Source organism: Mitsuaria sp. PDC51, from assembly GCF_900113225.1.
Classification (GTDB): Bacteria; Pseudomonadota; Gammaproteobacteria; order Burkholderiales; family Burkholderiaceae_C; genus Roseateles.
Genome location: NZ_FOZE01000004.1, coordinates 1 through 112,727, shown reverse-complemented (window position 1 = coordinate 112,727; position 112,727 = coordinate 1). Strand labels below are relative to the sequence as shown.

Here is a 112,727-nt window from a genome sequence, read left to right as displayed (position 1 = left end):
CATGGCGCCCTGTTCACGCAACGGCCTGTGGCCGCGCCGCTGCCGGCCACGGCGCTGCAGCCGCAGCGCTCCTGGCCGCCGCGGCCGGGCGGGCAGGCCGACAGCCGCCCGGACGGCCGGCCGTTCATCGACCGCGACCGAGACGGCCGCCCCGATGGCCGCGAAGGTCGGCCTTACCTCGACCGCAATGGCGATGGCCGTCCGGACAACATCGGCGACGCACGCCCCGGCGACAGCCGGCCAGTGCGCGGCGTGATCCGACCGGAGCCCGACGCGGCCACCGTCCGACCCCAGCTGCCCACGGCCGTGCCGTCACCGGCGGCACAGACGGTGGTGCCGCAGCGTGGTCCGGACGTCCAGCGTCCATCCGAGCGGCGTGAAGGTGACCGGGATCCGTGGCGTCCGCGCGGCCAGGACGGCGCCGAGCGCAACGACCATGGCAACGATCGTGGTAACGATCGCGGCAATGGCCGGGGCGACTGGGGCCACCGTGGCCGCGACTGGCAAGGGCCCGAACGCCAGGATCCGGTGCGCGTGGCGCCGCCGGCGCGGATCGAGCAACCGCGCGTGGAGTCCCCGCGCTTCGAGCCGCCGCGCGCCGAGCAGCCTCGCTTCGAGCGTCCGCAGCCGCGGATGGAACAGCCTCGCGTGGAAGCGCCGCGTCCGATGCCGCAGCCGCAACCGCGCATGGAGGCCCCCCGCCCGGCATCGCCTGCGCCTGCGCCGGCACCGCGCGCCGAGCCATCCCGTCCGGCACCAACGCCGGCGCCGCGTGCGGAACCGCCGCGCGGTCGCGGCGAACCCGGCCCGCGCCAGATGGAACGCTGAGCGCCGGGCTCAGTCGATTCTGAACGACACGCCGGTGATGAACAGCGTGTCGTTCTTCTTGAGGCCTTCGCCGGGATTGCTGTCGTAGCGGTGCTGGACGGTGGCGGTCAAGCTCAGGCGCTTGGTCATCGCGACCGACAGGCCGCCGTCGAAGGTCGCGCGGTACTCGCCGCTGTTGCGCAGGTCGGGCAGATAGGCGAGTCGCTGCTTGAGCGTCGTGTTGTCGGAGACCTTGTGGTTGGACTCCTCGGCCAGCAGCACCTCGAGGTTGCCGTAGCGGCTGCGGGTGACGCCATCGACGATGGCGGGCGCGACGTAGCGCTCGTGCGTGTAGCCGAGACCGCCGGAGACATCCCAGGTCAGGTCGTCGCGCTTGATCAGGTGGTAACCGGCGCCGCCGCCCACCGACAGCCGCGAGGACAGGTTGGCCGGCTCATCCTTGAGCGCGTCGAACTGGCCGAAACCGAAGATGCGATCGGTGAGATCGCGCTGGTAATGCGCGCCGAAGGCGTAGCGCTGCTCGGAGTCCGAATCGTCGTCCTTGAGGTACATCGCACGGCCGTTGAGCGAGAGCTTGTCGGTGGTGCTCGCCTTGACGGCTTCGCCGCTCAGGTTGACGGTGGTCGAGTCGCTGTTGCCGGAGGAGACGCTCGCGCCGGCGGTGAACAGGGCGCGCCACTGGCCGTCGTTCTTGACGGTGACCTGGGCGAAGGAAAGCAGCGGCGCGGCGGCGAGGCAGGCGGTGGCAAGGAGTCGCGTCGGCGGCATGTCGGGTCCTTTCAGAGGAGAAAACATGCGCTGGACGCGGCAACCTCTGGTCCCGGCGCGCGCTGCGCGCGCGTTTGCTTGCATCTGGCCGCCCGCTGATCACAAGGGCTTACATCCGTGCCGCCAGGGAAACGAAATGGCGGCGGGCTCGCCGCTCATGGACCGCTGCCGTCCGCCTTCACGTAGGAGGCCACGCCGTTGCCGAAGGACCACTCGTCGCGCTGGTTGGAACTCAGCACGATCTGCACGTCCTCGCGCCGCAGGCCGGGGCTGATGGCCAGCCGGTCGGCGATGGCCTGGTAGAGCGCCTGCTTCTGCGCCGCGTCGCGCCAGTTGCCGGCCACCAGGTGGATGAACACCACGTCGCTGCTGCGATGGATGCCGAGGTAGCCGGCATCGAAGATGAAGTCTTCCGGGTCATGCTGATCGATCAGCTGGAAGCGGTCGTCGGGCGGGATCTTGTAGGCGTCGATCAGGCCCTGGTGGACGCTGTCGGCGATCGCGCGCACATGCTCGCGGGACTTGCCCTTGAGCAGGGAGATGCGGACGAGTGGCATGGGGGACTCCTTCTTCGGTTCAGGCAGATTCAGGCAGGTTCAGGCCTTGGTCATGATCTGGAGGTGGCGGTCGAACGAGGCCTCCACCGCGGCTTGCGCGCCGCCGATGATGTTGCGCCCCCAGCTGTAGCCATACACATCGTCATAGGCCAGGCCGGCGAGGCGCTCGCGCATCGCCATCACCTCGCGCGGCCCGAGCGGCACGAAGTTCGGCGAGCTGTACAGGAAGCTGACGCTGCGCCGGTTCGATGCGACCTGCGGCGAATCGCCGACGAACAGCGCGCCGCCGCCGCGCGGCCCGGTCGCCCAGTGCAGCGCCGTGCTGCCGGGGAAGTGGCCGCCGGTGCGCACCAGCGTGACGCCGGCGCCCAGGCTCAGCCGGTCGCCCTGCCAGTGCTCGATGCAGCGCGCGGGCCGCTGCACCCAGGCGCGGTCGTTGTGATGGAGCAGGATGGGCACGCCGCCCAGGGCCTCGCTCCACTGCACCATCGACGAATAGAAGTGGGGATGCGAGATCACGATCCGGTCGACGCCGCCGCGTTCGCGCAGCGCGGCGACGGCCTCGTCGGTGACCAGGCTCAGCGATTCCCACAGGACATTGCCGGCTTCGGTGGGCAGCAGCAGCACGCGCTGCGGGATGGCGAAGCTGCCCGCCACCGCGAAGGCCAGCAGGCCATCGTCCTCGCCGATGCGCAGCTTGAAGCGCGCGGCCAGCGCCTCATGGGTGGTCCAGTGCTGGCCGCTCCAGCCGACGTACTGACGGTCGTCCTGGCAGATCGGGCAAGCGCGTGGCGGCGCGTCGCTGAGCGCGAATTGCGTGCCGCAGGTGTCGCAGAGGTGGTGTTGCATGAGTCGGTACTCTACGGATACGCTGGCCCAATGAAAGCGCCAGTTTCGACCAATCTCATGGAACCAGTTCTACCCTTTGAACTGGACCTGGACGACGTCCGCAACGGCGGGCTGACCCGCTCGCTGCATCGCCAGCTGCGGGCGGCGATCCTGGAGCGGCAACTGCCGGCGGGCTTCGCGCTGCCGTCCACGCGGCGCCTGGCCGAGGTGCTGGGCGTCGGCCGCAACACGGTGGTCGCCGCCTACGACCTGCTGGTGGCGGAAGGCCACGCCCAGGCGCGCGCCGGCGCGCGGCCGCGGGTGATCGCGCCCGCCGAGCCGGCGCGGCGCGCGGCGGCACGGAGCGGGGTGTCGACGGTGAGCCGCGCGGAGGACGTCCGCATCGCTCCCGCCTGGCGACAGCCCGCGCCGCGCATCGCGCACGCGCGGCCGCTGCCGGCGCGCTCGTTCCGCACCGGCGTCCCCGAGGACCGCGGCTTCGAGCACGACACCTGGCGACGACTGACGGCGCGGGCACTGCGGACCCTGGCTCGATCGTCCTTCCTGTACGGGCCGGCGGAAGGGCTGCCGGCGTTGCGCGAGGCGATCGCCGGCCATGTGGCCTTCGTCCGCGCGGTGGTCTGCGAGCCCGGAGACCTGCTCATCACCTCCGGCGCGCAGCAGGCCTTCGACCTGCTGGCCCGCCTGCTCGTGACGCCGGGGCGCACGATGGTGGCGCTCGAGAACCCCGGCTACATGCCGGCACGCGCGGCCTTCGCCGCGGCCGGCGCACGGCTGGTCGGAGTGCCGGTCGATGCGGAGGGTCTGCGCGTGGACCGCCTGCCCGACGGCGTGAAGGTGATCTGCGTGACGCCGTCGCACCAGATGCCCACCGGCGCGGTGATGTCCGCGGCGCGGCGCCAGGCGCTGCTGGCTCGCGCGCGCGAGCTCGGCGCGGTGATCGTGGAGGACGACTACGACGGCGAGTTCCAGTTCGAGCCCCATGCGCAGGACGCGCTGCAGACGCTCGATCGCGAGGGGCGGGTCTTCTACGTCGGCACGTTCTCGAAGAGCCTGTTCCCGTCGCTGCGCAAGGGTTTCGTGGTGACGCCGCCCTGGGCGCGCGATGCCCTGGTGGACATCCGGCGCACGAGCGATTCACACGGCGACGCGGTGACCCAGGCGACGCTGGCCGCCTTCATCGCGGACGGGCATCTGGCGCGCCACATCCGCCGCATGCGGCCGATCTACCGGCAGCGCCGGGAAGCGCTGGTCAAGGGCCTGGACGCGGCGCTGGGCCGCTGGGTGGAGGTGCTGCCCGGCGCGGCCGGCCTGCACCTGAGCGTGCGGGCCCGCCGGCCGGCGGCGATGCCGGCGCTGCTGGACGTGGTCCAGCAGCACATGCCGGGCGTCCTGCCGCTGTCCGCGTACGCGCTGGGCAAGCCCTCGGTGCACGGGCTGTGCATGGGCTACGGCTGCGTCGAGGTCGAGCAGATCGTGCAGGCGGTGCGGGCGGCGGGGCAGGCGCTCGCGCGCGCCATGCCCTGAGACGCTGCGCGAGCGGTTCGGCGGCCCGGCGACCTGGCGACCCCTCAGGCCACCGCCGGCATCACCGTGCCCACGCACGGCCCGAAGCCGATCGCGCGCCGCCCCGGCGCCTCGCAGCGGCCGACCAGCGCCACGCTGTCGCCGTCCTGCAGGAAGGTGCGCTGCTCGCCGCCGGGCAGCGTGATCGCCTGCTTGCCGCCCTGGGTCAGTTCCAGCAACGAGCCGCCCTGGTCGGCCGCGGGACCGGACATCGTCCCCGAGCCGAAGAGATCCCCCGGCTGCAGGTTGCAGCCATTGCTCGCGTGGTGCGTCAGCATCTGCGCGACCGTCCAGTAGGCATCGGCGAAGTCCGAGGCCATCAGCTTCGCGGGTGCCTGGCCCGCGTCGCGCATCGCGCGCGTCTGCAGGTGGACCTCCAGACGGATGCCGATGGCGCCTCGCTCGCGGTTAGCGGCGCCGTCCAGGTAGGGCAGCGGCCGCGGATCGCCGTCGGGCCGCGTGAAGGCGCGCCGGAACGGCGCCAGCGCCTCCATCGTGATCACCCACGGCGAGATCGTCGTGGCGAAGCTCTTCGCCAGGAACGGACCCAGCGGCTGGTATTCCCAGGCCTGCAGGTCGCGGGCGGACCAGTCGTTCAGCAGCACCAGGCCGAACAGGTGCTGCTCCGCCTCGTCGATCGGGACCGGACGGCCCGGCTCGTTGCCGGTGGACACCAGCGCGCCGACCTCCAGCTCATAGTCCAGCCGCTTGACCGGCCCGAAGCCCGGCGCTTCGGCCTCGGGCGCCTTGGTCTGGCCCAGCGGGCGGCGGAAGGTCTGCCCGCTGACGCCGATCGACGACACGCGCCCGTGGTACCCGATCGGCACCCACTTGTAGTTGGGCAGCAGCGGGTTGTCGGGGCGGAAGAGCTTGCCCACGGCCGTCGCATGATGGATGCCGGCGTAGAAGTCGGTGTAGTCGCCGATGCGGCAGGGCAGCGTCATCTCGACCTCGCTCATCGGCTTGAGCGCCGGCGCCAGCTGGGCGGCCTGCTTCGGCCCGGCATCGTCCTGGAGCGCCGCGACGAGCTCATGCCGCAGCTGCCGGCGCAGGCCGGGGCCGATCGCCATCAGCGGATTCAGGCCGAGGCCCTCGCAGGTGCGCAGGACCGCGCCGAGCGCGTCCGACAGCGCGCCCAGCTCGGCCGCGGCGATCAGGTCCAGCACCTGGTCGCCGATCGCCGTCACCGGGCGGAAGGCGCCGGTCGAGCCGGTGGCGCGGGCCATGCCCAGGGGCAGGTTCTGGATCGGGAAGTCGGTGTCGGCCGCGTTCGCGGACGCGACCCAGCTGCGCAGCGCCGGGTCGTGGGTGTGGTCGAGGTCGGTCATCGGATCAGGTCTTTCGTTGTTCGTGTGCTCGAGAGCAGGATCGGTTGGGGGCGAGCGGCGACGCTCACGCCGGCTTGAACTTGTCCTTCAGCCCGCCCCAGCAGGCGGCATAGTCCGCGTCGAGCGCGCCACCACGCAGCGCCCATTCGGACGGGCGGAAGCGCCAGCGGCTCTCGAACATGAAGGCCAGCGTGTGATCGAGCTTCTGTGGCGTGAGCGTCCGCGTGCTCGCCGCCTCGAAGGCATCGGCATCCGGGCCGTGCGGCACCAGGCAGTTGTGCAGGCTGGCGCCGCCGGGGCGGAAGCCCTCGGGCTTGGCGTCGTACTGGCCGTGGATCAGGCCCATGAACTCGCTCATCACGTTGCGGTGGTACCAGGGCGGACGGAAGGTGTCCTCCTGCACCAGCCAGCGCGGCGGAAAAATCACGAAGTCGCAGTTGGCGGTGCCGGGCGTGTCGCTGGGCGAGGTCAGCACGGTGAAGATCGACGGATCGGGATGGTCGAAACTGATCGAGCCGATCGTCATGAAGTGCGCGGTGTCGTACTTCAGCGGCGTCAGGTTGCCGTGCCAGGCGACCACGTTGAACGGCGTCACCGCCTGCGCGTTGCGCCACAGCGCGCCGCCGGTCTTGCGGATGACCTCGTAAGGCGCACCCTCGGGCTCGTGCGCGGCCACGGGCGCGAGGAAGTCGCGCGGATTGGCCAGGCCGTTGGAGCCGATCGGGCCGAGCTCCGGCAGCCGGAACGCGGCGCCGTAGTTCTCGCAGACATACCCGCGGGCCGCGCCGTCGTGCGCCTCGACCCGGAAGGTCACGCCGCGCGGGATCAGCGCGATCTCGCCGGGCACGACGTCCAGCACGCCCATCTCCGTCGTGAGCCGCAGCCCGCCCTGCTGCGGGACGATCAGCATCTCGCCGTCGGCATTCATCAGCGCGCGGCGCATCATCGGACGGTTGAAGGCGTAGATCAGCGCGGCCATGCCGGTCTGCGCATCGGGGTCGCCGTTGCTGACGATGGTCTTGAGGCTGTCGATGAAGTCGACGCCGGTCGCGCCCGGCTGATCGTCCGGCATCGGGAACGGATGCCAGCGCAGCGGGTCGGGCGGCGCCGCGACACCGCCGGCGGCGCCGCTGGTCCAGAACGGCTGCTCATAGGCATGGAAGGCGCCGGTCACCACCGACGGCTGCCGGCGGTACAACCAGGTGCGGCGGTTCTCGACCCGGGGCGCGGTGAAGGCGCTGCCCGAGAGCAGCTCCGGGTAGAGATCCATCGGCGCGCGCTGCGGGCTGTTGCGGCCGCGCGGCAGGGCGCCGGGGATCGCCTCGGTCTCGAACTGGTTGCCGAAGCCGCTCTGGTAGCGGGGCGCGTTCGGCGCGGCGGCGCCGGGCTCGGCCGTGCGAAGGGGCTCAGGTGCGTTCATGCGGGTCCTCGTGGGAAGCGGCGCCCGCGGGCGGGGCATCGCTGGAAGTGGAACGGGCGGCCGCGGACAGCGCTTCAAGCAGCACGTCCTGACGGCCGATGTGGTTGGCAAGCAGCAGGATCAGCCGCGCGTTGAAGGCGTGGCTCTGCGCGGGTTCGAGACCTTGATGCGCGGCGAGCAAGGCTTCGTAGAAGTCGTCGCCGGCGTCGAAATTGGGCGAGGTGATCAGCGGCATGCGGGCGTCTCCTCGAGGGCGGCATCCTGCGCCAGCGCACGGCGCAGGGCCGATTGGAGTTCGGCCGCGGTCGGGTGGTGGAGACGGGCGCAGACGTGCTGGTCCGGACGCAGCAGAACCACAAGGCCCGGCTCGGCGTCGTAGCGAGCGCGGACCAGGCCGTGAGGGTCGGACGCGTCGTTGATGCGCAGGAGCACAGGCACGTCCTCGTGCGGGAGGTGGGGCAGGTCCGGCAGTGGGCGGACTGCCACGTCTACCTGCGGGAGGCCAGGCGCGGGCTCTCCACGGGGCATGGGGGATCCCTCCTGGACCCCCAAGCCCCATTCCGGCCCCAGTGAGACTCGCTGTCCGCCCTTCGTGGGGGGCGGGGTGTCGAAGACCAGGGCGGTGAAGCGGCCCGGACGCATCTGGCGCAGCAGCCAGTCGTCATGGCCATCGATGCGGATCGGTGCGTCTGGTGCGGGTTGGCCGTATTGCGTCGTTGGCACCGACAGGCGGCCGCTGTTGACCAGGCGGCGGGCGAAGTCGAAATCCTTGGCCAAGGTCAGCGTGGCGTCGCGGAAGACGCGGCTGATCTCGCTCTTGGGAGTGATGAAGTCGGTGGAGCGCGTGGAGTGCAGGAGGTTCTCGTCCGCCGCGAGTTCACGCTCGCGGGCGTAGCCGTCGAGCAGCGCGAGCGGGGCGCGGCCCTGCACGACGGCCGCCAGCTTCCACGCGAGGTTGTCCGCGTCCTGGATGCCGGAATTGGCGCCGCGCGCGCCGAAGGGCGAGACACCATGCGCGGCGTCGCCGGCGAAAAGGATGCGGCCATGGCGGAAGCTGTCCATGCGCATGCAGGCGAAGGTGTAGACGCTGGCCCAGACAAGCTCGATGTCCGGCACCGCGCTGTCGCCGCCCGCGGCGCGCGAGGCCTCCCTCATCAGCGTGCGCACCCGCGGCAGGATGCGCTCGGGTTGCTTCTCCAGCTCCGGATCGGCATCCCAGCCGAGCTGGAAGTCGATGCGCCAGACACCGTCGGGCTGGCGGTGCAGCAGCACGCTCTGGCCGGGGTGGAAGGGCGGGTCGAACCAGAACCAGCGCTCGGCGGGGAAGGGCGCGTTCATGCGCACGTCGGCGATGAGGAAACGATCCTGGAAGGTGCGGCCGTGGCTCTCCTGGCCGATCAGCCGACGGACCGTCGAGCGCGCACCGTCACAGGCGACGACATGATCGGCCAGCAGCGTGTAGGGGCCGTCCGGCGTCTCGACGGTCAACGCGACGTGGTCGTCGCGCGACTCGACGCCGGTGACGCCGTGGTGCCAGCGCAGGTCCAGCAGCGGCAGTTCGAGGGCGCGCTCGACGAGGAAGCCCTCGACGTAGTACTGCTGCAGGTTGACGAAGGCCGGGCGCTGGTGGCCGGACTCGGCTAGGAGGTCGAACTGGTAGACCTGCGCGTCGCGGAAGAACACCCGGCCCACGCCCCAGGAGACGCCCTTGTCGACGAGCCGCTGACCGCAGCCCAGACGGTCGAGGATCTCCAGCGTCCGTTTGGCGAAGCACAGCGCGCGCGAGCCGACCGACAGCCGGCCGTCGTTGTTCAGCAGCACGACCGGCACGCCCTGCAGCGCGAGGTCGATCGCCGCGCACAGCCCCACCGGCCCCGCGCCCACGACGACGACCGGATGCCGCGCCACGTCGCCGCGCGCATGTGCGTCCTGGTCCGCGCTGCGACGGTACGGATAGACGATGCGCTGGTAGTCGACGTCGGGCGACGCCACGGTCGGATTGGCATTCATCGAGGTGTTCCTGGCCCAGCGGCCAGCCGCCCGGTCTTCCATGGAGATCCCTTCAGCCGGTCGAATTTCCCTGGATCAGCAGTCAGCCGGTCGGACTCCCTCTCCCGCTTGCGGGAGAGGGTGGGGGTGAGGGCCATCAGCCTTCCAAGGTCCTCCACATTTCCTGATCCCGCTCCGCGGTCCAGACCCTCGGATCGCGGAACTGCGTCACCTCGTCATAGCAGCGCGTCACATCGAAGGGCATGCAGTGATCAAAGATGACCCAGTGCCCGTACTTCTGCTTCATGACCGCGAAGGTGTCCTTGTAGACGGCGTTCAGGTCCTTGCCTGCCGCCACGCCGGCCTTCACCGACGCATGCAGGTCGGCGATGAAGGCCCGGGTCCCCGCCAGCCCCTGCGCGACCGACTCCGGCGTCGTCAGCGCCGCGCCGCGCCCCGGAACGAGCGCCCGCGGCTCCAGCCGGGCGATGTTGTCCAGCGTCTGCGGCCAGTCCTCGAAATACGCATCACCGGCATAAGGCGTGGCGTCGAACTCGACCAGGTCGCCGGAGAAGAGGATCTTCTGCTCCGGCAGCCAGGCGACGGTGTCGCCCTTCGTGTGCCCGCGGCCGAGCTGCAGCAGTTGCACCTCCAGCCGGCCCAGCCAGATACTCATCGCGCCCTGGAAGGTGATCGTGGGCCAGGTCAGCCCGGCGGGCACCGATTCGACATTGCGGAACAGGCGCGGGAAGCGGCCGATCTCGCTGGCCTTGTCCTGCTCGCCGCGCTCGACGATGAGGTCGTAGGTGTCGCGGCTGGCGATCACCTGCTCCGGCGCATAGGCGGAGGCGCCCAGCACCCGCACCGCGTGGTAATGGCTGAGCACCACGTACTTGATCGGCTTGTCGGTGACCTCGCGGATGCGGCGGATGACGTCCTGCGCCATCACCGGCGTGGCCTGGGTGTCGATGACCATCACCGCGTCGTCGCCAATGATGATCCCGGTGTTGGGATCGCCCTCGGCCGTGTAGGCGTAGGCGTTGTCGCTGAGCTTGACGAAGGAGACCTGCTTCTCCTCGACGTCGGCGTGGCTGGCGAACTGCTTGGTCGGCTGGGTCATGAGGTCTCCTGGAGTCTGCCTGCGAAATTCAGCAAAGCAGAATTGATTTGTTGATCGTGAATATAGCCGGTTGGCTGAATGTGTTCAACAATGCTGAATCGCGGCGGGCGCGGCCGCGATGGATACTGCGCCCCGCCATTGACCGAGACAAGCATGAGCACCGAAGACACTGCCGACGACCGAGATGAGCGCGAGGACCGCGAGGACCGGCGCGGCATCCAGAGCATCGAGGTCGGCGGCCGGCTGCTGAAGGCCGCCGCGGCGCGCGGCCAGCCGCTGCCGCTGAAGGTCTTGTCGCAGGCCGCCGGCATGAGCCCGGCCAAGGCGCATCCCTACCTGGTGAGCTTCTGCAAGCTCGGGCTGATGCGGCAGGACCCGGCGACCGGCTACTACGGCCTGGGCCCGCTGGCGATGGAGATGGGGCTGATCGGTATCCAGCAGATCGATCCGGTCCGGCTGGCGACGGCGCGACTGGACGCGCTGGCCGAGGAGATCGGCCACACCGCGGCCATCGCGGTGTGGGGCTCGCAGGGCGCGACGATCGTGCGCACTGCCGCGTCGCCCGCGGCGGTGCATGTGACGATGCGGCACGGGACGGTGGTGTCGCTGTCGGACACCGCGTCGGGGCCGCTGTTCGCGGCCTACCGGCCGGAGGCCGAGATCAAGGCGATGCTGGCCGAGGCGCGCCGCAAGGGGCCCGCGGACCTGGCCCGCGTCGGCCGCCACGACCGGCCGCAGGAAGTGCCGCCCTGGGCCGCCTTCGCGCGGACGCTGGAGGAGATCCGCACGCGCGCGATGCACCGCTCCGTCGGCGGCATCGTCGAAGGGGTGAGCGCGCTGGCCGTGCCGGTCTTCGACAGCGACGCGCAGATGGCACTGGCGCTGACGGCGATCGGCCCGTCGGGCGCGTTCGACGCGGCCTGGGATGGCGCCGTCGCGCGCGGCCTCACCGCCACCGCGACCGAGCTGATGCGCGAGATCGGCGGACGCTTCCCCGTGGCGGCTGCCGGCTGACCCTGCCGATCGAGGCCGCCGCGACGACAATCGCCGGATGACCGACCCCGTCCCGACTCCCCCCGCCCAACCCCGCAATCCGCTGCACGGCGTGACGCTGGAAGCGCTGCTGACCGCGCTGGTCGAGGCCTATGGCTGGGACGGCCTGGACGCGCGCATCCCGCTGCGGTGCTTCGCCTTCGAGCCGAGCATCAAGTCCAGCCTGAAGTTCCTGCGCAAGACGCCCTGGGCGCGGGAGAAGGTGGAGGGGCTCTACCTGTTCATGCTGCGGGAGCAGCGGCGCAACGCGCGTCCGTGAGAGCGCGCCGCACCGGCTTCAGATCACCGCCTCGATCGCCTGCTTGAGCAGCGACAGGCCCAGGTCGATCTCCTCGTCGCTGACCGTCAGCGGCGGCGCGATGCGGAAGACGCCGCCCATCATCGGCAGCTGCACGATGTTCATGCTCAATCCCCGCGCCATGCAGGCCCGGGTGATGGCGGCGCCCAGCTCCGGCGCGGCCTCCTTGCCGGCCTGGCTGCGGACGATCTCCACCCCCAGCAGCAGCCCGCGTCCCCGCACGTCGCCGATGCAGTCGAACTCGCGCTGCAGCGCGCGCAGGCCCGCCTCCAGCCGCGCGCCGGCGACCCGGGCGCGCGCCACGAGCCCGTCCCGCGCCACGATCTCCAGCACCTTCAGGCCGACCGCGGCCGGCAGCGGGTCGGAGACATGGGTCGTGTAGAAGAGGAAGCCGCGCTCATGGCAGCGCTCCTCGATCTCGGCGGTGGTGAGCACCGCCGCCAGCGGAATGCCCGCGCCCAGCGTCTTGGACAGCGTCAGGATGTCCGGCGTCACGCCGTCGCGCTCGCACGCGAACATCATCCCAGTGCGCCCGATGCCGGTCTGCGCCTCGTCGACGATGAGCAGCATCTCCCGCTCGCGGCATTTCTGCTGCAGCGCGCGCAGGTAGCCGGGCGGCAGGTCGATCAGGCCGCCTGAGCTCAGGATCGGCTCGGCGATGAAGGCCGCCAGGCTGCCACTGGACTGCCGGTCGATCAGGTCGAAGGCGTAGTCCAGCTCGGCCTGCCAGGCCTCGGGCCCGAGGCCGCCGAAGCGCGGCCGGTAGGGATTCGGCGCGGGAATCGCGAAGGAACCGACCGCCGCCGGGCCGTAGCCCTTGCGGCCGGCGCAGTAGGTCGCCGAGGCCGCCGCGCCGGTCATGCCGTGCCAGGACTGCGCGAAGCCCACCACCTCGTAGCGGCCGGTGTAGAGCTTGGCCAGCTTGATCGCCGCCTCGTTCGATTCGGCGCCGGTGCTCAGCAGCATCGCGCGTTCGAGCCCCGCCGGCGCGACCTCCGCCAGGCGGGTCGCCAGGTCGACCACCGGGCGGCTCAGCATGCCGCTGAAGAGGTGATCCAGCCCGGCGGCATGCTCGGCGATCACCGTGGCGATCTCCGCATGCCCGTGGCCGAGCAGCGTGCTCATCTGGCCGGAGGTGAAGTCCAGGATCGCGCGGCCGTCGGCGTCGTAGACGAAGCTGCCGCGGGCGCGCTCGATGATCAGCGGCTCGAAGCTGCCGCCGTAACGGATCAGGTGCTGGCGTGAACGCGCCCAGAAGCTCGGGTCGGCATTGCGTGACATCGGGTCCTCCCATCAACGATGAACCCGGCGAGCGTACGGAGCGGGCCGTCGCCGCGGAAGCCAATTGTTTTGATGCGATCCATCAGCGGCGCAGGGGAGCGGCGACCCGGCTCGGCGACGAACGGCGCGTGGGTCAGGCGGTGGGCAGGAACTTCCGCACGTGCGCCGCGAACGCGGCGGTCAGCGGCGTCGGCCGCTCCCGGTCGAAGGCCAGCGTCAGCGCGACCGCGGGCAGCGGCGGCAGGCCGTGGGCCTCGTCGAGGATCTCCAGGTCGTCGGGCACGGCGGTGCGGGTCAGCACCGTCACCGCCTGTCCCGAGCGCGCCATGCCGACGAGCCCGGCCAGGCTGCTGCTCGCATGCGCGATCCGGAACGCCCGGCCCTGCGCCTCCAGCGCGCGCTTCGCCAGCACATGGTCCAGCGCGTCGGGCGCGCCCAGAGCCAGCGGCAGCGGCGTCAGGCCGGCCACCGCGGCGCCGCGCCGCGCCACCCAGACCAGCGGCTCGCGTCGGATGACCTCGCCACCGACGCCCTCGGCGCCGTCCTGGATCGACACCAGCGCCAGGTCGGCGGCATGTCGCGCCAGCAGCTCCAGCAGGCGCGGCGTGGGCGCGCACACGACCTCCATCTGCACCTGCGGATGCAGGCTCGCGAAACCCTGCAGCAGGTGCGGCAGCAGGGCGACCGCGTAGTCCTCCGGGCAGCAGAAGCGCAGCACGCCGGACATGCGCGCGCCGCGCAGCTCGGCCAGCGCCTCGTCGTGCCGGCGCAGCAGCTCGCCGGCGTGGACCACCAGGCGCTCGCCGGCGGCCGTCAGCGTCACGCCGCGCGCCTCCCGGTGCAGCAGCGGCTGGCCGGCGACCTCCTCCAGCCGCTGCATCTGCATGCTGATCGCGGACTGCGTCCGGCCCACCCGCGAGCCGGCCTTGCCCAGCGAGCCGGTCTCGGCCACGGCCAGCAGGCTGCGCAGCAGGTCGAAGTCCAGGAAGGTGGTCACGGCAGGGAAGGTCGCGATCGAAGCGGCGCCGTGGCGCGCCAGCGCCAGTGCCTCAAGGCTTGAGGAAGTCGTTCTCGACCCAGGCGGCGGCGCTCGCCTCGGTCAGGCGGAAGTTGGCCGCCACGCGCACCTGGGCGACCAGCTCGTCCTGCTCGTCGCGGGCGCTCAGCAGCGCATAGGGGTTGTCCTCGTCCGGGACGATGTCCAGCAGGATGAGCAGCCGTCCGGACCCGGTGTCCAGCTTGAGGCTCTTGTGCAGCTGGGCATGCAGCTGCTGCTCATGGCGGCGCAGGACCTCGGAGGCGGTCTTCACCAGCGTGTGGAAGGCCGCCGCGTCCAGCGGCTTGGGGTTCTTCTTGTCGCGGCCCATGGTCCAGGGGCCGACCAGCGCGGGTTCGGACTCGCCGGCCAGCGTCATCGCCACGGCCCAGCCTTCGTCGTCTTCGTTCTTGATCACCTGCGCGGTCCAGCGCTCGTCGCGCCACAGGCGGGGTTCCTGGATCGGGGTGGAGGTGTCGTCGGGGAGGTGCGTGCTCATCCGGACGAAGGTATCACGCCGCCGTCAGCGAAAACATGTGCGCGTCCCACGCCGAGCCGTCGGTGCCGCGGATGCGCTGGCGCAGCAGGCCCTCGTAGTGGGCGCCGCAGCGGCGTGCGACCGCCAGGCTGGCCGCGTTGCCGTCGGCCACGACGATCTCCACGCGGGCGAGCTTCAGGCGCTCGAAGGCATGGCGGCTGAGCGCCCGCACCGCGGCCGAGGCCGCGCCCTGGCCCTGGCAGGCGCTGCGCACCCAGTAGCCGAGGTTGCAGAACGGATGCACCGGATGCAGCGAGTTGAGCCCGCCGGCGCCGATGAAGGCGCCGGTGTCGCGGTCGAAGATGCCGAACTCGAAGGCGGTGCCGGACTGCCAGCCGCGCGCGCAATGGTCCAGCCATGCGGCGCCGTCGCTGGTGGAGAAGTCCGCATGGGCCCAGGCCATCCAGCGGCCGATGGACAGGTGGGATTCGCGCACCGCGGTGACCAGCTCCGGCAGGTCGCCGGGCCGGTAGGGGCGCAGCAGGAAACGGCCCTCGACGAGCTCCACCGGCGCGGGACCGGTGGGCGCGGTGTCGCCGTCGTCCCAGACCTCGCTCGCGAGCTGCCGGGCGCAGGCCAGCAGCGAGCGGTTGTAGCGCGACAGGCGCGGCGCCAGCGTGGCCAGCGCGAGCCCGGCGGCTTCGGCGCCGCGGCCCTGGGCGGCATAGGTGAGCGCGAGCAGCGCGCGGGCTTCGTCATGTAGCGGACGGTCGTGGCCGGGCTGCATGTGGTGCGCGAGCTCGCCGGCGAGCAGCGCCTCGCTCTCGTCCAGCCGCTGGAGCCAGCGCAAGGTGCTGCCCAGCTGGATCACCGCGCGGGTGCGCCGGTAGGGATCGAGCTGGCCGCTCTCGAGCGCGGCGCGGTAGAGCGGCTCGGCCTGCGCTTCGAGGCCGGCGGTGTCGCGGGCGCAGGCGCGTTCGAACAGGGCGCGACCGTCGTCGGCGGGGCGCTCGGCGGCGAGCGCGTCGATCTCGGCGACCAGTTGCGTGCCGGACAGGGCGGGCGCGCGGCGCCAGACCTCGTCCAGGCGCAGGGTCCAGGCGTCGTGCAGCGGGGCGGTGGGGGTGCTCATCGGGCCAGTCTAGCGACCGGCCCCGAGGGTGCTGGAAGTCTGCAGGACGATCATCGCGAGCGTCGCCAGCGCCATCGCGGCGGTGGCGAGCCAGCCCAGCGTGCGCCACAGCGGCGGCATGCGCAGCGCGCCGACGATGGACGGATGGGAGGCGGCGATCATCACCGTCACCATGATCGGCACCGAGATGACGGCGTTGATCACCGCCGACCAGTAGAGCGCCTTGATCGGGTTGAAGCCGGCCAGGCTCAGCGTCAGGCCCAGCAGCATGGCGCCGCCCAGGATGGCGTAGAAGGCCTTGGCGGTCCGCGGCGGGCGGTCGAGCCCGCGCCGCACGCCGGCAAGCGTGGCGACCGCGTAGGCCGCCGAGCCGGCCAGCACCGGCAGCGCGAGGAAGCCGGTGCCCACGATGCCGGCGGCGAAGAGCACGAAGGCGAAGTCGCCCGCGACCGGTCGCAGCGCCTGGGCGGCCTGGGCGGTGGTCTGGATGTCGCTCACGCCGCGGGCGTGCAGTGCCGCGGCGGTCGCGACGATCATGAAGAACGCGATCAGGTTGGAGAAACCCATGCCGACCAGGGTGTCGGTCCGCAGCCGCCGGAACTGCCGTTTCGCCTGCTCGGGCGCGACGGCGAGCGGGCGGTCGGCGTCGATGCGGCGGATCTCCTCGGCTTCCTGGCCGGCCTGCCAGAAGAAGAGATAGGGGCTGATCGTCGTGCCCAGGATCGCCACGACCATGGTCGTGGATTCGCGGTCCCAGTGCATCGCGGGCAGCACGAGCGAGCGCAGCGCCAGCGCCCAGTCCGCCTGCGCGGCGAATCCCACGCCGACATAGGCCAGCAGCGACAGCGTCAGCCACTTGAGCAGCCGCACGTAGCGCTCATAGGGCAACAGGACCTGCAGCAGCAGCGACAGCAGCGCGAAGGCGACGATGTAGGCGCCCGGCGGACCGCCGACGGCCAGGCTCATCGCGTCGCCCATCGCGCTGAGGTCGGCGCCGAGGTTGATCACGTTGGCGACGACCAGCAGCCCGACCAGCGCCATCACCAGCCAGCGCGGGCACAGCTTGGCGAAGTTCTCGGTCAGGCCCTTGCCGGTGATCCGGCCGATGCGCGCGCTGGCGAGCTGGATGCCCACCATCAGCGGAAAGGTCACCAGGATGGTCCAGCCGACGGTGTAGCCGTACTGCGCGCCGGCCTGCGAGTAGGTCGCGATGCCGCTCGGGTCGTCGTCGGCGGCGCCGGTGATCAGGCCGGGGCCAAGCTGGGCCCACCAGGGGCGGCGGATCGGGTCCTTCGGCAACCGGCATCTCCCGCTCTGACGATACGCAGCTTGTGGCAAGCGCAATGCCCGGCGGCCAAGGCGCCCCGCCTGCGGCGTTCCGGCAGCGCGGGGTGCCCATGGGTCGGCGCGTTCAGTGGCCTTCGCATCTCCCGCGCCGAGCGGGGCCGCGGCGCAGCAAACGGCGCAGTCCGTGGAGCAGCCCCATGATCGCCAACTGCGTCGTGCCCTGCATCGCCGCCTGAGCCCAGAAGCCGTTGCCGAAGGGATGGGGCAGCCGCTGGTTGATGAGGCTGGCCGCGATGGCCGATAGGAAGAGGATCAGCCATGGCGCTCGTTCCGGAGTCGGCTCTCGCATGGGTCCACCTTGTTGGATTGAGGAGGGGTTCGAAGTTCTCCGGGGCCCTGTCCGGCAAGCTGCTTCAGGCCTGCCATGGGGCGATGCGGAGGTCCTCATCCTCGGACCGGGAGCGCCGAGCGGCCATGACTCCGGCTGGTGGACTTCCGGTCAGGTCCGACTGGTGTCGTGAGGCCGCCCACCGAAACGAGTGGCAGGCGGATCAGGTGCGCCGGTTCAGGCGCGCCGCGTCGACGGCGCGATGCTGGCCTTCAGCGCCTGCCGGATCCAGTCGAGCGCCGCGTGCTTGCGCTCCGGGCTCTCGGCGGCCGTGCAGTCGGCCGGCACCCAGACGCGGTAGCCGCGCACGTAGGCGTCCATCGCCGTGCACTGGACGCAGTAGTCGGTCGCCAGGCCGGTGATGGCGAGCTCGCGCGCGCCCAGCTGCGCCAGCAGCAGTTCCAGCGGCGTCGCGTGGAAGCCGGAATGCCGCGGCTTGAGCACCATCAGGTCCTCTTCGTCCGGCGCCAGCAGGCGCGCCAGCTTCGCGGCCGCGCCGCCGCCGCGCCGGCATTCGCGCAGCAGCGTGCGGAAGTCCGAGCGCCATTGGCCGAAGTTGTCGTTGACGTAGAGCGTGCTGAAGCCGTCGCGGCGGTAGCGCCGCTTCAGCGCGGCGGCGGCGGTGGCGGCCTCGATCGCCGCCGGCGCGAGGTCCTCCGCGCCGTCGAATCGCAGCGGGTTGATGAAGTCGACCAGCAGCAGGACCTTTCGCGAGGCGGCGGCCATCACGTCTCCCGGCTCGAAATCGACCGACTGCGCGAGACGCGGCGATCGGCTCGGCGCTCGGGGGCCGACAACGGGTCGAGGACGGTGAGGGGGACGCTCGCGGATCGCTTCATGCCGTGCTCCTTGCTGGGGAAGGAAACGGCAAGTGGAATGCCCGCGTGAAGCGGCCAGGCCGTGGCGCCTTGGGACGCCGTAGGGGCCGGTGGGCGCGGACGCGCGGCGTGCGCCGCGACCGCCGCGACCGCCGCGGGCCGGCTAGCGTTCGAACACGATGCCCTTCACCGGCAGCGCGGGCGGCTCCCAGGCGTAGGCGACGTGGAGCACGTTGCGCTCGTCGCGCATGCCGCTCCAGCGCAGCCGCATCAGGTCGGCGAGCGTCCAGCCGGCCCAGTCGGCGCGGAAGGGGCGGGCTGCGGCGGGCGCGTCGAACGCCGCGTCGCTGCGCCACAGCAGCGCCGGGATGCGGTAGCCCGACGCCGTGCCCGGGCTGTGTCCCGCGTGGTCCAGCGTGTGGCCCACCTCCTGACCGTGGTCCGACAGGAACATCCACGCCGCTCGGCCGCCGGCAGGCAGGTGACGACGCGTCATCCGCAGCGTCTCGGTCACGATGCGGTCGTGATAGCGGATCGCCGCGTCGTAGTCCTGGCGGAACTCTCGGACCCAGGCGGCGCGGCCGTCGCGCGTCATCGCGGCGTCGACCGCGTCCCCGCCAGCGTCGAACGGATGCTCGCCCGGCGGCATCCGCAGCCGGTAATGCGGATGCGCGCCCAGCAGGTGCACCACGACCAGCTTGCGCGGCGCGGGGTCGGCCAGCGCCTGTTCGACCTCGTCCAGCAACTCGCCGTCCAGCGAGCCCGACGAGCGTCCCGGCTGCCGGTTGATCATCTCCACCGCGTCGGCCAGCCGCGCATGCTGCTGGTCGACCGCCACGTCATCGTGATTGCTGACCCACCAGACCTTGTAGCCGGCGCCGCGCGCCAGCGCGAGCAGGTGCTGCGTGTCGCCGGCCGGATCGTCCTCGTCGCGCTCGCCGAAGCTGAACAGGCCGGCGAGCGAGGCCACCGTCGTCGCCTGCGTCGACCACGCGTGCCGCAGCGTGAGCAGCCGGGCGCGTTCCTCCGCCCTCAGCGCGATCAGCTCCGGCGTCGTCGGCCGGGCGTAGCCGTAGAGGCTCATGTTGTCGCGGTTGACGCTCTCGCCGAGCACCAGCACCACCGTCGACGGCGCGTCCGTCGCCACCGCGGGCGACGCGGCCTGCGCATTGCGCATCAGCCGCGCGCGCTGCAGCTGCTGGTCGCCCCAGGCGGCGCGCAGGTCGACGACCTGCTGCGTCCAGGCGGGCCAGAACAGCAGCGGATGGTGCCGCCGCCACGGCTTGCTGAGGTGGGCGAGGGCGCACAGCGCCAGCAGTCCGACCAGCACGAGGCGAGCGGGCCGGGACAGTGCCACCGGCGCCGACGTCGCGCGATGGATCGCGACGCCGGTCAGCGTCAGCGCGGCCAGCAGTGCGAGCAGCGCCGCACTCATCGCGGGCAATTGCGAGCTCAGGTATTCGACCGATTCACGCGGCGAGGTGTTCGCCATCGCCCCCAGCACCAGCGTGCTGTCCGGTGCGGCCTGGTACTGGTGCTGGAGGAAGGCCCGCAGCGCGCCGTCGATCAGGAAGCCGGCCAGCGCCGCGAAGGCAACCACCGCGCGCACCCGCCGCCAGGCCGGGCCGGCGACCGGCCAGCACAGCCACAGCAGCACCGGCAGGGCGAGCAGCATCATCTGCCAGGCACGGCGTCCATCATGGCCGGCCGCGATCGCGGCCGCGCAAGCGGCGCTCAGGAACAGGACCGGGATCCAGGCACGGATCCCGACGGGGAAGGTCTTGAAGGGGGACATCGGCACGGGTCGAAGGCGAGCGGGCGCGAGTCTAGGAGATCTCGCGCTGGCCTCAGCCGGCGATCCCGACGCCGGCCCTCACATTTCCCGGTGCACCGGCGCGGCCGGTGCGTTTCGTCAAAGCATCGGCCGCAGGACTTGCCAGACGTTGTCCAGCATCACCGGATGCGCCTTGGCCAGCGGGTGGATGCGGTCGCCCTGGAACCAGTCCGCCGCATCGGCCCGGTCGGCCACGCCGGCCAGCAGGAAGGGCTGCAGCGGCACCTTCTCCGCCTGCGCGACCGTCTTGAAGCTGTTCTCGAAATCGCGCGCATAACTCGCGCCCATGTTCGGCGGGATCTGCATCCCGACCAGCATCACCTTCGCGCCGGCGGCCTTGCCGGCCTGGACCATCGCCGCGAGGTTCTCGCGCGTCATCTTGAGCGGCAGCCCACGCAGCGCGTCGTTGCCGCCGAGCTCCACGATCAGGTGGGTCGGCCGATGCTGCTGGAGCAGCGCCGGCAGCCGCGAGCGCCCGCCCGAGGTGGTGTCGCCGCTGATGCTGGCGTTGATCACCTCGGCGCCCAGCTTCTGCGCCTTCAGCCGCGCCTCCAGCAGCGCCACCCAGCCGCTGCCGCGGGCCAGGCCGTACTCGGCCGACAGGCTGTCGCCCAGCACCAGGATGCGACGCGGCGCCCGCGCCGCGGCCGCGCCGCCTTCGGTGCGGCCTTGCGCCGCGACAGGTCCGGGCAGGGCCCCCGCCACGGCGAGGGTCGCGACACAGGCGCTACAGTGCAACATCCATTCACGGCGGCGCATCTGCGGTTGATTCATGGCTCAGAACATCCTCGAAGTCGATCACGTCAGCAAGTCGGTCCAGGATGCCGACGGCGTGCTGACCATTCTGCATGACATCAATTTCCAGCTGCAGGCCAGGGAGTCGGTCGCCATCGTCGGCGCCTCGGGCTCGGGCAAGAGCACGCTGCTGTCCATCCTCGCGGGCCTGGACACGCCGTCCGAAGGCACGGTGCGGCTGCGTGGGCAGGACATGTTCGCGCTCGACGAGGACGGCCGCGCCGCGCTGCGCGGCGCGCACCTGGGCTTCGTGTTCCAGAGCTTCCAGCTGCTGGCGCACCTGACGGCGCTGGAGAACGTGATGCTGCCGCTGGAGCTGCGCGGCGAGCGCGATGCCCGCGCGCAGGCGCGGCAGATGCTCGAGCGTGTCGGGCTGGGGCAGCGGCTGTCGCACTATCCGCGGGTGTTGTCCGGCGGCGAGCAGCAGCGCGTGGCGCTCGCGCGGGCCTTCGTGCAGCAGCCGGCGCTGCTGCTGGCGGACGAGCCCACCGGCAGCCTCGACTACGCGACCGGCGAGCAGGTGATGGCGTTGATGTTCGAACTCAACCGGGAACTGGGAACGACGCTGGTGATGGTCACCCATGACCAGGCCATCGCGGCGCGCTGCGAGCGGCAGCTGAGGATCTCGGCAGGGCATCTGCAGGACATCACGATGGCGGATCTGCCGGCGTGAGGCTGTCGGCCTGCTGAGACCGGTGCGTTGGCCGCTGGGCCATGGGGCCCCGGCGGCAAGCGCCGGAACCCCAAGGCCCACCGTCCCCAACCAGCGGTGTCCTTCGGCGGTTTTGAGACCGAGGACGGCGGGGGAGGATCAGAGGCGCAGCGCGCGTTCGCGCAGGCGCCGCCGGCGCTCGAGGCGGATGACGGCCCACCAGCCGACGTAGACCACGACGTAGAGCGTCGCGCCCAGCAGCAGGCCCGCCAGGGGCAGGCCCGCCAGCAGCGGCGCGCCGAGCTCCGACAGCCACTGGCCGATGGCCGGCCACCAACTGGCCGGATCGCCCCAATTGAGCGCCAGTTCCCTCGGCGCGGAAATCGGACCGTGGATGCCCAGCACCTGGCGGCCCAGGAAGATCGCCAGCGTCCAGATCGGCACCAAGGTCAGCGGATTCGTCAGCCAGGTGGCGGCAATCGCCGCGGCCACGTTGGCGCGGCACACGATCGCCACGACGGCCGCCAGCAGCATCTGCGTCGGCAGCGGGATCACGCCCACCGCCAGCCCCAGCGCCGCCCCCAGCGCCACGCGCCGGCGGTGCGCCACCCACAGCCAGGGCCGCTCGCGCAGGTAATGGCCGAGCCACTTCAGCCCCTTGGTCTGTTCCAGGGACTCCGGCGAAGGCAGCAGGCGGCGGGCAAGTCGGGAAGCCGTCATGGAGGGGAGCTCAGAGGGGCGCGATGCCCGCGGACATGGGGAACGTCAGATGTGAAAAGCCCGCGCGGCTGCCAGGCAGCGGCGCGGGCTTCGAACGGTACAGCAAAGACCGGTCGGAACGACGATCAGTTCGCGGAGAACTTGTAGTCGGTCTTGGCCTTGGTGCGCAGTTCTTCCTGGAACTCCGCGACCTTCTGCTGCTGCATGCGCTGGATGATCTGCCCCTTGACGTCGTCGAAGGCCGGGAACTGCGCCTGGCGCGTCTCTTCCAGCTTGATGATGTGGAAGCCGAACTGCGACTTGACCGGCTCCTGCGTCATCTCGCCGGCCTTGAGCTTGGCCATCGCGGCGCTGAACTCGGGCACGTAGGCGTCCGGGGCGGACCAGCCCAGGTCGCCGCCGTTCTGGGCGGAGCCGGTGTCCTTGGAGTTCTTGGTTGCGACGTCCTCGAACTTCGCGCCGCCGTTGAGCTGCTTGATCAGCGCCTTGGCGTCTTCTTCCTTCTCCACCAGGATGTGGCGGGCGTGGAATTCGGTGCCGGTGGCCTGGGCCTTGAACTTCTCGTACTCGACCTTGGCGTCGGCTTCGCTGACCGGGTTCTTCTTGGCGTAGTCCGAGAACAGCTCGCGGATCAGCAGGGACTGGCGCGCCAGTTCCATCTGGTTCTTGTAGTCGTCGGTCTTGTTCAGGCCGCGCTTCTCGGCTTCCTGCAGGAAGATCTCGCGCAGGACGACCTCGTCCTTCACCTTCGATTCCATTTCCGGGCTGCGCGGCTGGCCGGCCTTCGTGATCTGGCTGATCAGCACGTCGGCGCGGGCCTTGGGCACGGGCTTGCCGTTCACGATCGCGATGTTCTGGGCCATGGCCGGCAGGGTCACGGCGCCGATGGCCGCCACGGTGGCGGCAAGCACAAACTTCTTCATGATGGGTAAAGGGCCTTTCGACTCCCGGGTGAGCGCGAACGCTCCAAAACAAAGCGCCGGCAGGCGGCGCTACTAGGGACCTGGTTTCTGCTGTTCGTCGGGCGCGCGGGCATCGATGGCCAGCGCGTGAATGCCCTTCTGCATCAGATCGGCGAGCGCATGATATACGAGCCGATGCCGCGCCACCCTGGGTAAACCGGCAAAGCGCGGGCTCACGATTTCGAGGTAATAGTGGCCGCCCTCGCGGGCACCGGCGTGGCCGGCGTGGTGGGCACTGTCGTCCCGCAGCGAGAGCGAGACCGGCGCCAGCGCGGCCCGCAGCCGGGCCTCGATCTCGACCGACGGCGTCGCCGCCGGGCTCGGCGCCGACGAGGGAGAAGATCCCGCGCCGCCGCTCATGGCTTGGTCTCCTCGGCCGGGGCCTCGCTCTCCTGCGGCAGGTGCCGGCTCATGTAGACGCCCTGGCCGAGCGTGAACAGCAGGATCAGCCCCGTCGACCCGAAGGCCTTGAAGTTGGCCCAGGCCTCGGTGCTGTACGAGTAAGCGACGTAAAGATTCGCAAAACCCATCGCGGCGAAGAAGGTCACCCAGGCCCAGTTCAGGCGCGCCCAGACCGGATCCGGCAGGTGCAGCTCGGCACCCAGCATCTTGCGCAGCAGGTTCTTGCCGAGGAAGAGATGGCTGACCAGGAAGGCCGCGGAGAACGCCCAGTACAGCATCGTCGGCTTCCACTTGATGAAGGTCTCGTTGTGGAAGTAGACGGTGGCCGCGCCCAGCGTCATCACCAGCCCCAGGCTGACCCACAGCATCAGGTCGACCTTGCGGCGGCGCAGCTTCAGGTAGAGCACCTGGGCGATGGTGGCGAACATCACGACCAGGGTGGCCAGCAGCACCGGCGCCTCGGTGGGGCCGACCTTGCCGCCGGACACCAGGAAACCCAGGTGCTCGGTCGCGAAGGCCGCTGCCCACTCCGGCTGCCCATCGGCGTACTTGAACGTGACGAAGAACAGCAGGAGCGGCAGGAAATCGAGCAACAGCTTCATTCAGGGACCAGTTCGGCAGCGCTCAGCGCTGGGGCTCGAAGTCTATCGCGGCCGAATTGATGCAGAAGCGCTCGCCCGTCGGTTCCGGGCCATCGGGAAAGACGTGGCCCAGGTGGGTGCCGCAGCGGTTGCAGCGCACCTCGACGCGCACCATGCCATGCGTCTTGTCGACGACGCGCTCGATGACCTCGGCGTTGATCGGCTCGTAGTAGCTGGGCCAGCCGCAGCCGGCGTCGAACTTGGTGTCGGCCTGGAAGAGCGGCGTGCCGCAGCCGACGCAGTTGTAGCGGCCGGCCTCCCAGTGGTCCCAGTACTTGCCGGTGAAGGCGCGCTCGGTGGCGGCGTGGCGGGCGACCTGGTACTGCGTCGGGTCGAGCTGCTCGCGCCACTGGGCATCGGTCTTCCGGACGGGGTAGGCGGTGTCGCGGTCGCGGTCGACCTCGGTGGCGTTCTCGGTGAACTTGTCGTAGCGGCTCATGATGAACAGGAAACCTCCAGCGTTTGCGCCCAGTCGGGCGGGAAGTCGGCGTCGGACGCCTGGGCGGGCGCGTCGAACGGGCGGCGCAGCACCTCCAGCAGCCGGCGCACTTCGTCGAAGTCGCCGGCCTCGGCCTGCTGGATCGCCGTCTCGGCCAGGTGGTTGCGCAGCACCACCGCCGGATTGACCGCGTCCATGCGAGCGGCACGGGTCGCATGTGCGTCCGCCGGCTCGATCTTCAAGCGCGCCGCGTAACGCCCGGCCCAGGCATCGAAGGCCGCGCGGTCCAGGAACAGGTCGCGCAGGGCCGCATGGGCGGGCGCATCGAGCGGCTGCGCCGGATCGAAGCCCGACAGGCGCCGGTGCGCGATCGTGTAGTCGGTGCGATGGGTGGCGAGCAGCCGCAGCCAGTCGTCGATCAGCGGGCCGTCCTCGCCGCGCTCGTCGACCTCCGCGCTCAAGCCCAGCTTCGCGCGCATCGCGCCGAGCAGCGCGGTGCCGAAGCGCTCGCGGTAGATCTCCAGCGACTCGATCAGCGCATCGCCGGCCGCCTCGGCGTCGGTGTCGACGCCCGGCATCAGCGGCAGCAGCGCCTGGGCCAGCGCATGCAGGTTCCAGAACGCTACCTGCGGCTGGCGCGCGAAGGCATAACGACCCTGGTGGTCCGAGTGGTTGCAGATGTGGCCGGGGTCGAAGCCGTCCATGAAACCGAAGGGGCCGTAGTCGATGGTCAGGCCCAGCATCGACATGTTGTCGGTGTTCATCACGCCATGCATGAAGCCCACGGCCTGCCACTGCGCGACGAGTTCCGCGGTCTGCGCGGCGACCTTGGCCAGCGCGGCGGTGACGGGATTGGGCGCGGTGGCGCATTCCGGCGCGTGGTGGCGGATGAAGAAGTCGAAGAGCTCGCGCGTGCGGGCCTCCATCCCGTGGTGGGTGAAGTGCTCGAAGTGGCCGAAGCGCAGGAAGCTGGGGGCGAGGCGGGTGACGACGGCGCCGGTCTCGACGCGCTCGCGCTGCACCTTCAGCGTGGTGGAGCCGGTGATGGCCAGCGCGCGCGTGGTGGGGATGCCCAGCGCGGCCATCGCCTCGGAGCAGAGGAACTCGCGGATCGACGAGCGCAGCACCGCGCGGCCGTCGCCGCGACGCGAGTAGGGCGTCAGGCCGGCGCCCTTGAGCTGCAGCTCGAAATGGCCGTTCGGGCCGTCGACGCCGCCCAGCAGCAGCGCGCGTCCGTCGCCGAGCTGGCCGGCCCACACGCCGAACTGATGGCCGCTGTACACGGTGGCCAGCGGCTTCATGCCGGGCAGCGGCGCGTTGCCGCTGAAGGCCTGGAGCATCTCGGGGCGGGTCCACCAGTCGGCGGGCCAGCCCAGCAGGGCGGCGCAATCGGGGCTGGTGGCGACCCAGTGCGGGTCGGGGAGGCCGGTGCCGGGCAGCTCGGTGTAGAAATCCGGCCCCAGACTCGCGTATCGATGGGTCCAGCGGGCCGGCCCGGCCCCTTGCATTGGCGCATTCATCGGGGCAGTTTACCGAGCACCCCTTGGCCCCTTCGCAGAGGGGGATGCTCCCGGGCGGCGCGCTGCCAGAGGCTCCCTCGCCCGCTTGCGGGAGGGCGGGGGGTGAGGGCCAGCGGCCGTGCCCGGTCAGCCCAGCTTGAAGCTCGCCACCGCGTCGACCAGCTGTGCCGACTGGTCCTTCAGCGACTCCGCCGCCGCGGCCGATTCCTCGACCAGCGCCGCGTTCTGCTGCGTCATCTGGTCGAGCTGTCGCACGGCCTGGCCGATCTCGCCCAGCGTCAGCGACTGGGCCGCGCTGGAGGCCGAGATCTCGCCAATGATGCGCGTCACGCGCTCGACGCTGCTGACGATCTCGCGCATCGTCGAGCCGGTCTCGCCGACCAGGCGGGAGCCACCGTCGACGCGTTCGACCGAGGCCGAGATCAGCGACTTGATCTCCTTGGCCGCCTCCGCGCTGCGGCGGGCCAGCGAGCGCACCTCGCCGGCGACCACCGCGAAACCGCGCCCCTGCTCGCCCGCGCGCGCGGCCTCGACCGCGGCGTTCAGCGCCAGGATGTTGGTCTGGAACGCGATGCCGTCGATGACGCCGATGATGTCGGCGATCTTGTTGGACGACTGCTGGATCTCGTTCATCGTCGCCACGACCTGCTCCACCATCGCGCCGCCGCGGCCGGCGACCTGGGAGGCGGTCTGCGCGAGCGCATCGGCCTCGCGGGCGGACTCGGCATTGAGCTTCACGCCCTCGCCGAGCTGCGCCATCGCGGCGCCGGTTTCCTCCAGGCTGCTGGCGGCCTGCTCGGTCCGGTTGGACAGGTCGGCGTTGCCGGTGGCGATCTCGGACGACGCGTGGCGGACCTGGTCCGCGGCGGAGCGCACGCCAGCGATCGTGTCGGCCAGCCGGCGCTGCATCTCCTGCAGCGAGCGGCGCAGCGCGGCGACCTCGTCGGTGCCGTCGACCTCGCCGCCCCGGCGGCTCAGGTCGCCGTCGGCGATGGCGCGGCTCAGCGCCTGGGCCTGGGCCAGCGGCTCGGTCACCGAGCGCGTGATCACCAGCGCGATGCCCACGCCCAGCGCGATCGCCACCACCATCAGCGTGACGACCAGGTGGCGGGTGCTCGTGGCTTCGGCCTGCGCCTCCTTGCGGGCGTCCTGCAGCAGGTCGCGGGTGTGCTCGGCGAACTTGTCGATCGCCGCGAGGTAGTCGTTCATCGCCGGGATCAACTGCGTCGCGGCCACCGGCTTGACGTCCTCGCCGCCTTCCTTGGCCTTGACCGTGGCATCGCGCGCGTCCTGGTACTTCTTGCGCGCCGCGCCGATCTCGTCGATCAGCTTGCTGCCCACCGGGTCGGTGACGTTCTCGTCGAGCTCCTTCTGGATCTTGTCGATGCGCGCCGAGAGCTCCTTGGAGCGCGCGGTGAAGGCCTTGACGAAGGTCTCGTCATCGACGACCAGCTGCACGATGCGGCGTTGGATGTTGCCCTCGGTCAGGCCGGACCACTGGCGCGACAGCTCCAGCGCATGCATGTCGACCTCGACCAGGCGTTCGATGCGCTGGTGCAGCATCGACACGCGGATCACCCCCACCGCCGAGGCCACCGCCATCAGCACGATCACCAGCGCGAAGCCGGCCAGCACGCGGCTGCGCAGCCGCCATCGATTCAAGTTCAGCATTCGGAGGTCCTTCTTCTGCGCGCCCCGACCGGCCCCCTGGGCGCGGTGATGGCGTCGTGGTGTTTCCGTGAGACGGACGCGATGCTGCCTTGTCAGGGTTGCCCCTGATCGATGGATATGCGGGGTGTCGTGTGAACAAAAGCGCGGAACCGGCGGCCGCGCGGGGGGGTGTCGGGTTTTCGCGTCGGCGCCGCTCCGGCGCCGCGTGCGAGGGGCGTCACCCGCGGGCGCTGGGCGGCGGCGGGACGTCGAACAGGTTGATCGCCTGCGGCTGGTCCAGCACCAGGTCCGAGCGCGCGCAGGCGACGCAGGGCAGGATCCAGCCCTCGTCCTTCTCCTCGCGGGACAGGCCGGGCCATTCGATGCGGTAGTCGATGCGCCCCGCCACCAGCCGGGCGATGCAGGCGCGGCAAGTGCCGTTGCGGCAGGAATGCGGCAGGCGCAGGCCGTGGTCCAGCGCGGCGAGCAGCAGGGTCTGGTCCTCGGGCGCGTCGAAGCGCCAGCCCTGGGGCTGGAGCTCGACGGCGTGAACGGCCGGCGCGGTCTCGGGGCGGTCGCCGGAGTCCCCGGCGGCATCAGGGGCGTGACTCATGGGCGCCATGATGCCCTGCGCTAAGCTGCGCCGATGCCCGACACCTCGCTTCCCACGCCGGCCGTGCAGGCCGCCCAGGCCTTCTTCGACCAGCTCAACCACGACTACGTGGCGGTGCACAAGCGCAAGGAAGACCTGTTCTGGGCCACCTACATGGCCACCAGCGACGACCACGAAGGCTTCGGCCGCGCGGAGACCGACTACAAGGCCTTCATCGCCGACCCCGACCGCCTGGCCGCCACGCGCGCGCACCTGGCCGCGGTCGACGCGGCGATCGAGGCGACGCCCGCCACCGACGCGGTGAAGGCGCTGGCGCATGGCCTGCGCGGCTGGCTGGGCGTGTTCGAGGCCAACATCATCGACAACGACGAGGGCCGGCGCCTGATGGCCGAGCTGATCGAGGCCGAGCGCCTGCTCTTCGCCCGGCGCAAGGACTTCGCGCCCACCCATGTCAACGACCGCGGCGAGACCGAGGCCGCGACGCTGACCATGCTGTCGACCAACGCGTCGACCAATCCCGACGAGTCGCGCCGGCGCAGCTCCTACGACGGGCTGGCGGCGGTGGAGCGCTGGGTGCTGGACAACGGCTTCCTGGAGATCGTCGCGCTGCGCAACCGGCTGGCCCGCGCGCTGGGCTTCAGCGACTACTTCGAGATGAAGCTGCGCAAGAACGAGCGCATGACCAAGGCGGAGCTGTTCGGCATCCTGGACGACTTCGTCGCGCGGACCGAGGCCGCGCAGCGGCGCGCGCTCGATGCGCTGGTGGCGCGCCATGGCGCCTCGGCGCTGGAGCCCTGGAACCTGCGCTTCCACAGCGCCGGCGACGTGACCCGACGCCTGGACCCCTACCTGCCGTTCGGCCCGGCGCTGCGCCGCTGGGTGCAGAGCTTCCGCCGGCTGGGCATCCAGTACCGCGGCGCGACCCTGCGGCTGGACCTGCTGCAGCGGTCGGGCAAGTACCAGAACGGCTTCTGCCATGGCCCGCTGCCGACCTGGTTCGACGAGCAGGGCCGCTGGCACGCCGGCGAGATCAACTTCACCGCCGAGGCCAAGCCCGACCAGATCGGCAGCGGCGCGCGCGGGCTGGTGACGCTGTTCCATGAAGGCGGCCATGCGGCGCACTTCGCCAACGTCACGCAGAACGCGCCCTGTTTCTCGCAGGAGTTCGCGCCGACCTCGATGGCCTATGCCGAGACGCAGTCGATGTTCTGCGACAGCCTGCTGGGCGACGCGGACTGGCTCAAGCGCTACGCGCGCACCGTCGACGGCGCGACGATCCCCGACGAGCTGATCCGCGAGCGCATCGCCGCGACGCAGCCGATGCGCGCCTTCGACGAGCGCGCCATCGCGGTGGTGGCCTACTTCGAGGCGGCGCTGTACGCGATGCCCGATGCCGAGCGCACGCCCGAGGCGGTGCTGGCGCTGGCGCGCGCGATGGAGCGGCGCATCCAGGGTGTGGACCGGGCGCCGCGGCCGATCCTGGCGATCCCGCATCTGCTCAATCAGGAGTCCGCCGCGTCCTACCAGGGCTACCTGCTCGCGCACATGGCCGTCTACCAGACGCGCGCCTTCTTCCTGCGCCGCGACGGCTACCTGACCGACAACCCCGCGATCGGCCCCGCGCTGGCCGACGCCTACTGGGCGCCGGGCAACAGCCTCAGCCATGACCAGACGCTGCGCCGGCTGACCGGCGAGGGCTTCTCGGCGCGCTACCTGGCCCAGGCCTGCGACGAGACGGTGGAGCAGGCGTGGGCGACGGCGCTCGACCAGCTGGAAGCGGCCGAGCGTCGAGGCGCGCGCACCGACGACGGCCCGCCGCTGCAAGCGCGGGTGATGGTGGTCCACGGCGCGGAGCTGCTGGCCGATAACGGCGATGGCGGCGACGCGGCGGAGCGCGCGATGTTCGAGCGCTTCGAGCAGTGGATCGGCGCGCACTACGGCGCGCCGGCCGCGGCGCTGCAGTGACGGCGCGGTGAAGTACCTGCAGGGTTATTCGCCGGCGCTGGTGGCGCAGGCGCGGCAGTTGCTGGACGCGGGCGAACTTGGCCCGCTGCTGGCGCGCAAGTATCCGGAGCCGCATGAGGTCCGCAGCGACAAGGCGCTGTTCGACTACACGCAGGCGCTGAAGCAGCGCTTCATGCGCAACGCCGGGCCGCTGGCGCTGGTGGCCTACGACGCCCGGCTCAAGGTCATCCAGCATGCGCTGGGCACGCACACGCGCCAGGCGGTGGTGCAGGGCAACCGGCTCAAGACGCGCCGCGAGATCCGCGTGGCGACGCTGTTCCGCGAGGCGCCGGCGGAGTTCCTGCGGATGATCGTCGTGCACGAGCTGGCCCACCTGAAGGAGCTCGAGCACGACAAGGCCTTCTACGCGCTGTGCCACCACATGGAGCCGGGCTACGCGCAGCTGGAATTCGACGTGCGGCTGTGGCTGAGCGTACGCGACCACGACGAGGCGCTGGCCAAGCGCGGGAAGACCGGCACCGGCGGCGACGCGGACGGCCCGTGACGTCCGCCCCGGTGGGCGCTCCCGCGCGGCCGCGCCGAGGCCCTGGAACAGGCGCTTCCGCTATGCTCTCGGCCTTTCCAGACCCCGGTCCGCGGCGCCACGAGCACGGCGGATCCCCTCGCTTCCCATGATTCTGCTGGCGCCCATGGAGGGCTTGCTGGACCACATGCTGCGCGACACGCTGACCCGTGTCGGCGGCGTGGACCGCTGCGTCTCCGAGTTCATCCGCGTCACCGATCAGCTGCTGCCGCGCCGCGTGTTCACGCGCATCGTGCCCGAGCTGCTGGACGGCGGGCGCACGCGCGCCGGCGTGCCGGTGCGGGCGCAGCTGCTGGGCTCCGATCCCCAGTGCCTGGCCGAGAACGCCGCGCGGCTGGCCGAGCTGGATCCGGAAGGCATCGACCTGAACTTCGGCTGCCCCGCCAAGACGGTGAACCGTCATCGCGGCGGCGCGGTGCTGCTGGACGAGCCCGAACTCGTCGGCGAGATCGTCGCCGCGGTGCGTCGCGCGGTGCCGGCGCATCTGCCGGTGTCGGCCAAGATGCGGCTCGGCAACGAGGACCGCGAGCGCATGCTCGACTGCGCCCGCGCCATCGAGGCGGCCGGCGCGTCGGAACTGGTCGTCCATGGCCGCACCAAGCGCGACGGCTACAAGCCGCCCGCCTACTGGGACCAGATCGCCGTCGTGCGCGAGGCCGTCGCGATCGACGTCGTCGCCAACGGCGAGGTGTGGACCGTCGAGGACGCGCTGCGCTGCCTGCGCGAATCGGGGTGCCATTCGCTGATGCTCGGTCGCGGCATGGTGGCCGATCCGGGCCTGGCGCTGGCGCTGCGCGCCGCGCTCGGGACCAGCGCGGCCGGAACGTCCAGCGTGGAGGGCGCCGCGACGGCCGGCGCGCTGCCGTGGGCCGAGATGCTGCCGCTGATGGCGGGTTTCTTCGCGCAGGTGCGCCGCAAGGTCGCGACGCGCCACCAGGCCGGCCGGCTCAAGCAGTGGCTGCACTACCTGCGCCGCCGCTATCCCGAGGCCGAGGACACCTACCAGCGCGTGCGCACGATCAACGCGCCGGATCTGCTGGCGCTGACGCTCTTCGGCGACGCGCTCGATCCCCAGGCACCGCCCGAGGGCGGCGACGAGGACGACCTGGTCGACGCCTCCACTGCCTGCGAGGCCGACGACGCGCTCGACCGTCCCACCGATTCCGATCAACGACAAGACAGCGACACGCTGATCGCCGCATGACCGCTTCCCTGCTGACCACGCGCCTGCTGGCGCTCGCCGCCGCATTGGCGCCGGTGTTCGCCGATGCCGCCTCCACCGCGCCCGCCGCGACGGCGAAGGACAAGGGCGTCACGCCGCTCACGCTCGAACGCGTCTTCGGCGATCCGCCGCTGCAGGGCCGGCTGGTGCGCCAGGCCGAGATCTCGCCCGATGGCGCCTGGGTCAGCTACCTGCGTCCCTCGGAGACCGACAGCGACCAGCTCGAGCTGTGGGCGCAGCCGACGGCCGGCGGCGCGCCGCGCAAGCTGGTGTCGGCGGCGGAGGTGCTGGGCGGGCGCAGCCAGCAGCTGACCGAGGCGGAGCGCATGGCGCTGGAGCGCAAGCGCATCTCGCAGGGCGGCATCACCGGTTACCAGTGGTGCGGGCCGTCGGGCAAGGCGCTGCTGTTCCCGCTGTCGGGCGACCTGTACCTGGTGCGCCTCTCCGACCAGGGACCGAAGGCCCAGCGCCTGACGGCCGACGAGCAGGTGCCGGAGCAGGACCCCACCTGCTCGCCCGACGGCAGCCGCATCGCCTACGTCAAGGGCGGCGAGCTGTGGGTGCAGCCGCTGGATGGCGGCGACGCGCGCGCGCTGACGAAGGGCGCGACCGAGACCCGCTTCTGGGGCCTGGCCGAGTTCATCGCGGCGGAGGAGTTGAGCCGCCAGCGCGGCTACTGGTGGTCGCCGGACGGGAAGCAGCTGCTGGCGCTGAACGTCGACGAAAGCGCGGTGCCGGTGAAGACACGGGCGCAGATCTTCGCCGACCGGACGACGATGACGCAGCAGCGCTACCCCGGCGCCGGCGAGCACAACGCCCGCGTGACCGCATGGACGCTGCAGGTGGCGGACGGTCGCATGACGCCGCTGCCGCTGCCGATGGACGCGGAATACGTGGCGCGGGCCGGCTGGTTCGGCGACGGCACGCCGTGGCTGCAGACGCTCACGCGCGACCAGCGCAAGCTGGCGCTGACCGAATACGCCAACAGCGCCGGCCCCGGCCGCACGGTGATCGATGAGCGCGATCCGGCCTGGGTCGAGGTCCACGACGACCTGCTGGAGATCGACGGCCTGACGCTGTCCGGCCAGCCGGCGCTGCTGTGGTCGAGCGAGGCTTCCGGTCGACGGCAGCTGGTGCTGGTGGACCGCCGCACCGGCGAGCGCCGCCCGCTGACGAACGAGCCGGAGCCGGTCGCGCATCGCGTGTGCAGCGACGGCAAGACGGTGGTCTACGCGGCGGCCCGCGACCGGGGCCGCTCGCGCGAGCTGTTCGCGATCGACCTGGACGGCACGCGCCGCGCGCTGGACGGCGCCCAGCCGCGCCAGTGGCGCGATGCGCGCGGCGACGGCGCCTGCGGCCAGCTGCTGGTCACGCGCGGCGCCTGGGGTGAGCCGCCGGCGCTGTCGCTGCAGGCGGTGCGGCCCGGCGCGCAGCCGGTGGCGCTGCCGGGCGACGCGCCGGATCCGCTGCTGGCGCGCATCGTGCCGGCGCCCCAGGTGGTGGACATCACCGCCGCCGACGGACGCACGCCGCTGAACGCGCTGTACTTCGCGCCGCTGGACGGCCGGGCCGGTCCGCATCCGGTGATCGCGATGGCCTACGGCGGCCCCGGCACCTCGACGACCAACTGGAACTGGAACCGCGACACAGCGCTGATCGCCTATTGGCAGCGTCGCGGCTACGGCGTGTTCACGCTGGACACGCGCGGCATGCAGAACCGCGACCGCGAGTTCACGCGCGCGCACCGGCACGCGTTCGGCGAGGTGGACGTCGGCGACCTGTTCGCGGCGGTGCGCCAGCTGCCGAAGCAGGTGGCGGGCGTGGACGCGAAGCGGATCGGGTTCTTCGGCTGGTCCTACGGCGGCTTCCTGGCCGAGCGCGCGATGCTGGACGCCGACACGCCGCTGGCGGCGGCGGTGGCGGTCGCGCCGCCGACCGACTGGACGCTCTACGACACCGCCTACACCGAGCGCTACCTGGGCATGCCGCAGGACGGCAAGGGCGGCCAGACGGCGCCGTACCGGCAGGCCAACCTGGTGGACCGCGCGAAGCTGCTGACCAAGCCGCTGCTGATCGTGCACGGCACGGCGGACGACAACGTGCTGTTCGAGCACACGCTGCGCCTGACCGAGGCGCTGCAGAACGAGGCGCGGCCCTTCGAGCTGATGATCTATCCGGGCAAGGCGCACGGCATCGCCGGCCGCAGCGCGAAGCTGCACCTGTACCGGACGATCGACGCCTTCTTCGCGCGGACGCTGGCGCGCTGAGCGCTGGGCGCGGGACGAGGCAACGGACAAGGACTTGGGAGCAGGCGATGGCGCTGGTCTATTCAACGGAGAGCGGGCGGATCTGCCCGCAATGCCGGCAGGCGCAGGCGGACTGCCGCTGCAAGGCGCAAGCGGCCTCGGCCGTGCTGGGCGACGGCAAGGTGCGGGTGCGACGCGAGACGGCAGGCCGAAAAGGCAAGGGCGTGACGGTGGTGCTGGGCCTGCCGATGACGGCGGCGGAGCTGACCGAGACGGCCAAGAAGCTCAAGGCGGCGTGCGGCAGCGGCGGCACCGTCAAGGACGGCACGATCGAGATCCAGGGGGATCACCTGGAGAAGGTGATGGCCTGGCTGACGCAGGCGGGGTTCGCGCCGAAGAAGGCGGGCGGGTAGGCGAGCGCAGGACAGCACGCGACCGCAGGGAACATCCGAAACAATCGCGCCATTCGCGACGTATGCACGCGCGGGCCGTGGTTGGGCGGCCTAAGGTTGGATCGTCCGGCCCGATCCTCCCCGCGGGCCACGGAGTCCGTCCATGAGTCCCTCCCAGTTCGGCGCGCTCCAGCGCCAGTCCTCCGTCCGCGGCGGTGTCGGCCAGGGCCGCTACCTGCTGCGTTTCGAATCGCTGTTCCACGCAGGTCGCGGTCTTTGCTTCCCCTGCGATGAGCGCGGCCAGGTCACGCTGGACCAGCTCAGTGAGCAGGCGCGCGAGAACTACCTGTTCGCCCGCGCCGTCGTCGGCCACGAGTACGCGACCCCGGTGGTCCAGCGCTGCGACGAATGACCCGCGGCCGGTCCCCGCGGACCGGCCACCGTTGAACCGCGTCAGCGCGCCGCGCCTTGCGCCGCGTCGTACTGCCCCAGCACCCACTGCAGCCCCGCCAGGTGCTGCTGGTCGTGGCTGCACAGGTAATGGATCAGCGACTTGAAGGTCAGCGGCCCGTAGCCCTCGAAGCGAGCGCGGCGCCGCAGCTGCTCCGGCGTGATCTCGGCCAGCATCGCCAGCGTCTCCCGGCGCGCCGCGGCGAAAGCCGCCAGCGCGGCGGCCGGATCGTCCTCGCCGTAGCGGCGCTCCCGCGCCAGCGCGTCGGTGTCCAGCGAGGGCAGCAGCGGATCGTCCTCGCCCAGCGTGCGGCGGATTCGCTGCTGGTAGCCGTCGATCTCGATGTCCCGCACATGGCACAGCTGCTCGATCGCCGTCAGCGGCTCGCTCGGCACGCCGTCCCACGACGGCGGCGCCCAGTGCCGCGCCTCGGCGGGGAACAGCGCGAAATGCGCGGCCAGCTGGGCCGGGAAGGCCGCCAACGCCGCCAGGGTCACGGCGTCGACGGCGGATGCGGGGAAGGGGGAGGCGACCGACGAGGTCGAGGCGCTCGGTGCGCTCGACGAGCGCGAGTTGTCGATGGTGGGCATGCGGCCGATGTTAGGGCGTCCGTCTGCGGGACAATGCCGCGTTTTCGGTTTCCCCCTGCATGACCCCGCCATGAGCGACACCACCCGCCCCGAACTGCCCGACCACCTGTCCATCGACCCGCGCAGCAAGCATTACGTCGCCGCCGTGTTCGAGCACGACATCGGCATCCTCTTCAACGGCAAGGAACGCAAGGACGTCGAGGAGTACTGCATCTCCGAAGGCTGGATCAAGGTGCCCGCCGGCCGCACGCTGGACCGCAAGGGCCAGCCGCTGATGATCAAGCTCAAGGGCAAGGTCGAAGCCTTCTACAAGTGAGATCGCCCGCGGTCATGACCGCGGCCAGCTGATCGCCACCCACAGCCCGCCGCCGTCGCGGTTGCCCATCGCGATCCGGCCGCCGTGCGCCTCGGCGATCTCGCGCGCCAGCGCCAGACCCAGGCCGCTGCCGCTGCGCTTGGTCGAGTAGAACGGCAGCAGCGCCTGCGACAGCTGCGTCTCGGTCATGCCGGGACCGCGGTCGCCGACCTCGATGCGCCAGTCCTCGCGCGGCGCGCCCACGCTCAGGCTGACGCCCTCCGGCGCGCTGCCGGACTCGTGCGCGTTCTTCAGCAGGTTGATCAGCGCCTGCGCCATCTGCGCGGCGTCGAAGCGCCCCGGCGCCGCCGGCAGTGCGCCGCCCAGCGTGAACGGGTAATGCACGCCCAGCGATTCGATGAACGGCGCCCACTCGACCGGCGCCAGCACCGGCGCGGGCAGCTTCGCGAAGCTCGCATAGCCGGCCAGGAACTGGTGCAGGTGCTGCGCACGGTCGCCGATGCTGGCGAAGACGCCAGGCACCCGCTCGTGCATGCCGCGCCGCGCCAGCTCCGCGCCGCTGTGCGCCAGCGACGAGATCGGCGCCAGCGAGTTGTTGAGCTCATGGCTGATCACCCGGATCACCCGCTTCCAGCTCGCGACCTCCTGGCGCGACAGCTCGCGCGTCATTCCCCGCAGCAGTCGCAGCCGATGCGGCTGGCCCTGCAGCCGGAAGTCGCGCAGCGACAGGTGGAAGCGCTCCTCCTCGCCGTCGAGCACGACGCTGAACAGCCCGTCCTGCGTGCCGGCGAAGGCCTGCCGCAGGTCGTCCGGCGCCTGCGACAGCACCTCGTCCAGGTCGCGGCCGGCCAGGCCTCGGCCGCGGTCCATCAGCTGACGCGCGGCGATGTTGGCGTAGGCGATGCGCTCGCGCGCGTCGGTCAGCACCAGCGCGACCGGCGTGTTCTGCACCACCGTGTCGAGCAGCAGCTCGCGCTGCGCCAGGTGCTGGCGTTGCTCGCGCAGAGCCTGGCCGAGCTCGCTGTGGAGCCGCATCAGGCTGGACAGCTCCGAGAGACCGCCCGGCGGATCGGCCGCGATCGCGCTGCCGAACTCGCCATCGCGGTAGCTCAGCACCGTGCTTTCCAGCGCGCGCAGCAGCCGCGTCAGCGGCATCAGCAGCAGGCTGGCCAGGGCCCAGGCGATCGGCAGCATCAGCGCGCCGGTCAGCGCGAGCGCGGTCGCGCTCCAGGGCGCGAGAGCCTCGCGTCCGAGCGCGGCCATCAGCCGCGGCACCGGCCACCAGGTCAGCGTCAGGTGGATGGACAGGGCCGCGACCGCCGCGGCGATCAGGCACAGCGCCAGGCGCAGGCGCAGCGAGCGGTGCCAGCGCGCGCGCCGCGGTGGGTCAGGCTCGCGCATGCGGGCTCCGCATCGGCCTCGGGCCGCGGCGCTTGGAGCGTGCTTCGCGTCCCCCGCGTTTCTCACGAACCTCGCGAGCCTGAAGCATCCCGCGAGCCTCACAAGCCACGCGAGTCGCGCGAGCCTCACGCATCGGCGCTCAGCCCGTAGCGCTCCATGCGCCGGTACAGCGCCTGGCGCGACAGCCCCAGCGACTGCGCTGCCCGGCTGACGACGCCGGCCGCGGCGTCCAGCGCGGCGACGACGGCCTCGCGGCTGGGCTCGTCCAGGTTGCGCGAGGCCAGCGGCGCGGCGGCCGGCAGCGCCAGGTCCTGCTCGCCGACGACATGGCCCGGCGCCAGCAGCGCCGCGCGCTCGATGGCGTTCTTCAGCTCCCGCACGTTGCCGGGCCAGGGATGCGCCATCAGCGCTTCCCGGGCGCCGTCGCTGAGCGTGGCCCGGCCGGCCAGGAAGTGCTCGGCCAGCGGCAGGATGTCCTGCGGCCGCTCGGCCAGGCCGGGCAGCGCGACCTCGATGACGTTGAGCCGGTAGTACAGGTCCTCGCGGAAGCTGCCGGCGCGCACCATCGCGCGCAGGTCGGCGTTGGTGGCCGAGATCACCCGCACCGCGGTCTGGCGCGTGCGGCTCGAGCCCAGCCGCTCGAAGCGGCCCGTCTCCAGCACCCGCAGCAGCTTGACCTGGCCGGCCAGCGGCAGGTTGCCGATCTCGTCGAGGAACAGCGTGCCGCCGTCGGCGGTCTCGAAGCGGCCCTCGCGCGCCCGCGCCGCACCGGTGTAGGCACCGCTCTCGGCGCCGAAGAGCTCGGCCTCGATCAGCTCGCCCGGCAGCGCGCCGCAGTTGATCGCCACGAAGGGCCCGCCAGCGACCGCCGAGTTGGCATGCACGATCGCCGCGATGCGCTCCTTGCCGCTGCCGTTCGGCCCGGTGACCAGCACCGGCGCCGCCGAGCGGGCGACCTGGCAGGCCAGCTCCAGGCAGCGCAGCAGCGCCGGGGATTCGAAGACCAGGCCGTCGAGTCGGTAGCGGCGGCGCAGTTCCTCGCGACGCTGGCGCTGCTCGTGCCGGCTCTCGCGCAGCGCGCGGCCGTTCTCGGCCAGCTCGAGCAGGTTCTCGACCGTCGCCAGCAGCTTGGCGTCGTCCCAGGGCTTGGCCAGGTAGTCCGCCGCGCCGGCCTTGACCAGCGCCACCGCCTGCTCCAGCTGCGTCCAGGCGGTCAGCAGGATGATGGGCAGGTCCGGATGACGCTCGCGCAGCTGCTGGAACAGCGCGCGGCCTTCCTCGCCCGAGGTCGTGTCCGCGCTGAAGTTCATGTCCTGGATCACCAGGTCCACGCGCCGGCGCGCCAGCACGGCCAGGCCCTCGGCCGGCGAGGCCGCGTACAGCGCCTCGATGTCGTGCAGCGAGAGCAGCAGCGACAGCGCCTCGCCGACACCGGCGTGGTCATCGATGATCAGGACGGTTCTCATGGGTGGCGCAGCATAGCAAGGGGGCCGGCTGTCAGCCGCCGCGCAGGGCCGCCACCGGCGGCAGCGCCGCGGCCCGCCGCGCCGGCGCGAACACCGCGATCTGGCCCAGGGTCCACAGCACCAGCGCGCCGATCGGCAGGTAGATCCAGGGCAGGCGCGGCAGCTCGTAGTTCTTCATCAGCAGCAGGCTGATGCCGTAGGCGCCGATCATGCCCAGCACGATGCCGGCGCTGGACAGCAGCAGGTTTTCGGTCTGGAAGTAGCGCAGGATCTGGCCGCGCGTGGCGCCCAGCGCCCGTCGCGTGCCGATCATCCGCGTGCGCTGCTGCACCCAGAAGCTGGCCAGGCCGACGATGCCGAAGGCCGTCACCACCAGCAGCCCGACGCACACGCCGGCCAGCAACTGGATCATCGAGCGGTCCTGGCGGTAGTAGTCCGCGCGCAGCTTGACCAGCGTGTTCTGGTCCCGGATCACGCGGCGCAGCCCCGGGCTGTTGGCCAGCAGCTTGGCCGTGGCCGCCTTGAGCACCGCCTCGCGGTCGGCGCCCGGCGCGACGCGAATCATGAAGCCGCCGCCGCGGAAGCTCGGCTGCACCGGGAACATCATCGTGTTGAGCGCGTTCTCGTCCTCCGAGCCCGGGTTGGGCGAGGGCAGGTCGCGCACCACGCCGACGACGCGCTGCGGCTCGTTGCCGTAGACGTAGATCGCCTTGCCCAGCGCCGATTCGCCGGGCCACAGCCGCTCGGCCATGGTCTTGTTGATGATCACCGCCGGCACGCGCGGATCGGGATTGGCGTCCAGCGTCGATCCGGGCACGAACTCGTTGGCCTCGAAGTCGCGGCCCTCGACCAGCTTCAGCCCCATCGTGCCGATGAAGCTGGGGCCGGTCGTGTAGTGGCTGGCGACGACGCGGCTGGACTGCGTCGTGTCCGGCGTCAGCCGCACGCCAGAGTTGTTGGAGCTGCGGCCATACGGGTACTGGTTGGTCAGCGTCACCGAGGCCACGCCCGGCACCTGCCGCAGCGCGGCCAGGTCGGCCTGCGTCTGCGGCTCGGGGTTCTCGACGCGCGCCATGCTCGCCAGCGAGAAGGTCACCAGCGCCTGCTCGTCGGCGCCGGTGTCGGCGTTGATGCGCTCGATGCGCTGGAAGATCAGGAACAGCGCGTTGCACACGATCGCGCAGGTCAGCGCGATCTGCAGCACGATCAGCCCGGCGGCGGTCTTGTGACGCTTGAGCGTCGAGAGGATGGGCAGGATGTCCATGTCGGCGTTCTCCTTGACTCGGGGTCAGCGGGTCATTGCGTCTTGAGCTGGATGGCGGGCGTGATCTGGCAGGCGCGCCATGCCGGCAGCAGCCCCGCCAGCACGCTGGCCGCCAGCGAGACGCCCAGCGTCGTGGCCAGCATCTGCCAGTCCAGCCGCGCGAGCTGGGCGTAGTCCGACGGGTTCTGCCGCACCACCCACAGCCCGATCCAGGTCAGCGCCAGGCCCAGCACGCCGCCCACGAGGCCGAGCGTGCCGGCCTCGACCAGGAACTGCAGGAAGATCTGCCGCCGCGGCGCGCCCAGCGCGCGGCGCACGCCGATCTCGCCGCTGCGGCGCAGGCACTTGGCCAGCAGCAGACCCACGGTGTTGGTCAGGCACACGGCCAGGAAGCCGAAGGCCAGCCACACCTGCAGCTGGATGTCGCTGGGCACGACCTTGCGCTGGCTCAGCCACGCCATGACGCCCGTCAGCCGCGGATTGGCGGGGCGCTCGAAGCGGCCGGCCTCGCGCTGCTGGTCGGAATACTGCGTCAGGTAGGTCCGGTAGTCGGCGACCTGCTGGGGCGTGTCCAGCTGCACCCAGTACTGCAGCCAGGCGCAGGGCGCGTTGAGCGAGCGCGGATCGATGCCGTCCGAGCGGCCCCAGCAGTTCATGTTGCCGGCGCCGCCAAAGCGCAGCGTCAGCGAGGTCGACAGCGGGATGTAGACGTCCGCCGGCTTGGCGTAGGAGCCCAGCGTCAGGTCGAAGTAGTGCGGCGCCGGCCGCCACGGCTGGAGCACGCCGACGACGGTGAAGTCCTTGTCGCGCAGCCGCACCGTCTTGCCGCGGCTGTCCTGGCCGCCGAAGAGCTTGTCGTTGAGCTCGGCCGAGAGCACCGCGACGCGCGCCTCGGCGCCGTCGTCGGCGGCGGTCCAGCCGTTGCCGTAGCGGAAGGGCGCGTCGAACATGGTGAAGAAGTCGGCCGAGGTCCAGCGGCCGCCGGTGAAGAACGGCGGCTGCGCGGCGTCGCCCGAACCGGCCGGGTCGATCGCGATGAAGGCGCCGGTCATCATCACTTGATGCACGCCGCGTCTGGCGCGCAGCAGCTGCTCGGCATCGAAGCGGGTGAGCTGCAGTTCGGGCTCGTCGCCGGGCTTCCAGTCGCGCCGGGTCTCGGCGTCGAGCTGGACGTTGAAGAGCCGGTCGCTCTTGTGCGGGATCGGGTCGCCCGACAGGACGTGGAAGACCGTCAGCGTCGTCATGCAGGCGGCCACGCCCATCGCGATCGACAGCAGCATCAGCACCGTCAGGCCGCGATGGCTGCGGAAGGCGCGCAGGGCCAGTTCGAGGTAGTAGGTCAGCATCGGAGGTCCTCTCTCAGCTCATCGCGCCGCGAGCGCGGCAGGGGTGGTCACGGACGCGCTCGCCGGCACGGTCCCGGGCGCGGCGGCATGCGCGGCCGAAGGCGGGGTGGCCGGGATCGGGGCCGGGACCGGCGCCGGACCGAGCAGGGTGTTGACGGCGGCCAGCTCGGGCTCGCCGAGCGCGCCGGCCGCCTGCTGCAGCAGCAGCTTGGACAGCACGTAGCGGTGGCGCGCCTGCTCCCAGGCGTTGCGGGCGTTGCTCTGCGTCTGGATGGCCAGCAGCAGGTCGGTCATCGTGCGCGCGCCCAGGTCCAGGCCGCTGCGGGTGGAGGCCAGCGCCTTCTCCGCCGCCTGCACCGCGGCGCCGGCGGTGCGCATCTGGCTGAGCGCCGACAGCACCGCCTGGTACTGCGCCTGCGTCTCTCGGGTCATCGCGCGGCGCGCGCTCTCCAGGTCGTCGCGCAGCTGCTCGCGCTGGTAGATCGCCTGGCGCTTCTGCGACTCGGTCGCGCCGCCGGCGAACAGCGGGATGGTGAGCTTCAGCCCGATCGTGGTCGTGTAGCGGCCGGTGTCCTGCGGCGCGACGGCCGGCCCGGACAGGCGCTGCCCGTCGAGGCCCGCGCTCAGCGTCGGCAGGTGGGCGGCGCGCGCGGCGGCCACGCGCTGGTCGCCCGCGGTCACGGCCAGCGCCGCGGCCTGCAGCGCCGGGTTGTCGCGCAGCGCCTGCGTCACCCAGGCCTGCGGGTCGGCCGGCTCGGGCATCAGCATCGCCAGCTCGGGCGCGAGCGGCTGCAGCTCGCCCGGCATGCGTCCGGTGATCTGCGCCAGCGCCTGGCGGGCGTCGAGCAGTTCCTCGCGCGCCTGCGCGGTGGTGCCGCGCGCCAGCTCGTAATAGGCGCGCGCCTGCTCGACGTCCAGCGACGCGGACAGCCTGGCCTCGAAGCGCGATTGCGCCTGCGCCACCTGCTGGCCGTAGACGTCCTCGATCGCCTGCGCGGTGGCCAGCGCGGCCTGCGCCGTCAGCACGCCGAAATAGGCGCGGGCGACGCGGGCGCAGAGGTCGGCCTCGGCGGCGCGCACGCGGGCGTCCTCGGCGCTGACCAGCGTCTTCGCGGCATCCCAGCTGCGCAGCCGGCTCAGGTCGACCAGCACCTGGCTGAGGCTGTGGGTGAGCTGGTGCTGGCGGCCGTCGTCGCGCTGGTGCGACTCGCTCAGCTGGGCGGACCACTGCGGCAGCAACTGGGCCCGGGCCTGGACGGCCAGCTCCTGCTGCTCGCCGCGGACCGCGCGCGCGCCCGACAGCACCGGGTCGGCGCCGCGCGCCTGGGCGTAGACCTCGAGCAGGTCCTCGGCGGCCGCCGGCAGGCAGCAGCCCGCGCACATTGCGGCCACCACGACCGCCGCGAGCGCCGCCGGCCGGGAAGGGAAACGTGCGCGCATGGTCAGGCCGAGGTGGGCGTCTTGGACGGGGCCGCCGCGGCGCGCAGCAGCGCCGGGTCCATGTGCAGCTCGGCCGCGATGTCGACGACCTGGCCGTCGATCACATGCACGTTGCGCTGCGCGCGTGCGGCGAGCTGCGGATCGTGCGTGACCATCACGATGGTGGCGCCGTCGCGGTGCAGTTCCTCCAGCAGGTCCATCACGCTGCGGGCCATCGCGCTGTCGAGGTTGCCGGTCGGCTCGTCGGCCAGCAGCAGGCGCGGCGAGCCGGCCAGCGCGCGGGCGATCGCCACGCGCTGCTGCTGGCCGCCGGACAGCTCGGCCGGGTAGTGACGCTCGCGCGCCGACAGCCCGACCCGGGCCAGCGCGTCGCGGGCGCGCTGCTGGCGCTCGGCCGACTTCATGCCGCGGTAGCGCAGCGGGACCTCGATGTTGTCCAGCACGTTGAGGTCGGGAATCAGGTTGAAGGCCTGGAAGATGAAGCCGATCTTTTCGTTGCGCATGCGCGAGCGCTGGGTGTCGTCCATGCGGCTGACGTCGACGCCGTCGAGCTCGTAGCGGCCGCCGGTGAAGGCCTCCAGCAGGCCGGCGATGGTCAGGAAGGTCGTCTTGCCCGAGCCCGACGGGCCGGTGACGGCGACGAACTCGCCTTCGCGCACGTCCAGGTTGAAATCACGCAGGGCGTAGGTCTCGATCATCTCGGTGCGGTAGACCTTGGACAGCGATTGCATTTTCAGCATGGGGTTCCTCGCGGGCAGTGGTGGGCGATGAATGGGGCGGGGGGAGGGGCGATGACGTCGGTGGTCGGGGCCGGTGGGGAGGGCGCGTGCGGCGCTCAGGGACTGAGCGTCACCCGCTCGGCGCCTTCGAAGGCCTGCGCGCCGGAGACGACGACCCGCTCGCCGGGCTGCAGGCCCTCCAGCACCTCGACCTTGGACAGGCTCTGCGCGCCCAGCCGGATCGGGCGCTTGACGGCCTGGCCGTCCTGCACGACGTAGGCGAAGCGACCGCCGCCGTCTTCGACGAAGCTGCCGCGCGCGACGGTCAGCACCTTCTCGCGGCGGTCCAGCAGCACGCGCACCGACAGGCGCTGGTTCTGGCGCAGCTGGTCGGGCGTGGCGCCGTCGAAGCGCAGCCGCGCGGCGACCTCGTTGTTGACGACCTCCGGCGAGACGCTGCTGACCAGGCCCTTCCACTGGCGGCCGTTGCCGGCGATCTCGCCGGGCATGCCGATGGCCAGGTCGCGGGCGAAGCTCTCCGGCACCTGCATCTGGACCTCGAGCGCGCTCAGGTCCACGACGGTGAGCAGGCCGGTGCCCGCGTTCACGTTGGCGCGCTCGGCCACCAGCAGCTGGCCGACCTGGCCGTCCACCGGCGAGCGCAGCTCGAGCTCGGCGACCTGGCGCTGCAGGTCCTTCACCAGCAGCTGCTGGCGCTGCAGCGCCTGCTGCTTGGCCTGGAGCTCGAACTTGAGGCTGTCGTCCTTCAGGCCCAGCCCGTCCTTGGCGTGGGCGGCGGTGATGCGGGCCTTCTCCAGCGCGTCGCGGGCCTTCTCGACCTGCATGCCGGCGACCGCGCCGGCCTCGTAGGCCTTGGTCTGGCGCTCCAGGTCGTTGCGGGCGGTCTGCAGGTCGATGGCGGCGTTCTCGTAGCTCGAGCGCAGGGCGGCGCGCTGCTCGCGGCCGTCGACCTCGGCGCGCAGCGCCTCGGTGCGCAGCGCGTCGGCGTTGCTCTGCTCCTGGGCGAGCCGGGCGCGCAGGTCCGGGCTGTCGATGACGCCCAGCAGCTGGTCCTTGGCGACCTTGTCGCCGGCCTTGACCTTGAGCACCAGGTTGCCGCCGTGCAGCGCATAGACGGTGGGGCTCATCGCGGCGACCACCTTGCCCTCGCCGGCGATGTCGCGCACCAGCGGGCCGATCTCGGCCGCGGCGACCGACAGGCGCTGCAGGCTGACCGAGTTGCCGCTGCCCATCATCCGCTGCACTGCCGGCGCGGCGGCGAACGCGGCGGCCAGCAGCCCGGCGCCCGCCAGCGCCAGCCACAGCCGGCGCCGTCCCTGGGGGCGGGCGAGGGGAACGTCCTGTCCGGAGGTGTCGCGAATCATGAAGGTGTCCGAGGGTGGTCCATGTGATCGATGCCACACCGGGTCGCAAGGCGCGTGCCATCCGCTTCGAGGCGGAAATCCTCAATCGGATCAACGGCTTGGCGCGCCGTCACGGTGGCGCTGGGGTGTCCGCGGACACTCGCACGGACAGCGGGCGGACAGCGACGGACAGGGGTGGACGCCAGGGGACGGCGGAGGACGGAGGGCAGGGCGACGGGCCGGACGACGGCAACGAGTCGGTCGACCTACTGGTGTCCGGGCCCGGAGGCCGATGCGCTACTGGTCCGGGCAGATGCGCCCGCGGGCCGGCGGGCCAACACTGGCGACTCCTCTCACCCTCTTGGATCCGACATGACCCGCTCTTCCTTGCCGACGCCTGCCGCTGCCCTTGACCTCGATGCGGATGGCGCCCCCATCGCCCGGGACGATGCCCGCCGCGCCCGGTCGCGAGCTGCCGACCCGACTGACGTCCCGAGTGATGCCCCGACTGACGCCCCGACCAACGTCCTGAACGACGACGCCACCGCGGATCCGAGCCCGCCTGCCGCCGTCGATGTCCAGTCGACCGCGATCGAGGTCGGCGCGACCTCCACGGCGGACCGGACGCCGCCCCGCGACGACGACGATCGTCCGCTGATGCCGCTGCTGCTGGGCGGGCTGGGCCTTGGTGCGCTGGGCGTCGGCGCCGCGGGCGGTGGCGGAAGTGGCTCGGCCCTGGGAGCCATCGCCGGTGGTGGTGGCGCGACGCGCCCGTCCCTCGATGGCTGGCCCTCGGGACCGGGCGGCGATCCATCGACCTCGCCGTCCGGCGGCGGCGCGGGCGGGACGGGCCACCGCCCCGCCGAGGCCGTCCTGGGCCTGCAGGTCTTCGCCGCGGGCACGATGCCGGACGGCACGCCCCTGACCCGCGACGGCACCGTGCGGGTCCATGGCCTGGAGCCCGATGCGCGCTGGTCCTACAGCTTCGACGGCGGCGCGACCTGGCATCCGGGCGACCTGGACCGCATCCCCGGCAGCGAGGCGGCGAAGGCCGGCGGCGACGGCCGCAAGTCCGTGCTGGTCTACCAGACCGACCTCGCGGGCAACGACAGCCCGCAAGCGTCGCTGGTGTTCGAGCTGGACCAGACCCCGCCCGAGGTACCGAAGCTGCGGCTCAAGCACGACACGGGGAGCAGTGCGACTGATCGCTGGACCTCCGATCCGACGATCGAGATCCTGGGCCTGGATCCCACGGCGACGCTGACGGTGGCCATCCTGGACGAGCCCCCGTTCGAGTGGCAGGCGGCGGAAATCCCGGCGTCGCGTTTCGCAGGCCTGGAGGGCTTGTGCCGGGTCGTCGCCACCCAGGTCGATGCGGCCGGCAACAGCGCATCCGCGACGCTGGACTTCTGGCTCGACACCACGGCGCCGCTGGCGCCGCAACTGGTGCTGGCGACCACGCCGGACTCGGGGGCAGTCCTTGCCGGCTGAGGCAGGGCCAGGCGCCCGACCGCGCTCAGTGGAGGACCGGGCGCGCGTCCCGCGCACCCGGTCCTCCCCAGGCTCACTTGCCGAAGCTGTCCTTCAGTCCGGTGATCTTGTTGAACACCGGCGCATCGGCGCGATGGTCAACGCGGTCGGCGACGAAGTAGCCGTGGCGCTCGAACTGGACCTTGGCATCCGGCGCGACCGCGCGCAGCGACGGCTCCAGGTAGCCGCGCACGACGCGCTTGGCGTCGGGGTTCAGCAGCTCCAGGAAGTTGCGTTCGCCGGCGTCGGGCTGGGCTTCGGTGAAGAGGCGGTCGTACAGGCGCAGTTCGGTGGCGATGCCCTCGTGCGCGCCGACCCAGGTGATCACGCCCTTGACCTTGACCGCGTCGGCGCCCGGCGTGCCGCTCTTGGTGTCGGGCACCAGCCGGGCCAGCACCGCGGTGATGGTGCCGTCGGCGTCCTTCTCGCAGCCGGTGCACTCGATCACGTAGCCGTACTTCAGCCGCGCCTTGTTGCCCGGGAACAGGCGGTGGTAGCCCTTGGGCGGGGTCTCCATGAAGTCCTCGCGCTCGATCCACAGCTCGGGGCCGAGGCTGAACTGGCGCGTGCCCAGTTCCGGCACATGCGGATGAGCCGGTGCGGAACAGGCTTCGCGATGCTCGAGCGAGCCGAAGATCTCCGCGTAGTTCTCGAGCTTGAGCTTGACCGGATCCAGCACCGCCATCGCGCGGGCGGCCTTGCCCTCGAGGTCGGCGCGCAGGTAGCCGTCCAGCACCGAGTACTCGATCCAGGCGTTGGTCTTGGACGCGCCGGTGCTTTCGACCATCGCGCGGATGGCCTCGGGCGTGTAGCCGCGGCGGCGCATGCCGACCAGCGTGGGCATGCGGGGATCGTCCCAGCCGTCGACGTGCTTGTCCTCGACCAGCTGACGCAGCTTGCGCTTGCTGGTGACGACGTAGGTCAGGTTGAGCCGGCCGAACTCGTACTGGTGCGGCAGCGGGCGGGCGAGCAGGCCGCCCTGGGCCAGGTGCTCGACGAGCCAGTCGTAGAACGGCCGCTGGTCCTCGAACTCCAGGGTGCACACGCTGTGGGTGATGCACTCCAGCGCGTCCTCGATCGGGTGGGCGTAGGTGTACATCGGGTAGATGCACCACTGGTCGCCGGTGTTGTGATGGGTCGCCCGGCGGATGCGGTACAGCGCCGGATCGCGCAGGTTGATGTTGGGCGACGCCATGTCGATCTTCGCGCGCAGCACCATGGAGCCGTCCGGGTGCTTGCCGTCGCGCATCTCGCGCAGGCGGATCAGGTTCTCCTCGGGCGAGCGGTCGCGGAAGGGGCTGTTCTTGCCCGGCGTGCCGAAGTCGCCGCGGTTGGCGCGCATTTCCTCGGGCGTCTGCTCGTCGACATAGGCCAGCCCCTGCGACACCAGGTACTCCGCCGCGCGGTACATGAAGTCGAAGTAGTTGCTGGCATAGAAGAGGTGGTCCACCTCGCGGCCGGCGCCGTCCTTGGCGTCCCAGGTCCAGCCCAGCCACGCCACCATCTCCTTGATCGCGTCGACGTATTCCTGCTCTTCCTTCTCCGGATTGGTGTCGTCGAAGCGCAGGTGGCAGATGCCGCCGTAATCGCGCGCCAGGCCGAAGTTCAGGCAGATCGACTTGGCATGGCCGATGTGCAGGTAGCCGTTGGGCTCGGGCGGGAAGCGGGTGCGGATGCGGGCCGGGTCCAGCGGACCGGCGGCATGGTGGGCCGCGTCGCCCGGGCTGCCAGCGAAGTGGCGCGCCGGCTGGAAGCCCTGTTCCAGGTCGCGCTCGATGATGGCGCGCAGGAAGTTGCTGGGCTTGACGGCGGTGGCGTCCGTCTTGTCGGGCGCCGGAGCGCCGGCGGTCTTGTCGTGGCTGGACATCGATGAATGGATGCTCGAAGGAGGCCGCAGATTCTACGTGGGGTGGGGTACCCCTCCTGTCTGCGGGAGCGACCCCCGCAAATCCGTCAGACCGGTCGAAGGATCTGACGCGGAGTAGTCATGGCGCGCACGCCGGGGTGCTTTTGATACTGCCCAACTTTTCATTCGACCTTCCAAGGCCGCAGCCATGCAACTTCCGACGACGCCCGCCCACCGTGCTTCCCGAGTCCACGCGCCCGCCGACGCCGGCGCTCCACCGTCCGAGGTGTCGGCGCGTCCGCGGCGGCTGGCGGAGGAAGAAGAGGATCAAGGGGAATCCAGCGCCGAGTCCGCGCCCGCTCAGGAGCCTGGGCAGGCCGAGACGGTGCCCGCCGCGCAGGACCCGGCCGCGAGCGGCGCCCCGCTCGAAAGTCCGACCGAGAACGGCGAGGCGGTCCAAGGATCGAACGGCAAGGATGAGAAGTCCACGGAGAAATCCGTCGCCGCGATGGTGACCTGGCTGCTGGGGGCGGCGCTCTCAGCGGGGTCCGCCGTGGCCCTGTCGGGAGGTTCGGGCAATGGCGGCGCGGACGCGAAGCCGGAGGGTGAGCCCTCGCCCCAGCCCGACCCGGGCCCGAAGCCGGATCCGAATCCGAATCCGAATCCGAATCCGAATCCCCAACCGGATCCGAAACCCGATCCCAATCCCAATCCCAATCCCAATCCCAATCCCAATCCCAATCCCAATCCCAATCCCAATCCCAATCCCAATCCCAATCCCAATCCCAATCCCAATCCCAATCCCAATCCCAATCCCAATCCGGACCCGGGTCCCAAGCCGGACCCGAACCCGGATCCCGGTCCGAAGCCGGACCCCAACCCCAATCCGAATCCCGATCCCGCCGTGCGCGTGCCGCCGGCGCCGCAGCCGGCCTTGCACTCGCCGGGCGCCCAGCGGGAAGGCCTGCTCGGTAGCGCCGGGGAGATCCGCATCGGCGCGCTCGAGGCGGACGGGCGCTGGGAATACTCGCTCGACGAGGGCAAGACCTGGCATGCCGGCAGCGGCTCGGTGATCGCCCCGTCGGCGCTGGGTACGGACGGCAGCAAGTCGCTGCAGGTGGTGCAGATCAGCGCGGACGGCCACCCCAGCCCGGTGGCCAGCCTGAGATTCGACATGGACACCATCGCGCCGCCAGGGGCTGGCCTGACGCTGATCTCGGATACCGGCAGCTCCGCCACCGATGGCTGGACGAACGACGGCCGCATCCGCATCGATGGCCTGGAGCCGGACGCGCGCTGGCAGTACAGCGTGGACGGCGGCGCGACCTGGTGGAACGGGACGGACGCGACGCTGTCCACCGCGCAACTCGGTGCCGACGGCGCCAAGGACATCCGCGTCCGGCAGGTGGATCCCGCGGGCAACGAGGGCCCGGTCACCACCCTGAGCCTCCTGCTCGACACCCGCGCGGCGGAGCTGACGCTCGCGCTCGCGATGGACACCGGGCTGTCGGCGTCCGACGGCATCACGCGCGACGCGACGGTGAAGGTGAACGGCCTGGAGTCCGGGCTGCGCTGGGAGTACCGGATCGATGACGGTCCATGGGTGACCGGGACCGGCGACACGATCGCGGCGGCGGAGTTCGGCACGACGGCCGGCGAGCGCCGGGTCGAGGTGCGGCATGTCGACGGCGCCGGCAATCGCGGCACGGCCGCGCTCGACTTCGTCCTGGACACCCACGCCGTGTCGCCGGGCGTCCAGTTGGCGGTCGACTCCGGCGTGTCCGGGGACAAGCGGACTAACGACCCCACCGTGCTGGTCAGCGGCCTGGAGAGCCTGGCGATCTGGGATTACCAGATCAACGGCGGCGAATGGCGGCGCGGTCACGGGGATCGCATCGACAAGGCCGCCTTCGACGGCGTGGCGGATGGCTACCAACTGGTCCGGGTGCGGCAGATCGACGCGGCAGGCAATGAAGCCGGTTCGACCCTCGCCTTCGACCTGCGCCGCCAGGCCGCCGCGCCGACCGTGTCCCTGGTGAACGACACCGGGACGGCCGATGACCGGATCACCCGCGACGGCACGCTGCGGGTGCTCGACATCGAATGGGGCGGCAGCTGGGACTACCGCATCAACGGTGGGGAATGGAAGACCGGGTCCGGCGTCCTCATCGATGGGCGGGAATTCGAGCGCGCCACGGACGGCTGGCAGCGCGTGGAGGTCCGGCACCTGGACGCGGTGGGCAACCAGGCGTCGACGGTGTACGAGTTCCAGCTCGACCGCATCGCGCCGCCGCCGAGCGTCGCGCTGGCCAATGACACCGGCGTGGCGGACGACCGGCTCACCCGCGACGGCACGGTGATCGTCGGCGGTCTCGAGCCGGACTGCCGCTGGGAATACCGCATCGACGGCGGTGCGTGGCAGCCCGGCGTCGACAGCCGCATCGCGGCGAGCGAGTTCGGCGCCGACGGCGCCCACAAGATCGAGGTGCGCCAGATCGACATCGCGGGCAACGTGAGCACCGCGACGCTGGACTTCACGCTGGACCGGCACGTCGGCCCGATCGAGGCCGCGCTGGTGAACGACTCCGGCGTCGTCGGCGACCGCATCACCAACGACGCCACCATCGCCGTGACCGGCGTCGAGCCGGGCAACCGCTGGGAATACCGCATCGCCGGCGGCGCCTGGAAGGCGGGCACCGGCGACCGCATCGCGGCCAGCGAGTTCGGCGCCGACGGCCGCTACGCCGTCGAGCTTCGCCAGACCGACCCGGCCGGGAACGAGAGTTCCGCCACGTTCGATTTCACGCTGGACCGGCAAGCCGGCGCCTTGTCGGCGGCGCTGGTGAATGATTCCGGAACGGCCGGCGATCGGATCACCAACGATGCCGCCATCGCCGTGGGCGGCCTGGACGCGAGCAGGACCTGGGAGTACCGCATCGGCAACGGCGCCTGGAAGACCGGCAGTGGCGACCGCATCCCGGCCACCGAGTTCGCCAAGGACGGTCCTTACACCGTCGAGGTGAGGCAGGCCAACAGCGCGGGCAACGTGAGTTCGGCGACGCTCGACTTCACGCTGGACCGGCAGGTCGACCCGATCGCGGTCGCGCTGCTGAACGACTCCGGCGTTGCCACTGACCGCATCACCAACGACGCCACCATCGCCGTGACCGGCGTCGAGCCGGGCAACCGCTGGGAGTACCGCATTGGTGGCGGCGCCTGGACGACCGGCAGCGGCGACCGCATCGCGGCCAGCGAGTTCGGCGCGGACGGCACCAAGACACTGGAGGTGCGGCAGATCGACGTCGCGGGCAACGTGAGTTCGGCGACGCTCGACTTCACGCTGGACCGGCAGGTCAGCCAGATCGCAGTCGCGCTGCTGAACGATTCCGGCACCGCCGGCGACCGCATCACCAACGACGCCACCATCGCCGTGACCGGCGTCGAGTCGGGCAACCGCTGGGAGTACCGCATCGGCGGAGGCGCCTGGAAGACCGGCAGCGGCGACCGCATCGCGGCCAGCGAGTTCGGCGCCGACGGCAGCAAGACGCTGGAGGTGCGGCAGATCGACGTCGCGGGCAACGTGAGTTCGGCGACGCTCGACTTCACGCTGGACCGGCAGGTCGACCCGATCGCGGTCGCGCTGCTGAACGACTCCGGCGTCGCCACTGACCGCATCACCAACGACGCCACCATCGCCGTGACCGGCGTCGAGCTGGGCAACCGCTGGGAGTACCGCATCGGTGGCGGCGCCTGGACGACCGGCAGCGGCGACCGCATTGCCGCCAGCGAGTTCGGCGCCGACGGCACCAAGTCCCTCGAGGTCCGGCAGATCGACGCCGCGGGCAATGTGAGCACCGCGACGCTGGACTTCACGCTGGACCGGCAAGGCCCTCCGCTCGCACTCGCCCTGGTGAAGGACTCGGGCACCGCCGGCGACCGTGTCACCAACGAGGCCGGCATCGTCGTGACCGGCCTCGAGCCGGGCCATCGCTGGGAATACCGCATCGGCGGCAGCGCCTGGAGAACCGGCAGCGGGGACCGCATCGCGGCCAGCGAGTTCCACATCGACACCACCTACACCGTCGAAGTCCGCCAGACCGACGTCGCCGACAACGTCAGCAGTGCGATGCTGAACTTCACGCTCGATCGGGTCGTGGCTGCGCCGACAGTGAGCCTGGCGCAGGACACCGGCGTCAGCGCCACCGACCGGATCACCTCGGTGGCGACGGTCAACATCGGCGGTCTGGAGGACGATGCGCAGTGGCAGTACAGCCGCGACGGCCTCACCTGGACCGCCGGGACCGGGACGTCCATCGCCGCGAGCGAGTTCTCCGGCGATGGGGACAAGCGGGTGCTGGTGCGGCAGGTGGATCTCGCCGGCAATGTCAGCGCCGCGACCGAGCTGAAGTTCAGCTTGGACACCAAGGCCGACGCGCCGACCTTGACCTTCAATTCCGCGGCCCGGACTTACTGGGCAAACCGGCCAGGCAATTTTCCGGAAGTGGAGCAGTTCTACCTGGCCAGCAAGGCGCTCAATGCCAACGGGTCCATCGACGTGGGCCTGGAGTCGGGCAGCCGGTGGCTCTACAGCCTCAATGGGGGGCAGGATTGGTGGAGCGGCGCCGGCAGCAACTTCAAGCCGCCAGCGCAGCTGTCGCCGGGGCGCCATGAATTGCAGGTCCGGCAGGTCGACATCGCGGGCAACGAGAGCGGGATCCGGCGCCTGGAGTTCGACTACGACACCACCGCGCCCACGGTGGTCGCGGATCGTGGCAAGGATGGCAGCTTGACGGTGACCTCGCAGGAAGATGTCGAGCTGGTGTTCGTGAGCTACGGCAAGAGCCTCGTGAATGTTCAGGATTGGCAACCCGGTGCGGTGAGCAGCGGCCAGCTCATGATGTTTGCTGCCGGCAGCCGAAGTGTTCGCAGCAACATGCATGGCGCTCTGCGGCTCTACGCCATCGACAGCGCGGGCAATGCCATGGAGGTGCCGGTGAAGATGAGCTCGGAGCCGGCGAGCCTCCAGCCTGCGCTGGTCATGCGACTGGACGAGTCCTCAGGCGGCAAATGGGCGTTGAACCATGAGGAACGCGGTACGGCGGGCAACGACGTGCTGAACGCCTCCCCGGACAGTGACTTCTTCACCGGCGGGGCCGGCGCCGACACCTTCCGATGGTTCAAGGGGCAGACCGGCGTGGACCTCGTCCTCGACTACAAGCGCAGCGAGGGCGACGTGCTCGACCTGAGCGCGTTGACCGCTGGCTATACCGAAGCGACGCGCGACGACTTCTTCTTCAAGGAGGTGCTCAAGGACGGCACGATCGCGCTGACGGTCACGAGCGAGGGCGGGCGCGGGATCTACGGGTTGTCGATCCTGGTCACGGCGCTCGATGGCGATGCCTTGCTGTCCGTGAAGACCGCCTCCGGCATGGCCGTCATCTGACGAGAGGGAGGCGGCAGTCCGGCTGCCGCCTCACATCGCCTTGAACAGATGCCCGTACATCCGGCTCACCGCCAGCTTCTCCGGCCGGTGGCGCAGCCGCAGGGTCAGCTTGCCGGTGTCATCGCGATGCACGCGGTCGATGGCGTCGACATGCACGATGTGTCCGCGGTGCACCTGCCAGAAGCGCTGCGCATCGAGCTGCGGGAGCAGCTCGCGCAGCGAGATCCGCACCAGGTATTCCTGGTCCGCCGTCATCACGCGGACGTACTTGTCCGCCGCTTCCAGGTAGACGACCTCGTCCAGCGGCACCAGCACGATGGCGTCGCCGACGCCGACCTGCAGGTGCCGCAGCGGCGCGACGGGGCTGCCGCCCGCCGGCTTCGCGCTCGCGGCCTGCACGCCCAGCAACCCACGCAGCTGATCGATCGCCGAGGCCAGGGTCGCGGGCGGCGCCTGCCGCTGCGCGAGCGCGGCCTGCAGCCGGGCCACCGTCTGCGCCAGGCGCTCCCGTTGCACCGGCTTGAGCAGGTAGTCCACCGCGGCGCGCTCGAAGGCCTGGAGCGCGAACTGGTCATAGGCGGTGACGAAGACCAGCAACGGGAACGGTGTCCCGTCCGGCCACTCGTCGGCCAGCTGCGCCGCCGCCTCGAGTCCCGTCATGCCCGGCATGCGGATGTCCAGGAAGCAGACCTCGGGCTGGTGCCGGAGCGCCAGCGTCACCGCCTCCTCACCGTGCGTCGCCATCGCGACGATGTCCAGCGCCGGCCACAGCGCTTTCAGTTCCTGGCGCAGATGGGCGGCCAGCAGGTCCTCGTCTTCGGCGATCAGGGCGGTGGGCATGCGGGCGTCTCCATGTGAAGAGGGATTCAAGAGGGATTGAAGAGGGGAATGAAGCGGGAATGAAGGGGGCAGCTTGAACGGCGCGGGCGACGGGCACGAGCGTGCGGCAGTCGGAAGAGCGAGGCTTGCGGGCAGCGCTTGATCAGGCCGGAGCCGGCAGCGGCAGTCGGATCCGCGCGCGGGTGCCGCCGCCGGTCGGGCGGGACAGGTCCAGGCGCGACAGTTCCAGCGCCGCGCGCGGGCCGAAGGCCACGGCGAGCCGCTCGCGGACCTGCACCGTGCCGAAGCCGCCGTCGGGTGTCGCCGGCCGTGCCGGATCGAAACCGGCACCGTCGTCCTCCACGTCCAGCCACAGCTGACCGTCCGCGGCTGACGCGCACACCCGCAGCGTGCCGCCGCCCACATGCGGCTCCAGGCCGTGTTTGATCGCGTTCTCCACCAGCGGCTGCAGCAGCAGCGGCGGCACCGGCAGCTCGCGCAGCGTCTCCGGCAGCTCGAACTCGAAGCGCAAGCGCGCGCCCATCCGCACCTGCATCAGCGCCAGATAGTCGGCCAACCGGGCGAATTCGTCCTTGAGGGGGTGGCGCTCCACGCGGGAGGCGGAGAGCGTCGCCCGCAGGAAGGCGATGAGGTGGTCCAGCATCGCCTGCGCGCGTTCGGCGTCCAGGCCGATCAGCACCCGCAGGTTGGCCAGCGTGTTGAACAGCATGTGCGGCTCGAGCTGCGACTCGAGCAGCCGCAGCTGCGTCTCGGCGGCCTGGCGGCGCAGCGTCTCGGCATTGGCCTCGGCGCTTGCCATCCGGTGGCGGTACAGCAGAAAGAAGGTGGCGGCGAAGCCTGGGATCAGCGAGATCACCATCACGGCCAGCACCCGGCGCAGCGGGCTGGCCAGCAGGCTGCGCTCCTGGAAGCCGGTCACGAAGTTGCCCACCTCCAGGCCGATGCTGTAGCCCAGGCCGGTGCCCAGGATCAGGCACACCGTCATGAGCGGCCAGCCGGGCCAGTCGAACGCGTCGCGGGGCGCGCGACCGAGACGCTGCAGGGCCTGCCAGCGCAGCCAGCCCAGCCCGAAGCGCAGCAGGTTGATGCAGGTCGCGCAGAAGAGCGAGATGAAGAAGCAGTAGACCAGCGTCGGTCCCGGCGACTGGTTGAACACCACCACCAGGGCGATCGACACGACCACCGTCAACAACAGCACCAGCAGCACGTGGCGCAGGAACCAGTGCAGCGGCGGGGGGAGGGGCAGGGGGCGCATGGGCAGGGAGTGTCGGCGATCCGGCCTCGTCCGGGCCGCGGTCAGGCCACCACCGGGCCGCCGCTGCGCGGCCGCACGGCCAGGATGTTGATCGCCCGTCCGAGGAAGGCGCCGCTGAACAGGCCGAACGCGGCGCTGGAGGCCATTGCGATGCCGAGGTGGGTGGCCTGGTCCGGGTGCATGGCCAGGCTCATACCGGAGGCGAACTTCAGCGCGAAGATGCTCAGCATCAGCGCGAGCGGCACCCAGCTGCCCGGGACGATGAAGCGGCGGGTGGTGGCGTCGAAACGCGCCTGTCCGGGCCAGCGCAGCGCGCGGACCGTGCCTGCGCCGAGCCCGATGCCCACGAGCCAGGCCAGGCCCGGCAGGCCGTCCAGACCGAAGCTCTTCTCCACGCCCCAGGCGCCGAAGATCAGCCACAGGGCCGGCAGGATCACCAGGCGGCGCGGCCGCATCGCGGTCTCGCGGCACTGCCGCAGACCGATGATCGTGATCACCAGCAGGATGACCCAGACGTACTTGGGCACGTGGGTGAGGATTTCTAGCGGGGTGGGGTGCATGGCGGGCTCCGGTGGCAGGTCGTGTTCGATGGACGCGACTGTTGCGGACGGGCGCCGCCGCGCCCAGCGGCCTGCGACGAAGCGCTGCCCAGCGGCGCGAGTTGTCGCCGCCGTTCGCCATCCGGGTCGCGCACGGTCTCCGCTCGAGCTTCGCCGGGGAACTCGTCGACGTGCGACGGTGGTTGGGGACGGCGGGGCATGGGGTTCAGGCGCTTGCCGCCTGTGGCCCCATGCTCCGGCGGCCAACGCCTGAGCCTTGTCAGGCGGAGAGGGGCCGGGCGAGCGTTCGAAGACCCTCACCCCCGCCCTTGTATGTAGCAAAGTACGCCCAGGCCGCCACAGGCCGACCCGCCCAGGGTAGGCGCTTGGGCGCCATACCGAGGGAGAGCGAGGGTCGTGGCGGCCGACCTCGGTTCGTCATGAACAGACAGCCCGAACGGTTGTGAGGTCCATTGAGGCCGTATCGAACACAAGGAAGGGCACTGTCATGAACGCAGAGATCTTCGTCGGCGTCGACGTTTGCAAGGCTTGGCTGGATGTGGCCCAGGTGTCCAGCCCATTGAAGGACGCGCCAGGCGAGTTGACATCCAGAGTGAGCAATGACGAGGCTGGGCGCGCGGTGCTCGTGAAACAGCTCCAGCGGTTGGCGCCGACGCTGGTGGTGCTGGAAGCGACGGGAGGCTTCGAGGCGGCGATGGCCAGCGAGCTGTGTGCAGCGGGGGTCGCCGTGGCGGTGGTGAATCCGAAGAAGGTGCGCGACTTCGCCCGATCAATTGGCGTTCTTGCCAAGACGGACCGGCTGGACGCGCAGGTGTTGGCCAAGTTTGCTCAGGCCACCCGCCCCCAGGTGTACGCGCTGCCGGACGAGACGCAGCAGGAGATCATCGAGTTGGTGGACCGACGCGCGCAGCTGGTGAGCATGCGCGCGCAGGAGAAGAACCGCTTGGCCACGGTCAAGCACGTGGCGCGCACCAGCGTGCGACACCACATCGAATGGCTGGACAAGCGGATCAAGGAGATCGACAAGGATCTGGACGGTCGCTTGAAGGACTCGACGATCTACCAGCCCAAGTACGAGCTGCTCGACAGCGTGCCGGGCATTGGCCGAGTCACGATCTCGATGCTGCTGGGACGCTTGCCGGAGTTGGGCAGCCTGGACCGCAAGCGCCTGGCGGCGCTGGTGGGGGTGGCGCCGTTTGCCGACGACAGCGGCAGGCGGCGCGGCCAGCGCTATATCCAGGGCGGACGCGCGGATGTGCGCAGCACGCTGTATATGGCCGTGTTCACCGCCAGGCGATGCAATGGGCCGATCAAGGCGCTGTATGACCGCCTGAAAGCCGCGGGCAGGGCCTACAAGGTCGCCATGACCGCGTGCATGCGCAAGCTGCTGATCATCCTCAACGCCATCCTCAAGTCCGGTCAACCATGGAGGCAAATCGAAAGCGCTTGACACGGTTGCTCTCCCGCAAGCGGGAGAGGGAGCCCACAGCGCTGCCCCTCGCCAGCAAGCCATCCCCTCGCCCCCGAGAGGGGGAGAGGGCTAGGGTGAGGGGGCTCTCCCGAGGGAAGCCTTGCGGCGCAGACCGCTCAGCGGCGCCGCTTGGTCGCCCCGCCGAGCAAGCTGCCCAGCACGCCGCGGACGATCTCCCGTCCGACCGAGGACCCGATCGACCGCAGCGCCGACTTGGCCGCGGCCTCGGCCAGCCCTTCGCGGCGACCGCCGCGCGGCCCGGTGCTGCCGAACAGCACGTCCTTGAGGCCGCCGAGCATGCCGCCGTCGTCCTCGGCGGGCGCGGGCGCGGGGGCGCCGCCGCGGCCGGTCGTCGGCGCGCGGCGCAGGGCCTGGTCGGCTTCTTCAGCCATCGAGCCGGCGCCGGCGCTGCCGCGCGGCGCGCCGGACTGCGACGGCTGCTGCGCCGCGTCCGCCGTCGCGGCGGCCCGGCCGGTCAGTTTCTCGTAGGCCGACTCGCGGTCGACCTGCTTCTCATAGACCCCCGCGACCAGCGACCCGGCCAGCAGCGCTTTGCGCTGCTCCGGCGTGATCGGGCCGATCTGGCTGCCGGGCGGCAGCACGAAGACCCGCTCGGTGATGCAGGGCCGGCCCTTCTCGTCGAGCAGGCTGACCAGCGCCTCGCCGACGCCCAGCTCGGTGATCGCCATCGCGACGTCCAGTCCCGGCTTGGGCCGCATCGTGTCCGCCGCCGCCTTGACCGCCTTCTGGTCGCGCGGCGTGAACGCGCGCAGCGCGTGCTGCACCCGGTTGCCGAGCTGGCCCAGCACCGTGTCCGGAATGTCCAGCGGGTTCTGCGTCACGAAATACACGCCGACGCCCTTGGAGCGCACCAGCCGCACGACCAGCTCGATGCGCTCGACCAGCGCCGCCGGCGCGTCCTTGAACAGCAGGTGGGCCTCGTCGAAGAAGAACACCAGCTTGGGCTTGTCCAGGTCGCCCACCTCCGGCAGCGTCTCGAACAGTTCCGACAGCATCCACAGCAGGAAGGTCGCGTACAGCCGCGGCGCGGCCATCAGCTTGTCGGCGGCCAGGATGTTGATGACGCCCAATCCATCCGAGGTCTGCATGAAATCGTGGATGTCGAGCATCGGCTCGCCGAAGAACTTGTCGCCGCCTTGGGCCTCGATCTGCAGCAGGCCGCGCTGGATCGCGCCGACGCTGGCGGCCGAGACGTTGCCGTACTGGGTCGTGAACTCGCTGGCGTTCTCCCCGACGTGCTGCAGCATCGCGCGCAGGTCCTTCAGGTCCAGCAGCGCCAGGCCGTGGTCGTCGGCGATCTTGAAGACCATCTGCATCACGCCGGCCTGGGTCTCGTTCAGGCCCAGCATCCGCGACAGCAGCAGCGGCCCCATGTCGGAGACGGTCGCCCGCACCGGATGGCCCTGCTCGCCGAAGACGTCCCACAGCGTGGTCGGGCAGGCGATCGGGGCCGGCGGCGAGATGCCGCGTTCCTTCAGCACCGCCAGCAGCTTGGTCGACGGCGCGCCCGCCTGGGAGATGCCGGTCAGGTCGCCCTTGACGTCCGCCATGAAGACCGGCACCCCCATCTGGCTGAAGGATTCGGCCAGTTTCTGCAGGCTGATCGTCTTGCCCGTGCCGGTCGCGCCGGTGATCAGGCCGTGCCGGTTGGCCAGCGCCGGAAGCAGCTGGCATTCGGTGTCGCCGTGGCGGGCCAGCAGGATCGGGTCGGCCATGCGGAAGTCTCCAGAGGCAAAAAGCTAAAATCGCAGTCTAACGAAGCATCAACAGCGCCGGCCCGGAGTTTTTCCGGGCCGTCGTTCATAGGAGAACGAGGACATGGCAGGGCATTCCAAATGGGCCAACATCCAGCACCGCAAGGGCCGCCAGGACGAGAAGCGCGGCAAGGTCTGGACCCGTCTGACCCGTGAAATCATCGTCGCCGCGCGCACCGGCGGCGGCGACATCACCATGAACCCCCGCCTGCGCCTGGCGATCGAGAAGGCCAAGGCCGCCAACATGCCGGCCGACAACATCAAGCGCAACGTCGACAAGGCCACCGGCAACCTCGACGGCGTGACCTACGAGGAAATCCGCTACGAAGGCTACGGCATCGGCGGCGCCGCGATCATCGTCGACTGCATGACCGACAACCGCGTGCGCACCGTCGCGGAGGTCCGTCACGCCTTCAGCAAGTACGGCGGCAACCTGGGCACCGAAGGCTCGGTGGCCTTCCAGTTCAAGCACTGCGGCCAACTGGTCTTCGCGCCCGGCACGTCCGAGGACAAGGTCATGGAGGTGGCGCTGGAAGCCGGCGCCGAGGACGTCCTGACCGACGACGACGGCGCCATCGAGGTGCTGACCGCCCCCGGCGACTATGAAGCGGTGAAGAACGCGCTGGAGGCCGCCGGCCTCAAGCCCGAGATCGCCGAGGTCACCATGCGGGCCGAGAACACCATCGACCTGGCTGGCGACGACGCCGCGCGCATGCAGAAGCTGCTGGACGTCATCGAGGACCTGGACGACGTCCAGGAGGTCTATCACAACGCGAGCCTGTCCGAATGAAGGTCCTGGTCCTTGGCAATGGTGGCCGCGAGCACGCGCTGGCCTGGCGGCTGGCGCAGGGCGCGCGCGTCACGCAGGTGTTCGTGGCCCCCGGCAACGGCGGCACCGCGCGCGATCCGCTCCTGAAGAACGTCCCGATCACCGACGTGAAGGCGCTGGCCGACTTCGCCGTCGAGCAGAAGATCGCGCTGACGGTGGTCGGCCCCGAGGCCTTCCTGGCCGCCGGCGTCGTCGACGAGTTCCGCGCCCGCGGCCTGCGCATCTTCGGCCCGACCAAGGCGGCCGCGCAGCTGGAGAGCTCCAAGGCCTTCGCCAAGGAGTTCATGAAGCGCCACGGCATCCCGACCGCCGCCTACGAGACCTTCAGCGACGCCGCGCTGGCCCATGCCTACGTCGACGCGCAGGGCGCGCCCATCGTCATCAAGGCCGACGGCCTGGCGGCGGGCAAGGGCGTGGTCGTGGCGATGACGCTGGCCGAGGCGCATGAGGCGATCGACTGGATCCTGGCCGACAACAAGCTGGGCGTGGTCCACAACGAGGGCGGCGCGCGCGTCGTCATCGAGCAGTTCCTCGAAGGCGAGGAAGCCAGCTTCATCGTGCTGTGCGACGGCCGCAACGTCCTGCCGCTGGCCACCAGCCAGGACCACAAGCGCCTGCTCGACGCCGACCAGGGCCCCAACACCGGCGGCATGGGCGCGTACTCGCCGGCGCCGGTGGTGACGCCCAACGTCCACGCCAAGGTGATGCACGAGATCGTCATGCCGACGATCCAGGGCATGGCCCGCGACGGCACCCCGTTCACCGGTTTCCTCTACGCCGGCCTGATGATCGACGCGCACGGCCAGCCGCGCACCGTCGAGTTCAACACCCGCATGGGCGACCCCGAGACGCAGCCGATCATGATGCGTCTGAAGAGCGACCTGTTCGAGGTCCTGATGCACGCCACCGACGGCACGCTCGACCAGGTCGAGCTGCAGTGGGACCGCCGCGCGGCGCTGGGCGTCGTGATGGCCGCCAGCGGTTATCCGCTGTCGCCGCGCAAGGGCGATGCGATCACCGGCCTGCCCGAGGACGGCGAGGACGCGATGGTCTTCCATGCCGGCACGACGCTGCGCGAGGACGGCCAGCTCGTCACCAGCGGCGGCCGCGTGCTGTGCGTGACCGCGCTGGGCGAGGCGGTGCGCCATGCCCAGCAGCTGGCCTATCAGACCGCGCAGTCGATCCAGTTCGACGGCAAGCAGTACCGCCAGGACATCGGTTATCGCGCCATCAAGCGCTGAAGCCGGTCCACTGCCTTTCCTCGCCGCTGCCCATCTTGAGCCTCGACTTGCCGCAGACCCTCGACGCCCGCCCCGCGGACGGCGAGGCGCGCGCCCTGCCGCGCCGCTGGACCGGCGCGCTGACGCCGATGCCGCGCGGCAGCGCGCTGGCGCGGGCGGTGCTGCGGCTCTTCGGCTGGCGCATCGTCTGCCAGGGCCTGCCGGCGCGGCAGGGCGTGGTGATGGTGTACCCGCACACCTCCAACTGGGATTTCCCGGTCGGCGTGCTGACGAAGTGGAGCCTGGGTTTCGAGCTCCGGTTCTGGGCCAAGGACAGCCTGTTCAAGCTGCCGCTGGTCGGTCACTGGATGCGCGCGATCGGCGGCGTGGCGGTGAACCGGCGCTCGGCCAACGGGCTGGTCGGCGACACCGTGCGCCAGATGCTCGACGCCAAGTCGCGCGGCGAGTCGTTCTGGCTGATCGTCGCGCCCGAGGGCACGCGCGGCTATGTCGACCACTGGAAGTCGGGCGCGTACCACGTGGCGGTGCAGGCCGGCGTGCCGGTGGGGCTGGCGTCGTTCGACTTCGCGACGAAGCAGGTGATCTTCACCGACTTCGTCGAGCTCAGCGGCGATCCCGAGCGGGACCTGGCGCTGTTCGCGCAGGTGCTGCAGGGGCGCCAAGGCAAGCGGCCCGACCAGGCCGGCCTGATCCGCTTCAAGCCCAATGAAGGCGCGCCCCGGGCGCGTCAGGACGGAGATTTCCGATGAACACGCAGTTGGTGCGCGACTACCTGCTCGGCCTGCAGCAGCGGATCGTCACGACGCTGGAGCGCCTGGACGGCCAGGCCTTCATCAGCGATGCCTGGCAGCGCGAGCCCGGCGGCCGCCTGGAGGGCGACGGCCTGGTGCGCCTGATCGAGAACGGCGCGGTGTTCGAGCGCGGCGGCGTCAATTTCTCGCATGTGCGCGGCCGGGTGCTGCCACCGTCGGCGACGGCCCATCGGCCCGAACTGGCCGGATCGCCGTTCGAGGCGATGGGCGTCTCGCTGGTGATGCACCCGCACAACCCGTTCGTGCCGACGGTCCACATGAATGTGCGCATGTTCGCGGCGCTGCCCGCCGACCGCGATCCGGTCGTCTGGTTCGGCGGCGGCATGGACCTGACGCCGTACTACGGCTTCGAGCGCGACGCGCAGCACTTCCACCGCACCTGTCGCGCCGCGCTGGAGCCGCATGGCCAGGACCTCTATCCGCGCTTCAAGCAGTGGTGCGACGAGTACTTCCACCTGAAGCACCGCAACGAGCCGCGCGGCGTCGGCGGCATCTTCTTCGACGACTTCGCCGAGGGCGGCATCGACAACGCCTTCGGCCTGCTGCAGTCGGTGGGCGATGCCTTCCTGCCGGCCTACGAGCCCATCGTCGAGCGCCGTCACGGCCTGGCCTACGGCGAGCGCGAGCGTGACTTCCAGGCCTACCGCCGCGGACGCTACGTCGAGTTCAATCTCGTCTTCGACCGGGGCACGCTGTTCGGGCTGCAGTCGGGCGGGCGCACCGAATCGATCCTGATGTCGATGCCGCCGGTGGCGCGCTGGCGCTACGACTGGCAGCCCGAGGACGGCTCGCCCGAGGCCCGGCTCTACACCGACTTCCTCCGCCCGCGCGACTGGGCGGACGAGGTGCCGACGCACCTCTGGTTCTGAAGGGTTCCGAGTGAGCAGCAGCCATTCGAACCGCGCGCGACAGGTCGGATGGTTCGGCGGGTCGTTCGATCCGGTGCATCGCGCCCACCTGGCGCTGGCGCACGCGGCGCTGGACCAGCTCGCGCTGGACGAGGTGCGCTGGATCGTCGCCGGGCAGCCGTGGCAGAAGTCGGGCCGCCGGATGGCCGGCGCGGCGCACCGGGCCGAGATGGTCCGGTTGACGATCGCGGGCGAGGGCGGCGATCCGCGTTTCGTCCTCGACGATCGCGAGATCCGGCGCGCCGGGCCGAGCTACACGCTCGACTCGGTGCGCGAGTATCAGCAGGAACGGCCGGGCGACGCGCTCTGGCTGATCCTGGGACAGGACCAGCTGGCCGGCTTCCCGAGCTGGAACGGCTGGGAGGAACTGGTCGAGCGCATGGGGCTGGCGGTGGCCGCCCGCGCGCAGGACGAGGTGAGGGCGCCGGCGGCGCTGCTGGAGCGGCCGCATCGGCTGGTCCGGCTGGTGATGCCGGCGCTGCAATGGTCATCCACCGAGGCCCGCCGACTGGCGGCCGAGGGCGCTGACGTGAGGCCCGTGGTGGGCGACGAGGTGGCGGGGTATATTGCCCGGCACCGTCTCTACAGTGAGAACTGAATGGACATCAAGAAACTGGAACGTGCCATCGTCGATGGTCTGGAGGATGTGAAGGCGCAGGACATCCTGGTCTTCGACACCGAGCGCCTGTCGCCCCTGTTCGAGCGCGTGATCATCGCGTCGGGCACGAGCAACCGGCAGACCAAGGCGCTGGCGTCCAGCGTGCGGGAGACGGTCAAGAAGCGCGGCATGCAGGTGATGCGCACCGAGGGCGAGGACAACGGCGAATGGATCATCGTGGACTGCGGCGCGGCCGTCGTGCACCTGATGCAGCCGGCGATCCGCCAGTACTACCACCTCGAGGAAATCTGGGGCGGCAAGCCGGTCAAGCTCAAGCTGGGCAACAGCGGCACGAAGCTGGTGAAGGCCTCCGAGCCGATGGACGACGAGGACGAGGACGCGCCCAAGGCGAAGAAGGCCGCCAAGTCGGCGAAGAAGCCGGCCAAGGCCAAGTCCGCCGATGGCGAGGCCGTCGCGACCGCGTCGAAGAAGGCGCCCACGCGCGCCACCGGCACCAAGTCCGCCGCGGCCAAGACAACGACCGCGAAGACCGCCGCAAAGAAGGCCCCCGCCGCGAAGGCCGCCGCGACCAAGCCCGCCGCCAAGGCGCCGGCGAAGAAGACGACGACCGGCGCGACCGCCGCCAAGACCGCGCGCAAGCCCGCGGCGAAGAAGGAAGTGGTCGAGACGGTGAAGGTCGGCAGCAAGAAGCCGGCGGTGAAGAAGCTGTCGCCCAAGGTCGCTGCCGCCAAGCCGGCCGCCAGACCGGCGGCCAAGAAGGCGGCCGCCAAGCCCGCGGCCAAGAAGACGACGGTGAAGACCGGCACGAAGTCCAAGGCCAAGGCCTGACCCCGTGCGCCTGGTGCTGTGCGCGGTCGGCCAGAAGATGCCGGCCTGGGCCGATGAGGCCTACGAGGATTTCGCCAAGCGCTTCCCGCCGGAGATGCGGCTGGAGCTCAAGGCGGTGAAGGCGGAACCGCGCACCACCGGCAAGTCGACCGAGCAGCTGATGGCGGCCGAGGCCCAGCGCCTGGATGCCGCCTGCCCGAAAGGGGCGCGGCGCGTGGTGCTCGACGAGCGCGGCGAGCGGGTCACCAGCAAGCAGCTCGCGCAGCGGCTGGAGACGTGGCGCGGTGACGGCCGCGATGTCGCGATCTTCATCGGCGGCCCCGACGGCCTGGACGACAGCATCAAGTCGCGCGCCGACGAGAAGCTGCGCCTCTCCGACCTGACCCTGCCGCACGCGTTCGTGCGCGTGCTGCTGGCCGAAGGCCTCTACCGCGCCTGGTCCGTGATGGAAGGGCATCCGTATCACCGCGAGTGAATCGCCAATGCCCGACGCCACCTCCGCCGCTGCCTTCGACTTCCTCTACCTCGCCTCCCAGAGCCCGCGCCGCCGTCAGCTGCTCGAGCAGATCGGCGTGCGCCACGAGCTGCTGCTGCCCGGCGCCGACGAGGACGCGGAGGCGCTGGAGGCGGTGGTCGATGGCGAATCGCCGGACGACTACGTGACCCGCGTCACCGCCGCGAAGCTGCAGGCGGCGCTGCGCCGCCGCGCGTCGCGCGGCCTGCCGCCCGCGCCGGTGCTGTGCTCCGACACGACGGTCGCGCTGGGCGCGCTCATCCTGGGCAAGCCGGACGACGCGGACCATGCGGCGGCGATGCTCGCCCGCCTCTCCGGCCGGACGCACCGGGTGCTGACCGCCGTCGCGCTGGGTCTGCCGGACGGGCGCGTGCTCAGCGACGTCAACGTGTCGCAGGTGCGCTTCGCCGAGATCGGCCAGGACCGGCTGCGGGCCTACGTGGCCTCGGGCGAGCCGATGGGCAAGGCCGGCGCCTATGCGATACAAAGTCAGGCCGCGGCCTGGATCGAACACATCGCCGGCAGTTATTCGGGCATCATGGGCCTGCCGTTGTTCGAAACGGCCCGGTTGTTGCGGGAGGGCGGCTTCGAGGTCTGAGGCCGACGCGAGGACCGGAGACCCCAGGCAGGCGATCCGGAAGGCGACTCGAGCGTTGCCGCCAGCCCCGAGGCTGACGAGAGCGCTGGAGCACAAGAACATGGAAGACATCCTGATCAACTGGACCCCGCAGGAGACGCGGGTGGCCGTGGTCGAGAACGGGGCCGTGCAGGAACTGCACATCGAGCGCACGCTGGAACGCGGCCTCGTCGGCAACGTCTATCTCGGCAAGGTGGCGCGGGTGCTGCCCGGCATGCAGTCCGCCTTCATCGACATCGGCCTGGAGCGGGCGGCCTTCCTGCACGTGGCCGACCTGCACCTCAACGGCGTGAGCCCGCGCGGCCATCACGGCGAGAGCGGCCAGGCGACCCCGATCGAGCGCCTCGTCTACGAGGGCCAGGCCTTGACCGTGCAGGTCATCAAGGACCCGATCGGCACCAAGGGCGCCCGGCTGTCGACGCAGATCTCCATCGCGGGCCGGCTGCTGGTGCACCTGCCGCAGGACAATCACATCGGCATCTCCCAGAAGATCGGTTCGCCCGAGGCGCGCGACGCGCTGCGCGCGCGCATGCAGACGCTGGTCTCGGCCGGGGTCCAGGACGGCAACACCGGCGGCTTCATCCTGCGCACCAACGCCGAGGAGGCGAGCGATGAGGAGCTCGGCGCCGACATCGCCTACCTGCGCAAGACCTGGGCGTCGATCCGCGAGAAGTCGCTGCGCCTGCCGCCCGGCAGCCTGCTGTTCCAGGACCTGAGCCTGGTCGAACGCGTGCTGCGCGACCTGGCGAGCGAGCGGACCAACTCGATCCGCATCGACGCCAAGCTGCAGTACGACGTGGTGCGCCAGTTCGGCGAGACCTACATGCCGGCCGCCACGGCGAAGCTGGAGCTGTACCGGGGCGAGCGGCCGATCTTCGACCTGAACAACATCGACGCGGAGATCGCCCGGGCGCTGGCGCGGCGGGTGGACCTGAAGTCCGGCGGCTACCTGATCATCGACCAGACCGAGGCGATGACGACGATCGACGTGAACACCGGCGGCTTCGTCGGTGCGCGCAACTTCGACGACACGATCTTCAAGACCAACCTCGAGGCGGCCGGCGCGATCGCGCGGCAGCTGCGCCTGCGCAACCTGGGCGGCATCATCATCGTCGACTTCATCGACATGACCCGCGAGGAACACAAGACCGCGGTGCTGCAGGAGTTCCGCAAGCAGCTCAACCGCGACCGCACCAAGGTGACGGTGGGCGGCTTCACGCAGCTGGGCCTGGTCGAGCTGACGCGCAAGCGCACCCGCGAATCGCTGGCCCGCATGCTCTGCGAGCCTTGCCCCACCTGCGAGGCCCGCGGCCAGGTCAAGACCGCGCGCAGCATCTGCTACGAGATCATGCGGGAGATCCTGCGCGAATCGCGGCAGTTCAATCCCAGGGAGTTCCGCGTGGTCGCGGCGGCCAACGTGGTGGAGATGCTGCTCGACGAGGAAAGCCAGCACCTGGCCGGGCTGTCGGACTTCATCGGCAAGCCGATCTCACTGACGGCCGAGCCGACCAACCAGACCGAGCATTACGACATCGTCCTGATGTGAGCCGTCGCGGCCCAGCCGCGCGTCGCCACGAGCTGCGCCGGCCGCAGGGGCCAGGGCACGGTGGTGAGGCCTTCGTCGAAACCGCAGCAGGCCAGGGCCGCCGCCTGGTGCGCGGGCAGGGCGGCCGCGTGGTCGTGGACCAGTCCGGCGCAGGCCGCGGCGGCCGCCAGCGCCGCGTTGCGCACGCCCATCGGGGAATGCTCCAGATAGGCCAGCGTCGACGGTGTGAGGCGCTCGTGGACCTCGACGAAAGCCAGCCGCGACAGCGCTGGCGTCATGCAGTGCGGGTCCAGGTCGTCGGGGCCGAGCGGGTGGCCCAGTTGTCGCAAGGTCGCGAACAGCGCGTCGCGCAGGCGCAGGCCGCCGTGGCGGGCTTCATCGGACAGCATCCGCATGCCGGGCGCCAGGGCGCTGCTGTCGACCCGGAAGCTGCGGAACATCAGCAACCCGGCCAGGCGCGCGGCGCCGAGGATCTGCGTCGGCGCGTGGGCCAGGCCGTCGTCCCCGACGAGCTGCGCCCGGACCAGACGGTGGAGGTGGGCCGAGGCGGCGATGAAATGCTTGTAGGCGGTGCTGGTCATCGGGCGGTTCGTTTCGACGGCAAGGGCTGGGAAGGTGACGAACCGCGAAGTCTGGGGAGTTGGCCCCGGGCCAGCCATGGCCGAAGTTAAGGCCAGTGGCTTCGAGCAACCCGCATCGAGGGGGGACACCCACCTGCATGGGCTGGCGCGCCGCTTGCCGACCGCTTTGCCCTTTGTAACCTCGCCGATTCGTAACAACCGCACAGGCCTCGGGCACAATCGGGCCTCCATTCGTTCCGCAAGCCGATGAGCACCAAGACGATTGCCTCCCCCTCCGCTCTTCTTCCTCAAGGCATGGGCGCGCTGACGCGCCGCGGACTGCTCGGTGGCCTGGCCGCCGGAGTGGCATTGCCTTCGCTGGCCCAGTTCCGGGTGGAGATCGCCGGTGTCGGCGCCACCCGGCTGCCGATCGCGATCAGCGACTTCAACAACGAGTCGGCCACTGGCCAGCCGCTGGCGGCGATCATCCGCGCCGACCTGGAGCGCAGCGGCCAGTTCAGCATCGTGCCCGGCCAGGCCGGCATGACCGAGACCTCCCAACCCCAGTTCGTCGACTGGCGCGCGCGCGCCGCCGACGCGCTGGCCGCGGGTTCCGCGACGCGGCTGGCCGACGGCCGCTTCGACGTGCGTTACCGCCTGTGGGACGTCGTCAAGGGCACCGAGCTGGGCAGCGAGAGCGTGCCGGTGGTCGCCGCGGACCTGCGCCTGGCGGCCCACAAGATCGCCGACGCCATCTACCAGAAGCTCACCGGCGAGCGCGGCGTCTTCGCGACCCGCCTGGTCTACGTGAACAAGGCCGGCCCGCGTTATTCGCTGCGGGTCTCCGACGCGGACGGCGAGGGCGAGCAGACCGTGCTCAACAGCCCGGAGGCGATCATCTCGCCGGCCTGGTCGCCGGACGGCAACGAGGTGGCCTACGTCAGCTTCGAGTCGCGCAAAGCGGTGGTCTGGATCCAGGACCTGCGCAGCGGCCGCCGTCGCAAGGTCGCCGACTTCCGCGGCACCAACAGCGCGCCGGCGTTCTCGCCCAACGGGCAGCAGCTGGTGGTGACGCTCTCCCGCGAGGGCGGCTCGCAGCTGTACCTGATCAACAAGGACGGCTCCGGCGCCAAGCGCCTGACGCAGACCTCGGCCATCGACACGGAAGCGACCTTCTCGCCCGACGGCGCGCAGATCTATTTCGTCAGCGACCGCGGCGGCGCCCCGCAGATCTACCGCATGCCCGCCGGCGGCGGCAGCGCGGAGCGGGTGACCTTCAGCGGCAACTACAACATCAGCCCGTCGATCAGCCCGGACGGCCGCACGCTGGCCTACGTGACCCGCGTCGGCGGCGGCACCTTCAAGCTGTGCGTGATGGACCTGGCCGGCGGCCAGGTGCAGCAGATCACCGACACCAGCGACGACGAGAGCCCGAGCTTCGCGCCCAACGGCAAGCTGATCGTCTACGCGACCCGCTCCGGCGGCCGCGACGTGCTGATGACCACCACGCTCGACGGCAAGGTCAAGGCCAAGCTCGCCACGCCCGGGGTTTCCGACATCCGCGAGCCCGCCTGGGGCCCGTTCGGGAACTGAGCGGCACAGGTGCCGGCCTTGCGTCCTGTCGAGAATCCCGAGGCTTTCGCAACGCCGGGCACATGGATTGCCTACGTTGGCGTCGCGCTTCGCCCGCCGCGTGCGAGCCATGAGCGCGACGTGTCGGACGACTGGCCGCCCGCGCGGGCCTGCCTCGCGGACCTGTCGGCCGATGCTTCACAATTGCTGTTTCCTGCGGCTTCACCGGCGGCGTAGTCCTACCGCCATGTCCTGCCCGTAACCCCCGCCCGCTTTGACCCATAGGAGCGTATGCCCATGAAAATCGAAAAACTGATGCTTGGCCTGGTGGCCGCGGCAGCCCTGACCGCCTGCAGCTCGACCAAGCTGGATGAGCCGGCCCCGGTCGAGAACAAGACCCCGACGCAAGCCACCACCCCGACCCCGCCGACGACCGACAACGCCGGCCAGCGTCCGGTGCAGACCGTGGACCTGGGCGCCCAGCTGGACGCGGCCGTGTCCAACCAGCGCGTCGTGTATTTCGACTTCGACAGCTTCGTCGTCAAGGACGAGTACCGCTCGCTGATCGAGAACCACGCCAAGCGCCTGAACAACAAGAAGACGCTGGCGCTGAGCCTGGAAGGCCATGCCGACGAGCGCGGCGGCCGCGAGTACAACTTGGCCCTGGGCCAGAAGCGCGCTGAAGCCGTCGCCAAGTCGCTGACGCTGCTGGGTGTGGCCGCCAACCAGGTCGAACCGGTGAGCTTCGGCAAGGAGCGTCCGGCCGACACCGGCCACAACGAGGAAGCCTGGGCCAAGAACCGCCGCGTCGAGCTGCGCGACAAGTAATCCGGTGACATGAGCATGCTGCGACCCCTCCGTTCCTTCCCCTCTTCGCCGACGGCCGTGGCGCGTGCCGCGCTGCTCGGCGTGCTGCTGGCGCTGAGCGCCGCCGGTCCCGCGCGGGCCGCGCTGTTCGAGGACGACGAGGCCCGCAAGGCCATCCTCGACCTGCGGACCAAGATGGCGCAGAACGAGGAGTCGCAGCGTGCCCGGATCTCGGATTTGCAGAACCAGCTCGAGACTGCCCGGCGCGGCCTGCTGGACCTGTCCGGCCAGATCGAGGCGCTGAAGTCCGACCTGGCCCGCATGCGCGGCCAGAACGAGCAGCTGGCGCGCGACCTGTCCGATACCCAGCGCAAGGTGGCCGACCAGTCGGCCACGCTCGACAACCGGCTGCGCCCGCTGGAGCCGCAGAAGGTGTCGCTGGACGGCAAGGAATTCCAGGCCGATCCGGAAGAGAAGCGCCAGTTCGATGCCGCGATGGGCCTGATCCGCCGCGGCGACTTCAATGAGGCGGTGTCCGCCTTCACCACCTTCCTGACCCGGTTCCCGGCGAGCGGCTATTCCGATTCGGTGCGCTTCTGGCTGGGCAATGCCCAATACGGCAAGCGCGACTACAAGGGCGCGATCGCGACCTTCAAGGCCTTCGTCGCTGCCAATCCGGATCACCCGCGCGCCGCGGAAAGCCTGCTGGCGATCGCCAACTGCCAGATCGAGCTCAAGGACACCAAGAGCGCCCGCAAGACGCTGGACGACCTGCAGAAGGCCTATCCCGGCAGCGAGGCGGCCCGGGCCGCCAAGGAACGCGCGGCCGGCCTGCGCTGAGCCGCGCCCCCGCGCGACCATCGTGAGCCTTGACACCGGGCACGGCCCCCTCGACCTGGAAGCGGACGCCGAGCGCCGCTTCGGCGGCCTGCGCCGGCTGCATGGCGAGCGCGACTACGCGCGGCTGCGCGCCGCGCGCTTCTGCGTCGTCGGCCTGGGCGGCGTGGGCTCCTGGGTGGTCGAGGCGCTGGCCCGCATGGGCGTGGCCCGGCTGGTGCTGGTCGACCTGGATCATGTCGCCGAATCCAACATCAACCGCCAGGTGCAGGCCCTGGGCAGCACGCTGGGCATGGCCAAGGCAGAGGCGCTGAAGCAGCGCATCGCCGACATCCATCCGGGTTGCGAGGTCCTCACCATCGAGGATTTCGTCGACGACCAGAACTGGCCCGCGCTGCTGGGCGACGTGCAGGTGGACGGCATCGTCGACGCCTGCGACCAGGTGCGCGCCAAGGCGCGGATCGCGGCCTGGGCGAGGGCCCTGCAGCTGCCGCAGGTCTGCATCGGCGCGGCCGGCGGCAAGCATCGGCCGCAGGACGTCGAGATCCTGGACCTGGCCGAGACCACGCACGATCCGCTGCTGGCCAACCTGCGTCAGCGGCTGCGCAAGTTCCATGCGGCGCCACGCGCCGGGAAGATGGGCGTGACCTGCGTGTTCTCGCGCGAGCCGGTCACCCGGCCGGAGGGCGTGGCGGCCTGCGACCTGGACGCCAACCTGAATTGCCATGGCTATGGCTCGAGCGTGGCGGTCACGGCCGGGTTCGGCATGGTCGCGGCGGCGGAGTTGGTGCGGCGCTATTTGAAGGCGCTTGCGCGGTCGCAAAAATCCGTCCTATAATCTGAGGCTCTGCTGAGGGGCAAACACCTCGAAGCGACGCAGCGGAGGTCGGGGCAACCCGGCCTTCACTGCTTGAAGTGCGGCTTCGGGTCGTTAGCTCAGTCGGTAGAGCAGCGGACTTTTAATCCGTTGGTCGCAGGTTCGAATCCTGCACGACCCACCACCCACTTCGGATGGTTTTCTTGGGGGCTCTTAGCTCAGTTGGTAGAGCAGCGGACTCTTAATCCGTTGGTCGAAGGTTCGAATCCTTCAGGGCCCACCAACCGATCCTTGTCGGATCGTCGACATGAAAATCGCAACTCGCGTGCGATTCCTGGACGACGAAACGAAGTCAGCGAGGATTCGGTGCCAAGCGGACTGAATATCTGACATAATCGCCGCTTCGCCGGATTCAAGAGAATCCAGCGGAACGAAAAGATTCTCGGGCTCTTAGCTCAGTTGGTAGAGCAGCGGACTCTTAATCCGTTGGTCGAAGGTTCGAATCCTTCAGGGCCCACCAAATTCGCTCCGACATCGGATCACGACGCTGAATCGATCCCGGAGCCGCCAGCAAGGCGCCAAAAAGCATCAAAAGGCCGCAGCAACCGCTGCGGCCTTTTTTCTTTTCCGCTTGGCCTGAAGCTTGCGCCGCTTGGCGATTCAAGCGCGGGGGCGCACTGCGAGCTCCGGCAATTCCGTCGCGACGAGGCTGTGCCGCAACGGAGCCCGGTGCGCGCACTGCGCGCCGAGTCGATGCCGCTCCGTGCCGCGCAGCTTCACCAGCGGCGTGTCCTGGCGGCGCCCCCATCCGAGCAGGGCCAACATCAACCGCCAACGGCGCCAGCCGGTGCGAGACTGGTAGAAGAAGGCCGAATCCTCCGCCGGCAGCAGATGCACGTTGAAGGGCCCGTCGCGTCGCAGCACGACGCGAGCCGCCACATGCATGACCAGGTAGTGCGGCCCATCGATGCCTGCCAGCAGGGCATCCCGCGCGTCGCCCAGCTGCGCGAGATAGGCGGTCTCGCCGTGGCGCATCGCTTGCCGCAACTCGGCCTCCCAGGCCAGCACGAATCGGTCGCCCGGTGGTGCCGCGAAGCACCAGTTCTCCAGGTAGGGCCAGGCCGCCGGCCCGCCGGCGCCGGCGTCCCCTCCGTTCAGGTGAAAGCCCACGAAGCCCCGCCGGCGCGTGGCCAGCGCGAGCAGCCAATCCGGCGAGCGCGTCAGGAACACGCTGGCATCGAGCCACAGCCCGCCATGTCGGCCGACCAGCGCGACACGCAACCAGTCCGCCTGCCGATAGGCCGGCCAGGCATCGAAGGCGCGAGGCAGCGGCAGCCCGTCGAGCGCCGCCAGCGCCGTGTCGCGGTGCAGCAGTCGGATCGTGTAGCCGGGCGCGTGGCGCCGCCAGTTCGCCACGCAGGCCGCGACGACCGCGGGAAGGTTGGCGTCATGCCAGTAGCTCCAGATGAGGCGCGGGACCGGGCGTCGGGGCGGCTCGACGAGCGCTCGGCTGGACCAGGTCTTGCGCCGGCCAGGGCTTCGCGCCCACAGGCGGTGGAGGCTGCCGGCGACCGGGCGCATCAGTTGCAGGAGTGCGGCGCAGATCTTGAATTTCATCGGCCTGCATGCTGGGCGAGCGCGCGGCGGCAGGACATGGCCTCGATCGGTCGACCTGGGCGTCGCTCTGACTCGGCATGAACGGCATTTCCTTCAATGGGCAGGTGGGCCTGCGGGTGTGGAGGTTCCGCCGCCCATCAGAGGCCTTTTCAGGCTGGGCTAGACTGCTCGGCCCGAGCGTCCGCCGACCGTGCGCCCCGCTCGAGCGGGCGCTCCCGCCGTTCGCCCGTCCGTCCGTTTTCCGACCCCCGGGTCCTTGCGACCCGCTCCGCCGCACGCCCATGTCCCAGATCCCAGAAGCCCAGCTGCTCCAGGCCTTGCAACAGGTCATCGACCCCAACACCGGTCGCGACTTCGTTTCGACGAAGCAGTTGCGCAACATGAAGATCGCCGGTGACACGGTCAGCTTCGATGTCGAGCTCGGCTATCCCGCGGCCAGCCAGATCGACGGCTTGCGCGCCGCGCTGGTGGCGGCGGCCCGCTCGGTGCCCGGCGTGGGCAACGTCAGCGTCGGGCTGAGCAGCAAGGTGATCGCGCACGCGGTGCAGCGCGGCGTGCAGCTGCTGCCGGGCGTGAAGAACATCATCGCCGTCGCCTCCGGCAAGGGCGGTGTCGGCAAGAGCACGACGGCGGCCAACCTGGCGCTGGCGCTGTCGGCCGAGGGCGCCACCGTCGGCCTGCTGGACGCCGACATCTACGGCCCCAGCCTGCCGCTGATGCTGGGCGTCCACGGCCGGCCGGAGAGCACCGACGGCCAGACGATGGAGCCGCTGGAGTCGCATGGGCTGCAGCTGATGTCGATCGGCTTCCTGGTCGAGGACGACCAGGCCATGGTCTGGCGCGGCCCGATGGCGACCCAGGCGCTGGAGCAGCTGCTGCGCCAGACGCGCTGGCGCGACCTGGACTACCTGGTCATCGACATGCCCCCGGGCACCGGCGACATCCAGCTCACGCTGTCGCAGCGCGTGCCGGTCAGCGGCGCGGTGATCGTCACCACGCCGCAGGACATCGCGCTGATCGACGCCAAGAAGGGCCTGAAGATGTTCGAGAAGGTCGGCGTGCCGATCCTGGGCATCGTCGAGAACATGGCCATCCACATCTGCAGCCACTGCGGCCATGCCGAGCACATCTTCGGCAGCGGCGGCGGCCAGCGCATGGCGGACCAGTACAGCCAGGAGCTGCTGGGCTCGCTGCCGCTGGCGCTGTCCATCCGCGAGCAGGCCGACAGCGGCAAGCCCACCGTCGTGGCCGAGCCCGACGGCCCGCATGCCCAGGCCTACCGCCAGATCGCCCGCAAGATCGCGGTGAAGCTGGCGGGGCAGGCCAAGGACTACTCGTCGAAATTCCCGACGATCACCATCTCGAAAAACACCTGACCCTCGCCGACGGCTGCTGCAGCGCACAACGGTGCGCTCAGGAAAAACCTCTCCCATCCGTCGTGCGTCCTGCGGTTCGTCCTCTCGTCAAAGGGTGAGTCCGTATTGGACAAAGCCCGGGCTTTGTGCCGAAATACTTGGACGGACCGCGTGACGGTCGTGCAATTCACCCAGGTCGGCAACGGCGTCGAACCCAGGAGGCACACGAGATGGACATGAACCGGAGGCACTTCTTCCGGGTGAGCGGGGCGGCCGTGATGGGCTCCAGCCTCGTGGCCTTGGGGTTCTCTCCAAGCGCCGCACTGGCCGAGACGCGCCAGTTCAAGCTCGCCCGGGCAACCGAGACCCGCAACACCTGTCCCTACTGCTCGGTGGGCTGCGGGATCATCATGTACTCGCTGGGGGACAAGGCGAAGAACGTCACCCCGGAGATCATCCACATCGAGGGCGACCCGGACCACCCCGTCAATCGCGGCACCCTGTGCCCCAAGGGCGCGGGCCTGCTGGACTTCGTGCACAGCCCCAACCGGCTGAAGTACCCGGAGATCCGCGAGGCCGGTTCCAAGGAGTGGAAGCGCGTCAGCTGGGACGAGGCGATGGACCGCTTCGTCAAGCTGCTCAAGGCGGACCGCGACGCCAACTTCATCGCCGCGAATGCCGATGGCAGGACGGTGAACCGCTGGCTCTCGACCGGCATGATCTGCGCCTCCGCGTCCTCGAACGAGTCGGGCTACATCACCCACAAGGCGATGCGCTCGACGGGGATGCTCGCGTTCGACAACCAGGCCCGCGTTTGACACGGACCGACGGTGGCCAGTCTGGCCCCGACGTTCGGCCGCGGTGCGATGACCAACCATTGGGTGGACATCAAGAACGCCGATCTCGTCCTGATCATGGGCGGCAATGCCGCCGAGGCCCACCCCTGCGGTTTCAAGTGGGTGATCGAGGCCAAGCACCACAACAAGGCCCGCTTGATCGTGGTCGACCCGCGCTTCACGCGCTCGGCGGCGATGAGCGACTACTACGCGCCCATCCGCGCGGGGTCTGACATCGCCTTCCTCGGCGGTGTCATCAATTACCTGCTGAGCAACGACAGGATCCAGAAGGAATACGTCCGCCATTACACGAACGCGACCTTCCTGATCAACGAGGGCTACAAGTTCGAGGACGGCCTCTTCTCCGGCTACGACGAGGCCAAGCGCGCCTACAACAACGCGTCCTGGGCCTATGAACTCGACGAGAAGGGCTTCGCCAAGGTCGACATGACGATGCAGCACCCGCGCTGCGTGCTCAACGTCATGAAGCAGCACTACGCGCGCTATACGCCGGAGAAGGTGAGCGAGATCTGCGGCACGCCCAAGGACAAGTTCCTGGAGGTCTGCAAGCAGATCGCCGAGACCTCGGTCCCCGGCAAGGTGATGACGGTGATGTACGCGCTGGGCTGGACGCAGCACAGCCAGGGCTCGCAGATCATCCGCACCGGCGCGCTGATGCAGCTGCTGCTGGGCAACATCGGCCAGCCGGGCGGCGGCATGAACGCGCTGCGCGGCCACAGCAATATCCAGGGCCTGACCGACCTGGGGCTGCTGTCGACCTCGCTGACGGGCTACATGTCGCTGGCCAAGGACTCGGAGCAGGACCTCGAGACCTACTACAAGACCCGCGCGCTCAAGCCGCTGCGTCCCAACCAGATGAGCTTCTGGCAGAACTATCCCAAGTTCTTCGTCAGCCAGCAGAAGGCCTGGTGGGGCAAGGCCGCAACCAAGGAGAACGACTGGGCCTTCCACTACCTGCCCAAGTGGGACAAGGGCTACGACGTGCTGCAGGCCTTCGAGCTGATGCACCAGGGCAAGGTCAACGGCTACATCTGCCAGGGCTTCAACCCGGTGGGCTCCTTCCCCAACAAGAAGAAGGTGGTCGAGAGCCTGTCCAAGCTGAAGTTCCTCGCCATCATCGACCCGCTCAACACGGAGACCGCCGAGTTCTGGAAGAACTACGGCGAGCACAACGACGTGAAGAGCGAGGAGATCCAGACGGTGGTGTTCCGCTTCCCGAGCACCTGCTTCGCGGAAGAGGAGGGCTCGCTGACCAACTCCGGCCGCTGGCTGCAGTGGCACTGGAAGGGCGCCGAGCCCCCCGGCGAGGCCAAGGGCGACGCCGAGATCATCGCGGAGATCTTCCTGCGCCTGCGCGCGCTGTACGTGAAGGACGGCGGCGCCTTCCCCGATCCGATCGTCAACCTGAGCTGGCCCTACAAGATCCCGCACAGCCCCTCGGCCGAGGAGCTGGCGATGGAATACAACGGCAAGGCGCTGGCCGACGTGACCGATCCGAAGGACCCGACCAAGGTCCTGGCCAAGGCGGGCGAGCAGCTGTCGGGCTTCGGCCTGCTGCGCGACGACGGCTCGACCTCCAGCGGCTGCTGGATCTACACCGGCTCGTGGACGCAGGCCGGCAACCAGATGGCGCGGCGCGACAACAGCGACCCGTGGGGCATCGGCCAGACGCTGAACTGGGCCTGGGCCTGGCCGGCGAACCGGCGCGTGCTCTACAACGCCGCCTCCTGCGACCCGACCGGCAAGCCGTGGAATCCGAAGCGGCGGCTGGTGTCCTTCACCGACAAGTGGGGCGGCTCGGACGTGCCGGACATCCGGCCCGACGCCAATCCCAACGACGAGGAGGCGGTGCGGCCCTTCATCATGACCGCCGAGGGCGTGGCGCGGCTGTTCGCGCCCAGCGGCATGGTGGACGGCCCGCTGCCGGAGCACTACGAGCCCTTCGAGTCGCCGCTGACGGTCAACCCGATGCACCCGAACAACGCCAAGGCGATGAACAACCCGGCGGGCCGGGTGTTCAAGGCCGACCGCGAGGCCTTCGGCAAGCCGGACAAGTTCCCGTACGTGGCGACCAGCTACCGGCTCACCGAGCACTTCCATTACTGGACCAAGAACGTGCGGACCAGCGCGGTGATCCAGCCGCAGCAGTTCGTGGAGATCGGCGAGGAACTCGCGAAGGAGAAGGGGATCGCCAATGGCGACCAGGTGAAGGTCAGTTCCAACCGCGGCTTCATCAAGGCCGTGGCGGTGGTGACCAAACGGGTGGCGTCGCTGGATGTCGGCGGCAAGCGGGTCCACACGGTGGGCCTGCCCAACCACTGGGGCTTCGTCGGCGTGGCCAAGCCCGGTTATCTGGTGAACACGCTGACCCCCTTCGTGGGCGATGCCAACACCCAGACGCCGGAGTTCAAGAGCTTCACCGTGAACATCGAAAAAGCTTGAGGAACCGCCATGTCTTCATTGCAATCCCTGGACATCGCGCTGCGCTCCGCCACGACGCTGCCCAGTCCCGACGCGCGGCGCACCACGCCGGAGGTGGCCAAGCTGATCGATGTGTCGTCCTGCATCGGCTGCAAGGCCTGCCAGGTGGCGTGCATGCAGTGGAACGACCTGCGCGACGATGTCGGCGACACCCATGGCACCTACGACAACCCGCGTGACCTGACGCCGCAGTCGTGGACGGTGATGCGGTTCTCGGAGGTCGAGGTCGTCGAGAACAAGCTGGAGTGGCTGATCCGCAAGGACGGCTGCATGCACTGCGAGGACCCCGGCTGCCTGAAGAGCTGTCCCGCGCCCGGCGCGATCGTGAAGTACCAGAACGGCATCGTCGACTTCATCTCCGAGCACTGCATCGGCTGCGGCAACTGCGTGACGGGCTGCCCCTTCGACGTGCCGCGCATCAGCAAGGCCGACAACAAGGCCTACAAGTGCAGCCTGTGCTCGGACCGCGTCGGCGTGGGCCTGGAGCCCGCCTGCGTGAAGGCCTGCCCGACCGGCGCGATCCGTTTCGGCTCGAAGGAGGACATGCACGAGTTTGCCGCCGAGCGCATCGTCGACCTGAAGGAGCGCGGCTACCAGAACGCCGGCGTCTACGACCCGCAGGGCGTGGGCGGCACGCACGTCATGTACGTGCTGCAGCATGCCGACCAGCCCGAGCTCTATCACGGCCTGCCCAAGGATCCGCACATCAGTCCGCTGGTGTCGCTGTGGAAGGGCGCGGCCAAGCCGCTGGCGGTGGCCGCGATGATCGGCGCGGCGGTGGCGGGCTTCTTCCATTACATGAAGGTCGGGCCGCAGAAGACCGGACACGACGAGCCGGACGAGGACGAGGAACTCGCCTACGAGCGCGCGAAGCACGGCGACGCGCCGCGCGACCCCGCCGTGCCGCCGGCGGGCGGTGGTCTCTGACCTTCACCGGGAGATCGACATGTTGCTGCAACGCTATCGCGACAGCCAGCGGATCAACCACTGGCTCATCGTGCTGCTGTTCCTGTGCGCCGGGCTGTCGGGCCTGGCCTTCTTCCATCCCAGCCTGTTCTTCCTGAGCCATCTCTTCGGCGGCGGGCCGTGGGCGCGCATCCTGCACCCCTACATGGGGCTGGGCATGGTGGTCGCGTTCGCGTTCCTGGCCGCGCAGCTGTGGCGGGACAACCGCTGGACCGACGCGGACCGCCAATGGATGCGCCAGAGCGGGGACATGATCTTCGGCGGCCACAAGCACGGCACGCAGCCGGCGCACAAGTACAACGCGGGCCAGAAGATCGTGTTCTGGATCATGGTCGTGTCGCTGCTGATCCTGCTGGTGACCGGCTTCATGTTCTGGCACGCCTGGTTCCCCGACGGGAACATCCTGATGCGCCGCGTCGCGGTGGTGCTGCATGCGGCGGCGGCGGCGATCCTGATCCTGACGATCATCATCCATGTCTACGCCGCGATCTGGGTCAAGGGCTCGTTCCGGGCGATGACCCGTGGCACAGTCACCGACACCTGGGCCGCGCACCATCATCCGCTGTGGCACAAGGCAGTGAAGGAGCGTCCCCCCGCATGACCCTCAGCAGCCCCATCCGGGTGATGAGCCCGGAAGAGATCGCCGTCAATGCCGGCGCCCGCGCGGCGCCGGTGAAGGTGCCGGAACCCGGCCTCTTCGCCGAGCGCGCCTTGCGGCTGCGCCAGTTGGCCGACGGGCATGCGATGCGCGACTACCTGCTGTTCGTGGCCGAGCTGGCGCAGCGCCAGCATGAGCTGCTGAAGCAGCCCCGCGCGCTGAAGCTGCCGGACGAGGTGCTGATCAATGGCGCGATGGTGGGTGGCTTGCCGCCGGTGGAGGCCCAGAGCCACCCGCGCGACGCCGTCTGGCGTGAAGAACTCCAGGCGCTGTTGACCGCGATGCGCGGCGCGGCGATCCCGGAACCGGCGCAGGCGCTGGTCGCCCGGCTGGCGCAGGCGGACGAGGCCTGGCTGGAGCAGCAGGCCGCCGCGCTGCTGGCGGGCGGCGGACCGGGCCTGGATCCGGCGGCGGCGCCGTTGGTCGCCGCGGCGCTGCAGGTGTACTGGACGCGGCTGGTCACCGGCTTGCAGGAGCGCTACGAGCGCAGCGACCAGGGCGAGAACGTTGCCCCCTTCGGCATGATCGACGACCCCACGGTGTGCCCGTGCTGCGGCTCGCGGCCGGTGGCCTCCATCACCCGCGTCGCGGCCGAGCAGTCGGGGCAGCGCTTCCTGGCCTGCTCGCTGTGCGGCGCGCAATGGCATTACGTGCGCATCAAGTGCACGCATTGCCAGGGCACCAAGGGCATCAGCTTCCAGACGCTGGTCGACGACGAGGGGAAAAAGGCCGAGGCGGTCGCCGCCGAATGCTGCGAGACCTGCGGGCATTACCTCAAGCAGGTCCACATGGAGAAGGACCTGCAGGTCGAGCCGCTGGCCGACGACCTCGCCACGCTGACGCTGGACCTGCTGGTCGGCGAGCTCGGCCTGGTGCGCCAGGGCTTCAATCCGATGCTGATCCTGGGCGAGGCCGAGGCCTCGCTGGATGGCGGCCCGGGCGCGGGCCTCGATCCGCCGGGTCGGCCCGGCGCGCCGCCTCCCGATCCCGGAGGGCGCTGAGCATGAGGCCCGAGGCATCCATGGTTCATGGTCCGACGGCAGGCTCCCCGGCAGCCGCTTCCGACCCTTCCACTCCTGGCACCACGGCCGCGACCGCCGCGGCGGCGGCTACGGCCACCAGCGGCGTCAACGGCGTCAACGGCGTTAACGGCGTTAACGGCGCCAACGGCCCTGCCACCGGGACGACCGGCGCCGCGCCGAAGGACCTGCCTTCCGTCGACCGCCTGCTGCGCGACGAGGCCGTCACCCACCTGATGGCGCGCCACGGCCATGCCTTCGTGGCCGGGGAGGCCCGCCGGCTGCTCGAGGCCTGGCGGCGTCGCGCGGTCGAGGGCACGCTGGCGGCGCATGAATTGCGGCATCTGCCCGCCGAGCTCGAGCGGCGCTGCGAACAGCGGCTGGCGCCCCGGATGCGGCGCGTGATCAACCTGACCGGCACGGTGCTGCACACCAACCTGGGCCGCGCGCTGCTGGCCGACGAGGCGCTGCAGCAGGTGCTGGCCTGCATGGGATCGCCGAACAACCTGGAGTTCGACCTCGCGCGCGGCGAGCGCGGGGACCGCGACAGCTTGGTCGAGTCGCTGCTGTGCGAGATCACCGGCGCCGAGGCGGCGACGGTGGTCAACAACAACGCCGCGGCCGTCCTGCTGGGCATCGCGGCGCTGGCGGGCGGCAAGGAGGCCATCGTGTCGCGCGGCGAGCTGGTCGAGATCGGCGGCGCCTTCCGCATGCCCGACGTGATGGCGGCGGCGGGCGCGAAGCTGGTCGAGGTCGGCACCACCAACCGCACCCACGCGCGGGACTACCAGGCCGCGATCGGACCGCACACCGCGCTGCTGCTGAAGGTCCACACCAGCAACTACGCGATCCAGGGCTTCACCGCCTCGGTCAGCGAAGCGGCGCTGGCACCGATCGCCCGGGCGGCGGGCGTGCCGCTGATGACGGACCTGGGCAGCGGCTCGCTGGTGGACCTGGCGCAGTGGGGCCTGCCCGCCGAGCCGCTGCCGCAGCAGATGCTGGCCGACGGCTGCGACGTGGTGACCTTCAGCGGCGACAAGCTGCTCGGCGGGCCGCAGGCCGGTCTGATCGTCGGCCGCAAGGACCTGGTCCAGCAGATCCGCAAGTTCCCGATGAAGCGCGCGCTGCGGCTGTCCAAGCTGCCGCTGGCGGCACTGGAGGCGACCTTGCGGCTGTACCTGCGGCCGGACCGGCTGACGCAGGACCTGCCGACGCTGCGGCTGCTGACCCGCCCGGTCGATCAGATCGAGGCGCAGGCCGACCGGCTGCTGGCGCGTGTCCAGGCCGCGGTCGCGCCGCGCTTCGCGGTGCGGGTGAGCACGATGCGCGGACAGATCGGCTCGGGGTCGCTGCCGGTGGAGACGCTGCCGTCGGCGGGGCTGGTGCTGACGCCGCAACTGCCGGGCAAGCGCGGCGTGGGGCGCGCGCTCGACGAGCTGCAGACCGCGCTGCGCGCGCTGCCGCTGCCGGTGATCGCGCGGGTGCAGTCGGACGAGCTCTGGCTGGACCTGCGCTGCCTGGACGAGGCGCGCGAGGAGGCGGCGTTCATCGAGCAGCTCGGGTTGCTGAAGGAGTCGCTCGCGTGATCGTCGGGACCGCCGGCCACATCGACCATGGCAAGACGACGCTGGTGAAGGCGCTCACCGGCGTCGACACCGACCGCCTGCCCGAAGAGAAGCGGCGTGGGATCAGCATCGCGCTGGGGTATGCGTATCTGGACCCTGTGCCCGGCCAGGGGCGAGGCGAAGGCCAGGGCGCGGGCGGCGAGGGGGGCGACGGTGCCGGCCGGCGCATCGGTTTCGTCGACGTGCCCGGGCATGAGCGCCTGGTGCACACGATGCTCTCCGGCGCGACCGGCATCGACCATGCGCTGCTGCTGGTGGCCGCCGATGACGGCGTCATGCCGCAGACGCGCGAGCACCTGGCGCTGCTGTCGCTGCTGGGCCTGGAGCGGGCCACGATCGCGCTGACCAAATGCGATCGGGTGGACGCCGCCACCCGTGCGCGTCGGCATGACGAGATCCGCGCCCTCGTGGCGGACACGGCGCTCGCGGGCGCGCCGATCTTCGAGGTCGCCGCGACAACGGGCGCTGGCGTGCGCCCGCTGCGCGAGCACCTGATCGCCGAAGCCGCGGCGCTGCCGCCGCGCGTGGGGGCCGGGCTGGGTTTCCGGCTCGCGGTCGATCGGGTGTTCAGCCTGCCGGGCGTCGGGACCGTCTGCACGGGGACCGCGCATGCGGGCGAGCTGGCCGTCGGCGACGAGCTCGTGGTGCTGCCGCCCGCGCCGGGCCAGGCGCCGCTGCGCGCGCGAGTGCGCAGCCTGCATGCGCAGAACGCGGTGGCGGTCAAGGCCTCGGCCGGGCAGCGCGTGGCCATCGGCTTGGTCGGGCTCGAGAAGGAGGAGGTCGGACACGGACAGTGGCTGGCCGCGCCGGAAGTCGCCCAGTGGACCGAGCGCCTGGACGCGCGGCTGCGCCTCTGGCCCGAGGAGGCCCGGGCGCTGCGCAGCGGCACGCCGGTGCATGTGCATGTCGGCGCGGCGCAGGTGACGGGCTCGGTGGCGGTGCTCGGCGGCCTGGCCGGCAGGCCGGTCGAGGCGCTGCAGCCCGGTGGCGAGGCTTTCGTTCAGGTGGTGCTGCACCGATCGATCGGCGCGTGGGCCGGCGATCGGATCGTGCTGCGCGATGCCTCCGCGACGCGGGCGCTGGCCGGCGGCGTCGTGCTGGATCCGCACGCGCCGGCGCGTTATCGGCGCACGCCGCAGCGGCTCGCGGAACTGATTGCGCTGACGGCGGACACGCCGCTGCAGCGGCTCGAGGGTCTGCTGGGCCAGGCGCCGATGGGCGTGGACCTGGTCCGCTTCGCGGCCGGGCAGGGCATTGCCGGGGGAACCCGCGCGGCGCTGGTGGCGGGGATCGGCGCTGCGGGTGGAGCGGGGGCGACCGGGGGCGGTGCGGCGAGCGTGGCGGCGGGGAACGCGGTGGGCTATGCGGCGGCGGGCAGCGCCGGCACCGCGGCGGCAGGTGACATCACCGTCGTGCCGGGCGCCGACGGGCCGCTGTGGGCGCTCGGCGCCGCGCAGACAGCCCAGTGGGCCTACACCGCGCAGGAACGCCTGCAGCGCTATCACCAGGAGCAGCCGGAAGAACTCGGGCCCGACCTCGCGCGCTGGCGCCGGCTGGCCGCGCCGCGCATGGCCGAGCCGCTGTGGCGCGCGCTCGTGCAGCGGCTGGCCGCGGCAGGGCGCGTCGTCGTCAGCGGGGCGACCGTGCATCTGCCGGCGCATGGCGTGCAGCTGTCGGCATTGGATGAACGGCTGGCTCAGAAGGTCATGCCGCGGCTGCTGGCGGCCGGCTTCGAAGGCGTCTGGGCCCGCGACCTGGCCAAGGAGGCCGGCGAGCCCGAGGCGCTGGTGCGCACGACGCTGGCACGGCTGGCCCAGCGCGGGGAACTGTTCCAGGTGGTGAAGGACCTGTACCATGCGCCCCCGGCGATCCAGGCTCTGGCACGGATCGCCAGGGACTCGGCAGCCGACGGCGACGTGAAGGCCGCGGAGTTCCGCGACCGCAGCGGCCTGGGCCGCAAGCGCGCCATCCAGGTGCTGGAGTTCTTCGACAAGGTCGGACTGCTCCGGCGCGTGGGCGACGCCCATCGGCTGCGGAACGACTGCCAGTTGTTCATCGAACACCCCACACCCCAACAACGGAGAGGCAACGACCCCGGTGGATCGGCCGGACTTCAAATCCGGTGAATGGCGCCATGCGCCGTTGGGTGGGTTCGACCCCCACGCCCCTCCGCCAGCGACATCGGCTGGCCGGCTGCGCGGCCCGATCTTGCGCCTGCGGTGCTCGCCGTACGACAGTACGGCTCCGCTCCTCGGCGCAACCTCGGGCCGCTCGCAACGGCCATCCGATGTCGCTGGCTACTGCGGCCGCCCTAAGGGCGGCAAGTTCTTTGACTGCCGGCAGTCCTCTTGGCGCTGGCTCATGCGGCCGCCGCTCGGGTAGCCAGTTCTTTGACCGCGGATAACTCACCCCCAGGAGCTCTCTGATGTCCAGCCTCTTCCACCATGTCAGCCGTGCGCTGCAGGGGATCGCCACCGCCTCGCTGATCATCGCGAGCGGCATCGGTTCCGCGCAGGCTCAGACTCCGCCCCAGGTCCTCCGCGTGACCGCCATTCCCGACGAGTCACCAACCGAACTGGCGCGCAAGTTCGCGCCGCTCGGCAAGTACCTCGAGAAGGAACTCGGCGTGAAGGTCGAGTGGACCCCCGTCACCGACTACGCCGCCGCCGTCGAGGCCCTCGCCAACAAGAAGGTTGAACTGGCCTGGTTCGGTGGCTTCACCTTCGTGCAGGCGAACGTGCGCTCCGGCGGCAAGATCGTCCCCCTCGTGCAACGCGAGGAAGACGAAAAATTCCGCTCCGTCTTCATCACCGATACCCAGTCCGGCATCCGCAAGCTCGAGGACCTCAAAGGCAAGACGCTCAGCTTCGGCTCCGCCTCCTCGACCTCCGGCCACCTGATGCCGCGCTCCTTCCTCCTCGCCGCGAAGATCAATCCCGATACCGACCTCAAACGCATCTCCTTCTCCGGCGCGCATGACGCCACCGTCGCCGCAGTCGCGTCCGGCAAGGTCGACGCCGGCGCGCTCAACATCTCCGTCTGGGAAAAACTGGTCGCCGAGAAGAAGGTCGACACCGGCACCCTGAAGGTGTTCTTCACCACCCCGCCGTATTACGACTACAACTGGAGCGTCCACGCCGACCTGCCCGCCGCGACGAAGGAAAAGCTCAAGGCCGCCTTCCTGAAGCTGAGCCCCTCGACGCCGGAAGGCAAGGAGATCCTCGAGCTGCAGCGCGCGACGAAGTTCGTGCCAACGCAGCCGGAGAACTACGCCGGCATCAAGGCGGCCGCCGAGAACGCCGGCCTGCTGAAGTGAGCTGAGACGAGCGCGATGTCCCTGCTGGTGTTGGAAGGCCTGCGGCTGCAGGCCGGCGCGCGCACGCTGATCGAGCCGCTGTCGCTGCGGATCGAGCCCGGCGAGCAGGTCGCGCTGATCGGCGCCTCGGGCGCCGGCAAGACCTCGCTGCTGCATGCGCTGGCCCTGGCCTCGCGCCCCGCCGCTGGCACGCTGCGCCTGGGCGGCCAGGACGGCTGGGCGCTGTCCTCCCGCGAACGCCACCAGCTGCGCCGCACGCTGATGCTGGCGCCGCAGCACCCACCGCTGCCCCCGCGCCAGCGCGTCGTGACCGCCGTGCTGGCCGGTCGGCTGCCCGGTGCCTCGGTGGCCCGCAGCTTGCGCATGCTGTTCAGCCCCGACCAGGCCCAGGCCCGGCTGGCCTTCGACGCGCTGGACCGGCTGGAGCTCGGCGCCCGGCTCTGGTCGCGCGTGGACCAGCTCTCCGGCGGCGAACGCCAGCGCGTGGCCGTGGCGCGACTGCTGGTGTCCCAGGCACGGCTCTGGCTCGCCGATGAGCCGCTCTCGGCCCTCGATCCGCAGCGCGCGCAGCGGGTGCTCGCCGTCCTGCAGGACGCCGCGCGCGCTCAGGACCGCACCCTCGTGTGCAGCCTGCATCAGGTCGATCTCGCCTGCCGCCTGTTCCCGCGCGTGATCGCGCTGCGCCAGGGCCGACTCGTCTACGACGGCCCGCCGCAGGACCTCGGCGCCCGCCAACTGGACGAGATCTACGCCGACCTGCTGAATGAATCCCCCTCGATGCCCGACGACGCGCCGATGACCGCCGCACCGCCGCAGGCGATGTGCCGATGAACGCCGGCAGCGCCGAACGGCACGACGGCCCGGGAAGCGGTCGTGGCGGCGGAGGTGGCACCGACCGCGCGTTGTCATCGACGGCCACGGCGCCGTGGCGGCGCGACCCAGCGGCCGCTCGGCGGCTCGGGCTCGTGGTGGCCGCGCTGGTCGTGCTGTGGCCGCTGCTGGTCTGGTGCGAGTTCCGACCCTGGGCGCTGCTGGACGAGCGCAGCCTGCGCGCGACGATGCGCTTTGCCGGGCAGTTCCTGACGCCGCGCGTGGACCTCGAGTTCCTGACCATGCTCGCCGCCGACACCTGGCGCACCGTGGCGATAGCGACGGTCGGGCTGGCGCTCGCCTGGGTGATCGCGGTGCCGCTGGCGCTGCTGGCGACGGCGCGGCTGTCCGTGTCGGCGCTGAGCGGCCGCATGGCGGCGGGGCCGGCGGCGCTGCGCTGGGCGGTGCGAGCAGTGCTGATCGTGCTGCGCTCGGTGCCGGAGCTCGTGTGGGCGCTGATGCTGGTGCGCGTGATCGGCCTGGGACCGGGCGCGGGCGTGCTGGCGATCGCGCTGTCCTACGGCGGGATGCTGGGCAAGGTCTACGCCGAGATCCTGGAGAGCGCCGACGCCGCGCCGACGCAGGCGCTGCTGCGCGGCGGCGCGGGGCGGCTGCAGGCGCTGCTCTTCGGCGCGCTGCCCAGCTGCTCGGAGGAACTGGTCAGCTACACCGTCTACCGCTGGGAATGCGCGATCCGCTCCTCGGTGGTGCTGGGCTTCGTCGGCGCCGGTGGGCTGGGCCAGCAACTGGACAACGCGACCAAGATGTTCGCCGGCTCCGAGGTGGCGACCATCCTGCTGATCTTCATCGCCCTGGTGGCCATGGCCGACCGCATCAGCGCCTGGCTGCGGCCGGCGCGCACCGCGGGGCAGGGCGGCGAGTCGCGGCATCCGCTGTCCGCCCGACCGCCCGCGCGCTGGGGGCTGCGGGCGTTGCTGGCGGCACTGCTGGCGCTGCTGGTGATGAGCGTCGTCACGCTGCCGCTGCGCTGGGGCGAGCTGCTCGGCGCCGGTGCCCTGGCGGAGATGGGCCGCTTCCTGGCCGAGTTCTTCCCGCCTCAACTCGCGCCGGACTTCCTCGGTCGGGTCGGGCAGGGCGCGCTGGAGACGCTGGCGATGTCGGCGCTGGGCAGCGGGCTGGCGGCGATCGCCGGACTCGCGGTGGCGCTGCTGGCGAGTCGGCCGCCGGGGCCGCTGCGCTGGGCATCGCGGCTGCTGCTCAATGCGCTGCGCAGCGTGCCGGAGCTGGTCTGGGCGTCGCTGCTGCTGGTGGCGGCGGGACTGGGGCCGATGCCGGGCACCTTGGCGCTGGCGCTGCACACGACCGGCGTGCTGGGCCGGCTGATGGCCGAGGCGCTCGAGAACGCGCCGCCGCAGACCGCCCAGGCGCTGCGCTGGGCGGGCGCGTCGCGCTGGCAGGTCTTCGCCTTCGCGACGCTGCCGCAGGCGGCGCCGCAGCTGCTCAGCTACACGCTCTACCGATGGGAGAACAACATCCGTGCCGCGACGGTGCTGGGCGTCGTGGGTGCGGGAGGTCTGGGGCAGATGCTCAGCCTGCACCTGAGCCTGTTCCAGATGCGGGAGACTTGCACCGTGCTGCTGGCGATGCTGATGCTGGTGATGGCCGTCGATGCCTGCTCCTACGCGGCGCGGCGGCGCTTGAATCATTGATTGGCGGCGTCGTGGGTCGCCGCTTCGGCGGCACGATGCCGCAAGCCCTTGGATGAAGGAGGGGCGCCATGAACGACCAAGCCCTGAAGCTGCTGCTCACGCGCGCATCGGTGGGTCCGAAGTATTTGATCGAGCCGGGCCCGGACGATGCGGCGCTGGCCGCGATGACGGAGGCGGCGCTGCACGCGCCTGACCATGCGGCGCTGGTGCCGTTCCGATTCAAGGTCGTGCGCGGGGAGGCGCGCCGGTCGATGGCCGCGCTGTTCGCGGCGGCTGCGCGCCGGGCGGGCAAGGACGAGACGGGCATCGCGATGGACGAGGAGCGCGCGCTGCGCCCGCCGGTGACGGTGGCGGTGGTCGCGCGCCTGGACCTGGGTCATCCGCAGGTGCCGGCGCATGAGCAGTGGGCCTGCGTCGGTGGCGCGCTGACCAATTTCCTGAATGCCGCGCAGGCGCTGGGTTTCGGCGGAAAGATGCTCAGCGGTGCGAAGGCGCGCGATCCGGGCCTCATCGCCGCGTTCTGCGAGCCCGGCGAGACCTTGCTCGGCTGGATCGCGATGGGCACTCCCTCATCCCCCGACAAGACCCCGAAGGCACGCCCGCCGAAGTCCGGCGCCGACAGTGCGCTTCAATTCTGGCCAGGCTGACCGCGCCGCGCCTTGCCTGCGGGGCTTCGCCCTTATCCGTAGATGTAGCTCTGGAGTTGGGCAATCGTCATTTCGTCGTCGGCGATGATGTTGTCCATCAAGTCGCGGATCGAGAGCATGCCCACGACCTGGTTGCCCTGGACGACGGGCAGGTGGCGGATCTTGCGCTGGCTCATCAGGCTCATGCATTCGCGGCAGTCGGTGTCGGGCTTCACCACGAACACGTTGGGCGTCATCACATCCTTGACCGGCGTGTGCCGCGAATCACGCCCCTGCAGGGCGATCTTCCGCGTGTAGTCGCGCTCCGAGAAGATGCCGAGCAGCCGATCGCCCTCCATCACCAGCAAGGCGCCGACATCGTGCTGCGCGAGCAGGTGCAGCGCATCGAACACCGTGGCTTCCGGCGCGACGCGCCAGACGCTCGGGCCGCGATTCTTCAGCAGTTCGGACACCGGTTTCATGGGGCCTCCTGGCGACATCTGACGGAACTCGGACGTCCAAGATAAGCGCCTTGGACCGGGGCTGCAAGCCCCTGCAAGACCCGACCCCCACAAGGGGTGACGTGCGGTCCCGCTGGCGGGATCGGCCCGCTCGGTCCGCGCCAGCCGTCCCCGATCAGGCCGGGTGGGTCAGGTCGCGCAGATGGGTCGGGCCGGCGCGGCGCTCGATCTCGGCGAGCAGGTCGCGGCCCCAGCCCATCGCGAACAGGGCCTCGCCGACGACGAACATCGGGCCGACCAGCAATCCCACCAGGTCGTCGACGAAGGCGGGCTTGCGGCCCTCGTAATAGTGACCGACGAACTGGATGATCCAGCCGACGATGAAGCTGCCCAGGCCCCAGGCCAGCCAGCTGCCGAAGGAGCCGTCCGCCAGCGGATGCGCCAGCGCCATCAGCACCGCGTTGACCAGCGCCGTGGACAGGCCCAGCACGAAGTTGCCCCGCGTCAGGTACCAGACTGTCGCGCCGCCCCAGACCAGCCAGGCGGCGGAAACCGTCCAGTCGCCGACATGGAATTGCGCCCGCGCCAGCAGCACGCCGATCGCGAAGACGATCAGCGGGATGCCGACAAAATGGGTGGCGATGTTGCGGCGATCGCGGTGGTAGGCGGCGTACTGCGCCATCAGGTCGGTGGCTTGGCGTGCCATGGCAGTCTCCGTGCGAGGTGTCGTCATGATGTCGCAATGCTAGTGCGACCAGCTCGTTTATGCCGTTCAGAATGTAGTTCTGACCACTCTTGGTTTACCCCTATGCAAGTGTTGACGCCGGCAAATGAGGTGGCTCCAGGCGCGCATCGGCGCGGCGGCGGAAGGTCGGCCGCGCCGGTGATCGCCGCGCTGCTGCTCGGAGGCGCGCTGGCCGGGTGCGGCACTGCGCCTCCCGCCACGACGCCGACAGCGACAACGCCGACAGCCACGACGCCCGGCGCCAGCGAGGCCCCATCGTCGCCAGGGCCGTCGTCCTGCACGGCCTGGCTGGCCGCGCAGCAACGCGGCGAAGGCCGGCTCTATCGTGTCGACGCCGCCACCTCGCAGGTCCGCATCCACGTCTTTCGCGCCGGACGCCTCGCCAAGGTCGGCCACAACCACGTGATCGGCGTCGAGCGGCTCACCGGCCAAGTCTTCGTTCCCACCGACGGCATCGCCGGCGCCGGCGTCGAACTGGCCTTCCGGCTCGACGACCTGGCCATCGACAAACCCGAGTGGCGCGCGCCGCTGGGGCCCGAGTTCGCCAGCACACCCTCGGCGTCCGACGTGGCCGGCACCCGCGCCAACCTGCTCCGGGCCGTCGACGGCGAGCGCTTCCCGGTCATCGCGATGCGCAGCACCGCCGTCGCCGGCGCCTTCCCGGTGCTGGCGCTCAAGCTCGCGGTTACCTGGCACGGTCAGACCCGCCTGCTCGACGTGCCGGTGCGGGTGGTCCGTCCTGCGGGGGATGCGGGGGGCTCGGTCCTGAGGACGCAGGGGGCGCTCGTCCTCCGTCAGAGCGACTTCGGCATCACGCCGTTCTCCATCCTCGGAGGGCTGCTCGCGATCCAGGACGAGTTGACGGTGGACGTCGACGTCGCGGCTGTTCCCGCAGCGGCGTGTGATTGAGCGCCTTGCGCCGGAAGGACTGCGGGACGCCAGGCGCGGGCTCTCCACACCGCATGGGGGATCCCTCCTGGACCCCCAAGCGGTATTCCGGCCCCAGCGACGCTCGCTGGCGGCGGGCCTGGGCGTCTGCTGCGATCAAGGCCTCAGGTCGAGGCTCATCAGGTCCTTGGCGTAGTAGCGGCCATCGGAGAGGCGGATGGCGCGGGGCAGGTGGCCGTAGCGGGTGAAGCCGGCCTGCCGGTAGAGCGCGATCGCCGCCTGGTTGCCCGCCGTGACGCTGAGCGTGACCGTCTCCAGCCGCGGCTCGCGACGCAGCAGCGCCAGGGCCTGTCGCAGCAGGCGCTTGCCGATGCCGCGTCCACGGACCTCGTCGTCGACCATCATCCCGATCAGGTGCGCGACGTGCATCACCTTCTTGCGGTTCTCGTGCTCACAGGTCAGGGCGCCCACCAGCCGCTCGCCCGACCACGCGCCCAGCGTGAACAGTGACTTGCCGCCCGCCTGCGGATGCAGCCGCACGCGGTAGCTTGAGGCCTCGCGGGCGCGCTCGGTCTCGGCGTCGGAGGTGAAGGCCTGCTCGTGCCGCGCGAGCATCGCGTCGCGCAAGGCCTTGTAGGCCGGCAGGTCCGCTTCGGTCAGCAGGCGCAGCGTGATCACCCCCTCGGCCGGTCGGCCCTCAGCCGCGGTCCAGTCGTTCGAGTCGCTCAAGCTCGCTCCTGTCGTTGATGTTGGCGAAGGCGCGCTCGTCCGCCGGCCGGTCGAAGGCGACCCGCGCCAGCGGCAGCGAACGCAGCCAGCCCTCGACGCGCCGTTCGCCCGCGTCCAGCGCCGCCGCCAGCCCGGCACGGTGCCGGACATGGATCAGGCTGGCCAAGGGCTGGGGGCGCAGCGGCTCGCCCGGCGCCTCGCGGCCCAGCGCCATCGCGGCGCTGTGGTCCGGTGCGAGGCCGGCGGCCAGGCGGTCGAGCAGGTCGGTCGGCAGCCAGGGGCAGTCGCCGCCGACGACGAGCAGCCAGTCGGTGCCGACGCGGTCATTACCGTCGCCGGGACCGCGATCCCCCGCGCTGTGGTCGCCGGGAGGGCGGTCGTCGGGGCCGCGATCAACGGGCGAGGCACCGTCCGCGTCGGAGGCGTCGGTGAGGCGGGGGCCGGAGGCAGTGCGGGCATCCGCAAGCGCCGTCAGTCCGGCGAGGATGCCGGCCAGCGGTCCGGGGAAGTCCGGCAGCGGGTCGGGCAGGACTGGGTGGCCGAGGCGGCGGTAGTCGTCGAGGTGTCGATTGGCGCTGATGAGGATCCGGCCGCCGGTCTGGGGGGCGATGCGCTCGATGACGTGGTGGACCAGCGCCCGGCCCTGGAAGGGCTGGAGCGGCTTGTCGACGCCGCCCATGCGGGTGGCGCGGCCGCCGCAGAGGATCAGCGCGGTGGCGCGCATCAGCCGCCGATGTAGTGCATCTCGACGCGGCGCGCCGGGCCGGAGTCCGCCGCCGGCAGGCTGGCGCGCAGCTCCGAGTAGCGGTCGCCGCGCCGGGTCCAGAGCGCGCCCAGCGCGGCGGCGATCTCGGCGTCGGACCGCGGCGGGTGCTCGCCGTCGCCGCGCAGCAGCGCGCGCAGGTCGTGGCCATCGCCGGCGAACAGGCAGGTGTAGAGCCGGCCCTCGGTGGAGAGCCGCGCGCGGTTGCAGTCGCCGCAGAAGGCTTGGGTGACGCTGGAGATGAGGCCGATCTCGCCGCTGCCGTCGGCGTAGCCCCAGCGGGTGGCGGTTTCGCCCTCCACGGTGGCGGCGAGCGGGACCAGCTCGGCGTCCTCGCGCAGGCGGGCCAGGACCTGCGCGGACGGCAGCACCTCGTCCATGCGCCAGCCGTTGCTCATGCCGACGTCCATGTACTCGATGAAGCGCAGCACCACGCCGGTGCCGCGGAAGTGGTGCGCCATGGGGACGATCTGGTCGTCGTTGGTGCCGCGCTTGACCACCATGTTGACCTTGATCGGCGCCAGGCCGGCGGCCTGGGCGGCCTCGATGCCGCGCAGCACCTCGGCGACCGGGAAGTCGACATCGTTCATGCGGCGGAAGATGGCGTCGTCGAGCGCGTCCAGGCTGACGGTGACCCGGCGCAGGCCCGCGTCCCGCAGCGCCCGCGCCTTGCGCGCCAGCAGCGAGCCGTTGGTGGTCAGCGTCAGGTCGAGCGGCTGGCCCTCGGGCGTGCGCAGCTCGGCCAGCTGGGCGATCAGCGCCTCGAGGTTGCGGCGCAGCAGCGGTTCGCCGCCGGTCAGGCGCAGTTTCTGAACCCCCAGGCCGGCGAAGACGCCCGCCAGACGGGTGATTTCCTCGAAGGACAACAGGTCGCGGTGGGGGAGGAAGGCGTAGTGCTTGTCGAACACTTCCTTCGGCATGCAGTAGCTGCAGCGGAAGTTGCAGCGGTCGGTGACCGAGATGCGCAGGTCGCGCAGCGGCCGGCCGCGCGCGTCCAGCCACGGCCCCGGGCGGGGCGGGGGGAGGGGATGCGGCACGGGAGGCGTCCGCCCGATCTGGCGCAGATCGAGCAGCGGAATCACACCATCGGTCATGGGGAGCGATTGTGCCGCCGGCGCGCCGTCCGCGCCCGCCCGGGCCCTTCTTGGCGTGCGATCCGGCCACGCCGGCGCCGCGGCCGTGCGCGATGTCAACCCCGCCCTCGCATCGACACCCTGTAGGACTTGTCACTTGCACCGGAAGGTCAGGCGCGTTCGAATCCCGGAATGAGCTTGACCCCCACGACCGTGGTCCATGCGGACCTGGCCAGCTTCGTCTCCTTCGGCGAGGCCCTCACCGACATGATCCGCACCGGTCCCGGCACCTGGTGCAGCCGCAGCGGGGGCTCGCCGTGGAACGTGGCCATCGCGATGTCGCGGCTCGGCCAGCTCAGCGCCTTCGCCGGTGGCCTGAGCAAGGACCCCTTCGGCCAGGAACTCTGGCAGGCCAGCGCGGACGCCCACCTGGACCTGCGCTTCATCCAGCAGTTCGCCAAGTCGCCGCTGATGGCCTTCGTCCATCAGGTGTCGCCGCCGGAGTACGCCTTCGTCGGCGACGACAGCGCCGACCTGCATTTCCGCCCCCATGCGCTGCCCGCCGGCTGGCGCCGGGCGCTGCGCTGGGCCCACTTCGGCTCGATCAGCCTGACGCGCGAGCCGCTGGCCGCGCGGCTGATCGCGCTGGCCGAGTCCCTCAAGGACGAGGGCGCCCGCATCAGCTACGACCCGAACTACCGGATCTCGATGGACTCGCGCTATGACCGCACGCTGGAGCGCATGTGCCGGCTGGCGGACGTGATCAAGGTGTCGGACGAAGACCTGCGCGGGCTGTTCCGCAGCCGCGACCACCATGTCGGCCTGGCGCAGATCGCCGCCTGGAACCCGCGCGCCATCGTGATGCTGACGCTGGGGGAGCGCGGCGCCCAGCTGTTCCATCCGAAGGCCGACCTCAGCGCCGCGCCGCCGCCGCTGGACGCGGTCGTGGACACGATCGGCGCCGGCGATGCCGCCATGGCCGGGCTGCTCTACAGCCTGATGAACGGCGCGACCCAGGAGCCCGAGGAGCACCTGCGCTGGGCCGTCGCGGCCGGCGCCGCAGCCTGCTCCGGCGCTGGCGTGCACGGGCTGACGTCCGGCCTGGTGACCGCGCTGATCGATCAGGTGCAGGTGCAGCGGGCCGAAATGGTCTGACGGCGCCCAGGCGCCGCCACCGCGTTCAAGGCGGCGCCAGCACGCTCAGGCGCTGCCGTCGTCCTCGCGTCTTGTCGCCACCAGCGTCTTGGGGCCGCCGACCTGCAGGCGCGGTCGGTCGGCCTCTTCCTCGGCCAGCGGGCTGACCTCGACCAGGCTGGCGTGGCAGCGCCGCGCCAGGTCCTGGTAGGTCTCGGTGCCCTCGCGCTTCCAGCGGATCTCGTCCTCGGTCAGCGGCCGCATCACCTTGGCCGGCAGCCCGGCGATCAGCGACTTCTCCGGCAGCTTCAGCCCCGCCCGCACGAACGCGCAGGCCGCGACGATGCTGTAGGCGCCGACCTCCGCCTCGTCCATCACCACCGCGTTCATGCCGACCAGCGCGTCGTGGCGCACCACGCAGCCGTGTAATACCGCGCCGTGGCCGATGTGGCCGTTGGCCTCGACGACGGTGTCCGACCCCGGGAAACCGTGGATCACGCAGGTGTCCTGCACGTTGGCGCCCGCCATCAGCCGGATCCGCCCGAAGTCGCCGCGCAGCGAGGCGCAGGGCCCGACGTAGCAGTCCGGCCCGACGATCACGTCCCCGATCAGCACCGCCGTCGGATGCACATGGGCGCTGGGATGGACGACCGGCGACAGGCCGTCGATGGCATAGCAGGGCATGGATTCGTCTCCTATCGTGGTTCGGGCGTCCTCGGCCCCAGCACCAGGGGAACTTTCCCTGTAAATGACCGCGATCTTGGTGGTAACCCTAGGTCGCTGGCCTTGTGTTGGGATCCGATGGCTCGTAGTATCTACCGACCGGTCGGTAAATAGAAGCCGATCAAAAAAAGCTGCAAAAGCTGAATCCCCCTCAGGCCGAGGAGACAAGCCGAATGAGCACCACCCCCACCCCCCCGTCCACCGCCGAAGACAGTCCGCTGCTGATCAGCACCGAAGGCGCCGTGCGCGTCCTGACGCTGAACCGGCCGCAGGCGCTGAACGCGTTCACGACCGGCCTGCTGGGCCAGTTGCGCATCGCCCTGGACGAGGCGGCGCACGACGAGGCGGTGAGGGCGGTGCTCATCACCGGCGCCGGCCGCGCGTTCTGCGCCGGCCAAGACCTGTCCGACCCGCACATCAAGCCCGAGTTCGACGAACACGCGGGCGACGTCGATCCGCAGCGCAAGCCCAAGGCCAAGGACATCGGCAACCTGCTGGACCATTACTACATCCCGCTGGCGCTGCGCCTGCGCAGCATGCCGGTGCCGACCGTCTGCGCGGTCAACGGCGTCGCCGCGGGCGCCGGCGCCAACTTCGCGCTGGGCTGCGACCTGGTGCTGGCTGGCCAGTCGGCCTCGTTCATCCAGGCCTTCTCCAAGATCGGACTGGTGCCCGACTGCGGCGGCACCTGGCTGCTGACGCGGCTGGTGGGCCGCGCCCGCGCGATGCAACTGGCGCTGCTGGGCGACAAGCTGCCCGCCGCCGACGCGCAGGCCTGGGGCTTGATCGCGCGCTGCGTCGCCGATGCCGAGCTGCAGAGCGAGGCCATGGCCACCGCGCAGAAGCTGGCGAAGATGCCGACCCGCGCGCTGGTGCAGACGCGCCAGGCGCTCGATGCGTCGATGGACCTGGAGTTCGAGGACGCGCTCAAGCTCGAAGCCAAGCTGCAGAGCCAGCTCGGCTACGCGCACGACTACCTGGAAGGCGCGGCCGCCTTCCTGTCCAAGCGCGCGCCGGTGTTCAAGGACCGCTGATGCGCGAGGCCCTCGATCCGCAGCGCATCGCCGAGGCGGTGCGCGACACCATGTTCGCCAACGACCGCGCGTCGCAGGGCCTGGGCCTGTGCATCGACGCGATCGGCCCCGGCACCGCGACGCTGTCGATGACGGTGCGCGAGGACATGCTCAACGGCTTCGACATCTGCCACGGCGGCTTCGTGACGACGCTGGCCGATTCCTGTTTCGCCTTCGCCTGCAACTCGCACAACGAGATGACGGTGGCGTCGGGCTTCGCGATCGACCTCGTCGCGCCGTCCCGGCTGGGGGATGTCCTGACGGCGCGCGCCAGCGAGACCTCGCTGGCCGGCCGCATCGGCGTCTACGACATCCGCATCACCAATCAACGCGACGAGCTGATCGCGGTCTTCCGCGGGCGGTCCTACCGCATGAAGGGCCGGCCCGTGGTGGCGGACCTGCCGCTGCCCGGCTGAGCCGGCCCGAGCCCGCGGCGACAAGGAGACGAGACCCATGACGGTGAAGACCTTCCGGCCCGAGGACCTCGAGCCCATCGAGCGCGCCAGCCAGGACGAGCTGCGCGCGCTGCAGCTGCAGCGCCTGAAGTGGACGCTCAAGCATGCGTACGAGAACGTCCCGCACTACCGGGCCGCCTTCGACGCCAAGGGCGTGCATCCGGACGACCTGAAGGACCTGGCCGACCTGCGCCTGTTCCCGTTCACGACCAAGAAGGACCTGCGCGACAACTACCCGTTCGGCCTCTTCGCTGTGCCACGCGAGCAGGTCGTGCGGGTGCACGCGTCCTCGGGCACCACGGGCAAGCCGACGGTGGTGGGCTACACGCGGCGCGACATCGACACCTGGGCCGACCTGGTCGCGCGCTCGCTGCGCGCCGCCGGCACGCGCGCGGGTGACATCGTCCATGTCGCCTACGGCTACGGCCTGTTCACCGGCGGCCTGGGCGCGCATTACGGCGCCGAGCGGCTGGGCTGCACCGTGATCCCGATGTCGGGCGGCCAGACCGAGAAGCAGGTCCAGCTGATCCAGGACTTCAAGCCCGACGTGATCATGGTCACGCCGAGCTACATGCAGGTGATCGTCGAGGAGTTCGTGCGCCAGGGCCTGGACCCGCGCGCGAGCTCGCTCAAGACCGGCGTGTTCGGCGCCGAACCCTGGACCGAGGCGATGCGCCGCGAGATCGAGCACAAGGCCGGCATCGACGCGGTCGACATCTACGGCCTGTCCGAGGTGATGGGGCCGGGCGTCGCGTCCGAGTGCATCGAGACCAAGGACGGCCCGGTGATCTGGGAGGACCACTTCTATCCCGAGATCATCGACCCCGAGACCGGCGAGGTGCTGCCCGAGGGCTCGGAGGGCGAGCTCGTCTTCACCTCGCTGAGCAAGGAGGCGCTGCCGGTGATCCGCTACCGCACGCGCGACCTCACGCGGCTGCTGCCGCCGACGGCGCGCAGCATGCGCCGCATGGGCAAGATCGTCGGCCGCAGCGACGACATGCTGATCATCCGCGGCGTCAACCTGTTCCCGACGCAGATCGAGGAACTGGTGCTCGCCGAGCCTGGCCTGTCCGGCCAGTACCAGATCGTCGTCAGCCGCGACGGCCACCTCGACGAGGTCGAGGTGCGCTGCGAGCTCTCGGCCGCGGGCGGCGACGCGCAGGCGGCGTCGAAGTCGCTGCAGCACCGCATCAAGACGTTGATCGGCGTGTCGACCCGCGTGACGGTCGGCGCCCCCGATTCGATCGAACGCACGCTGGTGGGCAAGGCGCGCCGCGTCGTCGACCAGCGTCCGAAGCATTCGTAAGGAGTCCCCATGTACACGCAAGCCATGAGCGTCGGTCCGCAGGACCAGGCGGCCAAGCTGCAGACCGCCGAGGAGCAGCAGCGCAACGAGGCCTTCGAGGCCCGCATCGACGCGGGCGACTTCATCGAGGCCAAGGACTGGATGCCGGAGCACTACCGCAAGACGCTGGTGCGGCAGATCAGCCAGCATGCGCATTCCGAGATCGTCGGCATGCTGCCCGAGGGCAACTGGATCACGCGCGCCCCGACGCTCAAGCGCAAGGCCATCCTGCTGGCCAAGGTGCAGGACGAGGGCGGGCACGGGCTCTACCTGTACTCGGCCGCGGAGACGCTGGGCACCAGCCGCGATCAGATGCTGGACGCGCTGCACACCGGCAAGGCCAAGTACAGCTCGATCTTCAACTATCCGACGCTGACCTGGGCCGACATCGGCGTGATCGGCTGGCTGGTCGACGGCGCGGCGATCATGAACCAGGTGCCGCTGTGCCGCTGCTCCTACGGGCCGTATGCGCGCGCGATGATCCGCATCTGCCGCGAGGAATCCTTCCATCAGCGCCAGGGCTACGAGAGCCTGCTGGTCATGATGCGCGAGGGCACCGCGGCGCAGAAGGCCATGGTCCAGGACGCGGTGAACCGCTGGTGGTGGCCGTCGCTGATGATGTTCGGCCCGGCGGACAAGGACTCGCCGAACTCGGAGCAGTCGATGCGCTGGGGCATCAAGCGCCTGACCAACGACGAGCTGCGCCAGAAGTTCGTCGACGCGACCGTGCCGCAGGCCGAGCTGCTCGGCGTGACGCTGCCCGACCCCGACCTGAAGTGGAATGCGCAGCGCGAGCAGCACGACTTCGGCGCGATCGACTGGGACGAGTTCTGGCGCGTCGTCGGCGGCAACGGTCCCTGCAACACCGAGCGGCTGGCCACCCGCGTCAAGGCCTGGGAGGAGGGCGCCTGGGTGCGCGACGCCGCGCTGGCCCACGCGAACAAGCGCGCCACCGCCGCCCAGGCGGCCTGATCGCGCGATCAGGCCCTCCGACACGACCTTCCAGGCACACGAATCATGAGCATGAACCAAACGACCGGCGCCAATGAATGGCCCCTGTGGGAAGTCTTCGTCCGCAACAAGGCGGGCCTGGACCACAAGCACTGCGGCAGCCTGCATGCGCCCGACGCGAGGATGGCCCTGCAGATGGCCCGCGACGTCTACACCCGCCGCCAGGAAGGCGTGAGCATTTGGGTCGTGCCCTCGTCGGCGATCGTCGCGTCGGATCCGGGCGAGAAGTCGATGATGTTCGACCCGATGGAGGACAAGGTGTATCGCCACCCGACCTTCTATGACCTGCCCGCCTCGCTGGACCATATGTGAGGACCGGACGATGAGCACTTCCGTTCAACCCGGCCAGCGCGCGGACGTCCAGTACCTGCTGCGCGTCGGCGATGCCTGCCTGGTGCTGTCGCACCGGATCTCGGAATGGATCGGCCACTCGCCGGTGCTGGAAGAGGACCTGGCGCTGGGCAACATCGCGCTGGACCTGCTGGGCCAGGCGCGCGCGCTGCTGACCCGGGCCGGCCAGCTCAATGAGCAGCCGCTGGACGAGGACCAGCTCGCCTACCTGCGCGAGGAGCGCCACTACCTGAACCCCGTGCTGATGGAGCTGCCGCGCGGCGACTTCGCGTTCACGCAGGCGCGCAATCTGATCGCCGCCTGCTGGCTGCTGCCGCTGTGGACGCGGCTGCAGGCTTCCAGCGACGCGGAGGTCGCCGCCATCGCCGCCAAGGCGGTGAAGGAGGTCCGCTATCACCAGCAGCACGCCGCCGAGTGGGTCGTGCGCCTGGGCGACGGCAGCGAGGAATCGACCCGTCGCATGACGACCGCGCTGGCGGCGCTGTGGCCCTACGTGAACGAGCTGTTCGCGTCGGATGCGGTCGATGCGGCCGCCGAGGCGAGCGGACTGGGCCCGGCCTGGTCCTCGCTCAAGCCGGACTGGAACGCCGCGATGGACGAGGTGCTGGTCGAGGCGCGCCTGGCCCGCCCGAAGGACACGCCGCACGTCTACGCCGGCGTGCGCGGCGTCCACAGCGAGCACATGGGCCACATGCTGGCGACGATGCAGTCGCTGCAGCGCGCCTACCCCGGCGGAGTGTGGTGAGCGCGGCGACGCCCACGCTTCAAGGACGACCATGAACGCTGCCCCGACGCCCTCGCACCTGGACTGGCTGTCGTCGCTGACGCCGGCTGGTCCGCGTCCGACCTCGTCCGACGCGGGTCCCGGTCCCACCGACCTCGGCTGCGGGCGCCTGTCCGCCGCCTGGGAAGTGCTGTCGCAGGTCCTCGATCCCGAGGTGCCGGCGGTGTCGCTGGTCGAGCTCGGCATCGTGCGCGACCTGCGCGAGACCGCCGATGGCCTGGAGGTCGTGCTGACGCCGACCTACTCCGGCTGTCCCGCGACCGAGGCGATCGAGCAGAGCGTGCGCGAGGCGCTGGCCCGCTTCGGCGAGATCACCGTGACGATGCGTCGCGCGCCGGCCTGGACCACCGACTGGATCACCGCCGAGGGCCGCGAGAAGCTGCGCCGCTACGGCATCGCGCCGCCGGGGCCGGTGGATGCGGGGCAGGGCGTGCCAGTGCGCATCGTCCGCCGCCGTGAGGCCATCGCCTGCCCGCGCTGCGGCAGCGCGCACACCGAGCAGCTGTCCGCCTTCGGATCGACCGCCTGCAAGTCGCTGTACCGCTGCCTCGCCTGCCGCGAGCCCTTCGAACACTTCAAGCCGATCTGAGCCGTCGCCGGTCGCGCGTCCTTTCACGATTTCCGAGCCATCGCCATGAGCCTGCACTTCCACCCGCTGCGCCTGCGCGCCAAGCACCAGGACACCGACGACGCCGTCGTGCTGTGCTTCGACGTGCCCGAGGCGCTGCGCGACACCTTCCGCTTCACGCAGGGCCAGTACCTGACGCTGCGCGGCGACGTCGACGGCCAGGACCTGCGCCGGTCGTACTCGATCTGCGCCGGCGTCGACGACGACGAGCTGCGCGTGGGCGTGCGCCATGTCGATGGCGGTGCCTTCTCCACCTGGGTGCACCGGCAGCTCAAGGCCGGCGACGAGGTCCAGGTCTTCCCGCCGCAGGGCCGCTTCCACGTGCCCATCGACCCGGCGTCGGCGCGGCACTACGTCGGCATCGCGGCGGGCTCGGGCATCACGCCCATCCTGTCGATCATGAAGACCGTGCTGGCGCGCGAGCCGATGAGCCGCTTCACGCTGATCTACGGCAACCGCCGGCCGGCCTCGGCGATGTTCAAGGAAGAGCTCGAGGACCTGAAGAACCGCTACATGACGCGGCTGACGCTGCATCACGTGTTCTCGCGCGAGCATGTCGACGCCCCGCTGATGGCGGGCCGGCTGGACCGGGCCAAGCTGGGCGAGTTCCTGGCCGGGCCGGTGCCGGCGGGCGGCATCGACCAGGTCTTCGTCTGCGGGCCCTTCGAGATGAACGAGCAGGCCGAGGCCGCGCTGCGCGCCGCCGGCGTGCCCGAGGACCACATCCACATCGAGCGCTTCGGCACGCCGGAGATGCAGACCGGCCGTCCGGCGCCGCACGAGATCCACGAGGAGGACGCCGAGGCCGCCAAGGTGCTCGTGATCCGCGACGGCGTCTCGCGCGAGATCGAGTTCCGCAAGAGCGATCCCAGCCTGCTCGACGCCGCGGCGCGGGCCGGGATGGACGTGCCGTTCTCCTGCAAATCGGGCGTGTGCTCGACCTGCCGCTGCAAGCTGATCGAGGGCGAGGTCCGGATGGATAAGAATTTCGCCCTTGAGAAGCACGAGGTGGCGGCCGGATTCATCCTCAGCTGTCAGGCCCACGCCCTGACGCCGCGCGTCGTGATCTCGTTCGACGAACGCTGATTCACAAGGAAAACGACACCCATGGCCCGAGGTCGCGCCCCCGGATTCGATGCCACCCGCGAGGAGATCCTCGCGCAGGCTGCCCGACTTTTCGCCAACCAGGGCTACCCGGCCACCTCGATGAACCAGGTCGCCGAGGCCTGCGAGGTCAGCAAGCCCACGCTGTACCACTACGTCCGCGACAAGCATGAGCTGCTCGCGCAGATCTGCCAGAACCACCTGCAGCACCTGGTCGACCTGGTCGACGAGGTGAGCGCGCAGGGCCTGCCGCCGCAGGATCACCTGCGTGGCCTGATCCATCGCTTCGTGCAGGCCTACGGCGAGGCCCAGAACGAGCACCGCGTGCTGACCGAGGACCTGAAGTTCCTGGACGACGAGCACCGCGAGCGCATGGTCGAAGTGGAGCGGCAGGTGGTGGGCCGCTTCGCCGACGCGGTGGCCGCGGTGCGGCCGGAGCTGCGCGGCGCCCACCTGCACAAGCCGCTGACCATGCTGCTGTTCGGCATGATCAACTGGACCTTCACCTGGCTGCGCCCCGATGGCGCGCTGACCTACGAGGCGGTCGCGCCGATGGTGGCGGACCTCTTCTTCGGCGGCCTGGGCGCGGTCCGGACCGAAGCCGCCGACCCGGCACCGCGCGATCCCGCGCCGCAAGTCTCATGAAGGTTTCGCGGAGGAGCATCGCCCCCTTGCAGTCGCAGTAGCAGTACCTCCCATTCCCTTGCGTTCCTGAACAACGACATTCCAAGGAGACGACATGACACGCATCGAGAAGACCCTGCTGGCCGTGGCCGGCGCCGCGCTGATGGCGCTGGGCGGCGCCGCCCGCGCCGACATCAACGTCGGCGTGACGGTCTCGGCGACGGGGCCGGCGGCCTCGCTGGGCATCCCGGAGAAGAACACCTTCGCGCTGATGCCCAAGACCATCGCCGGGCAGAAGGTCAACTACATCGTGCTGGACGACGCGTCGGACACGACGACCGCGGTGGCCAACACCCGCAAGCTGATCACCGAGCACAAGGTCGACGTGGTGGTGGGCTCGACGGTGACGCCGAACTCGCTGGCGATGATCGACGCGGTGTCGGAGGCGCAGGTGCCGATGATCTCGATGGCGGCGTCGGCGCGCATCGTCGAGCCGATGGATGCGAAGAAGAAGTGGGTCTTCAAGACGCCGCAGAACGACATCATGATGGCGCTGGCCATCGCCACCCACATGCAGGCGCAGGGCGTGAAGACGGTGGCCTACATCGGCTTCGCCGACGCCTACGGCGAGGGCTGGTACGGCGAGTTCAACAAGGTCGCCGCCAGCAAGGGCCTGAGCATCGTCGCCAACGAGCGCTACAACCGAACCGACACCTCGGTGACCGGCCAGGTGCTGAAGATCATGGCGGCCAAGCCGGACGCGGTGCTGGTGGGCGGCAGCGGCACGCCGGCGGCGCTGCCGCAGAAGACGCTCAAGGAGCGCGGCTACCAGGGCAAGTACTACCAGACCCACGGCGTGGCCAACAACGACTTCCTGCGCGTGGGCGGCAAGGATGTCGAGGGCACCTTCCTGCCGGCCGGCCCGGTGCTGGTGGTGGACCAGCTGCCGGCCGACCATCCGGCCAAGAAGAGCGCCAAGGCCTATGTGACCGAGTACGAGAAGGCCTATGGCAAGGGCAGCGTGTCGACCTTCGGCGGCCATGCCTGGGATGCGGGCCTGCTGCTGCAGGCGGCGATTCCGAACGCGATCAAGAAGGGTCAGCCCGGCACGCCTCAGTTCCGCGCGGCGCTGCGCGACGCGCTCGAAGGCGTGAAGGAACTGCCCGGCGCGCATGGCGTGTTCACCATGTCCGCCAACGACCACCTGGGCCTGGATCAACGCGCCCGCGTGATGGTCAAGATCGAAAACGGAACCTGGAAATATCAGCCATGAGTCTCAGCGCCACCCCCGTCCTCCAAAGCCTGATCGCCGGTCGCTGGATCGGCTCGACCGCCGCACGCGGCCTGCACAGCGCCATCAACGGCCGGCTGGTGGCGCAGACCCATGCCGAGGAGATCGACTTCGGCGAAAGCCTCGACTTCGCGCGGCGGCAGGCGCTGCCGTCGCTGCTCGCGCTGGACTTCCAGCAGCGCGCGGCGATCCTCAAGGCCCTGGCCACCTACCTGCAGGAGCGCAAGGAAACGCTCTACGCGATCTCCGCCCACACCGGCGCCACCCGGCCCGACTCGTGGATCGACATCGAAGGCGGCTTCGGCACGCTCTTCGCCTACGCGTCGATGGGGCGGCGCGAGCTGCCGTCGAGCAACATCGTTCATGAAGGCCCGGCCCAACAACTCGGCAAGGTCGGCCAGTTCATGGGCACGCACGTGCTGGTGCCCAAGCGCGGCATCGCAGTCCACATCAACGCGTTCAACTTCCCGATGTGGGGGATGCTGGAGAAGTTCGCGCCGAGCTTCCTCGCCGGCATGCCCTGCATCGTCAAGCCGGCCACCGCGACGAGCTATGTCGCCGAGGCCTGCGTGCGGCTGATCGAGGAGTCCGGCCTGCTGCCGGCGGGCGCGTTGCAGCTGATCATCGGGGGTTCCGGCGATCTGCTGGACCGGCTGGAAGAGACCGATGTCGTCACCTTCACCGGCTCGGCGGACACGGCGGCGCAGCTGCGCGTCAATGCGAACCTGATCCGCCGCTCGGTGCCGTTCAACGCCGAGGCGGACAGCCTCAACTGCTCGATCCTGGCGCCGGACGTGCAGCCGGGCGATCCCGAATTCGATCTCTTCGTCAAGGAAGTGATGCGGGAGATGAGCGCCAAGGCCGGCCAGAAGTGCACGGCGATCCGACGCGCGATCGTGCCGGCGGCGCAGGCCGATGCGGTGGCCGCGGCGCTGCGCGAGCGGCTGGCGAAGATCAAGGTCGGCGACCCGGCCATCGAGGGCGTGCGCATGGGCGCGCTGGCATCGAAGGCGCAGCAGGCGGACGTGGCCGAGCGCCTGGCGCAGCTGGCGCAGGGCAACGAGATCGTCTTCGGTGAGCGCGACGGCTTCGCGCCGGTGGGCGAGGGCGTCGGCGATGGCGCCTTCTTCGCGCCGACGCTGCTGCTGTGTCGCGACGCGATGCGCAACGAGGCGGTGCACAGCGTCGAGGCCTTCGGGCCAGTGTCGACGCTGATGACCTACGGCGACTTCGACGAGGCGCTCGCACTCGCGGCCAAGGGGCGTGGCAGCCTGGTGGGCTCGGTGGTCACGAAGACGCCGGCGCTGGCGGCGCAGGCCGTGTACCACGCGGCCGCCTTCCACGGCCGGCTGCTGGTGCTGGACCGCGACGCGGCCGGCGAGTCGACCGGCCATGGCTCGCCGCTGCCGATGCTCAAGCACGGCGGCCCGGGCCGCGCGGGCGGCGGCGAGGAGCTCGGCGGCATCCGGGCGGTGAAGCACTACCTGCAGCGCTGCGCGGTGCAGGCCTCGCCGACGATGCTGACGGCGATCACCGGCGAGTACGTGCGCGGCGGCAAGGTGACGGAGGACGCGATCCATCCGTTCCGCAAGCACTTCGAGGAGATCCAGGTCGGGGACTCGCTGCTGACGCATCGGCGCACGGTGTCGGAGGCGGACATCGTCAACTTCGGCGGCATCAGCGGCGACTATTTCTACATGCACTTCGACGAGGTGGCGGCGAAGGACACGCAATTCGGGCAACGCATCGCGCACGGCTACTTCGTGCTGTCGGCGGCGGCGGGGCTGTTCGTGTCGCCGGCGCCCGGGCCGGTGCTGGCGAATTACGGGCTGGACACGCTGCGCTTCGTCAATCCGGTGGCGATCGGCGACACCATCCAGGCGCGCCTGACCTGCAAGCGGCGCATCGACCGCGGCAATCGCCCGGACCAGCCGCCGCAGGGCGTCGTGGCCTGGGATGTGCAGGTCACCAACCAGCGCGGCGAGCTCGTCGCGAGCTACGACATCCTGACGCTGGTCGCCAAGAAGGCGGCGTGATGGAAGAGGGCCTTGCCGGGAGGCAAGGCCTGGCCCCGTGAGGGCCTGGTGACACCTGTAAAGGGCAGGGGCACTCGCCTGCGTGTCACCTTCCTCCGGCAGAATCGCGGCCACATTCAATCAGGGAGAGAGGCGGCCCGGCACCGAGCGCGACAGACGCTCGCCGGACCCTCGCACATCGGCTCATGTTCGTGAGCTGCTCCTCCCTGTTGCCGCTTTTCTTGCAGATCGGGTGGGGAGTGATGAAACCGCTATCTATTGCCGTGCGCGCGTGCCTGCGGGCCGTGCAGTTTCTTGTGTCCTCCGGAAGCACGGCCGCGGGCATGTTGTGGCCCATGTATGCGTCGCCGCACGCCCGACACGGGCGCCTCCCTTCTTTCTTCGCTGCGCTACTGCTCATTGGGTTGCTGCTGCTGGGCACGTCGGGGGCGCGAGCTTATGACCGGACGTTTCCCGCGGACTGGTCGCCACCCAACGATCCTGGATCCGTGGGCTTCCTGCCCGCATCGGCGTGTACTGGCGGAACTGGTGATGGCATTACGCCCAACCCCAATCCCAACCTGTCCGGCTACTGGTTGGTGACAGGGCGAAGCGGGCGCCCCACCGAACCGAACGCCATTCAAGCGCGTGTACTGGCTTTCGCGAATTCTTCCTGCCCCTCGCCAGGCATTTGCCGCTCGCCGATTGTTTACTCTGCGGGGGCGTGTTCTATCGCTTCGGGGGCGTGGTTCACGGCTTCGGCCAATTGCTATATCCATGCCAGCCAGAAGTACTTTCCGCGCTATTCCATCAAGGACGGCCAGACGGTCTGCGAAGGGACGCAGGAGGAGTACACCGCGGATTTCCCGGTGCAAATCTCGAAGTCCTGCGGCGGGGTCGCGAGAGCTCACTATGAGACCGAGAGCGGCGACTGCGTCTGCGATGAGGGCCTCTACGTCCCCGAGAAGAACTCCTGCTTGCCCATCACGGACCGGTACTTCCAGACGAACTGCGACACCTGCCACGGCAATCCCATCGTCGCGCTGACGGGCGCGAAGCTGCAGCCGATCGAACTCGGGCAGTTGTCCTGGCTGCCGCTGAAGGTCACCTTCAATTCCTCGCGGCGCGTGCCGTACGCCAGCGGCGAGCAGCCTTTCATGAGGGACGACACCAAGCTCCTGGGCGACGACTGGAAACCCAGCTTCGAGCGTGGCCTCTTCACCGACGTTCACAAGGACATGAGCCAGCCCGCGAAGCTGATCAATGTCCAGCGCGGCGACGGCAACTGGACCAGCTTCCAATCGACGGGCTCGGCATTCGCGCCGGCGTCGCCCGCTCTCAACGATCGACTGGTCGCGGTATCGGGCGGCTATCTGTATTACGACGCGGAAGCCATGACGATCGAGCGCTACGACGCCGTCGGCCGGTTGACGCGCCTGTCGAAGGTGGGCGGATTCTTCATCGACGTGACCCGCAGCGGCGGTGCCCAGGTGGCCGGCGACGCCCCGGACTTCGACGGCCTGCCGGTCGCGCTGACCGACCAGACGGGGCGCGTGCACCAGCTCAAGTATGTCAAGCTGGCGGATGGCGCATTCCGGCTGTCGGGCATCCAGGGGCCGGGTACCCCTGTCCAGTTCAGTTACGACGTGCAAGGGCGGCTGGCCGGCGTGACCTTCGCCGACAGCGCCGCCCGGACCTTCCTGTACGAAGACACGAATCATCCCTGGGCACTGACGGGCTACCTGGACGAAAACCAGGTGCGCGCCGGCACCTACAGCTACGACGCCGCAGGGCGGGCTGTGTCGACCGCCCGGGCGCAGGGCCTGGATGCCTACAGCGTGACCTGGGGAACGCCGCCGAGATGGAACGTCGCCACGTACTACGACGACCTCAATCAGAAGCTCTGGCGGGATCACTACCTCGAGCTGCCGCAGGATGTGCGAGTGACCTATCCGAATGGCGACGTCGAGGTCATCGAGGCCGGTGGCGCCTACGGCAGTCTCAAGTGGCGCGCGAAGACGCGCGGCAGTGCGACCGGCACGCCGTCGACCGAGCGGCGGATGCTCGATCAGAACCTCAACGTCACGCAGTACGACGACCCCAACGCTAGCCGCCGCTGCGCGGCGTTCGACCTGACGCGCAATCTTGAGACCGCGCGGGTGGAAGGCGCCAGCGCCACATCGGTCTGCGCGACATTGCTTGCCGGAATCATTCCGGCGGGAGCGCGCAAGGTGAGCACGCAATGGCATCCGGACTGGCGCCTGGCCACCCGGACCGCCGAGCCTCGCCGCATCACGACGCTGGTCTACAACGGCCAGCCCGACCCGTTCAACGGCAACGCGGTGGCGAGCTGTGCGCCCACCAGTGCGCTGCTGCCCGATGGAAAACCCATCGTCGTGCTGTGCAAGCGCGTAGAGCAGGCGACGACGGACGAAACCGGCGCGCAAGGCTTCGATGCGACGCTGCAGTCCGGCGTGCCGGTCCGGTCGACAAGCTGGACCTACGACGCCACCGGCCAGGTGCTCATCGAGACCGATCCGCGCGGCAAGGTCGTCGTGACCAACGAGTACTACACCGACACGACCGCCGAGCACACCAAGGGCGACCTCAAGTCCTCAATGAACAGCGCAGGGCACCTGACGCAGTTCCCGCGCTACAACGCCTACGGCAAGCCGCTGGAGGTCATCGACGCCAACATGGTCTCGACCACCTATGGCTATGACCTTCGCCAGCGCCTGACTTCGGTGTCCACCGGGGGATCAACCACCAGCTACGAGTACTGGCCCACTGGGTTGCTCAAGAAGACGACACAGCCCGATGGCGCGATCGTGACTTATGAATACGACGACGCGCATCGCCTGACCGCTGTGGCCGACGGCCAAGGCAATCGCATCGAGTACACGCTAGATGCCAGCGGCAACCGGACTGCGGAACAAGCCAAGGACCCGCAAGGCACGCTCAAGCGGACCATGAGCCGCGTCTTCGACGCGCTGGGCCGGGCACAACAAACAACAGGTAGGGAGTAAGTCATGCAGGACAACCACAGGCAAAGGCAATGCTGGAAGGCGCTCGCGGCCGCGCCGAATCTCAGTTCTTCCCAACCATGGCCGCGTCGGGTCTGGTCCGCTCTTTGCGTTCTGATCCTGTTCTGGATCGGTCTCGCGGGGCCGGCGGCGGCCTACGACAAATGGATCACAACGAACCCGTGGCTCGAAGCCGGCGGCAGGCTCACGCCGTCACGTTGCGACGGGGCCGGCGTGGACAGCCAGTACATCCGCTATCCGGCAGGCAGCGATCTCGGCTACGACTTCCCGGAGCGAATGCGTGATCGGTTGCTTGCCTTGGCCAACGCTTCCTGTGTGGGGAAAGGAAATGGGGTTGGTGCGTGCCAAGCTCTAGGCAACTGGCGCGCTCAGGGTGCCTGCACAGTCAGTGGCGGCAGTTCAGCAGCTGGCACCGTGGCCTGTCCCTATGCCGTCACCATGACAACTTGGGAACCCTTCGCCAACGGCTGCGGCGAACTGCAGCGCACCGACGAGTTGACCGACTATGCCCTGGGGACGGGCAAGCATTGCCAGGCCATCGATTCGTACGGTCAGTTCGACGAGGAGAGCCGCAATTGCTATTGCGGTCAGGGCAGGGTCTTCGTCCCTGAGCAAGGGCGATGTCTGGAGACCACGGATGTGCTCTGGATTCCCCATTGCGATACCTGCGTCGGCAATCCGATCTATCCGGCGATCGGCGCGAAGGTGCAGCGATTCCAACTCGGCTGGCAGCCTTGGTACGGCGTGCGTGCCACTTTCAACTCGATCCGCAAGATTCCCTATGACCCGTCTCTGACACCTTCGATGGCGCCCGCCGATCCCTCATCGCTCGGCGGTGCCTGGACAACCAATTTCGACAAGCGCGTCAGGCCCAGCAATCCCAACACAGCGCGAGAACGTTTGAACGTCGCTCGGGGTGATGGCTTTTCCACCGTGTTCCGATGGAGTGGCAACGGCTTCTCGCCGATGCAGCCACAGTCCACTGATTCGATCCAGGAAAAGAGCTGGGGCGGATGGTTCTATCGCGATGCTGCGGCCGGAGTGATGGAGGTGTATGACGCCAACGGCGTCCTTCAATCGCAGGCTCAGATCGGCGGCAAGACATTGACCATCTTGCGCAGCGACAGCAACACACCCGCAGCGATCGCGCCGCAACCGGGTCTGCCCATTGAGCTGACCGATCAGGACGGGCGTGTGGTGAAACTCCGGTTCGCGCGTCCTGATCCCAACGGCGCGCCAGTGCTATCGCATGTCATCGATCCGGCGAATGGCATCACGGAGCTGCGATATCCGACCCTGTCCGTGCAGCCGATCGAGATCGTCAACAGCGACACGACGTCGACCCAACTGCTCTACGAGGATCTGAACTCCTCCTGGGCATTGACCGGTTACCGCAATGAGAATGGCCAGCGCGCAGGCACTTACGGTTATGACATCGAGGGGCGCGCCATCTCGACGATGCGCGCCAACGGGCTTGACGCCTATTCGGTGACGTGGACCCAGCCCGCACGGTGGAGCTGGACCGAGATCTATGACTCGTCCGTCGATAAGGTGCTTCGCGTGCACAAGCTGCTGCCGGCGCTTGACGTGATGCTGACCTACCCGACGGGAACCACTGAGTCGATCGTCGCGATGTCATCGCTGGATGCAGTGCGGTGGTCGCGCAAGACTCAGCAAGCGGGCGCGGGTTCGGCGGTTGCAACGACCGGTCGAGACTTTGACGGTCGAGGCAACGTGACCCGAGTGGATGACTACAACGGTCATCGCAGTTGCATGAGCTACGAGGCGACGCGCAACCTGGAGTCGATGCGCATCGAGGGACTAGGCACCTCGGCGGACTGCGCCACTCTGGCGTCAGGTGCCCTGCCGTCCGGGGCTCGCAAGGCTTCCACGCAGTGGCACCCGGTATGGAGCTTGGCGGTAAAGACGGCCGAGCCGGGGCGCATCACGACGTTGGTCTACAACGGACAGCCGGATCCCTTCAATGGCAATGCGATCGCCCGCTGCGAGGCGACTGGCCAGACACTGCCGGACGGCAGCTTGGTGGTCCTGCTGTGCAAGCGCGTGGAACAGGCAACGACCGATGCCAGTGGCGAGCAGGGCTTCAACGCGGCGGCGCTGCCGGGCGCATCGGCGCGCGTGTGGAACTGGACTTACTCGCCTACAGGCAAGGTGTTGACGGAGAAGGACCCGCGGGGAGTCACGACAGTGACCAACGAGTACTACACGACAACGACCACCGACTACACGAAGAACGATCTGAAATCGAGCACCAACGCGCGCAGACACGTCACCACCTATCCCCGCTACAACGCGTATGGGCAGCCACTCGAGATGGTCGACGCGAACGCGGTCAGCACAGTCTATGCATACGACGCGCGGCAGCGCCTCAAGACGGCGACGCGGGCAGGAAACACCACGTCGTACGACTACTGGCCGACCGGAGAGATCAAGCGGATTTCGGAGTCCGACGGAAGCTCGGTGAACTACGAGTACGACGACGCCAGGCGCTTGACTGCGGTTTCGGACGCGCTGGGCAACCGCATCGAGTACACGCTGGACCAGAGCGGCAACCGGACCGCGGAAGTCGCCAAAGACCCGCAAGGCACGCTCAAGCGGACCATGAGCCGCGTTTTCGACGCGCTGGGCCGGGCACAACAAACAACAGGCAGGGAGTAATTCATGCAAGGCAAGAAATGGCACTGGCAGTGCCGGAGCGCACTCGCGGCTGCGGTAGCCGCTTGCTTGGGGATCGGGGCGCACGCGGCGACGCTGCCGCCGCCGCCGGTCTCCCCGGCACCGGTCACCGACTACGAGTACGACGCCAAGGGCAATCCGACCAAGGTCATCAAGGCCAAGGGCGTAGCGGGTTTCGGCTTCACCTCCAGCACTGCTTACGACGCGCTGGACCGCGTCAAGACCAACACCGACGCTCGCAGCGGCGTGACGACGCTGGGTTTCGACGGCATCGATCAGCTCAAGCAAGTCAC

General features: G+C 70.3%; 101 protein-coding genes and 4 tRNA genes (1 of these 105 running past the window's edge). 59 read left to right on the top strand and 46 right to left on the bottom strand.

What is annotated here, in order from left to right:
• Positions 1-828, top strand: the 3' portion of a protein-coding gene (locus BM393_RS24525) for a DUF6600 domain-containing protein (RefSeq protein ID WP_141225479.1). Its footprint begins 1,218 nt before the window's first position; the window shows 828 of its 2,046 coding nt (coding positions 1,219-2,046); the start codon falls outside the window, past its left edge; the stop codon is at positions 826-828.
• 9 nt (positions 829-837) lie between these two features.
• On the opposite strand, the gene BM393_RS24520 is transcribed toward BM393_RS24525, so the two are convergent.
• From BM393_RS24520 to BM393_RS24510, 3 genes are all read right to left on the bottom strand, one after another.
• Positions 838-1,596 carry a YdiY family protein gene (locus BM393_RS24520; protein WP_175538498.1) on the bottom strand — a complete coding sequence of 253 codons (759 nt, stop codon included), beginning with the start codon at positions 1,594-1,596 and terminating at the stop codon, positions 838-840.
• Positions 1,597-1,751: 155 nt separating this feature from the next.
• Positions 1,752-2,153: a tautomerase family protein gene (locus BM393_RS24515; protein WP_091734083.1), complete on the bottom strand. Its 402-nt coding sequence runs from the start codon at positions 2,151-2,153 to the stop codon at positions 1,752-1,754.
• Positions 2,154-2,192: 39 nt separating this feature from the next.
• Positions 2,193-3,002, bottom strand: coding sequence for an MBL fold metallo-hydrolase (locus BM393_RS24510; RefSeq protein WP_091734081.1), 810 nt, complete (start codon positions 3,000-3,002; stop codon positions 2,193-2,195).
• A gap of 57 nt (positions 3,003-3,059) precedes the next feature.
• On the opposite strand from BM393_RS24510, the gene BM393_RS24505 reads away from it, so the two are divergent.
• Positions 3,060-4,529: a PLP-dependent aminotransferase family protein gene (locus BM393_RS24505; RefSeq protein WP_091734079.1), complete on the top strand. Its 1,470-nt coding sequence runs from the start codon at positions 3,060-3,062 to the stop codon at positions 4,527-4,529.
• Between the two features lie 44 nt (positions 4,530-4,573).
• Here BM393_RS24505 and fahA read toward each other — a convergent pair whose 3' ends face one another.
• The 5 genes from fahA to BM393_RS24480 all read right to left on the bottom strand — a co-directional run bounded on the left by fahA (position 4,574) and on the right by BM393_RS24480 (position 10,425).
• Positions 4,574-5,896 (bottom strand): fumarylacetoacetase, encoded by a 1,323-nt coding sequence (fahA, locus tag BM393_RS24500; RefSeq protein WP_091734077.1) that lies wholly within the window; start codon positions 5,894-5,896, stop codon positions 4,574-4,576.
• Positions 5,897-5,960: 64 nt separating this feature from the next.
• Complete coding sequence (gene hmgA, locus BM393_RS24495) at positions 5,961-7,316, bottom strand: homogentisate 1,2-dioxygenase (RefSeq protein WP_091734075.1); 1,356 nt, start codon at positions 7,314-7,316, stop codon at positions 5,961-5,963.
• Positions 7,303-7,551 carry a DUF2783 domain-containing protein gene (locus BM393_RS24490; RefSeq protein WP_091734073.1) on the bottom strand — a complete coding sequence of 83 codons (249 nt, stop codon included), beginning with the start codon at positions 7,549-7,551 and terminating at the stop codon, positions 7,303-7,305. The genes hmgA and BM393_RS24490 overlap by 14 nt, the downstream gene beginning before the upstream one ends.
• On the bottom strand, positions 7,542-9,326 hold the full coding sequence (locus BM393_RS24485) for an FAD-dependent oxidoreductase (protein WP_091734071.1): 1,785 nt from the start codon (positions 9,324-9,326) through the stop codon (positions 7,542-7,544). The genes BM393_RS24490 and BM393_RS24485 overlap by 10 nt, the downstream gene beginning before the upstream one ends.
• Before the next feature lie 136 nt (positions 9,327-9,462).
• The gene (locus BM393_RS24480) at positions 9,463-10,425 is read right to left on the bottom strand and encodes an MBL fold metallo-hydrolase (RefSeq protein ID WP_091734069.1); all 963 of its coding nucleotides are present in this window, start codon (positions 10,423-10,425) and stop codon (positions 9,463-9,465) included.
• A 153-nt stretch (positions 10,426-10,578) separates the two neighbouring features.
• On the opposite strand from BM393_RS24480, the gene BM393_RS24475 reads away from it, so the two are divergent.
• Together BM393_RS24475 and BM393_RS24470 are read left to right on the top strand one after the other, a co-directional pair.
• Positions 10,579-11,439 (top strand): IclR family transcriptional regulator, encoded by an 861-nt coding sequence (locus tag BM393_RS24475; RefSeq protein WP_091734068.1) that lies wholly within the window; start codon positions 10,579-10,581, stop codon positions 11,437-11,439.
• A 37-nt stretch (positions 11,440-11,476) separates the two neighbouring features.
• A complete protein-coding gene (locus BM393_RS24470) occupies positions 11,477-11,737 on the top strand; it encodes a VF530 family DNA-binding protein (protein WP_091734067.1) in 261 nt (86 codons plus the stop codon).
• A gap of 18 nt (positions 11,738-11,755) precedes the next feature.
• Here the strand turns inward: BM393_RS24470 and BM393_RS24465 are convergent, their stop codons facing one another.
• The 9 genes from BM393_RS24465 to BM393_RS24420 all read right to left on the bottom strand — a co-directional run bounded on the left by BM393_RS24465 (position 11,756) and on the right by BM393_RS24420 (position 20,804).
• Entirely contained in the window at positions 11,756-13,057 is a 1,302-nt protein-coding gene (locus BM393_RS24465) for an aspartate aminotransferase family protein (RefSeq protein WP_091734065.1), read from the bottom strand.
• 133 nt (positions 13,058-13,190) lie between these two features.
• A complete protein-coding gene (locus BM393_RS24460; protein WP_091734064.1) occupies positions 13,191-14,054 on the bottom strand; it encodes a LysR family transcriptional regulator in 864 nt (287 codons plus the stop codon).
• Positions 14,055-14,106: 52 nt separating this feature from the next.
• Entirely contained in the window at positions 14,107-14,592 is a 486-nt protein-coding gene (locus tag BM393_RS24455) for a hypothetical protein (RefSeq protein ID WP_091734063.1), read from the bottom strand.
• A 13-nt stretch (positions 14,593-14,605) separates the two neighbouring features.
• Positions 14,606-15,703: a tetratricopeptide repeat protein gene (locus BM393_RS25985; protein ID WP_217648521.1), complete on the bottom strand. Its 1,098-nt coding sequence runs from the start codon at positions 15,701-15,703 to the stop codon at positions 14,606-14,608.
• A 9-nt stretch (positions 15,704-15,712) separates the two neighbouring features.
• A complete protein-coding gene (locus tag BM393_RS24440; RefSeq protein ID WP_091734061.1) occupies positions 15,713-17,002 on the bottom strand; it encodes an NRAMP family divalent metal transporter in 1,290 nt (429 codons plus the stop codon).
• A 112-nt stretch (positions 17,003-17,114) separates the two neighbouring features.
• Positions 17,115-17,339 (bottom strand): hypothetical protein, encoded by a 225-nt coding sequence (locus tag BM393_RS24435; RefSeq protein WP_091734060.1) that lies wholly within the window; start codon positions 17,337-17,339, stop codon positions 17,115-17,117.
• A gap of 216 nt (positions 17,340-17,555) precedes the next feature.
• Positions 17,556-18,104: a cysteine hydrolase family protein gene (locus tag BM393_RS24430; protein ID WP_091734058.1), complete on the bottom strand. Its 549-nt coding sequence runs from the start codon at positions 18,102-18,104 to the stop codon at positions 17,556-17,558.
• Positions 18,105-18,359: 255 nt separating this feature from the next.
• Entirely contained in the window at positions 18,360-19,991 is a 1,632-nt protein-coding gene (locus BM393_RS24425; protein WP_091734057.1) for a phosphoethanolamine transferase, read from the bottom strand.
• 117 nt (positions 19,992-20,108) lie between these two features.
• Positions 20,109-20,804, bottom strand: coding sequence for an arylesterase (locus BM393_RS24420; RefSeq protein WP_254783600.1), 696 nt, complete (start codon positions 20,802-20,804; stop codon positions 20,109-20,111).
• On the opposite strand from BM393_RS24420, the gene BM393_RS24415 reads away from it, so the two are divergent.
• Positions 20,803-21,498, top strand: coding sequence for an ABC transporter ATP-binding protein (locus BM393_RS24415; RefSeq protein ID WP_091734056.1), 696 nt, complete (start codon positions 20,803-20,805; stop codon positions 21,496-21,498). The genes BM393_RS24420 and BM393_RS24415 overlap by 2 nt on opposite strands.
• A 138-nt stretch (positions 21,499-21,636) precedes the next feature.
• Here the strand turns inward: BM393_RS24415 and BM393_RS24410 are convergent, their stop codons facing one another.
• The 8 genes from BM393_RS24410 to BM393_RS24375 form a co-directional block, all read right to left on the bottom strand.
• Positions 21,637-22,197 carry a DUF2062 domain-containing protein gene (locus BM393_RS24410; RefSeq protein WP_091734054.1) on the bottom strand — a complete coding sequence of 187 codons (561 nt, stop codon included), beginning with the start codon at positions 22,195-22,197 and terminating at the stop codon, positions 21,637-21,639.
• A 125-nt stretch (positions 22,198-22,322) separates the two neighbouring features.
• A complete protein-coding gene (locus BM393_RS24405; protein ID WP_091734053.1) occupies positions 22,323-23,120 on the bottom strand; it encodes a peptidylprolyl isomerase in 798 nt (265 codons plus the stop codon).
• 72 nt (positions 23,121-23,192) lie between these two features.
• The gene (locus BM393_RS24400) at positions 23,193-23,519 is read right to left on the bottom strand and encodes a BolA family transcriptional regulator (RefSeq protein WP_091734052.1); all 327 of its coding nucleotides are present in this window, start codon (positions 23,517-23,519) and stop codon (positions 23,193-23,195) included.
• Positions 23,516-24,163 carry a septation protein A gene (locus tag BM393_RS24395; protein WP_091734050.1) on the bottom strand — a complete coding sequence of 216 codons (648 nt, stop codon included), beginning with the start codon at positions 24,161-24,163 and terminating at the stop codon, positions 23,516-23,518. The genes BM393_RS24400 and BM393_RS24395 overlap by 4 nt, the downstream gene beginning before the upstream one ends.
• 22 nt (positions 24,164-24,185) lie before the next feature.
• Positions 24,186-24,641 carry a peptide-methionine (R)-S-oxide reductase MsrB gene (gene msrB / locus BM393_RS24390; RefSeq protein ID WP_091734049.1) on the bottom strand — a complete coding sequence of 152 codons (456 nt, stop codon included), beginning with the start codon at positions 24,639-24,641 and terminating at the stop codon, positions 24,186-24,188.
• Positions 24,638-26,161, bottom strand: coding sequence for a YdiU family protein (locus BM393_RS24385; protein WP_091734048.1), 1,524 nt, complete (start codon positions 26,159-26,161; stop codon positions 24,638-24,640). Before BM393_RS24385 ends, msrB begins: the two co-directional genes overlap by 4 nt.
• 126 nt (positions 26,162-26,287) lie before the next feature.
• Positions 26,288-27,832 carry a methyl-accepting chemotaxis protein gene (locus BM393_RS26395; RefSeq protein ID WP_091734046.1) on the bottom strand — a complete coding sequence of 515 codons (1,545 nt, stop codon included), beginning with the start codon at positions 27,830-27,832 and terminating at the stop codon, positions 26,288-26,290.
• A 217-nt stretch (positions 27,833-28,049) separates the two neighbouring features.
• The gene (locus BM393_RS24375) at positions 28,050-28,424 is read right to left on the bottom strand and encodes a 2Fe-2S iron-sulfur cluster-binding protein (protein WP_091734045.1); all 375 of its coding nucleotides are present in this window, start codon (positions 28,422-28,424) and stop codon (positions 28,050-28,052) included.
• Positions 28,425-28,457: 33 nt separating this feature from the next.
• Between BM393_RS24375 and BM393_RS24370 the strand changes: the two genes are divergently transcribed.
• The 6 genes from BM393_RS24370 (at position 28,458) to BM393_RS24345 (ending at position 35,244) form a co-directional block, all read left to right on the top strand.
• The gene (locus BM393_RS24370; protein WP_091734044.1) at positions 28,458-30,389 is read left to right on the top strand and encodes a M3 family metallopeptidase; all 1,932 of its coding nucleotides are present in this window, start codon (positions 28,458-28,460) and stop codon (positions 30,387-30,389) included.
• 7 nt (positions 30,390-30,396) lie between these two features.
• Positions 30,397-30,933, top strand: coding sequence for a M48 family metallopeptidase (locus tag BM393_RS24365; RefSeq protein ID WP_254783599.1), 537 nt, complete (start codon positions 30,397-30,399; stop codon positions 30,931-30,933).
• 145 nt (positions 30,934-31,078) lie between these two features.
• Positions 31,079-32,176, top strand: coding sequence for a tRNA-dihydrouridine synthase (locus tag BM393_RS24360; RefSeq protein ID WP_091734177.1), 1,098 nt, complete (start codon positions 31,079-31,081; stop codon positions 32,174-32,176).
• Positions 32,173-34,461 (top strand): alpha/beta fold hydrolase, encoded by a 2,289-nt coding sequence (locus BM393_RS24355; RefSeq protein WP_091734041.1) that lies wholly within the window; start codon positions 32,173-32,175, stop codon positions 34,459-34,461. The genes BM393_RS24360 and BM393_RS24355 overlap by 4 nt, the downstream gene beginning before the upstream one ends.
• 47 nt (positions 34,462-34,508) lie before the next feature.
• Positions 34,509-34,853, top strand: coding sequence for a translation initiation factor Sui1 (locus tag BM393_RS24350; RefSeq protein WP_091734039.1), 345 nt, complete (start codon positions 34,509-34,511; stop codon positions 34,851-34,853).
• A 142-nt stretch (positions 34,854-34,995) separates the two neighbouring features.
• The gene (locus BM393_RS24345) at positions 34,996-35,244 is read left to right on the top strand and encodes a hypothetical protein (protein WP_091734038.1); all 249 of its coding nucleotides are present in this window, start codon (positions 34,996-34,998) and stop codon (positions 35,242-35,244) included.
• Positions 35,245-35,285: 41 nt separating this feature from the next.
• Here the strand turns inward: BM393_RS24345 and BM393_RS24340 are convergent, their stop codons facing one another.
• Complete coding sequence (locus tag BM393_RS24340) at positions 35,286-35,873, bottom strand: DinB family protein (protein ID WP_091734036.1); 588 nt, start codon at positions 35,871-35,873, stop codon at positions 35,286-35,288.
• Positions 35,874-35,943: 70 nt separating this feature from the next.
• Between BM393_RS24340 and BM393_RS24335 the strand changes: the two genes are divergently transcribed.
• Positions 35,944-36,189: a DUF3297 family protein gene (locus BM393_RS24335; protein WP_091734035.1), complete on the top strand. Its 246-nt coding sequence runs from the start codon at positions 35,944-35,946 to the stop codon at positions 36,187-36,189.
• Positions 36,190-36,201: 12 nt separating this feature from the next.
• Here BM393_RS24335 and BM393_RS24330 read toward each other — a convergent pair whose 3' ends face one another.
• From BM393_RS24330 to BM393_RS24300, 7 genes are all read right to left on the bottom strand, one after another.
• Positions 36,202-37,590 (bottom strand): PAS domain-containing sensor histidine kinase, encoded by a 1,389-nt coding sequence (locus tag BM393_RS24330; protein ID WP_091734034.1) that lies wholly within the window; start codon positions 37,588-37,590, stop codon positions 36,202-36,204.
• Between the two features lie 125 nt (positions 37,591-37,715).
• Entirely contained in the window at positions 37,716-39,056 is a 1,341-nt protein-coding gene (locus tag BM393_RS24325; protein WP_091734032.1) for a sigma-54 dependent transcriptional regulator, read from the bottom strand.
• Between the two features lie 31 nt (positions 39,057-39,087).
• The gene (locus BM393_RS24320) at positions 39,088-40,320 is read right to left on the bottom strand and encodes an ABC transporter permease (RefSeq protein WP_091734031.1); all 1,233 of its coding nucleotides are present in this window, start codon (positions 40,318-40,320) and stop codon (positions 39,088-39,090) included.
• A gap of 32 nt (positions 40,321-40,352) precedes the next feature.
• Positions 40,353-41,666 (bottom strand): ABC transporter permease, encoded by a 1,314-nt coding sequence (locus BM393_RS24315; protein WP_091734029.1) that lies wholly within the window; start codon positions 41,664-41,666, stop codon positions 40,353-40,355.
• 18 nt (positions 41,667-41,684) lie between these two features.
• Entirely contained in the window at positions 41,685-43,106 is a 1,422-nt protein-coding gene (locus BM393_RS24310; RefSeq protein ID WP_091734028.1) for a TolC family outer membrane protein, read from the bottom strand.
• Positions 43,107-43,108: 2 nt separating this feature from the next.
• A complete protein-coding gene (locus tag BM393_RS24305; RefSeq protein ID WP_091734026.1) occupies positions 43,109-43,846 on the bottom strand; it encodes an ABC transporter ATP-binding protein in 738 nt (245 codons plus the stop codon).
• A 95-nt stretch (positions 43,847-43,941) separates the two neighbouring features.
• Positions 43,942-45,210: an efflux RND transporter periplasmic adaptor subunit gene (locus tag BM393_RS24300; protein ID WP_091734025.1), complete on the bottom strand. Its 1,269-nt coding sequence runs from the start codon at positions 45,208-45,210 to the stop codon at positions 43,942-43,944.
• 351 nt (positions 45,211-45,561) lie between these two features.
• Between BM393_RS24300 and BM393_RS24295 the strand changes: the two genes are divergently transcribed.
• The gene (locus tag BM393_RS24295) at positions 45,562-46,680 is read left to right on the top strand and encodes a hypothetical protein (protein ID WP_091734024.1); all 1,119 of its coding nucleotides are present in this window, start codon (positions 45,562-45,564) and stop codon (positions 46,678-46,680) included.
• A 73-nt stretch (positions 46,681-46,753) separates the two neighbouring features.
• On the opposite strand, the gene BM393_RS24290 is transcribed toward BM393_RS24295, so the two are convergent.
• Positions 46,754-48,586, bottom strand: coding sequence for a glutamine--tRNA ligase/YqeY domain fusion protein (locus BM393_RS24290; protein WP_091734022.1), 1,833 nt, complete (start codon positions 48,584-48,586; stop codon positions 46,754-46,756).
• Between the two features lie 187 nt (positions 48,587-48,773).
• Here BM393_RS24290 and BM393_RS24280 point away from each other — a divergent pair, with 187 nt between their 5' ends.
• Positions 48,774-54,008 carry an Ig-like domain-containing protein gene (locus tag BM393_RS24280; protein ID WP_175538497.1) on the top strand — a complete coding sequence of 1,745 codons (5,235 nt, stop codon included), beginning with the start codon at positions 48,774-48,776 and terminating at the stop codon, positions 54,006-54,008.
• Between the two features lie 30 nt (positions 54,009-54,038).
• On the opposite strand, the gene BM393_RS24275 is transcribed toward BM393_RS24280, so the two are convergent.
• The 3 genes from BM393_RS24275 to BM393_RS24265 form a co-directional block, all read right to left on the bottom strand.
• A complete protein-coding gene (locus BM393_RS24275; protein ID WP_091734018.1) occupies positions 54,039-54,848 on the bottom strand; it encodes a LytTR family DNA-binding domain-containing protein in 810 nt (269 codons plus the stop codon).
• A 142-nt stretch (positions 54,849-54,990) separates the two neighbouring features.
• Positions 54,991-56,103 (bottom strand): sensor histidine kinase, encoded by a 1,113-nt coding sequence (locus tag BM393_RS24270; RefSeq protein ID WP_254783598.1) that lies wholly within the window; start codon positions 56,101-56,103, stop codon positions 54,991-54,993.
• A 41-nt stretch (positions 56,104-56,144) separates the two neighbouring features.
• A complete protein-coding gene (locus BM393_RS24265; RefSeq protein ID WP_141225478.1) occupies positions 56,145-56,663 on the bottom strand; it encodes a DUF6622 family protein in 519 nt (172 codons plus the stop codon).
• Positions 56,664-57,150: 487 nt separating this feature from the next.
• Here BM393_RS24265 and BM393_RS24260 point away from each other — a divergent pair, with 487 nt between their 5' ends.
• Positions 57,151-58,113 (top strand): IS110 family transposase, encoded by a 963-nt coding sequence (locus BM393_RS24260; protein WP_091734014.1) that lies wholly within the window; start codon positions 57,151-57,153, stop codon positions 58,111-58,113.
• A 137-nt stretch (positions 58,114-58,250) separates the two neighbouring features.
• Here the strand turns inward: BM393_RS24260 and BM393_RS24255 are convergent, their stop codons facing one another.
• Positions 58,251-59,870, bottom strand: a complete 1,620-nt coding sequence (locus BM393_RS24255) for a helicase HerA-like C-terminal domain-containing protein (RefSeq protein ID WP_091734012.1) — start codon at positions 59,868-59,870, stop codon at positions 58,251-58,253.
• 103 nt (positions 59,871-59,973) lie between these two features.
• On the opposite strand from BM393_RS24255, the gene BM393_RS24250 reads away from it, so the two are divergent.
• The 9 genes from BM393_RS24250 (at position 59,974) to rng (ending at position 67,843) form a co-directional block, all read left to right on the top strand.
• The gene (locus BM393_RS24250; RefSeq protein WP_091734010.1) at positions 59,974-60,699 is read left to right on the top strand and encodes a YebC/PmpR family DNA-binding transcriptional regulator; all 726 of its coding nucleotides are present in this window, start codon (positions 59,974-59,976) and stop codon (positions 60,697-60,699) included.
• Positions 60,696-61,979 (top strand): phosphoribosylamine--glycine ligase, encoded by a 1,284-nt coding sequence (purD, locus tag BM393_RS24245; RefSeq protein WP_091734008.1) that lies wholly within the window; start codon positions 60,696-60,698, stop codon positions 61,977-61,979. The genes BM393_RS24250 and purD overlap by 4 nt, the downstream gene beginning before the upstream one ends.
• A 35-nt stretch (positions 61,980-62,014) precedes the next feature.
• Positions 62,015-62,728: a 1-acyl-sn-glycerol-3-phosphate acyltransferase gene (locus tag BM393_RS24240; RefSeq protein WP_217648520.1), complete on the top strand. Its 714-nt coding sequence runs from the start codon at positions 62,015-62,017 to the stop codon at positions 62,726-62,728.
• Positions 62,725-63,660 (top strand): oxygen-dependent coproporphyrinogen oxidase, encoded by a 936-nt coding sequence (gene hemF, locus BM393_RS24235; RefSeq protein ID WP_091734006.1) that lies wholly within the window; start codon positions 62,725-62,727, stop codon positions 63,658-63,660. The genes BM393_RS24240 and hemF overlap by 4 nt, the downstream gene beginning before the upstream one ends.
• A gap of 10 nt (positions 63,661-63,670) precedes the next feature.
• A complete protein-coding gene (gene nadD / locus BM393_RS24230) occupies positions 63,671-64,297 on the top strand; it encodes a nicotinate (nicotinamide) nucleotide adenylyltransferase (protein WP_091734004.1) in 627 nt (208 codons plus the stop codon).
• Positions 64,298-65,146, top strand: coding sequence for a ribosome silencing factor (gene rsfS / locus BM393_RS24225; RefSeq protein WP_091734002.1), 849 nt, complete (start codon positions 64,298-64,300; stop codon positions 65,144-65,146).
• A 4-nt stretch (positions 65,147-65,150) separates the two neighbouring features.
• Positions 65,151-65,621, top strand: coding sequence for a 23S rRNA (pseudouridine(1915)-N(3))-methyltransferase RlmH (gene rlmH / locus BM393_RS24220; RefSeq protein ID WP_091734000.1), 471 nt, complete (start codon positions 65,151-65,153; stop codon positions 65,619-65,621).
• 7 nt (positions 65,622-65,628) lie between these two features.
• Positions 65,629-66,258 (top strand): nucleoside triphosphate pyrophosphatase, encoded by a 630-nt coding sequence (locus tag BM393_RS24215; protein ID WP_091733998.1) that lies wholly within the window; start codon positions 65,629-65,631, stop codon positions 66,256-66,258.
• 100 nt (positions 66,259-66,358) lie between these two features.
• Positions 66,359-67,843: a ribonuclease G gene (rng, locus tag BM393_RS24210; protein WP_091733996.1), complete on the top strand. Its 1,485-nt coding sequence runs from the start codon at positions 66,359-66,361 to the stop codon at positions 67,841-67,843.
• Here rng and BM393_RS24205 read toward each other — a convergent pair.
• Positions 67,822-68,424: a hypothetical protein gene (locus tag BM393_RS24205; protein WP_091733994.1), complete on the bottom strand. Its 603-nt coding sequence runs from the start codon at positions 68,422-68,424 to the stop codon at positions 67,822-67,824. The genes rng and BM393_RS24205 overlap by 22 nt on opposite strands.
• 246 nt (positions 68,425-68,670) lie before the next feature.
• Between BM393_RS24205 and tolB the strand changes: the two genes are divergently transcribed.
• The 7 genes from tolB to BM393_RS24170 all read left to right on the top strand — a co-directional run bounded on the left by tolB (position 68,671) and on the right by BM393_RS24170 (position 72,956).
• Positions 68,671-69,996, top strand: a complete 1,326-nt coding sequence (tolB, locus tag BM393_RS24200) for a Tol-Pal system beta propeller repeat protein TolB (protein WP_091733992.1) — start codon at positions 68,671-68,673, stop codon at positions 69,994-69,996.
• 276 nt (positions 69,997-70,272) lie between these two features.
• Positions 70,273-70,803, top strand: coding sequence for a peptidoglycan-associated lipoprotein Pal (pal, locus tag BM393_RS24195; RefSeq protein ID WP_091733990.1), 531 nt, complete (start codon positions 70,273-70,275; stop codon positions 70,801-70,803).
• 9 nt (positions 70,804-70,812) lie between these two features.
• Positions 70,813-71,622, top strand: a complete 810-nt coding sequence (ybgF, locus tag BM393_RS24190; protein WP_254783597.1) for a tol-pal system protein YbgF — start codon at positions 70,813-70,815, stop codon at positions 71,620-71,622.
• Positions 71,623-71,644: 22 nt separating this feature from the next.
• Positions 71,645-72,457 (top strand): ThiF family adenylyltransferase, encoded by an 813-nt coding sequence (locus tag BM393_RS24185; RefSeq protein ID WP_091733988.1) that lies wholly within the window; start codon positions 71,645-71,647, stop codon positions 72,455-72,457.
• Positions 72,458-72,544: 87 nt separating this feature from the next.
• Positions 72,545-72,620, top strand: a tRNA-Lys gene (locus BM393_RS24180).
• A 23-nt stretch (positions 72,621-72,643) separates the two neighbouring features.
• Positions 72,644-72,719: transfer RNA gene (locus BM393_RS24175), tRNA-Lys, on the top strand.
• Between the two features lie 161 nt (positions 72,720-72,880).
• A tRNA-Lys gene (locus BM393_RS24170) sits at positions 72,881-72,956 on the top strand.
• Positions 72,957-73,096: 140 nt separating this feature from the next.
• Here the strand turns inward: BM393_RS24170 and BM393_RS24165 are convergent.
• Positions 73,097-74,053 (bottom strand): glycosyltransferase family 32 protein, encoded by a 957-nt coding sequence (locus tag BM393_RS24165; protein ID WP_091733986.1) that lies wholly within the window; start codon positions 74,051-74,053, stop codon positions 73,097-73,099.
• 281 nt (positions 74,054-74,334) lie between these two features.
• On the opposite strand from BM393_RS24165, the gene apbC reads away from it, so the two are divergent.
• The 12 genes from apbC (at position 74,335) to BM393_RS24100 (ending at position 89,517) form a co-directional block, all read left to right on the top strand.
• A complete protein-coding gene (apbC, locus tag BM393_RS24160) occupies positions 74,335-75,429 on the top strand; it encodes an iron-sulfur cluster carrier protein ApbC (RefSeq protein ID WP_091733984.1) in 1,095 nt (364 codons plus the stop codon).
• A 209-nt stretch (positions 75,430-75,638) separates the two neighbouring features.
• A complete protein-coding gene (gene fdnG / locus BM393_RS24150) occupies positions 75,639-78,707 on the top strand; it encodes a formate dehydrogenase-N subunit alpha (RefSeq protein WP_141225477.1) in 3,069 nt (1,022 codons plus the stop codon).
• A gap of 9 nt (positions 78,708-78,716) precedes the next feature.
• The gene (gene fdxH, locus BM393_RS24145; RefSeq protein WP_091733978.1) at positions 78,717-79,673 is read left to right on the top strand and encodes a formate dehydrogenase subunit beta; all 957 of its coding nucleotides are present in this window, start codon (positions 78,717-78,719) and stop codon (positions 79,671-79,673) included.
• Between the two features lie 19 nt (positions 79,674-79,692).
• The gene (locus BM393_RS24140; protein ID WP_091733976.1) at positions 79,693-80,313 is read left to right on the top strand and encodes a formate dehydrogenase subunit gamma; all 621 of its coding nucleotides are present in this window, start codon (positions 79,693-79,695) and stop codon (positions 80,311-80,313) included.
• Positions 80,310-81,371 carry a formate dehydrogenase accessory protein FdhE gene (gene fdhE, locus BM393_RS24135; RefSeq protein ID WP_091733974.1) on the top strand — a complete coding sequence of 354 codons (1,062 nt, stop codon included), beginning with the start codon at positions 80,310-80,312 and terminating at the stop codon, positions 81,369-81,371. Before BM393_RS24140 ends, fdhE begins: the two co-directional genes overlap by 4 nt.
• 20 nt (positions 81,372-81,391) lie before the next feature.
• Positions 81,392-82,975 (top strand): L-seryl-tRNA(Sec) selenium transferase, encoded by a 1,584-nt coding sequence (gene selA / locus BM393_RS24130; RefSeq protein WP_091733972.1) that lies wholly within the window; start codon positions 81,392-81,394, stop codon positions 82,973-82,975.
• Positions 82,972-85,140, top strand: coding sequence for a selenocysteine-specific translation elongation factor (selB, locus tag BM393_RS24125; RefSeq protein ID WP_091733970.1), 2,169 nt, complete (start codon positions 82,972-82,974; stop codon positions 85,138-85,140). Before selA ends, selB begins: the two co-directional genes overlap by 4 nt.
• Positions 85,094-85,189, top strand: a tRNA-Sec gene (locus BM393_RS24120). The genes selB and BM393_RS24120 overlap by 47 nt, the downstream gene beginning before the upstream one ends.
• A 250-nt stretch (positions 85,190-85,439) precedes the next feature.
• The gene (locus BM393_RS24115) at positions 85,440-86,330 is read left to right on the top strand and encodes a putative selenate ABC transporter substrate-binding protein (protein ID WP_091733968.1); all 891 of its coding nucleotides are present in this window, start codon (positions 85,440-85,442) and stop codon (positions 86,328-86,330) included.
• Between the two features lie 15 nt (positions 86,331-86,345).
• Complete coding sequence (locus BM393_RS24110) at positions 86,346-87,161, top strand: phosphonate ABC transporter ATP-binding protein (protein WP_091733966.1); 816 nt, start codon at positions 86,346-86,348, stop codon at positions 87,159-87,161.
• Positions 87,158-88,870, top strand: a complete 1,713-nt coding sequence (gene phnE, locus BM393_RS24105) for a phosphonate ABC transporter, permease protein PhnE (protein WP_091733964.1) — start codon at positions 87,158-87,160, stop codon at positions 88,868-88,870. Before BM393_RS24110 ends, phnE begins: the two co-directional genes overlap by 4 nt.
• A 68-nt stretch (positions 88,871-88,938) precedes the next feature.
• The gene (locus BM393_RS24100) at positions 88,939-89,517 is read left to right on the top strand and encodes a nitroreductase family protein (protein WP_091733962.1); all 579 of its coding nucleotides are present in this window, start codon (positions 88,939-88,941) and stop codon (positions 89,515-89,517) included.
• 32 nt (positions 89,518-89,549) lie between these two features.
• On the opposite strand, the gene BM393_RS24095 is transcribed toward BM393_RS24100, so the two are convergent.
• Both BM393_RS24095 and BM393_RS24090 read right to left on the bottom strand, forming a co-directional pair.
• Positions 89,550-89,978, bottom strand: a complete 429-nt coding sequence (locus BM393_RS24095) for a CBS domain-containing protein (protein ID WP_091733960.1) — start codon at positions 89,976-89,978, stop codon at positions 89,550-89,552.
• 154 nt (positions 89,979-90,132) lie between these two features.
• Positions 90,133-90,663 (bottom strand): DUF962 domain-containing protein, encoded by a 531-nt coding sequence (locus BM393_RS24090; RefSeq protein WP_147241341.1) that lies wholly within the window; start codon positions 90,661-90,663, stop codon positions 90,133-90,135.
• A gap of 177 nt (positions 90,664-90,840) precedes the next feature.
• On the opposite strand from BM393_RS24090, the gene BM393_RS24085 reads away from it, so the two are divergent.
• The gene (locus BM393_RS24085) at positions 90,841-91,611 is read left to right on the top strand and encodes a YceI family protein (RefSeq protein ID WP_175538496.1); all 771 of its coding nucleotides are present in this window, start codon (positions 90,841-90,843) and stop codon (positions 91,609-91,611) included.
• Positions 91,612-91,746: 135 nt separating this feature from the next.
• Here the strand turns inward: BM393_RS24085 and BM393_RS24080 are convergent, their stop codons facing one another.
• Genes BM393_RS24080 through moaA form a run of 3 tightly spaced genes read right to left on the bottom strand, consistent with a single transcriptional unit; the run spans position 91,747 to position 94,176 of the window.
• Positions 91,747-92,319, bottom strand: coding sequence for a GNAT family N-acetyltransferase (locus BM393_RS24080; RefSeq protein ID WP_175538493.1), 573 nt, complete (start codon positions 92,317-92,319; stop codon positions 91,747-91,749).
• Entirely contained in the window at positions 92,288-93,043 is a 756-nt protein-coding gene (gene mobA / locus BM393_RS24075; protein WP_091733951.1) for a molybdenum cofactor guanylyltransferase, read from the bottom strand. Before mobA ends, BM393_RS24080 begins: the two co-directional genes overlap by 32 nt.
• Positions 93,043-94,176, bottom strand: a complete 1,134-nt coding sequence (gene moaA / locus BM393_RS24070) for a GTP 3',8-cyclase MoaA (RefSeq protein WP_091733949.1) — start codon at positions 94,174-94,176, stop codon at positions 93,043-93,045. The genes mobA and moaA overlap by 1 nt, the downstream gene beginning before the upstream one ends.
• Before the next feature lie 171 nt (positions 94,177-94,347).
• On the opposite strand from moaA, the gene BM393_RS24065 reads away from it, so the two are divergent.
• Positions 94,348-95,310 carry a carbohydrate kinase gene (locus BM393_RS24065; RefSeq protein WP_091733947.1) on the top strand — a complete coding sequence of 321 codons (963 nt, stop codon included), beginning with the start codon at positions 94,348-94,350 and terminating at the stop codon, positions 95,308-95,310.
• A 45-nt stretch (positions 95,311-95,355) separates the two neighbouring features.
• Here the strand turns inward: BM393_RS24065 and BM393_RS24060 are convergent, their stop codons facing one another.
• Complete coding sequence (locus tag BM393_RS24060; RefSeq protein WP_091733945.1) at positions 95,356-95,973, bottom strand: phenylacetic acid degradation protein PaaY; 618 nt, start codon at positions 95,971-95,973, stop codon at positions 95,356-95,358.
• 212 nt (positions 95,974-96,185) lie between these two features.
• Between BM393_RS24060 and BM393_RS24055 the strand changes: the two genes are divergently transcribed.
• The 14 genes from BM393_RS24055 to BM393_RS23990 form a co-directional block, all read left to right on the top strand.
• Positions 96,186-97,046 (top strand): enoyl-CoA hydratase-related protein, encoded by an 861-nt coding sequence (locus BM393_RS24055; RefSeq protein WP_091733943.1) that lies wholly within the window; start codon positions 96,186-96,188, stop codon positions 97,044-97,046.
• Entirely contained in the window at positions 97,046-97,501 is a 456-nt protein-coding gene (gene paaI, locus BM393_RS24050; protein WP_091733941.1) for a hydroxyphenylacetyl-CoA thioesterase PaaI, read from the top strand. Before BM393_RS24055 ends, paaI begins: the two co-directional genes overlap by 1 nt.
• A gap of 37 nt (positions 97,502-97,538) precedes the next feature.
• Positions 97,539-98,846: a phenylacetate--CoA ligase PaaK gene (gene paaK / locus BM393_RS24045; RefSeq protein ID WP_091733939.1), complete on the top strand. Its 1,308-nt coding sequence runs from the start codon at positions 97,539-97,541 to the stop codon at positions 98,844-98,846.
• A gap of 9 nt (positions 98,847-98,855) precedes the next feature.
• A complete protein-coding gene (gene paaA / locus BM393_RS24040; protein ID WP_091733937.1) occupies positions 98,856-99,857 on the top strand; it encodes a 1,2-phenylacetyl-CoA epoxidase subunit PaaA in 1,002 nt (333 codons plus the stop codon).
• A 51-nt stretch (positions 99,858-99,908) separates the two neighbouring features.
• Positions 99,909-100,208: a 1,2-phenylacetyl-CoA epoxidase subunit PaaB gene (paaB, locus tag BM393_RS24035; RefSeq protein ID WP_175538495.1), complete on the top strand. Its 300-nt coding sequence runs from the start codon at positions 99,909-99,911 to the stop codon at positions 100,206-100,208.
• A gap of 10 nt (positions 100,209-100,218) precedes the next feature.
• Positions 100,219-100,992: a 1,2-phenylacetyl-CoA epoxidase subunit PaaC gene (paaC, locus tag BM393_RS24030; protein WP_091733933.1), complete on the top strand. Its 774-nt coding sequence runs from the start codon at positions 100,219-100,221 to the stop codon at positions 100,990-100,992.
• Positions 100,993-101,023: 31 nt separating this feature from the next.
• On the top strand, positions 101,024-101,620 hold the full coding sequence (paaD, locus tag BM393_RS24025) for a 1,2-phenylacetyl-CoA epoxidase subunit PaaD (protein WP_091733931.1): 597 nt from the start codon (positions 101,024-101,026) through the stop codon (positions 101,618-101,620).
• Between the two features lie 45 nt (positions 101,621-101,665).
• Complete coding sequence (paaE, locus tag BM393_RS24020) at positions 101,666-102,745, top strand: 1,2-phenylacetyl-CoA epoxidase subunit PaaE (RefSeq protein ID WP_091733929.1); 1,080 nt, start codon at positions 101,666-101,668, stop codon at positions 102,743-102,745.
• 21 nt (positions 102,746-102,766) lie between these two features.
• Positions 102,767-103,408: a TetR/AcrR family transcriptional regulator gene (locus BM393_RS24015; RefSeq protein WP_091733927.1), complete on the top strand. Its 642-nt coding sequence runs from the start codon at positions 102,767-102,769 to the stop codon at positions 103,406-103,408.
• A gap of 94 nt (positions 103,409-103,502) precedes the next feature.
• Positions 103,503-104,660 carry an ABC transporter substrate-binding protein gene (locus tag BM393_RS24010; RefSeq protein WP_175538494.1) on the top strand — a complete coding sequence of 386 codons (1,158 nt, stop codon included), beginning with the start codon at positions 103,503-103,505 and terminating at the stop codon, positions 104,658-104,660.
• Positions 104,657-106,714, top strand: coding sequence for a phenylacetic acid degradation bifunctional protein PaaZ (paaZ, locus tag BM393_RS24005; RefSeq protein WP_091733925.1), 2,058 nt, complete (start codon positions 104,657-104,659; stop codon positions 106,712-106,714). Before BM393_RS24010 ends, paaZ begins: the two co-directional genes overlap by 4 nt.
• 404 nt (positions 106,715-107,118) lie before the next feature.
• Positions 107,119-109,719 (top strand): RHS repeat domain-containing protein, encoded by a 2,601-nt coding sequence (locus tag BM393_RS24000; protein WP_217648519.1) that lies wholly within the window; start codon positions 107,119-107,121, stop codon positions 109,717-109,719.
• A gap of 3 nt (positions 109,720-109,722) precedes the next feature.
• On the top strand, positions 109,723-112,416 hold the full coding sequence (locus tag BM393_RS23995; protein ID WP_091733920.1) for an RHS repeat domain-containing protein: 2,694 nt from the start codon (positions 109,723-109,725) through the stop codon (positions 112,414-112,416).
• A 3-nt stretch (positions 112,417-112,419) separates the two neighbouring features.
• The coding region (locus tag BM393_RS23990) for a hypothetical protein (RefSeq protein ID WP_141225475.1) at positions 112,420-112,727 on the top strand (308 nt) is incomplete at its 3' end.

Excerpts from the sequence above, each read along its gene's own strand:
- BM393_RS24520 (WP_175538498.1), bottom strand. The coding sequence starts at position 1,596 with ATGCCGCCGACGCGACTCCTTGCCACCGCCTGCCTCGCCGCCGCGCCG.
- BM393_RS24515 (WP_091734083.1), bottom strand. The coding sequence starts at position 2,153 with ATGCCACTCGTCCGCATCTCCCTGCTCAAGGGCAAGTCCCGCGAGCAT.
- BM393_RS24510 (WP_091734081.1), bottom strand. The coding sequence starts at position 3,002 with ATGCAACACCACCTCTGCGACACCTGCGGCACGCAATTCGCGCTCAGC.
- BM393_RS24505 (WP_091734079.1), top strand. The coding sequence starts at position 3,060 with ATGGAACCAGTTCTACCCTTTGAACTGGACCTGGACGACGTCCGCAAC.
- fahA (WP_091734077.1), bottom strand. The coding sequence starts at position 5,896 with ATGACCGACCTCGACCACACCCACGACCCGGCGCTGCGCAGCTGGGTC.
- hmgA (WP_091734075.1), bottom strand. The coding sequence starts at position 7,316 with ATGAACGCACCTGAGCCCCTTCGCACGGCCGAGCCCGGCGCCGCCGCG.
- BM393_RS24490 (WP_091734073.1), bottom strand. The coding sequence starts at position 7,551 with ATGCCGCTGATCACCTCGCCCAATTTCGACGCCGGCGACGACTTCTAC.
- BM393_RS24485 (WP_091734071.1), bottom strand. The coding sequence starts at position 9,326 with ATGAATGCCAATCCGACCGTGGCGTCGCCCGACGTCGACTACCAGCGC.
- BM393_RS24480 (WP_091734069.1), bottom strand. The coding sequence starts at position 10,425 with ATGACCCAGCCGACCAAGCAGTTCGCCAGCCACGCCGACGTCGAGGAG.
- BM393_RS24475 (WP_091734068.1), top strand. The coding sequence starts at position 10,579 with ATGAGCACCGAAGACACTGCCGACGACCGAGATGAGCGCGAGGACCGC.
- BM393_RS24470 (WP_091734067.1), top strand. The coding sequence starts at position 11,477 with ATGACCGACCCCGTCCCGACTCCCCCCGCCCAACCCCGCAATCCGCTG.
- BM393_RS24465 (WP_091734065.1), bottom strand. The coding sequence starts at position 13,057 with ATGTCACGCAATGCCGACCCGAGCTTCTGGGCGCGTTCACGCCAGCAC.
- BM393_RS24455 (WP_091734063.1), bottom strand. The coding sequence starts at position 14,592 with ATGAGCACGCACCTCCCCGACGACACCTCCACCCCGATCCAGGAACCC.
- BM393_RS25985 (WP_217648521.1), bottom strand. The coding sequence starts at position 15,703 with ATGAGCACCCCCACCGCCCCGCTGCACGACGCCTGGACCCTGCGCCTG.
- BM393_RS24435 (WP_091734060.1), bottom strand. The coding sequence starts at position 17,339 with ATGCGAGAGCCGACTCCGGAACGAGCGCCATGGCTGATCCTCTTCCTA.
- BM393_RS24430 (WP_091734058.1), bottom strand. The coding sequence starts at position 18,104 with ATGGCCGCCGCCTCGCGAAAGGTCCTGCTGCTGGTCGACTTCATCAAC.
- BM393_RS24425 (WP_091734057.1), bottom strand. The coding sequence starts at position 19,991 with ATGTCCCCCTTCAAGACCTTCCCCGTCGGGATCCGTGCCTGGATCCCG.
- BM393_RS24415 (WP_091734056.1), top strand. The coding sequence starts at position 20,803 with ATGGCTCAGAACATCCTCGAAGTCGATCACGTCAGCAAGTCGGTCCAG.
- BM393_RS24420 (WP_254783600.1), bottom strand. The coding sequence starts at position 20,804 with ATGAATCAACCGCAGATGCGCCGCCGTGAATGGATGTTGCACTGTAGC.
- BM393_RS24410 (WP_091734054.1), bottom strand. The coding sequence starts at position 22,197 with ATGACGGCTTCCCGACTTGCCCGCCGCCTGCTGCCTTCGCCGGAGTCC.
- BM393_RS24405 (WP_091734053.1), bottom strand. The coding sequence starts at position 23,120 with ATGAAGAAGTTTGTGCTTGCCGCCACCGTGGCGGCCATCGGCGCCGTG.
- BM393_RS24400 (WP_091734052.1), bottom strand. The coding sequence starts at position 23,519 with ATGAGCGGCGGCGCGGGATCTTCTCCCTCGTCGGCGCCGAGCCCGGCG.
- BM393_RS24395 (WP_091734050.1), bottom strand. The coding sequence starts at position 24,163 with ATGAAGCTGTTGCTCGATTTCCTGCCGCTCCTGCTGTTCTTCGTCACG.
- msrB (WP_091734049.1), bottom strand. The coding sequence starts at position 24,641 with ATGAGCCGCTACGACAAGTTCACCGAGAACGCCACCGAGGTCGACCGC.
- BM393_RS24385 (WP_091734048.1), bottom strand. The coding sequence starts at position 26,161 with ATGAATGCGCCAATGCAAGGGGCCGGGCCGGCCCGCTGGACCCATCGA.
- BM393_RS26395 (WP_091734046.1), bottom strand. The coding sequence starts at position 27,832 with ATGCTGAACTTGAATCGATGGCGGCTGCGCAGCCGCGTGCTGGCCGGC.
- BM393_RS24375 (WP_091734045.1), bottom strand. The coding sequence starts at position 28,424 with ATGAGTCACGCCCCTGATGCCGCCGGGGACTCCGGCGACCGCCCCGAG.
- BM393_RS24370 (WP_091734044.1), top strand. The coding sequence starts at position 28,458 with ATGCCCGACACCTCGCTTCCCACGCCGGCCGTGCAGGCCGCCCAGGCC.
- BM393_RS24360 (WP_091734177.1), top strand. The coding sequence starts at position 31,079 with ATGGAGGGCTTGCTGGACCACATGCTGCGCGACACGCTGACCCGTGTC.
- BM393_RS24355 (WP_091734041.1), top strand. The coding sequence starts at position 32,173 with ATGACCGCTTCCCTGCTGACCACGCGCCTGCTGGCGCTCGCCGCCGCA.
- BM393_RS24350 (WP_091734039.1), top strand. The coding sequence starts at position 34,509 with ATGGCGCTGGTCTATTCAACGGAGAGCGGGCGGATCTGCCCGCAATGC.
- BM393_RS24345 (WP_091734038.1), top strand. The coding sequence starts at position 34,996 with ATGAGTCCCTCCCAGTTCGGCGCGCTCCAGCGCCAGTCCTCCGTCCGC.
- BM393_RS24340 (WP_091734036.1), bottom strand. The coding sequence starts at position 35,873 with ATGCCCACCATCGACAACTCGCGCTCGTCGAGCGCACCGAGCGCCTCG.
- BM393_RS24335 (WP_091734035.1), top strand. The coding sequence starts at position 35,944 with ATGAGCGACACCACCCGCCCCGAACTGCCCGACCACCTGTCCATCGAC.
- BM393_RS24330 (WP_091734034.1), bottom strand. The coding sequence starts at position 37,590 with ATGCGCGAGCCTGACCCACCGCGGCGCGCGCGCTGGCACCGCTCGCTG.
- BM393_RS24325 (WP_091734032.1), bottom strand. The coding sequence starts at position 39,056 with ATGAGAACCGTCCTGATCATCGATGACCACGCCGGTGTCGGCGAGGCG.
- BM393_RS24320 (WP_091734031.1), bottom strand. The coding sequence starts at position 40,320 with ATGGACATCCTGCCCATCCTCTCGACGCTCAAGCGTCACAAGACCGCC.
- BM393_RS24315 (WP_091734029.1), bottom strand. The coding sequence starts at position 41,666 with ATGCTGACCTACTACCTCGAACTGGCCCTGCGCGCCTTCCGCAGCCAT.
- BM393_RS24310 (WP_091734028.1), bottom strand. The coding sequence starts at position 43,106 with ATGCGCGCACGTTTCCCTTCCCGGCCGGCGGCGCTCGCGGCGGTCGTG.
- BM393_RS24305 (WP_091734026.1), bottom strand. The coding sequence starts at position 43,846 with ATGCTGAAAATGCAATCGCTGTCCAAGGTCTACCGCACCGAGATGATC.
- BM393_RS24300 (WP_091734025.1), bottom strand. The coding sequence starts at position 45,210 with ATGATTCGCGACACCTCCGGACAGGACGTTCCCCTCGCCCGCCCCCAG.
- BM393_RS24295 (WP_091734024.1), top strand. The coding sequence starts at position 45,562 with ATGACCCGCTCTTCCTTGCCGACGCCTGCCGCTGCCCTTGACCTCGAT.
- BM393_RS24290 (WP_091734022.1), bottom strand. The coding sequence starts at position 48,586 with ATGTCCAGCCACGACAAGACCGCCGGCGCTCCGGCGCCCGACAAGACG.
- BM393_RS24280 (WP_175538497.1), top strand. The coding sequence starts at position 48,774 with ATGCAACTTCCGACGACGCCCGCCCACCGTGCTTCCCGAGTCCACGCG.
- BM393_RS24275 (WP_091734018.1), bottom strand. The coding sequence starts at position 54,848 with ATGCCCACCGCCCTGATCGCCGAAGACGAGGACCTGCTGGCCGCCCAT.
- BM393_RS24270 (WP_254783598.1), bottom strand. The coding sequence starts at position 56,103 with ATGCGCCCCCTGCCCCTCCCCCCGCCGCTGCACTGGTTCCTGCGCCAC.
- BM393_RS24265 (WP_141225478.1), bottom strand. The coding sequence starts at position 56,663 with ATGCACCCCACCCCGCTAGAAATCCTCACCCACGTGCCCAAGTACGTC.
- BM393_RS24260 (WP_091734014.1), top strand. The coding sequence starts at position 57,151 with ATGAACGCAGAGATCTTCGTCGGCGTCGACGTTTGCAAGGCTTGGCTG.
- BM393_RS24255 (WP_091734012.1), bottom strand. The coding sequence starts at position 59,870 with ATGGCCGACCCGATCCTGCTGGCCCGCCACGGCGACACCGAATGCCAG.
- BM393_RS24250 (WP_091734010.1), top strand. The coding sequence starts at position 59,974 with ATGGCAGGGCATTCCAAATGGGCCAACATCCAGCACCGCAAGGGCCGC.
- purD (WP_091734008.1), top strand. The coding sequence starts at position 60,696 with ATGAAGGTCCTGGTCCTTGGCAATGGTGGCCGCGAGCACGCGCTGGCC.
- hemF (WP_091734006.1), top strand. The coding sequence starts at position 62,725 with ATGAACACGCAGTTGGTGCGCGACTACCTGCTCGGCCTGCAGCAGCGG.
- rsfS (WP_091734002.1), top strand. The coding sequence starts at position 64,298 with ATGGACATCAAGAAACTGGAACGTGCCATCGTCGATGGTCTGGAGGAT.
- BM393_RS24215 (WP_091733998.1), top strand. The coding sequence starts at position 65,629 with ATGCCCGACGCCACCTCCGCCGCTGCCTTCGACTTCCTCTACCTCGCC.
- rng (WP_091733996.1), top strand. The coding sequence starts at position 66,359 with ATGGAAGACATCCTGATCAACTGGACCCCGCAGGAGACGCGGGTGGCC.
- BM393_RS24205 (WP_091733994.1), bottom strand. The coding sequence starts at position 68,424 with ATGACCAGCACCGCCTACAAGCATTTCATCGCCGCCTCGGCCCACCTC.
- tolB (WP_091733992.1), top strand. The coding sequence starts at position 68,671 with ATGAGCACCAAGACGATTGCCTCCCCCTCCGCTCTTCTTCCTCAAGGC.
- pal (WP_091733990.1), top strand. The coding sequence starts at position 70,273 with ATGAAAATCGAAAAACTGATGCTTGGCCTGGTGGCCGCGGCAGCCCTG.
- ybgF (WP_254783597.1), top strand. The coding sequence starts at position 70,813 with ATGAGCATGCTGCGACCCCTCCGTTCCTTCCCCTCTTCGCCGACGGCC.
- BM393_RS24165 (WP_091733986.1), bottom strand. The coding sequence starts at position 74,053 with ATGAAATTCAAGATCTGCGCCGCACTCCTGCAACTGATGCGCCCGGTC.
- apbC (WP_091733984.1), top strand. The coding sequence starts at position 74,335 with ATGTCCCAGATCCCAGAAGCCCAGCTGCTCCAGGCCTTGCAACAGGTC.
- fdxH (WP_091733978.1), top strand. The coding sequence starts at position 78,717 with ATGTCTTCATTGCAATCCCTGGACATCGCGCTGCGCTCCGCCACGACG.
- BM393_RS24140 (WP_091733976.1), top strand. The coding sequence starts at position 79,693 with ATGTTGCTGCAACGCTATCGCGACAGCCAGCGGATCAACCACTGGCTC.
- fdhE (WP_091733974.1), top strand. The coding sequence starts at position 80,310 with ATGACCCTCAGCAGCCCCATCCGGGTGATGAGCCCGGAAGAGATCGCC.
- selA (WP_091733972.1), top strand. The coding sequence starts at position 81,392 with ATGGTTCATGGTCCGACGGCAGGCTCCCCGGCAGCCGCTTCCGACCCT.
- BM393_RS24115 (WP_091733968.1), top strand. The coding sequence starts at position 85,440 with ATGTCCAGCCTCTTCCACCATGTCAGCCGTGCGCTGCAGGGGATCGCC.
- BM393_RS24110 (WP_091733966.1), top strand. The coding sequence starts at position 86,346 with ATGTCCCTGCTGGTGTTGGAAGGCCTGCGGCTGCAGGCCGGCGCGCGC.
- phnE (WP_091733964.1), top strand. The coding sequence starts at position 87,158 with ATGAACGCCGGCAGCGCCGAACGGCACGACGGCCCGGGAAGCGGTCGT.
- BM393_RS24100 (WP_091733962.1), top strand. The coding sequence starts at position 88,939 with ATGAACGACCAAGCCCTGAAGCTGCTGCTCACGCGCGCATCGGTGGGT.
- BM393_RS24095 (WP_091733960.1), bottom strand. The coding sequence starts at position 89,978 with ATGAAACCGGTGTCCGAACTGCTGAAGAATCGCGGCCCGAGCGTCTGG.
- BM393_RS24090 (WP_147241341.1), bottom strand. The coding sequence starts at position 90,663 with ATGGCACGCCAAGCCACCGACCTGATGGCGCAGTACGCCGCCTACCAC.
- mobA (WP_091733951.1), bottom strand. The coding sequence starts at position 93,043 with ATGCGCGCCACCGCGCTGATCCTCTGCGGCGGCCGCGCCACCCGCATG.
- moaA (WP_091733949.1), bottom strand. The coding sequence starts at position 94,176 with ATGACCGATGGTGTGATTCCGCTGCTCGATCTGCGCCAGATCGGGCGG.
- BM393_RS24065 (WP_091733947.1), top strand. The coding sequence starts at position 94,348 with ATGAGCTTGACCCCCACGACCGTGGTCCATGCGGACCTGGCCAGCTTC.
- BM393_RS24060 (WP_091733945.1), bottom strand. The coding sequence starts at position 95,973 with ATGCCCTGCTATGCCATCGACGGCCTGTCGCCGGTCGTCCATCCCAGC.
- BM393_RS24055 (WP_091733943.1), top strand. The coding sequence starts at position 96,186 with ATGAGCACCACCCCCACCCCCCCGTCCACCGCCGAAGACAGTCCGCTG.
- paaI (WP_091733941.1), top strand. The coding sequence starts at position 97,046 with ATGCGCGAGGCCCTCGATCCGCAGCGCATCGCCGAGGCGGTGCGCGAC.
- paaK (WP_091733939.1), top strand. The coding sequence starts at position 97,539 with ATGACGGTGAAGACCTTCCGGCCCGAGGACCTCGAGCCCATCGAGCGC.
- paaA (WP_091733937.1), top strand. The coding sequence starts at position 98,856 with ATGTACACGCAAGCCATGAGCGTCGGTCCGCAGGACCAGGCGGCCAAG.
- paaB (WP_175538495.1), top strand. The coding sequence starts at position 99,909 with ATGAACCAAACGACCGGCGCCAATGAATGGCCCCTGTGGGAAGTCTTC.
- paaC (WP_091733933.1), top strand. The coding sequence starts at position 100,219 with ATGAGCACTTCCGTTCAACCCGGCCAGCGCGCGGACGTCCAGTACCTG.
- paaD (WP_091733931.1), top strand. The coding sequence starts at position 101,024 with ATGAACGCTGCCCCGACGCCCTCGCACCTGGACTGGCTGTCGTCGCTG.
- paaE (WP_091733929.1), top strand. The coding sequence starts at position 101,666 with ATGAGCCTGCACTTCCACCCGCTGCGCCTGCGCGCCAAGCACCAGGAC.
- BM393_RS24015 (WP_091733927.1), top strand. The coding sequence starts at position 102,767 with ATGGCCCGAGGTCGCGCCCCCGGATTCGATGCCACCCGCGAGGAGATC.
- BM393_RS24010 (WP_175538494.1), top strand. The coding sequence starts at position 103,503 with ATGACACGCATCGAGAAGACCCTGCTGGCCGTGGCCGGCGCCGCGCTG.
- paaZ (WP_091733925.1), top strand. The coding sequence starts at position 104,657 with ATGAGTCTCAGCGCCACCCCCGTCCTCCAAAGCCTGATCGCCGGTCGC.
- BM393_RS23995 (WP_091733920.1), top strand. The coding sequence starts at position 109,723 with ATGCAGGACAACCACAGGCAAAGGCAATGCTGGAAGGCGCTCGCGGCC.